100 protein-coding genes, 13 tRNA genes, 1 other RNA gene and 4 pseudogenes (2 of these 118 cut by a window edge) are annotated in these 113,174 nt (G+C 70.2%); 56 read left to right on the top strand and 62 right to left on the bottom strand.

The genetic code is table 11. The features are described 5' to 3' along the window. On the top strand, window positions 1–681 hold the 3' portion of the coding sequence (locus tag ACFY1L_RS35685) for a ribosome-inactivating family protein (RefSeq protein ID WP_388833541.1). The gene continues 315 nt to the left of window position 1, outside the view; the window shows 681 of its 996 coding nt (coding positions 316–996); its start codon lies beyond the left edge, outside the window; its stop codon occupies window positions 679–681. A 63-nt stretch (window positions 682–744) separates the two neighbouring features. On the opposite strand, the gene ACFY1L_RS35680 is transcribed toward ACFY1L_RS35685, so the two are convergent. Continuing rightward, on the bottom strand, window positions 745–3,603 hold the full coding sequence (locus ACFY1L_RS35680; RefSeq protein WP_388833531.1) for a response regulator: 2,859 nt from the start codon (window positions 3,601–3,603) through the stop codon (window positions 745–747). Window positions 3,604–4,318: 715 nt separating this feature from the next. Next, window positions 4,319–4,909, bottom strand: a complete 591-nt coding sequence (locus tag ACFY1L_RS35675; RefSeq protein WP_123971155.1) for a TetR/AcrR family transcriptional regulator — start codon at window positions 4,907–4,909, stop codon at window positions 4,319–4,321. Between the two features lie 85 nt (window positions 4,910–4,994). Between ACFY1L_RS35675 and ACFY1L_RS35670 the strand changes: the two genes are divergently transcribed. Further along, window positions 4,995–5,894 (top strand): alpha/beta fold hydrolase, encoded by a 900-nt coding sequence (locus ACFY1L_RS35670; protein WP_388833522.1) that lies wholly within the window; start codon window positions 4,995–4,997, stop codon window positions 5,892–5,894. Window positions 5,895–5,961: 67 nt separating this feature from the next. Here the strand turns inward: ACFY1L_RS35670 and ACFY1L_RS35665 are convergent, their stop codons facing one another. After that, window positions 5,962–6,129 carry a hypothetical protein gene (locus tag ACFY1L_RS35665; RefSeq protein ID WP_388833519.1) on the bottom strand — a complete coding sequence of 56 codons (168 nt, stop codon included), beginning with the start codon at window positions 6,127–6,129 and terminating at the stop codon, window positions 5,962–5,964. A gap of 8 nt (window positions 6,130–6,137) precedes the next feature. Here ACFY1L_RS35665 and ACFY1L_RS35660 point away from each other — a divergent pair. Then, a pseudogene (locus tag ACFY1L_RS35660) lies at window positions 6,138–7,000 on the top strand (site-specific integrase); the annotation flags it as partial. A 125-nt stretch (window positions 7,001–7,125) separates the two neighbouring features. Here the strand turns inward: ACFY1L_RS35660 and ACFY1L_RS35655 are convergent. From ACFY1L_RS35655 to ACFY1L_RS35630, 6 genes are all read right to left on the bottom strand, one after another. Then, a tRNA-Lys gene (locus ACFY1L_RS35655) sits at window positions 7,126–7,198 on the bottom strand. A 99-nt stretch (window positions 7,199–7,297) separates the two neighbouring features. Beyond that, window positions 7,298–8,863, bottom strand: a complete 1,566-nt coding sequence (locus ACFY1L_RS35650) for an amino acid permease (RefSeq protein WP_388833516.1) — start codon at window positions 8,861–8,863, stop codon at window positions 7,298–7,300. 63 nt (window positions 8,864–8,926) lie between these two features. After that, on the bottom strand, window positions 8,927–11,047 hold the full coding sequence (locus tag ACFY1L_RS35645) for an FG-GAP repeat domain-containing protein (RefSeq protein ID WP_388833513.1): 2,121 nt from the start codon (window positions 11,045–11,047) through the stop codon (window positions 8,927–8,929). Window positions 11,048–11,226: 179 nt separating this feature from the next. Next, window positions 11,227–13,347, bottom strand: coding sequence for a DEAD/DEAH box helicase (locus tag ACFY1L_RS35640; protein WP_388833510.1), 2,121 nt, complete (start codon window positions 13,345–13,347; stop codon window positions 11,227–11,229). 230 nt (window positions 13,348–13,577) lie between these two features. Next, a complete protein-coding gene (locus ACFY1L_RS35635; protein ID WP_388833507.1) occupies window positions 13,578–14,096 on the bottom strand; it encodes a hypothetical protein in 519 nt (172 codons plus the stop codon). 72 nt (window positions 14,097–14,168) lie between these two features. Then, window positions 14,169–14,519, bottom strand: coding sequence for a metallopeptidase family protein (locus ACFY1L_RS35630; RefSeq protein ID WP_361273861.1), 351 nt, complete (start codon window positions 14,517–14,519; stop codon window positions 14,169–14,171). Window positions 14,520–14,604: 85 nt separating this feature from the next. On the opposite strand from ACFY1L_RS35630, the gene ACFY1L_RS35625 reads away from it, so the two are divergent. From ACFY1L_RS35625 to ACFY1L_RS35590, 8 genes are all read left to right on the top strand, one after another. Further along, window positions 14,605–16,179: a metallophosphoesterase gene (locus ACFY1L_RS35625; RefSeq protein ID WP_388833504.1), complete on the top strand. Its 1,575-nt coding sequence runs from the start codon at window positions 14,605–14,607 to the stop codon at window positions 16,177–16,179. A gap of 80 nt (window positions 16,180–16,259) precedes the next feature. Then, a tRNA-Glu gene (locus tag ACFY1L_RS35620) sits at window positions 16,260–16,332 on the top strand. Between the two features lie 37 nt (window positions 16,333–16,369). After that, window positions 16,370–16,444, top strand: a tRNA-Asp gene (locus ACFY1L_RS35615). A 24-nt stretch (window positions 16,445–16,468) separates the two neighbouring features. Then, window positions 16,469–16,542 (top strand) — tRNA-Phe (locus ACFY1L_RS35610). A 115-nt stretch (window positions 16,543–16,657) separates the two neighbouring features. Next, on the top strand, window positions 16,658–16,975 hold the full coding sequence (locus tag ACFY1L_RS35605) for a hypothetical protein (RefSeq protein ID WP_388833501.1): 318 nt from the start codon (window positions 16,658–16,660) through the stop codon (window positions 16,973–16,975). A 47-nt stretch (window positions 16,976–17,022) separates the two neighbouring features. Further along, complete coding sequence (hrpA, locus tag ACFY1L_RS35600) at window positions 17,023–20,976, top strand: ATP-dependent RNA helicase HrpA (RefSeq protein ID WP_388833498.1); 3,954 nt, start codon at window positions 17,023–17,025, stop codon at window positions 20,974–20,976. A gap of 94 nt (window positions 20,977–21,070) precedes the next feature. Continuing rightward, window positions 21,071–21,145, top strand: a tRNA-Asp gene (locus ACFY1L_RS35595). A gap of 202 nt (window positions 21,146–21,347) precedes the next feature. Then, complete coding sequence (locus ACFY1L_RS35590) at window positions 21,348–21,542, top strand: DUF6274 family protein (protein WP_388833495.1); 195 nt, start codon at window positions 21,348–21,350, stop codon at window positions 21,540–21,542. A 462-nt stretch (window positions 21,543–22,004) separates the two neighbouring features. Here ACFY1L_RS35590 and bldC read toward each other — a convergent pair whose 3' ends face one another. Then, complete coding sequence (bldC, locus tag ACFY1L_RS35585) at window positions 22,005–22,211, bottom strand: developmental transcriptional regulator BldC (protein ID WP_003949541.1); 207 nt, start codon at window positions 22,209–22,211, stop codon at window positions 22,005–22,007. Window positions 22,212–22,947: 736 nt separating this feature from the next. Then, window positions 22,948–23,790, bottom strand: a complete 843-nt coding sequence (locus ACFY1L_RS35580) for a hypothetical protein (RefSeq protein ID WP_388833492.1) — start codon at window positions 23,788–23,790, stop codon at window positions 22,948–22,950. A gap of 223 nt (window positions 23,791–24,013) precedes the next feature. Between ACFY1L_RS35580 and ACFY1L_RS35575 the strand changes: the two genes are divergently transcribed. Further along, window positions 24,014–25,111, top strand: a complete 1,098-nt coding sequence (locus tag ACFY1L_RS35575; protein ID WP_388833489.1) for a Leu/Phe/Val dehydrogenase — start codon at window positions 24,014–24,016, stop codon at window positions 25,109–25,111. 296 nt (window positions 25,112–25,407) lie between these two features. Continuing rightward, entirely contained in the window at window positions 25,408–25,665 is a 258-nt protein-coding gene (locus tag ACFY1L_RS35570; RefSeq protein ID WP_361273844.1) for a DUF3073 domain-containing protein, read from the top strand. Window positions 25,666–25,730: 65 nt separating this feature from the next. On the opposite strand, the gene purM is transcribed toward ACFY1L_RS35570, so the two are convergent. The 6 genes from purM to ACFY1L_RS35540 all read right to left on the bottom strand — a co-directional run bounded on the left by purM (window position 25,731) and on the right by ACFY1L_RS35540 (window position 32,073). Further along, a complete protein-coding gene (gene purM, locus ACFY1L_RS35565; protein WP_388833481.1) occupies window positions 25,731–26,798 on the bottom strand; it encodes a phosphoribosylformylglycinamidine cyclo-ligase in 1,068 nt (355 codons plus the stop codon). A 45-nt stretch (window positions 26,799–26,843) separates the two neighbouring features. Next, complete coding sequence (gene purF / locus ACFY1L_RS35560; protein ID WP_388833478.1) at window positions 26,844–28,373, bottom strand: amidophosphoribosyltransferase; 1,530 nt, start codon at window positions 28,371–28,373, stop codon at window positions 26,844–26,846. 61 nt (window positions 28,374–28,434) lie between these two features. Then, a complete protein-coding gene (locus tag ACFY1L_RS35555) occupies window positions 28,435–29,238 on the bottom strand; it encodes an META domain-containing protein (RefSeq protein WP_388833475.1) in 804 nt (267 codons plus the stop codon). A 40-nt stretch (window positions 29,239–29,278) separates the two neighbouring features. After that, entirely contained in the window at window positions 29,279–30,076 is a 798-nt protein-coding gene (locus ACFY1L_RS35550; protein ID WP_388833468.1) for a sterol carrier family protein, read from the bottom strand. A 10-nt stretch (window positions 30,077–30,086) separates the two neighbouring features. Then, window positions 30,087–31,331, bottom strand: a complete 1,245-nt coding sequence (locus ACFY1L_RS35545) for a hypothetical protein (protein WP_388833465.1) — start codon at window positions 31,329–31,331, stop codon at window positions 30,087–30,089. A 100-nt stretch (window positions 31,332–31,431) separates the two neighbouring features. Next, window positions 31,432–32,073, bottom strand: coding sequence for a TetR/AcrR family transcriptional regulator (locus tag ACFY1L_RS35540; protein WP_388833462.1), 642 nt, complete (start codon window positions 32,071–32,073; stop codon window positions 31,432–31,434). Between the two features lie 96 nt (window positions 32,074–32,169). On the opposite strand from ACFY1L_RS35540, the gene ACFY1L_RS35535 reads away from it, so the two are divergent. After that, window positions 32,170–33,654 carry an MFS transporter gene (locus ACFY1L_RS35535; RefSeq protein ID WP_388833459.1) on the top strand — a complete coding sequence of 495 codons (1,485 nt, stop codon included), beginning with the start codon at window positions 32,170–32,172 and terminating at the stop codon, window positions 33,652–33,654. Between the two features lie 99 nt (window positions 33,655–33,753). Here ACFY1L_RS35535 and purL read toward each other — a convergent pair whose 3' ends face one another. The 3 genes from purL to purS are packed head-to-tail and all read right to left on the bottom strand — an operon-like array spanning window position 33,754 to window position 36,949. Continuing rightward, the gene (gene purL / locus ACFY1L_RS35530) at window positions 33,754–36,012 is read right to left on the bottom strand and encodes a phosphoribosylformylglycinamidine synthase subunit PurL (RefSeq protein ID WP_388833457.1); all 2,259 of its coding nucleotides are present in this window, start codon (window positions 36,010–36,012) and stop codon (window positions 33,754–33,756) included. Then, complete coding sequence (gene purQ / locus ACFY1L_RS35525; RefSeq protein ID WP_388833454.1) at window positions 36,009–36,689, bottom strand: phosphoribosylformylglycinamidine synthase subunit PurQ; 681 nt, start codon at window positions 36,687–36,689, stop codon at window positions 36,009–36,011. The genes purL and purQ overlap by 4 nt, the downstream gene beginning before the upstream one ends. Then, entirely contained in the window at window positions 36,686–36,949 is a 264-nt protein-coding gene (gene purS, locus ACFY1L_RS35520; RefSeq protein WP_097253685.1) for a phosphoribosylformylglycinamidine synthase subunit PurS, read from the bottom strand. The genes purQ and purS overlap by 4 nt, the downstream gene beginning before the upstream one ends. A 354-nt stretch (window positions 36,950–37,303) precedes the next feature. Here purS and ACFY1L_RS35515 point away from each other — a divergent pair, with 354 nt between their 5' ends. From ACFY1L_RS35515 to ACFY1L_RS35480, 8 genes are all read left to right on the top strand, one after another. Then, window positions 37,304–37,621, top strand: a complete 318-nt coding sequence (locus ACFY1L_RS35515; RefSeq protein ID WP_361273819.1) for an Lsr2 family protein — start codon at window positions 37,304–37,306, stop codon at window positions 37,619–37,621. Window positions 37,622–37,745: 124 nt separating this feature from the next. Further along, a tRNA-Gly gene (locus ACFY1L_RS35510) sits at window positions 37,746–37,817 on the top strand. Between the two features lie 81 nt (window positions 37,818–37,898). After that, window positions 37,899–37,971, top strand: a tRNA-Gly gene (locus ACFY1L_RS35505). Between the two features lie 141 nt (window positions 37,972–38,112). Further along, window positions 38,113–39,048 (top strand): ABC transporter ATP-binding protein, encoded by a 936-nt coding sequence (locus ACFY1L_RS35500; RefSeq protein WP_388833449.1) that lies wholly within the window; start codon window positions 38,113–38,115, stop codon window positions 39,046–39,048. Next, on the top strand, window positions 39,045–39,824 hold the full coding sequence (locus tag ACFY1L_RS35495) for an ABC transporter permease (protein WP_388833446.1): 780 nt from the start codon (window positions 39,045–39,047) through the stop codon (window positions 39,822–39,824). The genes ACFY1L_RS35500 and ACFY1L_RS35495 overlap by 4 nt, the downstream gene beginning before the upstream one ends. Window positions 39,825–39,843: 19 nt before the next feature. Continuing rightward, entirely contained in the window at window positions 39,844–41,058 is a 1,215-nt protein-coding gene (locus ACFY1L_RS35490; protein ID WP_388833443.1) for a sensor histidine kinase, read from the top strand. Further along, window positions 41,055–41,669: a response regulator gene (locus tag ACFY1L_RS35485; RefSeq protein WP_388833440.1), complete on the top strand. Its 615-nt coding sequence runs from the start codon at window positions 41,055–41,057 to the stop codon at window positions 41,667–41,669. The genes ACFY1L_RS35490 and ACFY1L_RS35485 overlap by 4 nt, the downstream gene beginning before the upstream one ends. A 23-nt stretch (window positions 41,670–41,692) precedes the next feature. Next, window positions 41,693–41,768: transfer RNA gene (locus ACFY1L_RS35480), tRNA-Gly, on the top strand. 41 nt (window positions 41,769–41,809) lie between these two features. On the opposite strand, the gene ACFY1L_RS35475 is transcribed toward ACFY1L_RS35480, so the two are convergent. From ACFY1L_RS35475 to ffs, 6 genes are all read right to left on the bottom strand, one after another. Continuing rightward, window positions 41,810–42,709, bottom strand: a complete 900-nt coding sequence (locus ACFY1L_RS35475) for a phosphoribosylaminoimidazolesuccinocarboxamide synthase (protein ID WP_388833438.1) — start codon at window positions 42,707–42,709, stop codon at window positions 41,810–41,812. Window positions 42,710–42,818: 109 nt separating this feature from the next. Continuing rightward, complete coding sequence (locus ACFY1L_RS35470; protein WP_388833435.1) at window positions 42,819–44,321, bottom strand: N,N-dimethylformamidase beta subunit family domain-containing protein; 1,503 nt, start codon at window positions 44,319–44,321, stop codon at window positions 42,819–42,821. Between the two features lie 215 nt (window positions 44,322–44,536). Then, window positions 44,537–46,324 (bottom strand): hypothetical protein, encoded by a 1,788-nt coding sequence (locus ACFY1L_RS35465; RefSeq protein WP_388833656.1) that lies wholly within the window; start codon window positions 46,322–46,324, stop codon window positions 44,537–44,539. Window positions 46,325–46,681: 357 nt separating this feature from the next. Then, window positions 46,682–47,932 (bottom strand): phosphoribosylamine--glycine ligase, encoded by a 1,251-nt coding sequence (purD, locus tag ACFY1L_RS35460; RefSeq protein ID WP_388833432.1) that lies wholly within the window; start codon window positions 47,930–47,932, stop codon window positions 46,682–46,684. A 219-nt stretch (window positions 47,933–48,151) separates the two neighbouring features. Next, window positions 48,152–50,488 (bottom strand): DNA polymerase III subunit gamma and tau, encoded by a 2,337-nt coding sequence (locus ACFY1L_RS35455; RefSeq protein ID WP_388833429.1) that lies wholly within the window; start codon window positions 50,486–50,488, stop codon window positions 48,152–48,154. 114 nt (window positions 50,489–50,602) lie between these two features. Then, window positions 50,603–50,699, bottom strand: an RNA gene (ffs, locus tag ACFY1L_RS35450) — signal recognition particle sRNA small type. Window positions 50,700–50,772: 73 nt separating this feature from the next. On the opposite strand from ffs, the gene ACFY1L_RS35445 reads away from it, so the two are divergent. Next, window positions 50,773–50,860 (top strand) — tRNA-Ser (locus ACFY1L_RS35445). Window positions 50,861–51,064: 204 nt separating this feature from the next. On the opposite strand, the gene ACFY1L_RS35440 is transcribed toward ACFY1L_RS35445, so the two are convergent. The 10 genes and pseudogenes from ACFY1L_RS35440 to ACFY1L_RS35395 all read right to left on the bottom strand — a co-directional run bounded on the left by ACFY1L_RS35440 (window position 51,065) and on the right by ACFY1L_RS35395 (window position 63,577). Next, the gene (locus ACFY1L_RS35440) at window positions 51,065–53,071 is read right to left on the bottom strand and encodes a beta-galactosidase (protein WP_388833426.1); all 2,007 of its coding nucleotides are present in this window, start codon (window positions 53,069–53,071) and stop codon (window positions 51,065–51,067) included. Continuing rightward, window positions 53,068–54,381, bottom strand: a complete 1,314-nt coding sequence (locus tag ACFY1L_RS35435; RefSeq protein ID WP_388833423.1) for a glycoside hydrolase family 36 protein — start codon at window positions 54,379–54,381, stop codon at window positions 53,068–53,070. Before ACFY1L_RS35435 ends, ACFY1L_RS35440 begins: the two co-directional genes overlap by 4 nt. A gap of 28 nt (window positions 54,382–54,409) precedes the next feature. Further along, window positions 54,410–55,300, bottom strand: a complete 891-nt coding sequence (locus tag ACFY1L_RS35430; protein ID WP_388833420.1) for a carbohydrate ABC transporter permease — start codon at window positions 55,298–55,300, stop codon at window positions 54,410–54,412. Continuing rightward, window positions 55,297–56,274 carry a carbohydrate ABC transporter permease gene (locus ACFY1L_RS35425; RefSeq protein WP_388833417.1) on the bottom strand — a complete coding sequence of 326 codons (978 nt, stop codon included), beginning with the start codon at window positions 56,272–56,274 and terminating at the stop codon, window positions 55,297–55,299. Before ACFY1L_RS35425 ends, ACFY1L_RS35430 begins: the two co-directional genes overlap by 4 nt. Beyond that, entirely contained in the window at window positions 56,274–57,584 is a 1,311-nt protein-coding gene (locus ACFY1L_RS35420; RefSeq protein ID WP_388833414.1) for an ABC transporter substrate-binding protein, read from the bottom strand. The genes ACFY1L_RS35425 and ACFY1L_RS35420 overlap by 1 nt, the downstream gene beginning before the upstream one ends. Window positions 57,585–57,823: 239 nt before the next feature. After that, entirely contained in the window at window positions 57,824–59,560 is a 1,737-nt protein-coding gene (locus tag ACFY1L_RS35415) for a copper resistance CopC/CopD family protein (protein WP_388833653.1), read from the bottom strand. Window positions 59,561–59,706: 146 nt separating this feature from the next. Next, window positions 59,707–60,462: an SDR family NAD(P)-dependent oxidoreductase gene (locus ACFY1L_RS35410; protein ID WP_388833411.1), complete on the bottom strand. Its 756-nt coding sequence runs from the start codon at window positions 60,460–60,462 to the stop codon at window positions 59,707–59,709. After that, window positions 60,459–60,926 (bottom strand): cupin domain-containing protein, encoded by a 468-nt coding sequence (locus tag ACFY1L_RS35405; RefSeq protein WP_388833408.1) that lies wholly within the window; start codon window positions 60,924–60,926, stop codon window positions 60,459–60,461. The genes ACFY1L_RS35410 and ACFY1L_RS35405 overlap by 4 nt, the downstream gene beginning before the upstream one ends. Further along, window positions 60,923–61,509, bottom strand: a pseudogene (locus tag ACFY1L_RS35400) (GNAT family N-acetyltransferase). Before ACFY1L_RS35400 ends, ACFY1L_RS35405 begins: the two are co-directional and overlap by 4 nt. After that, a complete protein-coding gene (locus ACFY1L_RS35395; protein WP_388833405.1) occupies window positions 61,502–63,577 on the bottom strand; it encodes a penicillin acylase family protein in 2,076 nt (691 codons plus the stop codon). Before ACFY1L_RS35395 ends, ACFY1L_RS35400 begins: the two are co-directional and overlap by 8 nt. 123 nt (window positions 63,578–63,700) lie before the next feature. Here ACFY1L_RS35395 and ACFY1L_RS35390 point away from each other — a divergent pair, with 123 nt between their 5' ends. The 6 genes from ACFY1L_RS35390 (at window position 63,701) to ACFY1L_RS35365 (ending at window position 66,833) form a co-directional block, all read left to right on the top strand. Next, on the top strand, window positions 63,701–64,294 hold the full coding sequence (locus ACFY1L_RS35390; protein ID WP_388833402.1) for an HhH-GPD-type base excision DNA repair protein: 594 nt from the start codon (window positions 63,701–63,703) through the stop codon (window positions 64,292–64,294). Window positions 64,295–64,365: 71 nt separating this feature from the next. Then, window positions 64,366–65,031, top strand: a complete 666-nt coding sequence (locus ACFY1L_RS35385; RefSeq protein ID WP_388833399.1) for an HdeD family acid-resistance protein — start codon at window positions 64,366–64,368, stop codon at window positions 65,029–65,031. A gap of 112 nt (window positions 65,032–65,143) precedes the next feature. Continuing rightward, entirely contained in the window at window positions 65,144–65,458 is a 315-nt protein-coding gene (locus ACFY1L_RS35380; RefSeq protein WP_388833396.1) for a hypothetical protein, read from the top strand. A 58-nt stretch (window positions 65,459–65,516) separates the two neighbouring features. Beyond that, window positions 65,517–65,639 (top strand): hypothetical protein, encoded by a 123-nt coding sequence (locus ACFY1L_RS35375; RefSeq protein ID WP_361273759.1) that lies wholly within the window; start codon window positions 65,517–65,519, stop codon window positions 65,637–65,639. 156 nt (window positions 65,640–65,795) lie between these two features. Further along, window positions 65,796–66,092 (top strand): type II toxin-antitoxin system VapB family antitoxin, encoded by a 297-nt coding sequence (locus ACFY1L_RS35370; protein ID WP_003999914.1) that lies wholly within the window; start codon window positions 65,796–65,798, stop codon window positions 66,090–66,092. Between the two features lie 99 nt (window positions 66,093–66,191). Continuing rightward, entirely contained in the window at window positions 66,192–66,833 is a 642-nt protein-coding gene (locus ACFY1L_RS35365; RefSeq protein WP_388833392.1) for a LytR C-terminal domain-containing protein, read from the top strand. A 36-nt stretch (window positions 66,834–66,869) separates the two neighbouring features. Here the strand turns inward: ACFY1L_RS35365 and upp are convergent, their stop codons facing one another. Beyond that, window positions 66,870–67,505 (bottom strand): uracil phosphoribosyltransferase, encoded by a 636-nt coding sequence (gene upp, locus ACFY1L_RS35360; RefSeq protein WP_388833385.1) that lies wholly within the window; start codon window positions 67,503–67,505, stop codon window positions 66,870–66,872. Between the two features lie 149 nt (window positions 67,506–67,654). Here upp and ACFY1L_RS35355 point away from each other — a divergent pair, with 149 nt between their 5' ends. From ACFY1L_RS35355 to ACFY1L_RS35315, 9 genes are all read left to right on the top strand, one after another. After that, window positions 67,655–67,840 carry a hypothetical protein gene (locus ACFY1L_RS35355; protein ID WP_388833382.1) on the top strand — a complete coding sequence of 62 codons (186 nt, stop codon included), beginning with the start codon at window positions 67,655–67,657 and terminating at the stop codon, window positions 67,838–67,840. A 239-nt stretch (window positions 67,841–68,079) separates the two neighbouring features. Beyond that, complete coding sequence (locus tag ACFY1L_RS35350; RefSeq protein WP_388833650.1) at window positions 68,080–68,613, top strand: hypothetical protein; 534 nt, start codon at window positions 68,080–68,082, stop codon at window positions 68,611–68,613. Window positions 68,614–68,660: 47 nt separating this feature from the next. Continuing rightward, complete coding sequence (tadA, locus tag ACFY1L_RS35345) at window positions 68,661–69,086, top strand: tRNA adenosine(34) deaminase TadA (RefSeq protein ID WP_388833379.1); 426 nt, start codon at window positions 68,661–68,663, stop codon at window positions 69,084–69,086. 58 nt (window positions 69,087–69,144) lie between these two features. Continuing rightward, a tRNA-Ser gene (locus ACFY1L_RS35340) sits at window positions 69,145–69,229 on the top strand. A gap of 83 nt (window positions 69,230–69,312) precedes the next feature. Beyond that, complete coding sequence (locus ACFY1L_RS35335) at window positions 69,313–69,489, top strand: hypothetical protein (protein WP_388833376.1); 177 nt, start codon at window positions 69,313–69,315, stop codon at window positions 69,487–69,489. A gap of 20 nt (window positions 69,490–69,509) precedes the next feature. Then, window positions 69,510–69,803 carry a Dabb family protein gene (locus ACFY1L_RS35330; RefSeq protein ID WP_361273742.1) on the top strand — a complete coding sequence of 98 codons (294 nt, stop codon included), beginning with the start codon at window positions 69,510–69,512 and terminating at the stop codon, window positions 69,801–69,803. Between the two features lie 169 nt (window positions 69,804–69,972). Beyond that, window positions 69,973–70,812 (top strand): RNA polymerase sigma factor SigF, encoded by an 840-nt coding sequence (locus tag ACFY1L_RS35325; protein ID WP_361273739.1) that lies wholly within the window; start codon window positions 69,973–69,975, stop codon window positions 70,810–70,812. 314 nt (window positions 70,813–71,126) lie between these two features. After that, window positions 71,127–72,017 (top strand): RNA polymerase sigma factor SigF, encoded by an 891-nt coding sequence (locus tag ACFY1L_RS35320; RefSeq protein WP_361273736.1) that lies wholly within the window; start codon window positions 71,127–71,129, stop codon window positions 72,015–72,017. A 105-nt stretch (window positions 72,018–72,122) separates the two neighbouring features. Beyond that, window positions 72,123–72,782, top strand: a complete 660-nt coding sequence (locus tag ACFY1L_RS35315; RefSeq protein ID WP_388833372.1) for a hypothetical protein — start codon at window positions 72,123–72,125, stop codon at window positions 72,780–72,782. Between the two features lie 13 nt (window positions 72,783–72,795). Here the strand turns inward: ACFY1L_RS35315 and ACFY1L_RS35310 are convergent, their stop codons facing one another. After that, on the bottom strand, window positions 72,796–72,993 hold the full coding sequence (locus tag ACFY1L_RS35310; RefSeq protein ID WP_361273731.1) for a hypothetical protein: 198 nt from the start codon (window positions 72,991–72,993) through the stop codon (window positions 72,796–72,798). 195 nt (window positions 72,994–73,188) lie between these two features. On the opposite strand from ACFY1L_RS35310, the gene ACFY1L_RS35305 reads away from it, so the two are divergent. The 4 genes from ACFY1L_RS35305 (at window position 73,189) to ACFY1L_RS35290 (ending at window position 77,712) form a co-directional block, all read left to right on the top strand. Then, window positions 73,189–73,692 (top strand): MarR family winged helix-turn-helix transcriptional regulator, encoded by a 504-nt coding sequence (locus ACFY1L_RS35305; RefSeq protein WP_388833368.1) that lies wholly within the window; start codon window positions 73,189–73,191, stop codon window positions 73,690–73,692. A 13-nt stretch (window positions 73,693–73,705) separates the two neighbouring features. Beyond that, complete coding sequence (locus tag ACFY1L_RS35300; RefSeq protein WP_388833365.1) at window positions 73,706–76,240, top strand: MFS transporter; 2,535 nt, start codon at window positions 73,706–73,708, stop codon at window positions 76,238–76,240. A 118-nt stretch (window positions 76,241–76,358) separates the two neighbouring features. Continuing rightward, window positions 76,359–77,180, top strand: a complete 822-nt coding sequence (locus ACFY1L_RS35295) for a YceI family protein (protein ID WP_388833362.1) — start codon at window positions 76,359–76,361, stop codon at window positions 77,178–77,180. A gap of 61 nt (window positions 77,181–77,241) precedes the next feature. Then, window positions 77,242–77,712, top strand: a complete 471-nt coding sequence (locus ACFY1L_RS35290) for a PPOX class F420-dependent oxidoreductase (protein WP_388833359.1) — start codon at window positions 77,242–77,244, stop codon at window positions 77,710–77,712. 9 nt (window positions 77,713–77,721) lie between these two features. On the opposite strand, the gene ACFY1L_RS35285 is transcribed toward ACFY1L_RS35290, so the two are convergent. The 10 genes from ACFY1L_RS35285 to ACFY1L_RS35240 all read right to left on the bottom strand — a co-directional run bounded on the left by ACFY1L_RS35285 (window position 77,722) and on the right by ACFY1L_RS35240 (window position 89,052). Continuing rightward, window positions 77,722–78,480 carry a TetR/AcrR family transcriptional regulator gene (locus tag ACFY1L_RS35285; protein WP_388833355.1) on the bottom strand — a complete coding sequence of 253 codons (759 nt, stop codon included), beginning with the start codon at window positions 78,478–78,480 and terminating at the stop codon, window positions 77,722–77,724. 65 nt (window positions 78,481–78,545) lie between these two features. Next, window positions 78,546–79,946, bottom strand: coding sequence for an MFS transporter (locus tag ACFY1L_RS35280; protein WP_388833352.1), 1,401 nt, complete (start codon window positions 79,944–79,946; stop codon window positions 78,546–78,548). Window positions 79,947–80,038: 92 nt separating this feature from the next. Then, window positions 80,039–82,282 (bottom strand): glycosyltransferase family 39 protein, encoded by a 2,244-nt coding sequence (locus ACFY1L_RS35275; RefSeq protein ID WP_388833349.1) that lies wholly within the window; start codon window positions 82,280–82,282, stop codon window positions 80,039–80,041. Continuing rightward, window positions 82,279–83,805, bottom strand: a complete 1,527-nt coding sequence (locus tag ACFY1L_RS35270; protein ID WP_388833346.1) for a glycosyltransferase — start codon at window positions 83,803–83,805, stop codon at window positions 82,279–82,281. The genes ACFY1L_RS35275 and ACFY1L_RS35270 overlap by 4 nt, the downstream gene beginning before the upstream one ends. A 14-nt stretch (window positions 83,806–83,819) precedes the next feature. Then, window positions 83,820–85,436, bottom strand: a complete 1,617-nt coding sequence (locus tag ACFY1L_RS35265) for an ATP-binding protein (protein WP_388833343.1) — start codon at window positions 85,434–85,436, stop codon at window positions 83,820–83,822. Further along, the gene (locus ACFY1L_RS35260; RefSeq protein ID WP_311736776.1) at window positions 85,433–86,173 is read right to left on the bottom strand and encodes a response regulator transcription factor; all 741 of its coding nucleotides are present in this window, start codon (window positions 86,171–86,173) and stop codon (window positions 85,433–85,435) included. Before ACFY1L_RS35260 ends, ACFY1L_RS35265 begins: the two co-directional genes overlap by 4 nt. A 199-nt stretch (window positions 86,174–86,372) precedes the next feature. Next, the gene (locus ACFY1L_RS35255) at window positions 86,373–87,266 is read right to left on the bottom strand and encodes an amidohydrolase family protein (RefSeq protein ID WP_388833340.1); all 894 of its coding nucleotides are present in this window, start codon (window positions 87,264–87,266) and stop codon (window positions 86,373–86,375) included. Further along, window positions 87,259–87,615: an antibiotic biosynthesis monooxygenase family protein gene (locus ACFY1L_RS35250; protein WP_388833337.1), complete on the bottom strand. Its 357-nt coding sequence runs from the start codon at window positions 87,613–87,615 to the stop codon at window positions 87,259–87,261. The genes ACFY1L_RS35255 and ACFY1L_RS35250 overlap by 8 nt, the downstream gene beginning before the upstream one ends. 102 nt (window positions 87,616–87,717) lie before the next feature. Continuing rightward, on the bottom strand, window positions 87,718–88,605 hold the full coding sequence (locus ACFY1L_RS35245) for a DUF2797 domain-containing protein (RefSeq protein ID WP_388833334.1): 888 nt from the start codon (window positions 88,603–88,605) through the stop codon (window positions 87,718–87,720). Between the two features lie 60 nt (window positions 88,606–88,665). Beyond that, window positions 88,666–89,052, bottom strand: coding sequence for an HGxxPAAW family protein (locus ACFY1L_RS35240; RefSeq protein ID WP_388833331.1), 387 nt, complete (start codon window positions 89,050–89,052; stop codon window positions 88,666–88,668). Between the two features lie 127 nt (window positions 89,053–89,179). Here ACFY1L_RS35240 and ACFY1L_RS35235 point away from each other — a divergent pair, with 127 nt between their 5' ends. Further along, window positions 89,180–89,656 (top strand): MarR family winged helix-turn-helix transcriptional regulator, encoded by a 477-nt coding sequence (locus ACFY1L_RS35235; protein ID WP_388833328.1) that lies wholly within the window; start codon window positions 89,180–89,182, stop codon window positions 89,654–89,656. 146 nt (window positions 89,657–89,802) lie between these two features. Further along, window positions 89,803–90,333: a GtrA family protein gene (locus ACFY1L_RS35230; protein WP_388833325.1), complete on the top strand. Its 531-nt coding sequence runs from the start codon at window positions 89,803–89,805 to the stop codon at window positions 90,331–90,333. Here ACFY1L_RS35230 and ACFY1L_RS35225 read toward each other — a convergent pair. Then, a complete protein-coding gene (locus ACFY1L_RS35225) occupies window positions 90,288–91,037 on the bottom strand; it encodes an aminoglycoside phosphotransferase family protein (RefSeq protein ID WP_388833322.1) in 750 nt (249 codons plus the stop codon). The two genes, ACFY1L_RS35230 and ACFY1L_RS35225, sit on opposite strands and share 46 nt — an antisense overlap. A 164-nt stretch (window positions 91,038–91,201) precedes the next feature. On the opposite strand from ACFY1L_RS35225, the gene ACFY1L_RS35220 reads away from it, so the two are divergent. The 3 genes from ACFY1L_RS35220 to ACFY1L_RS35210 all read left to right on the top strand — a co-directional run bounded on the left by ACFY1L_RS35220 (window position 91,202) and on the right by ACFY1L_RS35210 (window position 92,569). After that, window positions 91,202–91,414, top strand: coding sequence for a hypothetical protein (locus ACFY1L_RS35220; protein ID WP_388833319.1), 213 nt, complete (start codon window positions 91,202–91,204; stop codon window positions 91,412–91,414). A 245-nt stretch (window positions 91,415–91,659) separates the two neighbouring features. Further along, window positions 91,660–92,169, top strand: a complete 510-nt coding sequence (locus ACFY1L_RS35215) for a hypothetical protein (protein WP_388833317.1) — start codon at window positions 91,660–91,662, stop codon at window positions 92,167–92,169. Between the two features lie 130 nt (window positions 92,170–92,299). Then, window positions 92,300–92,569, top strand: coding sequence for a hypothetical protein (locus ACFY1L_RS35210; RefSeq protein ID WP_388833313.1), 270 nt, complete (start codon window positions 92,300–92,302; stop codon window positions 92,567–92,569). Between the two features lie 73 nt (window positions 92,570–92,642). Here ACFY1L_RS35210 and ACFY1L_RS35205 read toward each other — a convergent pair. From ACFY1L_RS35205 to ACFY1L_RS35195, 3 genes are all read right to left on the bottom strand, one after another. Further along, window positions 92,643–92,715, bottom strand: a tRNA-Arg gene (locus ACFY1L_RS35205). Between the two features lie 61 nt (window positions 92,716–92,776). Continuing rightward, complete coding sequence (locus ACFY1L_RS35200) at window positions 92,777–93,052, bottom strand: hypothetical protein (RefSeq protein WP_388833310.1); 276 nt, start codon at window positions 93,050–93,052, stop codon at window positions 92,777–92,779. Window positions 93,053–93,072: 20 nt separating this feature from the next. Beyond that, a tRNA-Ser gene (locus tag ACFY1L_RS35195) sits at window positions 93,073–93,163 on the bottom strand. Between the two features lie 169 nt (window positions 93,164–93,332). Between ACFY1L_RS35195 and ACFY1L_RS35190 the strand changes: the two genes are divergently transcribed. Beyond that, on the top strand, window positions 93,333–93,821 hold the full coding sequence (locus tag ACFY1L_RS35190) for an SSI family serine proteinase inhibitor (protein ID WP_388833307.1): 489 nt from the start codon (window positions 93,333–93,335) through the stop codon (window positions 93,819–93,821). A gap of 268 nt (window positions 93,822–94,089) precedes the next feature. Then, window positions 94,090–98,220 carry a PAS domain-containing protein gene (locus tag ACFY1L_RS35185; RefSeq protein WP_388833304.1) on the top strand — a complete coding sequence of 1,377 codons (4,131 nt, stop codon included), beginning with the start codon at window positions 94,090–94,092 and terminating at the stop codon, window positions 98,218–98,220. Between the two features lie 13 nt (window positions 98,221–98,233). Here the strand turns inward: ACFY1L_RS35185 and ACFY1L_RS35180 are convergent, their stop codons facing one another. Then, window positions 98,234–98,815 carry a TetR family transcriptional regulator gene (locus tag ACFY1L_RS35180; RefSeq protein WP_388833301.1) on the bottom strand — a complete coding sequence of 194 codons (582 nt, stop codon included), beginning with the start codon at window positions 98,813–98,815 and terminating at the stop codon, window positions 98,234–98,236. Between the two features lie 126 nt (window positions 98,816–98,941). On the opposite strand from ACFY1L_RS35180, the gene ACFY1L_RS35175 reads away from it, so the two are divergent. Continuing rightward, complete coding sequence (locus ACFY1L_RS35175) at window positions 98,942–100,141, top strand: MFS transporter (protein WP_388833299.1); 1,200 nt, start codon at window positions 98,942–98,944, stop codon at window positions 100,139–100,141. Between the two features lie 76 nt (window positions 100,142–100,217). Here ACFY1L_RS35175 and ACFY1L_RS35170 read toward each other — a convergent pair whose 3' ends face one another. The 6 genes from ACFY1L_RS35170 to ACFY1L_RS35145 form a co-directional block, all read right to left on the bottom strand. Beyond that, complete coding sequence (locus ACFY1L_RS35170) at window positions 100,218–101,894, bottom strand: long-chain fatty acid--CoA ligase (protein ID WP_388833296.1); 1,677 nt, start codon at window positions 101,892–101,894, stop codon at window positions 100,218–100,220. A gap of 124 nt (window positions 101,895–102,018) precedes the next feature. Next, window positions 102,019–102,579, bottom strand: coding sequence for a SigE family RNA polymerase sigma factor (locus ACFY1L_RS35165; RefSeq protein ID WP_388833293.1), 561 nt, complete (start codon window positions 102,577–102,579; stop codon window positions 102,019–102,021). Window positions 102,580–102,738: 159 nt separating this feature from the next. Further along, window positions 102,739–103,905, bottom strand: coding sequence for a lipid-transfer protein (locus ACFY1L_RS35160; protein WP_388833290.1), 1,167 nt, complete (start codon window positions 103,903–103,905; stop codon window positions 102,739–102,741). Beyond that, window positions 103,902–104,306, bottom strand: coding sequence for a MaoC family dehydratase (locus ACFY1L_RS35155; RefSeq protein ID WP_388833288.1), 405 nt, complete (start codon window positions 104,304–104,306; stop codon window positions 103,902–103,904). The genes ACFY1L_RS35160 and ACFY1L_RS35155 overlap by 4 nt, the downstream gene beginning before the upstream one ends. Then, on the bottom strand, window positions 104,303–105,250 hold the full coding sequence (locus ACFY1L_RS35150; protein WP_388833285.1) for a bifunctional MaoC family dehydratase N-terminal/OB-fold nucleic acid binding domain-containing protein: 948 nt from the start codon (window positions 105,248–105,250) through the stop codon (window positions 104,303–104,305). The genes ACFY1L_RS35155 and ACFY1L_RS35150 overlap by 4 nt, the downstream gene beginning before the upstream one ends. 288 nt (window positions 105,251–105,538) lie before the next feature. Continuing rightward, complete coding sequence (locus tag ACFY1L_RS35145; protein WP_388833282.1) at window positions 105,539–105,850, bottom strand: hypothetical protein; 312 nt, start codon at window positions 105,848–105,850, stop codon at window positions 105,539–105,541. A 379-nt stretch (window positions 105,851–106,229) separates the two neighbouring features. Here ACFY1L_RS35145 and ACFY1L_RS35140 point away from each other — a divergent pair, with 379 nt between their 5' ends. The 4 genes from ACFY1L_RS35140 (at window position 106,230) to ACFY1L_RS35125 (ending at window position 108,741) form a co-directional block, all read left to right on the top strand. Further along, complete coding sequence (locus ACFY1L_RS35140; protein ID WP_388833279.1) at window positions 106,230–107,096, top strand: bifunctional DNA primase/polymerase; 867 nt, start codon at window positions 106,230–106,232, stop codon at window positions 107,094–107,096. A gap of 36 nt (window positions 107,097–107,132) precedes the next feature. Then, window positions 107,133–107,591 carry a hypothetical protein gene (locus ACFY1L_RS35135; RefSeq protein ID WP_388833277.1) on the top strand — a complete coding sequence of 153 codons (459 nt, stop codon included), beginning with the start codon at window positions 107,133–107,135 and terminating at the stop codon, window positions 107,589–107,591. 215 nt (window positions 107,592–107,806) lie between these two features. Beyond that, window positions 107,807–108,373 (top strand): DUF6232 family protein, encoded by a 567-nt coding sequence (locus ACFY1L_RS35130; protein WP_388833274.1) that lies wholly within the window; start codon window positions 107,807–107,809, stop codon window positions 108,371–108,373. A gap of 23 nt (window positions 108,374–108,396) precedes the next feature. Beyond that, entirely contained in the window at window positions 108,397–108,741 is a 345-nt protein-coding gene (locus ACFY1L_RS35125; RefSeq protein WP_388833667.1) for a hypothetical protein, read from the top strand. Window positions 108,742–108,809: 68 nt separating this feature from the next. Here the strand turns inward: ACFY1L_RS35125 and ACFY1L_RS35120 are convergent. Continuing rightward, window positions 108,810–108,964: pseudogene (locus ACFY1L_RS35120) on the bottom strand (site-specific integrase); the annotation flags it as partial. Between the two features lie 327 nt (window positions 108,965–109,291). On the opposite strand from ACFY1L_RS35120, the gene ACFY1L_RS35115 reads away from it, so the two are divergent. Then, a complete protein-coding gene (locus tag ACFY1L_RS35115; RefSeq protein ID WP_388833271.1) occupies window positions 109,292–110,263 on the top strand; it encodes an alpha/beta hydrolase in 972 nt (323 codons plus the stop codon). Between the two features lie 139 nt (window positions 110,264–110,402). Here the strand turns inward: ACFY1L_RS35115 and ACFY1L_RS35110 are convergent. Then, a tRNA-Ser gene (locus tag ACFY1L_RS35110) sits at window positions 110,403–110,489 on the bottom strand. Window positions 110,490–110,683: 194 nt separating this feature from the next. Between ACFY1L_RS35110 and ACFY1L_RS35105 the strand changes: the two are divergent. Further along, window positions 110,684–111,715 (top strand): annotated as a pseudogene (locus ACFY1L_RS35105) (acyltransferase family protein); the annotation flags it as partial. 348 nt (window positions 111,716–112,063) lie between these two features. Here the strand turns inward: ACFY1L_RS35105 and ACFY1L_RS35100 are convergent. Next, a protein-coding gene (locus tag ACFY1L_RS35100) for a S1C family serine protease (RefSeq protein WP_388833268.1) crosses the window boundary here: on the bottom strand, window positions 112,064–113,174 show its 3' portion. Its footprint extends 365 nt past the window's final position; the window shows 1,111 of its 1,476 coding nt (coding positions 366–1,476); its start codon lies off the right edge, out of view — the gene reads right to left on this strand; it ends in the stop codon at window positions 112,064–112,066.

The raw sequence follows: 113,174 nt of genomic DNA, 5'->3' as shown, positions 1-113,174 counted from the left end.
GTCGACGTCACCTCTCCGGAAGCCAACCGCCAGTTCCTCGATCTCGACGTCCAGGGCGGCGGCCAGGCCATCCACCTGGTCATTCGGCTCAGCGACCTGTACGTCATCGGCTACTTCTACTACGCGCCCGATCAGGGCAACATCTACGTCCCCCTGGCAAACGACTTTCCGGACCTTCCGCAGGCGATTCTCCATCCCGGCGTCAATGGCTACTCGACGTACAGCTACATGCTGGGGCATGAGAACTACAACGATCTCGCGGGCATGGCCGGCACCAGCATGGCCGGCCTTCAGATAAGCCCGGCAGGCCTGCAGCAGTCGCTGTACGCCATGCGTGACTGGAACAATGTCCAGGGCCGAAACCAGGGCGTTCTCGCCCGCGGCCTGCTCCAGTTCATCGTCGCTGTCAGTGAGGGAATCCGCAGCAGGCAGCTCGCGGTGAGCATGACGGGCATGTTCCGGGACCACAGCACCATGACCCTTGGTGAGCCCAACCTGGAACTGATGCGCGACTGGTCCGACATCAGCAACGTCCTGACCGGCGCTTCGTCGTCTTCGTCGCCCCCCGTGGTGACCACCACGTACTGGGGCACGATCGACACCGCCGCCAAGGCCGCGGCGTTCCTGCTGGTGGCGCTCTTCAACAAGGCGAACGGCAGCCCGCCCAACGACGAGCTCTGACCGACGACACCGGTGCGTCCGGGGAGCCGTACGGGCACCCCGGACGCACCGGCCGTGCGGGGCTCAAGCGCGAAGCTTGTAGCCGAAACCGCGGACCGTTTCGATGTGGTCGCGGCCGATCTTGGTACGCAGCCGCATCACCTGGACGTCCACGACGTGCGTGTCTCCGGACCAGGCGCAGCCCCAGACCCGTTCCAGGAGGATGTCCCGGGTGAGGACCGTGCCGGGCGAAGCGGCGAATTCCCTGAGCAGCTTCAGCTCGGTCGTGGTCAGGTGGACGGGTTCCCCGCCCTTGTACACCTCCAGTGACACGGGGCAGTACACCAGGTCGCCGAACCGGACCGTGCGTGTGTCGGGCCGCTGGTCCGCGGGGGCGGAGCGGCGCAGCAGGGCACGGACGCGGGCGGCCAGGACCGATCCGTCGAAGGGCTTGGCCAGGCAGTCGTCTGCTCCTGCCTCCAGGCCGGTCACCACGTCCGCCGGGTCGTCGCGGTCCGACATGAGCAGAATGGGCATCTCGGACTCCTCGCGGATCCGCCCGGCCAGGCTCATCCCGTCCAGGCCGGGCAGCCGGGCCGCGAGTACGGCCGCGTCCGGGGTCTGCTGACGGAACAGACTGAGCCCGGTGACGCCGTCGGCGGCGGTGCGCACCCGGTAGCCGTGCCCCTCCAGGGTGAGCCGGGTGCTCTCCCTGGCCGTCGGGTTGTCTTCGACCAGCAGAACGTCGTATGCGCGGCGGCTTCGGTCGGGCGACGCCGGCTCGGTGTGTGCCGTGGCAGGCGCCTGCCGTCGGTGCTCTGGTCCTGGCACTGGCTCCCTGACATCGGTATCACCGTCACATGCGGTGTCCGCGTCGGTGATATCGATGTCGCCGTCGGCGTCGGAATCGGCGGCCAGGGCGAAGTCGACGGCCTGTGCGCGGGTGCGGTGTCTGCCGCCTTCGGCGAACGCCTTCCGGTACGACGCCTCGCCCAGCGCAGCGATCGCGGCCTGCTCACAGCGGGCGTGCCACTCGGCCATCTGCGGTCCGAACACGCAGATCGAGCTGCCGGCGTCGTGCCACAGGGCATCCGCCAGACCGAGCAGCCGGGCGGCCCGCCCGTGAGCGCCGCCGACGGCGGTGGCCCAGGCGAGCAGTTCCACCATCCTCGCGACCATCGCGTGGTCGTTGAAGCCGCGCATGCCTTCCAGCGCGGACCTGACCAGGGTCTCGGTGGTGTCACAGTCACCACGGGCCCAGGCATAGTGGCCCATGCCCATCAGCACTTGGGCGCGCCCCCACACGTCCCCGCTCGCCTCGGCGACGGCGGCGTACCGGCTGCCGGTGTGTGCCGCCCGGGGATCGCCGGCGTACGCCTGGACGCAGGCCAGCGACAGCCGCCAGCAGGCCGCCGAGCGCTCGTCGCCCAGCGCGGTCATGGCGGCCAGGGCCTCCTCGTAGCGGCGAATGGCCTCCTGCGGACGCCCCCGGTACTGCGCCGACACCCCGCGCAGGCCGTCCGCCTGGATCCGCACCCACGCATCGCCCAGCCGCTCGCCCAGCGCCTCGGCCTCGTCCAGCCAGCGGTCGGCCGTCACCAGGTCACCCTGGGTCTGCGCTACCCAGACGGCCGCCACCAGCGCGCGGGCGCGCTCCGCGCTGGGCTCGGGCGCGGCGGCCAGCGCCCGCTCGAACTGGCGGCGCCCCTCGCTGAGGAATCCGCCGACGCACCAGTGCCAGCACAAGGCCGCGGCCAGCGCGAGACGGGGCCGGGGCTCACCCTCGTGGTCGAGGGCGGCCAGCAGGTTGGCGTGCTCCGCGCGCAGCCGGGCCAGGTTCTCCTCCTGGCCGGGGCCGTACCAGTTCCGGTCGATGCGGTCAGCGAGGGCGAGGAAGAAGTCGCGGTGGCGTCGGCGCAGTGCGTCCTGCTCGCCGGAGGCCGCGAGCCGCTCCCGGCCGTACTCCCGGATGCTCGCCAGCAGCCGGTAACGCCGCTGACCACCCGCCTCGCAGGTCAGCACGACCGACTGGGCGACCAGCCGGTCCAGGAGGTCCAGCACCTCGGCCTCGGCGATCCCCTCCCCGGAGCAGACACCCTCGGCGGCCTCCAGGCTGAACCCCGCGGCGAAGACGGTCAGGCGGTTCCACAGCAGCCGCTCGGCCGGGGCGCACAGCTCGTAGCTCCAGTCGATCATCCCGCGCAGCGTGCGCTGATGGGCCGGTGCCGTCCGGCAGCCGCCGGTGAGCAGCGCGAAGCGGTTCTCCAGCCGGTCCGCCAGCTGTCCTACGGTCAGCGTGCGCAGGCGGGAGGCGGCCAGCTCGATCGCCAGCGGGAGCCCGTCCAGATCGGCGCACAGGCGCGCGATCTCGGCGTGGCCGGCCTCGTCTCCGTGGGACCGCTCCCGCACCGCAACGGCCCGGTCCCGCAGCAGTTCCACCGCATCGTCCTGCGCAAGCGGCGCGAGGGCGAAGACATGCTCGCCCGTGACACCCAGGGTGTGTCGGCTCGTGGCGAGGATGCGCAGCTCGGGAGCAGCTGACAGGAGGGCTCCGGCCAGTTCGGCGCACGCCTCGATCAGGTGCTCGCAGTTGTCCAGCACCAGCAGCGCGCGCCGCCCGGCCAGATAACCCGTGAGCTGGTCCAGGAAGGGCAGCGCCCCGAGGTCGGGCACCCGCAGCGCGCCCGCCGCCGTGGCCGCCACCGCCGACGGGTCCGACACCGGGGCCAGGTCCACCAGCCACACCCCGTCCGCGAACACCTCCCGGGCCGAGCCGGCCACCTCCAGCGCCAGCCGCGTCTTGCCCACACCGCCCATGCCCGTGAGCGTCACCAACCGCCGTATGCACAGAAGGCGGCGGATCTCAGCGGTCTCCTCCCGCCGACCCACAAAACTCGTGATGGCGGCGGGCAGATTCCCACACTCTGCGATCACCTTGGTCATGCTTTCCCCGTCTCCCCGTACCATGATCGAAAATTTCCTGGAATTCTTGCCAATCTCTTACGGTCGACCCATAGTCGGCTCGCGGTCGGCCGTATGAAGGACTTGGACGGCTCAGGATTTACGAGGCGGGTTTCTATTGCGTGAACAAGCATGGTCCCGCCACAAGCCGAATGTGGAGCCCACCCCCACCTTGACCTGCACCGACAAAGGCGGTGGCAGTCTTGCGTGGTATATCTCACAAACTCGACGCAAAGGACGTTGTCGCCTTGCAACCCGTCACGGAGCCATCGCGACCCGTCGGCCTTGGATCGAAGAACCGAGCCCTCCCTTGAAATCACTCGACACAATTACAAGGCAGCCGAGAATTGATTGGCGACATGAATCGTGCCAGTGATCAATCGCCTGGTCCTGTTCGGGCTGCGGGCAGGCGTGGCCCCGACGCGGACTTTTCTAGCCGGCTCACGGTTGTCCGGTATCGGCGCGTGGGCACCAGACGACAATCGCCGGACAACGGGCAACGCGGTGGCACGACGGAGCCGTGCACGTCGGCGCAGGTCACCGCCGTGCAGGGCTCCGTGATGCGTATTTCCGTCACTCCCAGAGGGACGACTCCTCCAACCCGCCAAGGTTGACGCCGGCTACATCAGCCATCTGTCTTGCCCCTCCGAACATTGAGAAGCGCCTATGACTCTCAGACAGAAATTTGTTATGCCAGCTATCCGACCGGTCTCAGCGCCCGCGCGAGCGCGTCGACGGTCACCCCGACGATCGCCCGGAGTTGCTCCGGGCTCGACCCGGCCCTACCCATCACCGCGAGAGACTGGTTCACGGCCGCTACGTGTACGGCGAAGTCCTCGGCGTTCTCGTCGGACATTCCGCCGGCCTTCAGCGCGGTGCGCAGGCGCGGGCGCTGGAGGCCGAACAACTCTTTGACATGCTCTGCGACGCTCGGGCTCAGCGCCGGACTCGCCATGACCGACTGGGCCATCAGGCATCCGTCGGGCACGGCGGGGTCGGCGATGCGCCCCAGGGTGACGTCGAAGAACGCACGGACGGCGGCGACGGGGTCCTCGGCCGCGCACGAGAGGGCCGCGTCGAACTTGTCGCCGTAGCGCGTGGCGTAGCGATCCAGGCAGCGAAGGAAGAGCGCGTCCTTGTCGCCGAGCGAGGAGTAGATCGAGCTGCGGTTCAGGCCGGTCGCCCGGGACAGGTCGTCGAGCGAGGTGTCGGCGTAGCCGGAGCGCCAGAACTGGATCATCGCGGCGTCGAGCACCGTGTCCATGTCGAACTGCTTCTTGCCTGCCATGCGGCCCATCCTCCCATCTTGGACTGATCAGTTCAAGACGTGCTAGCGTCGAATCACGGTCCACCCGCCTCGATGGAGGATTCCCATGACCAACCCCGTCCCCGCCCTGCCCCTGCATGACCTGGCCGGATTCACGCACCGCTGGGTCGACGCCGACGGCGTCCGCCTGCACGCCGTCGAAGGCGGTCGGCCGGACGGACCGGCCGTCGTCCTGCTCACCGGGTTCCCGCAGACGTGGTGGGCCTGGCGAAAGGTCATGCCTGCTCTCGCCGATCGGTTCCGGGTCATAGCGATCAACCGGCCGGGCCAAGGCAATTCCGAGCATCCGGAGCTCAGCTACGACACGCACACGGTCGCCGCGCACATCCAGGCCGCCGTGAACGCTCTCGGCGTGCGGGACTACTGGCTCGCCGGGCACGACATCGGCGCCTGGGTCGCCTTCTCCCTCGCCCTGAACTACGAGAGCCGACTGCACGGGGTCGCGCTGCTCGACGCCGGAATTCCCGGTATCACCATGCCGGAAGCGATCCCCCTCGACCCGACTCTGGCGTTCAAGACCTGGCACTTCGCGTTCCACGTGGTGCCCGATCTTCCCGAGACGCTGATAGCCGGCCGCGAGCGGGAGTACATCAGCTGGTTCCTGAAGACCAAGTCCCTCGCGCCCGACGCGTTCGAGGAAGCAGAACTCGACCACTACGGCGCGGCCCTCGCCGTCGATGGCGGCCTGCGCGCCGGCCTCGCCTACTACCGCGACGCCGCCGAGTCCGCGCGCAAGAACCGCGCGGCACTCGAGCAGCGGCGACTGACCGCGCCCGTCCTCGGAATCTCCAGCAGCCACGGCTCGATCCCGGATATGGCGGCCTCCATCAGCCCGTGGGCCGAGAACGTGACCGGCGTCATCGTGCCCGACGCCGGTCACTACATCCCCGAGGAGCAGCCCGAGGCCGTCGCCGCCGCCCTCACCGACTTCTTCAGCGGCCGTTAGTGCTCTAGCAGGAGGGCGATCCCCATTGCCGTCGGGGGCCCGTCAGTTACGGGCCCGCCCCGCGCGCCTATGGACGTGCCGTGAACCGCCCGTCGCCCCGCTTGTGCAGCCAGCCCCGGGCGGCGAGCTTGGTCATCTTCGCCCGCAAAGGTTCCAGCTTGCCGTGTACCGAGGCGTCCAGCCCCAGCCGCTCGCCGACCGCCCTGACCTGCACCGGGCCGTCCGCCTCCCGCACGATCGCCAGAGAACGAAGCCCGCCGCGAGCAGATCGCCCGCTGCAAGCCGAGCAAGCCCGGACGCCCCGTAGGAGCCGAGCGGAAGCTGATCGCGGCCGAACGGGCCAAGCTCGCCGAGATGCCGTTCCGCAAGATCACCGGCCCGGCCACCCGCCAGGCGATCCGCCGCACCCTTCGCGCGGCCCTGAACTCCGCCATCGCCCAGCAGCTGATCACCTTCAACCCGGCGTCCCACGTCGAGTTGGAGTCAGGCAGGCGCCCGAAGCCCCTCCTGTGGACGGATGAGCGAGTCCGGCGCTGGCGCGAGAGCGGCGAGATCCCCGGGCCTGTCATGGTGTGGACACCACAGCAGTTCGGCGCCTTCCTCGACGCAGCCGAGGGCGACCGCCTGTACGCGTCGTTCCATCTCACGGGTACCCGCGGCCTCCGTCGCGGCGAGGCGGTCGGCCAGGACTGGCACGAGATCGACCTCGGCGCCGGCCTCATCACCCCGGCCAAGGAGATCGTGGTCGACGGCTGGGACCCCTACGAGTCCGAGCCGAAGACGGACGGCAGCGCCAACACCATCGCGCTCAACGGCATGAACATCGCCGTCCTGCGCGACCACAAGGCGGCCGCATCCTCGCCACGACCGACCTGCCGCCCATCACCCTGCGGGACCTGCGCCACGTGGCCGCGACGCTCACGCACGGAGGCGGCGGCGACATCCGCGCGGTGAAGGAGACGCTGCGGCACTCCACCATCACGCTGACCTCGGACACGTACACGAGCCTGCTCCCTGAGCTGGACCGCGAAATCGCCGAGAAGGCAGCGAAGCTGATCCCCCGGTCCCGTCCGGCAGCCGCCGATTCGTCCGCCCAAGCGGCACCCGATCCGCAGGCCACAAGCACATCCGCTCACGCAGTGGCTCGAAAACGAAGCAGCGCCCGACCCGACCGAAGCCGAATCAGGCGCTGCGTAGCAGGTCAGAGGGCATATCCCCCGCCTACCGCCGGTAGGCCCTGTGGGACTCGAACCCACAACCAATGGATTAAAAGTCCACTGCTCTGCCAATTGAGCTAAGGGCCCCTGGCGATGTTGCCTCCCCGAGCATAGCCGGACACGGCCGCGTCTCCGATCGGGTATCGGGGACGCGGCCGTGTTGGAGGCGAAGATCGAGCCGGAGTGTTACGGATCGACCTTTTCGGGGGTGCCCCCGGAGGACGCCGTGCGCGCCGCCTCGCGGGCGATCGTGCGGGCGTGTTCGGGATTGAGGAACCAGTGCCGGGCCGAGGCCCCCCACCACACCGCCGCGAAGCCGAGGACCACCAGGACCGCGACCGGGGCGTAGTTGAAGCTCTCCCAGGTGACCGGCGAGACCTGGGGCAGCATGAAGAGGATCGTGATGACGCCGACCCAGACGACCGAGACGATGCCGATCAGACGCGACCAGCGGCCCAGATGCCACGGCCCCCGGTCGAAGGCGTCACCCTTGCGCAGCCGCAGCAGCGTCGGGATGACGTAGGCGATGTAGAGGCCGATCACGGCGATCGACGTCACCGCCGCGTACGCCGTCACATTGATCAGGTACGGCAGGCCCAGCACGAGCGCTCCGGCCGCCGCCAGCCACACCGCCGCCACCGGGGTCCGGGTGCGCGGGCTGACCGTGTGCCACACGTGCGAGAACGGCAGTGCGCCGTCGCGCGAAAAAGCGTAGATCATGCGGCTGTTGGCCGTCACCGACGCCATCCCGCAGAACAGCTGCGCCCCGATCACGACCAGGAGCAGGAGCTTGCCCGCCGTCGCTCCCAGCGCGTCGAGCAGGATCTGGGCCGGCGGCGCCCCCGTCGGCGACGCCAGCTCCTTGTCGTACGACTGGATCGCGAACGTGAAGCCGAGCAGGAGGACGAAGCCGGCGATCCACGACGTCCAGATGGACTGCACGATGCCCTTCGGGCCCGCGGTCGAGGCGTCGTGCGTCTCCTCGGTCATGTGCGCGGAGGCGTCGTAGCCGGTGAAGGTGTACTGGGCCATCAGCAGGCCGAGCAGGACCACGTAGACGCCGCTGCCCCAGCCCGTGTTGTTCACGAACTTCCCGAAGACGAAGGACGCCGACTGGTGGTGGTCCGGTACGAAGGCCAGCGCGCCGACGATCACCCCGACGCCCACCACGTGCCACCACACACTCACGTCGTTGAGGAAGGCGACGATTCGGACGCCGAAGGTGTTGAGCACTCCGTGCAGGATCAGGATGCCCGCGAAGAGCAGCACCGTCCGGCCCGGCGTCACCTCGAAGTCGAACTGCAGGTTCAGGTACGCGCCGAGGAAGGACGCGGCGCCGAAGTCGATGCCCGCCGTCACGGCCACCTGGCCCAGGACGTTGAACCAGCCCGTGAACCACGCCCAGGCCGCCGCCGAGCGAGGGGGCGCCAGTCGGTGGGCCCAGAAGTAGAGGCCCGCGGAGGTCGGGTAGGCCGAACAGATCTCGGCCATCGACAGGCCGACGAACAGCGTCATCAGGCCTACGGCCACCCAGCCCCAGGTGATCACGGCCGGGCCGCCCGTGTTCATGCCGAACAGATACAGCGTGAGGCAGCCCGACAGGACCGAGATAATCGTGAAGGAGACCGCGTAGTTGGAGAACGCCGACATGCGGCGGGCCAGGACCTGCGTGTAGCCGAGCTGGGCAAGCCGTTCTTCGTCCGAGAGTCCCGAAGACTCCGGGTGCCCGCTCGCTATGGCGTCATCTGTCATGCCCCCAGCGATTCCCTCACAGGGGGCGTGACATGCATCACAACTTGGCCAGAAAGTGCCGCTCTAGAAAAGGCCCTTGTAGCCCTGCCAGCCGGTCCCGATTTTCACCCGCGCGGCGAACGACCCCTTGCCGTTGCCGGTCTGGCGGTACAGGTTGCCCGCGGTGTCCCGCGCGACCAGGTCGTTCTTGCCGTCGCCGGTGATGTCCCCGACGCCGACGATCGCGTTGTACGAGGCCCCCCAGTTCGAGAAGACCTTCACCCGCTCCTTCACCTGCCCCGCCCCGGTGCCGTCGTAGCGCCACAGCGTTCCGGCCTTGTCCAGCGCGAGCACGTCCCCGAAGCCGTCGCCGGTCAGGTCGCCGGCGCCCACGATCTTCTTGTACGTCGACCATGTGCGGATCTTGACGCCCGCCTTCAACTTCCCGGCGCCGTCGTTGGCGAACAGGTAGACGTCCCCGGTCGAGGCCTTGCGGGCCAGCAGATCGGTACGGCCGTCGCCGGTCAGGTCACCGGGTGCGGTGAGGACGTTGTACGCGTTCCAGCCGGTGCCGAGGGAGGTGTGGCTGCTCGACGGTGTGTACGACGCCCCGCACTTGCCCGCGTAGCGGCGCAGCTCACCGCCCGGCATCCGCACCAGCATCTCGGCGCACCGGTCCTTGCCCATGTCGCCGAACGGCACGGCCACCGTCCCGGCGGGCCAGCCGGAGGCGGAGTACTTGAAGTCGTACGTGCCCTTGCCCTTGGTGTAGTGCAGGGTCAGCGCGCCCGAGGAGTTGAGGGTGGCCAGCTCGCCGTAGCTGTAGTAGCCCTGGTCGTGGAAACCCTGGAGGCCGCCGTTGTACCCCAGCGAGCCACCCGTGCCGTACGTGCCGCCGCCGTCCTCGGCGACGGCCTTCAGACTCCAGGTCTTGGGGCCGTTGGTGAGGTAGGCGCCCGAGTCCGACTTCAGGTCCCAGTCCACGTCGACCTGCGCGCCGCTGCCCGTGATGGTGCGCTCGGTGCGCCCCTGCTGGTCCTTGACGGTGAAGGTCCAGTTCGCCAGCTTGTTCAACTGCCAGTAACTGCCCCAGTATTCGACGCCGTTGTTGCCCTTCACGTCCACCGAGTCGCCGGCCACGTCCGACTCGATCTTCGCCAGTGACTGCGCAGGCACCCCGCTCTGCACGATCCGGATCGAGTTGTCCTGACCGACGTACGCGATGTCGCCGCCGAACTTGTCCACCGTCCAGGTCAGCCGCCGCTGATCGGCGGTGTTCCCGGCCGGGAGGTCGGCGATCTCGCGCGCGGCGGCCGCCGTACCGGAGTGGTAGTCCGTCAGCATCAGCTTCCCGGCCGTCCGGTCGTGCCGGACGAGGTAGCCGTCACCGACGAGCGCGGGGCCGGAGGGAACGGTGATGTTCTTCTTCGCCGTGCGGTCGTACACACCCGCCGCGCCGGTCGGCCCGCAGTTCCAGTAGAGCCAACGGCCGACGACCTGAAGCTCCTTGACCGTGCAGGGGGCGCCGGTGGAGATGGTCTGCACGGTCTTCTTCTGCTCCAGGTCGTACGCGGTGACGACCCCGTTGCCCGAACCCGGCGTCCACAGCGCCGAACCCCACACGGAGGCGGCCGTGACGGACCGGGTCAGCCGCACGTCGGCGGTGCGGTAGGCGGACACCGCGTCGACGTACTGCTTGCCGGTGGAGGACGCCTGGTAGACGTAGTAACGGCCGGTGGCGTCGACGAAGCGGCCGCCGGTGACCGTCGGCTCGTCCGTGCCGCTCAGCGAGTTCTCGGTCAGATGGATCTCCGCCACCTGCTTGCCCGACGCGGTCTCCATGAACGTGCTGAGGTAGGTGTTGCCGAAGGTGCGCATCGGAACGCAGCCCTCCGCACCGGCGTCGCACGACACCCGTTGCACATGGCTGCCGTCGGCGTACGTCGCCGCGTAACCACGGGACGTCTTGTCCAGCACCGTGGAGCCGTCGGCGGAGATCTGCCGTCCGACCACCCACTGATAACCACTCGGCGTGTTCTCCACGCTGGTCAGGAAGCCGCCCGCGTAGTCGATGCCCCAGACGCCGTCCGTCGTGATCGGCGTCGGGGTGGTGTCCGCGGCCGCCGTGCCCGCGGTGGTCAGTGAGCCGGCGCCCAGGGCGGCCAGGCTGACGAGCGTGAGTGCGATCCGGGCATGCCGGGTCAAGGGTCCCTCCCCAGGGAAGTCAGAAAAGGCGCGGCGACAGGCCTCGTCGAAATCCCCCTCGGCCACACTCCGCCACACAAGCGATGGGATGTTAACAACCGTCACACGGGTTGCGGTAGAACGCCGGAAGGGCCCGTACGACCGAAGTCGTACGGGCCCTTCTCTCAGCTCACTCGGCGTCAGCCGTTGCGCTTCCAGCGCGGCTTGTCGTCGCGGCGGCCGAAGGAGGAGCCTCCGGTGCCGGTGCCGTTGCCGCGGTGGTCGTCACGGCGGCCGTACGGGCGCTCGTGGCCGCCGGAGCGGAAGCCCGGGCGGTCGTCGCGACGGTCGCGGTTGAACGGACGGTCGCTGCCACGGTGCCCACCACGCTCGTCACGACGCTCGAAGGGACGGCCGGCCGGACGGTCGTCGCGACGGAAGCCACCGCGGTCGTTGTCCCGACGCTCGAAGGAACGGCCGCCACGGTCGTTGTCACGACGCTCGAAGGAACGGCCACCGCGGTCGTCACGACGGTCGTCACGGCGGAACCCACCGCGGTCGTTGTCCCGACGCTCGAAGCCACGCCCACCACGGTCGTCACGGCGCTCGAAGGAACGCCCACCGCGGTCGTCACGACGGTCGTCGCGACGGAAGCCGCCACGGTCGTTGTCACGGCGCTCGAAGCCACGGTCGCCACGGTCCCGGTTGAACCCGCCACGGTCGTCACGGCGCTCGAAGGAACGGCCACCGCGGTCGTCACGACGGTCGTCGCGGCGGAAGCCGCCACGGTCGTTGTCCCGACGCTCACGGCGCTCGTACGGCGCCGGAGCCTCGGCCCGGTCGACGTCCTGCGCCACCGGCTGCTCGGGCACGGACACCTCGACAGCGGCCTCGGCCACCGCCGCCTGTGCCTCGGCCACCGCGGCCTCCGGGTCCTCACCGCGCTCGCGGGCGACCCGGGCGACCAGCCGGTCGGCCTCCTCGCGCAGCTCGGTCGCGCGGCGCTGCGCCCGCTCCAGCTGCTTGGTGAGGTGCGCGACCTCGCGCTCGGCCTGCTGCGCCGCGTTGGCCGCGGACTCGGACTGCACCTCGGTCATCGAACGGGCGCCGGTGATCTCGGCGACCTCGGGCTCGAAGGCCGTACCGGAGTTGATGATGTGACGGCCGGCGTCGACGCCCGCGTCCTCCATCAGCCGGAAGATCTGGCGGCGCTGGTGCGGCAGGGACAGCGACACGACGGTGCCGGTGCGGCCCGCGCGGGCGGTACGGCCGGCGCGGTGCAGGTAGTCCTTGTGGTCGCCGGCCGGGTCCACGTTCAGGACCAGGTCGATGCCGTCGACGTGGATGCCTCGGGCGGCGACGTCGGTCGCGACGAGCGCGTTGACGTAACCGTCCTTGAAGTCGGCAAGCGTCCGCGTCCGCGCGCCCTGCGTCATACCGCCGTGCAGCGCGTCCGCCTTCACACCCGCTTCGCGCAGCTGCTCGGCGATACGGTCGGCGCCCAGCTGGGTGCGGACGAAGATGATGGTGCGGCCCTTGCGGGAGGCGATCGCGGCGGTGACCGGCGCCTTGTCCTTGGGCTTCACGATGAGGATGTGGTGGGACATCGTCGTGACGTTGCCCTGGGCGCTGTCGACCTCGTGCGTGACCGGGTTGCTCAGGTAGCGCTTGACCAGCGTGGAGATCTCGTTCTCCATCGTGGCGGAGAAGAGCATCCGCTGACCGCCGGCCGGGACCTGGTCGAGCAGCTCGGTGACCTCGGGCAGGAAGCCCAGGTCGGACATCTGGTCGGCCTCGTCGAGAACGGCGATCTGCACGTCCTCGAGCGAGCACGCACCGCGGTTGATGATGTCGCGCAGACGGCCGGGGGTGGCGACGAGGATGTCGACGCCGCGCTCGAGGGCGTAGATCTGGTTGCCCATGGACGTACCGCCGCAGACGACCTTCATCTTCAGGCCGAGGACGTCGCCGTACGGCTGGAGCGCGTCCGCCACCTGCATGGCGAGCTCGCGGGTCGGCGTGAGGATGACGGCGCGCGGCTTGTGCTTCTCGGTGCGGCCGCCGGCCAGCGTGGCCAGGGTCGGCAGGCCGAAGGAGAGGGTCTTGCCGGAGCCGGTGCGGCCACGGCCGAGGATGTCCTTGCCGGCCAGGGCGTCCGGGATGGTCGCGGCCTGGATCGGGAAGGGAGTGGTCACGCCGTTCTGGGCGAGCTTGCGCACCACGCCCTCGGGGAGACCGAGGTCCGCAAAGGTGACCTCGGGAGCGTCCTCGGTGCCCTCGTTCTCGGGCACGACGACGTGATCAGTACTGGAAATGGACATGCTTAAGCGAAACCTTCCGGAGTCTCGTCGGCACGCGCCCGTCAACTCCGTGATTTCGCAATACGACCGCCTCTATGCGGTCAGCCACGGCAAGGGAGAGAACGCGCCACACGGCGCGCTTCTGCGTTGGCGCCGGGCAAATGAATCAAACGATCTATAACCATACGCACCCACCACCCCCGAAGGCAAACCGAACCCCAGGGACGTACGTCACACCCCCTGCCCTTCGGTTACGCGGGCGACCCGGCGGCCGGCGCCGGCTCCCGCTCCGCCAGCTGCGGCGCCGTCTGCTCGTGCGCCGACGAGGACGGCTCGGCGGTCGGTGGCGGGGTCGGCGAGGAGGTCGGCGGCTGCTCGGTCGGCGTCGGCTGCGGCTCGACCGTCCGGGTCGGGGTCGGCGTCGCCCTGGTCGGAGTGGGAGCCCCCGGCTTCCCGCTCGACCCCGGCCCGCCCGCCGCGGGAGCGGACTTGCTCGCCCCCGCCGACGGCGATGCCGAGGCGGACGCCGACTCCTCCGACTCCGCCTCGCCCTTCTTCTTCCCGCGCTTGCCGTCGGCCGCGACCCCGCCCGCGCCGCTCCCGCCGGAGACCGCCGATCCTCCGTCGGGCGCCTCACCGCCGTGCTGCCCGGCCGAGTGCGACGGCTTCGCGCTCCCGCCCGAGTCGTCACCCACGCTCATGCAGCCGGCTGCAGCGGCGACGGCCATCACCGTGGCGGCCAGACGGACGGGTACGTAACTGGGGCGCACGGGAAGCCACCTCCGAGGCGGGGGGAGAAGTCAACGTGCCCAACTCCCGCCGCCCACAAGAGGACACGGCGCCTACCCGTACCCCAGGGCGTGCAGCCGCGCGTCGTCGATCCCGAAGTGGTGCGCGATCTCGTGGACCACGGTCACCTCGGTCTCCGCGACCACGTCCTCCCGCGTCTCGCACATCCGCAGCGTCGGCCACCGGTAGATCGTGATCCGGTCCGGCAGCACCCCCGCGTACCACTCCCCGCGATCGGTCAGCGGCGTGCCCTCGTACAGCCCGAGCAGCTCGGGATCGTCCGCCGGCGGCTCGTCCTCGACGAACACCGCGACGTTGTCCATCAGCCGCGTCAGCTCCGGCGGGATCCGGTCGAGCGCCTCGGCGACCAGTTCCTCGAACTCCTCGCGCGTCATCTCCAGCACAGGCCCATTGTCAGCCACCAGGCGTCCGTACGAGAGTCATGAACCCACCTGCATATCCACACCCGCACTTGGGCATACGGGACCAATGGCCCGCGTCCCCGCCATCGCCGCCACCGTCGTGAACCGCATACGCAAGTCCCCGCGCACCCTCAGCCGCCACTACCGCTCCCGCCGTCCCCTCCCGACGCTCGAGCTCGTCCGGCAGCCGCACCCCTGGCCGCGCGCCCTGGGTCTGGTCGCCGTGGTCCTGCTGGGCGCCTGGCTCGGCCTGCTGATCGTCGGCAACGTACGGGTCCCGGTCGGCCCGATGAACACGACCATGACCCTGCGCCCGTCCCTCACCGGCGGCACGAAGATCAACGTCTCCCCGCTGGGCGCCCTGCAACTGGACAGCCACCACGCGCCGGTCCGCCTCGACGTGAACGTCGACCAGCTCGACCCGGCCCGCGCCCAGGCCCTGGTCGACCACCCCGAGCGCATCTCCGGCCTCCAGGACGAGGTCGCCCACGACGTCGAACACGGCACCCTCGACCTGGCCCTGCGCTCCTGCGTCGCCGTCGTCTCGGGAGCCACCGCCCTCGGCCTCGCGGTCTACCGCCGCCCCCGCCGCGCCCTCGCCGCCGGCGGCACGGCCCTGGCCCTCCTGATGGCCTCCGGCGCCTCGGCGTACGCCACCTGGAACCCCGAGTCCGTCCTCGAACCCAAGTACTCGGGGCTGCTCTCCTCGGCCCCGTCCCTGGTCGGCAACGCGCGCAACATCGTCACCGAATTCGACGTCTACCAGAAGGAGTTGGCGCGCCTGGTGACCAACGTGACGAAGCTCTACGACGTCACGTCCACCCTGCCCGCCTACCAGCCGGACCCGACCACCGTCCGCGTCCTGCACGTCTCGGACATCCACCTCAACCCGGCGAGCTGGAAGATCATCGCGTCGCTGGTGAAGCAGTACAAGGTGAACGTGATCGTCGACACCGGCGACACCATGGACCACGGCACGGCGGCGGAGAACGGCTTCCTGGACCCGATCGCGGACCTGGGCGCGCCCTACGTCTGGGTCCGGGGAAACCACGACTCGCAGGAGGCCACCCAGCGGTACCTGGAGCGCATGAAGAACGTCCACGTCCTGGACGACGGCCGCGCGGAGACTGTCGCGGGCCTGCGCTTCGCCGGCATGGGCGACCCGCAGTTCACCCCCGACCGCTCGAACAAGCCGGGCGCCGACGCCTCCGAGGAACTGGCCGGCGACCGCCTGGCCTCGGCCCTGAGCGACCAGCGCACGGCGGGCACCCCGGTCGACGTGGCGATGGTCCACGAACCTTCCGCCGCCCGCCAGGTCGACGGCGAGGTACCCCTCGTCCTCTGCGGCCACCTGCACCACGAGGGCGACGAGATCCTCGAGTACGGCACCCGCCTGCGCATGGAGGGCTCGACGGGCGGCAGCGGCCTGCGCGCGCTGGAACACAAGTACCCCGCCCCGATCGAGGCCTCGATCCTCTACTTCGACCGCGACACCCGCCGCCTGCAGGCCTGGGACTCGATCAAGCTCGGCGGCCTGGGCGAGACGACGGCCGAGGTCACCCGCCACCTCCCGAAGGAGAACCAGCCGGGAGCCACCCCGTCCTCGCCGACCCCGTCCACCCCCTCGCACTCCAGCCCGTAAACCGTTTTGGCGATAGCTCCCCGCATCCCATATGCTTCTCACGTCCCCGACGCGCTGAGAAGCGCCCAGGCGGGCCGATAGCCCTCATCGTCTAGCGGCCTAGGACGCCGCCCTTTCAAGGCGGTAGCACGGGTTCGAATCCCGTTGGGGGCACGCAACATCGTGTGCGACACTGTCGTACGCATCGCTTGGTCCTGTGGAGCAGTTTGGAGTGCTCGCCACCCTGTCAAGGTGGAGGCCGCGGGTTCAAATCCCGTCAGGACCGCTGAGGCTTCCTCGGAAGCCTCGTGGCTGGGTAGCTCAGTTGGTACGAGCGATCGCCTGAAAAGCGATAGGTCGCCGGTTCGACCCCGGCCCCAGCCACAAGATACGAAAGCCCCGTCTTCGGACGGGGCTTTCGTCGTACCCGGCGCTTGGCAGCGTTCCCCCGTAGCGCTACGTTCTGCCTGGTCGGCGTAGGTCCAGGGGGCGGGGGACGATGAGCAGGGACGAAGCCAAGGCCATTCGGGATGTCGAGCTGGAGAAGGACCGCGCGCGGTACGGACTGCTTGCGGTCGTGCTCAGCAATCTCTCGATCTCCGGCGTCGCGATCTTCGGGGTGTGGCAGCTCGACGGCGACAGGGCGGTCATCGTCGGTGTGCTGACCGCCGCGTTCACCGCGGTCAGCAGCTTGACCACGGCCTACCTGGGGATCAAGGCCGTCTCCAACACCGCGAAGTCGATCGCGCTGGGCGAGGGCGGCATGCGACACCAGGCGCCGCCGCCCGCGACGCCTCCGGGGCAGCGGACCCCCTGACAAATCGTTCGCCACGGATTTCCCGGGGATGAGATCCTGGATCGCGTATGTCTACGCACCCTGCCCCCGCCACCCCGGCCTTCGGCACCCTCGCCCCCCGCCTGACCGAGCTGTCCCTGCGCGACGCGCACCGGCTCGGGCGCAGGCTCGAAGGCGCGCGCAAGATCCGTAAGCCGGAGGCCCAGGCCGCCGTTCTCGCCGAGATCGAGGCGGAGGTGGCCCGCGCCGAGGAGCGGATCGGCGAGCGGCTCAGCCGCGTGCCCGCCGTCACATACCCCGAGCAGCTGCCCGTCAGCCAGAAGAAGAGCGAGATCGCCGACGCCATCCGCGACCATCAGGTCGTGATCGTCGCCGGCGAGACCGGATCCGGGAAGACCACGCAGATCCCGAAGATCTGTGTGGAGCTGGGGCGCGGGGTCCGGGGAATGATCGGGCACACCCAGCCCCGCCGTATCGCCGCCCGTACCGTCGCCGAGCGCGTCGCGGAGGAGCTGGACACGCCCCTCGGCGAGACCGTCGGCTGGAAGGTCCGCTTCACCGACCAGGTGAACCAGGACTCGACCTTCATCAAGCTGATGACGGACGGCATCCTGCTCGCCGAGATCCAGACCGACCGCGAGCTGCGCGCCTACGACACGATCATCATCGACGAGGCCCACGAGCGCTCCCTCAACATCGACTTCCTGCTGGGCTACCTGGCCCAGCTGCTGCCGCGCCGGCCCGACCTCAAGGTCGTCATCACCTCCGCGACCATCGACCCCGAGCGGTTCTCCCGGCACTTCGGCGACGCCCCGATCGTCGAGGTCAGCGGCCGTACGTATCCGGTGGAGGTGCGGTATCGCCCGCTCCTCGAAGAGGACAGTGACGACTCCGACCGCGACCAGATCACCGCGATCTGCGACGCCGTCGAGGAGCTTCAGGGGGAGGGCAAGGGCGACATCCTCGTCTTCCTCTCCGGTGAGCGGGAGATCCGCGACACCGCGGACGCGCTGGTCAAGAAGAACTACCGGTTCACCGAGGTGCTGCCCCTCTACGCCCGCCTCTCGCACGCCGAGCAGCACCGCGTCTTCCAGCCGCACACCGGGCGCAGGATCGTTCTGGCCACGAACGTCGCCGAGACCTCGCTGACCGTCCCGGGCATCAAGTACGTCATCGACCCGGGCTTCGCCCGTATCTCCCGCTACAGCCACCGTACGAAGGTGCAGCGGCTGCCCATCGAGCCGATCTCCCAGGCCAGCGCCAACCAGCGCAAGGGCCGCTGCGGCCGTACGTCCGACGGCATCTGCATCCGCCTCTACTCCGAGGACGACTTCGTCGCCCGACCGGAGTTCACGGACGCGGAGATCCTCCGTACGAATCTCGCCTCCGTCATCCTGCAGATGACCGCGGCCGGCCTCGGCGACATCGAGAAGTTCCCGTTCATCGACCCGCCGGACCACCGCAACATCCGCGACGGTGTCCAACTGCTCCAGGAACTGGGCGCGTTGGACCCGGCGGAGAAGGACGTGCGCAAGCGGCTCACCCAGACCGGCCGCAAGCTCGCCCAGCTGCCCGTCGACCCCCGCCTGGCCCGCATGGTCCTGGAGGCCGACAAGAACGGCTGCGTGCGCGAGGTCATGGTCATAGCCGCCGCGCTCTCCATCCAGGACCCGCGCGAGCGCCCGGCCGACAAACAGGCGCAGGCCGACCAGCAGCACGCCCGCTTCAAGGACGAGACCAGCGACTTCCTCGCCTACCTGAGCCTCTGGCGCTACATCCGCGAGCAGCAGAAGGAGCGCGGCTCGTCGTCCTTCCGCCGGATGTGCAAGCAGGAGTACCTGAACTTCCTGCGCATCCGCGAATGGCAGGACATCTACAGCCAACTCCGCACGGTCGCCAAGCAGATGGGCATCCACCTCAACGAGGACGACGCCCCCGGCGACCGTATCCACGTCTCCCTCCTCGCCGGTCTGCTCTCGCACATCGGCATGAAGGACGTGAAGGACGGCGCGAAGAACGAGTATCTGGGCGCGCGGAACGCCAAGTTCGCGGTCTTCCCGGGCTCGGCCCTCTTCAAGAAGCCGCCGCGTTTCGTCATGTCCGCCGAGCTGGTGGAGACCTCCCGCCTCTGGGCCCGCGTCAACGCCAAGATCGAGCCCGAGTGGGTCGAGCCGCTCGCGGAACATCTGCTGAAGCGGACGTACAGCGAACCGCACTGGGAGAAGGACCAGGCGGCCGTGATGGCGTACGAGAAGGTCACGCTGTACGGCGTCCCGATCGTCGCCCAGCGGAAGGTGAACTACGGCCGCATCGACCCCGAGGTCAGCCGCGAGCTGTTCATCCGCAACGCGCTCGTCGAAGGCGACTGGCGCACGCACCACAAGTTCTTCGCCGACAACCGCAAACTCCTCAGCGAGGTCGAGGAGTTGGAGCACCGCGCCCGGCGTCGCGACATCGTCGTCGACGACGAGACGCTCTTCGACTTCTACGACGCCCGGGTGCCCGAACACGTCGTCTCCGGCGCCCACTTCGACTCCTGGTGGAAGCGGAAGCGGCACGAGCAGCCCGAGTTCCTCGACTTCGAGCGGGAGATGCTCATCCGGGAGTCGGCGGAGGCGGTCACCAAGGCCGACTATCCGGACTCCTGGCGGCAGGGCCCGCTGAAGTTCCGTGTCACCTACCAGTTCGAGCCGGGCGCGGACGCCGACGGTGTGACCGTCCACGTCCCGCTCCAGGTCCTCAACCAGGTCACGGACGAGGGCTTCGAATGGCAGATCCCGGGCCTGCGGGAAGAGGTCGTCACCGAGCTGATCCGCTCCCTCCCGAAGCCGATCCGCCGCAACTACGTGCCGGCACCGAACTTCGCGAAGCGGTTCCTCGATACGGCCGTACCGCTCCAGGAGCCGTTGACGACGACGATGGCGCGCGAGCTGAAGCGCATGGTCGGCGTCCCCTTCGAGGCCGACGACTTCGACTGGTCGAAGGTGCCGGACCACCTCCGCATCACCTTCCGGATCGTCGACGAACGGCGCCGCAAGCTGGCCGAGGACAAGGACCTGGAGGCGCTGAAGCTGCGCCTGAGGCCGAAGGCACGCCAGGCCCTGTCCCAGGCGGCCGCCGCGACGGCCGAGCGCCAGGGCGGCGAGTCCCTCGAGCGCAAGGGCCTGACGGACTGGACGATCGGCTCCCTCACCCGCGTCTTCGAGACCCGCCGGGCCGGTCAGCCGGTGAAGGCGTACCCGGCGCTGGTGGACGACGGCGACACGGTCTCCGTACGCCTCTTCGACACGGAGGTGGAGCAGGCGGAGGCGATGTGGAAGGGCACGCGGCGCCTGATCCTGCGCAACATCCCGGTGAACCCCGCCAAGTTCGCGTCCGAGGAGCTGACGAACCCCCAGAAGCTCGCCCTGTCCGCAAACCCGCACGGCTCGATCCAGGGCCTCTTCGACGACTGCGCGATGGCGGCGGCGGACAAGCTGATCGGCGACTTCGGGGGACCGGCGTGGGACGAGGAGTCGTACCGGAAGCTGTACGACAAGGTGCGCGCCGAGATCGTCGACACCACGGTCCGTACGGTGGGGCAGGTGCAGCAGGTGCTGGCCGCCTGGCAGGCCTGTGAGCGCCGTCTGAAGGCCGTACGGAGCCCTGCGCTGCTCTCGAACCTCCAGGACGTGCGGGGGCAGCTGGACGCCCTCGTGAAGCCGGGCTTCGTGACGGAGACGGGGCTTCGCCGCCTGCCCGACCTGATGCGGTACCTGGTGGCCGCGGACCGGCGCCTGCAGCAGATGCCGACCGGGGTCCAGCGGGACACGACCCGTATGGAGAAGGTCCACGAGATGCAGGACGAGTACGCGTGGCTCCTGGAACAGCTCCCCCAGGGCCGCCCGATCCCCACCTCCGTCCTGGACATCCGCTGGATGATCGAGGAGCTGCGGGTCAGCTACTTCGCCCACGCGCTCGGTACGGCGTATCCGGTCTCCGACAAGCGGATCGTGAAGGCGATCGACGCGGCCGTTCCGTAACCGCCCGTGCACCCAGGGTGAGTTCGACCAGCGGGCTCACCCTCCTGTACAGTCTCTTCTCGCAGCGCAACGCACAAATGGCGCCGCGAAACCTGGTCCTGTGGAGCAGTTTGGAGTGCTCGCCACCCTGTCAAGGTGGAGGCCGCGGGTTCAAATCCCGTCAGGACCGCAGTAAGAGAAGGGCCCGCACCCCGGCAAGGGGTGCGGGCCCTTTCTCATGCCTCCAGGCCACGGCAACGACGGCGCCGGGAAACAGCCGGCACGCCGGCCACGCCGCACCGACGGAGCCACAGGCCGTCTTGACGGCGTCACATTCGCTCGGTACCCAGAAGACAGGGCCCCGTTCCTCGTACGGCCCCTGGAGGTGGCGTATGGCGGCGTCGGTCAGGCACGAAACGCGGGCCCTGCTCCGCGCGCATCTGGCGGCCGCTTCGTCCTACCGCCATCTGACCCGCCACTGCCCGATCTGCCACCACCTGCTCCGGCTGGCGATGGACTCCTCGCCGAGAGCGGTGGCCGCGGCGCCGGACGACGCGGTCGAGGACGAAAGTCCCGCGGGCGCATGACCATCGACCGGCCTCAACACCCGTCCCGCCGTGGGACGCTGGAGCGCATACCTCCTCTAGCGCACGCGCACCGAACGCAACAAGGACCCAGGCATGTGACGGGTGTCACCGCATGAGTTTCTGAGACCGCGGTACTTACACCTCACCTACAACAGGTCAATTTAATATGTGCAATTGCACCCTCCCCGCCGAGGGCCCGCACAGGAGATCCGACACCCCTCCCCAGACTCCGTCCAGGCTGCTCACAGGGGCGCCGGCCAGACTTCCCGCGCGCACAAAAAGATCGCGCTGGACCCGGCGGAGTCCAGCGCGATCGACGACGCACCCTGTTTGTTGCTTGGGAAGCCCGGAGGGGCGTGGGCGTGGGCCCTGTTGGGGCAGAACCCGCGTCGCTTGTAGCTAGGGTTCGGGCGCTGCGGCAAGTCTGGGGGGACGTGCCGTTTTGCCCGGTTATGAAGTTGTTCAGGCCTCGCTGCGCTGCTGGGGGATGCCCGCGAGCAGTGCACGGACCTCCGCCTCGCGGTAGCGGCGGTGCCCGCCGAGCGTACGGATCGAAGTGAGCTTTCCGGCCTTCGCCCACCGCGTGACCGTCTTCGGGTCGACGCGGAACATGGTGGCGACCTCAGCCGGGGTCAGCAGCGGCTCGGCATCAGGGGTGCGAGCGGTCATGAGCGGCCTCCTCGGGAGAACCGAACCTTCTCGGTTCTTTCCTCTAAATTCTGCACCTTGACCCGCGTTGCCCGAAATGGCGGACGCGAGTCGAGTCGGTTATAGGACGAACGGCTTGTCCTCGGCACTACAACTACACCATCTGTCCAGCCGCGTCGGCCAAACCGATGGAATTGCCCCTCCAGGTGTTCATCAGCGACCTAAGCCGATGGACCATGCCATAGCGGACAGTCACGCCACTGTGACGATCAGTCACAGGGCGATCAGGAGTCACCAGACCCCCCAAAGCGTGCAATGCGGACGGAGTCCTCCCCGGACTCCTTGTCCTATTTTGGCATGAGGAGGGGCAAGCGACGCAAGAGCCGGGTACGTGCGTTCCGTCACGCTCGACACATAAGCCCGGATCGGGGCCTACGTCCGATGTTGACGGAACCTCAGGAACCTCGGTGCGAGGACGAAACCCCAAAACGGGCGATTCGTCAAACGCCAGTTCGTTACCTGGAGTCAGCCTTGGGCCAAGAGGCGGCCTAGAGTCTGCCCGGCGGATCAGCTCGGCGTCGCGGGCTCTGGCACGCCCATCTGCCGCGTAGCCGTCACTCGCCCACTCCCGCGTCGCCCGCCGCGGCAGCGGTTGATCGACACGGCTCCTCCGCCTTGCAGCTGCACGCACCAGACCCCGCTCGAGGCGGCTGCCAAGTGCTGTTACCTGCAGCCGACCTGATCCGCCGGACAGACCCTAGTTCGCCGAGCGCCGGTCCCTGACCGAGCGCCAGCGGTCCACCAGCCGGGCGTAGGCGGCGCCCGCGGCAGTACCGTCGCCGTGCCGCAGCGCCTCGACGCCCTCGGCCACGTCCGCCGCCGAGTGGTCGTCCTCGAGGTCGCCGGCCGGCAGGGTGTGCACCAGGCCGCCGTAGTCCAGCTCCACCAGTGAGCGCGGATGGAACTCCTCCAGCCAGCGCCCCACGTCCACCAGGCCGTCGATCAGCGGCCCGTCGTCGATGGCGTCCTTGAGGGCGCGCAGACCCCGCGCCACCCGCCGCCGGGCCTGCACCATCGGCGTCTGGTAGCGCAGCATCGGCGGGATCTCCCCGGAACCCTTGTCGAAGCGCCGCTCCTCGTCCGCCACCAGCACGAACCAGTGCAGCGGCACCTGCCAGGTCGCCGTACGGATCCAGGGGCGGGCGTCCGGGTTGCGGACCAGCCAGCGCTCGTAGTCCTGGGTCGCCTGGCGTCTTACGACCTCCGGCAGCACCGCGTCCAGGACCGGCTTCGGCAGCTCCTCGGGCAGCTCCTGCAGGGCCTGCCAGCCACGCAGCCGGGTCCGCCAGGGGCACACGCACAGCACCCCGTCGACCTCCAGCACGAACGCGTCGCTGCTCTCGTGCACCGGCACCGGGATCGGCGGGGTGGGCAGCAAGTCGGCCAGGGAGCGGCGCAGTTCGTCCTGGTACGAGGGACGGTCGGGGCGGCGGGCGTAGCGAGCCCAGTGGCTGCGCTCCGGCTCGGGGAAGGCGGCCAGTGGCTCGTACACGCGCAGATACGTCGCGTACGGGACGATCACCGAGGACACCTTGGGCACGCCTGCTCCCTCCCCCGCCCACCACCGGGAAAACCTGCGGAACCCGCTCACAAACGGGCGGGAAATCTATGCAAATCGTCGCACGGACGTACTCCGTCGGTAGGTGATCCTGAGCACTGCGCGGTGGCTGGGCGCCCCAAGGCTTAATCTCGTGCTCACAGCACCCGCCACCCGCACGGGAGCTGGTCTCCAACCGCCGCTACTTACTTCAGGAGTCACCACAGTGACCGACGTAACCGGCGCACCTGCTGATGTACTGCACACCCTGTTCCACTCGGATCAGGGAGGTCATGAGCAAGTCGTGCTCTGCCAGGACCGCGCCAGCGGCCTCAAGGCCGTCATCGCCATCCACTCCACCGCCCTGGGCCCCGCGCTCGGCGGTACGCGCTTCTACCCGTACGCGAACGAGGCCGAGGCCGTCGCCGACGCGCTCAACCTCGCGCGCGGGATGTCGTACAAGAACGCCATGGCCGGTCTCGACCACGGCGGCGGCAAGGCCGTGATCATCGGCGACCCGGAGCGGATCAAGAGCGAGGAGCTGCTGCTGGCCTACGGCCGGTTCGTCGCCTCCCTCGGCGGCCGCTACGTCACCGCCTGCGACGTCGGCACGTACGTCGCCGACATGGACGTCGTCGCCCGCGAGTGCCGCTGGACCACGGGCCGCTCGCCCGAGAACGGCGGCGCCGGCGACTCCTCCGTCCTCACCGCCTTCGGCGTCTACCAGGGCATGCGCGCCAGCGCCCAGCACCTGTGGGGCGACCCGTCGCTGCGCGGCCGCAGGGTCGGCATCGCGGGCGTCGGCAAGGTCGGCCACCACCTGGTCCGGCATCTGCGGGACGAGGGCGCCGAGGTCGTGATCACCGACGTGCGTGAGGAGGCCGTGGGAAGGATCCTCGCGGCGCACTCGACGGGCGTGACGGCCGTCGCCGACACCGCGACCCTGATCCGCGTCGACGGCCTCGACATCTACGCCCCCTGCGCGCTCGGCGGGGCCCTGAACGACGACACCGTGCCGGCGCTGACCGCGAAGATCGTCTGCGGGGCGGCCAACAACCAGCTCGCCCACCCGGGCGTCGAGAAGGACCTCGCCGACCGCGGGATCCTCTACGCGCCGGACTACGTGGTGAACGCCGGCGGTGTCATCCAGGTCGCCGACGAGCTCCACGGCTTCGACTTCGACCGGTGCAAGGCCAAGGCGGCGAAGATCTTCGACACCACGCTGGCCATATTCGCACGTGCGAAGGCGGACGGGATTCCGCCGGCCGCAGCGGCCGACCGGATCGCGGAGCAGCGGATGGCGGAGGGGCGCCCGGCGCACTGATTCGGGGCCTTCGAAGGTTTGGCCGGTACCCGTCGGCGCACACTTAGAGAGAACTCTCACGTTCGTCGGCGGGTCGCCCGCCAAGAAGTGGTTAAAATCGCGGTTGACCAGCGGGGACGGGGCGCCCCGCAGGTGCTGGACCCGTGACCGTCCTGCGGGCGACGTACCGTATGGGCGCGGGCTCAGGTACCGTGGAAGCCCTACGGACCGGTCTCTCTGCGGAGAGCCCGTTCCAGATCATGAACGCGTGTCAAGACTCTGGGGCCGTCGAGCCCCGTCACCGAGGGGGTCGAGCCATGGGGCGCGGCCGGGCCAAGGCCAAGCAGACGAAGGTCGCCCGCCAGCTGAAGTACAACAGCGGCGGGACTGACCTGTCGCGTCTGGCCAGCGAGCTGGGCGCTTCGACTTCGAGCCAGCCGCCGAACGGCGAGCCGTTCGAGGACGACGAGGACGAAGACGACCCGTACGCCCAGTACGCGGATCTCTATAACGACGACGATGAGGACGAGGACGACGAGTCCGGTCCTTCGTCCCAACATCGCCGCGGCGCTTGACGCACTAGCTGTGCTCGACCCGGTCCGGGGTGGTCCACACCACCGGACCGGGTTTTGCGCTGCTGTCAGCCGGAGTAGTCGCCCACCAGCTCCGCGCCCGTCGCGTGGTCGCCGCGGTCCGTGATCTCACCGGCGACCCAGGCCTCGACGCCGCGGTCCGCCAGTGTCGCGAGCGCCACGTCGGTCGACTCCTCCGGCACGATCGCGATCATGCCGACGCCCATGTTCAGGGTCTTCTCCAGCTCGAGGCGCTCGACCTGACCGGTCTTGCCGACGAGGTCGAAGATCGGGGCCGGGGTCCAGGTGGAGCGGTCGACGATCGCGTGCAGACCGTCGGGGATCACTCGGGCCAGGTTGGCGGCGAGTCCGCCGCCGGTGACATGGCTGAACGCGTGCACGTCCGTGGTGCGCGTGAGCGCCAGGCAGTCCAGCGAGTAGATCTTGGTCGGCTCCAGCAGCTCCTCGCCGAGCGTGCGGCCGAACTCCTCGATCCGGGCGTCGAGCGACAGGCCCGCCCGGTTCAGCAGGACGTGCCGGACGAGCGAGTACCCGTTCGAGTGAAGACCGGAGGCCGCCATGGCGATCACCGCGTCACCCGTACGGATACGATCCGCGCCCAGCAGCCGGTCGGCCTCCACGACGCCCGTACCGGCGCCGGCGACGTCGAAGTCGTCCTCGCCTAGCAGCCCGGGGTGCTCGGCCGTCTCGCCGCCGACCAGAGCGCAGCCGGCCAGGACGCAGCCCTCGGCGATGCCCTTGACGATCGCGGCCACGCGCTCGGGGTGGACCTTGCCGACGCAGATGTAGTCGGTCATGAACAGCGGCTCGGCGCCGCACACCACGATGTCGTCCATGACCATCGCGACCAGGTCGTGGCCGATGGTGTCGTACACGCCCAGCTGGCGCGCGATGTCGACCTTCGTGCCCACGCCGTCGGTCGCCGAGGCGAGCAGGGGGCGCTCGTAGTTCTTGAGGGCGGAGGCGTCGAAGAGGCCGGCGAAGCCGCCGAGGCCGCCGAGGACCTCGGGGCGCTGGGTCTTCTTCACCCACTCCTTCATCAGCTCGACGGCGCGGTCGCCCGCTTCGATGTCGACGCCCGCGGCTGCGTAGCTGGCACCAGTTGTCTCAGACATGGCCAATGAGAACTTTCGTGTCGTACTGCAGGTGTTACGGACCGTCTACGGGCGGCGGATCGCGTCGGCGGCGGCCGTGGCGGCCGGGCCGGCGGCCAGCTCCGTCTCCAGCAGCTGCTTGCCAAGCAGCTCGGGGTCGGGGAGCTCCATCGGGTACTCGCCGTCGAAGCAGGCGCGGCACAGGTTCGGCTTGGCGATGGTGGTCGCCTCGATCATGCCGTCGATGGAGATGTACGCCAGGGAGTCGGCGCCGAGCGAGGTACCGATCTCGTCGATCGTCATGCCGTTGGCGATGAGTTCGGCGCGGGTGGCGAAGTCGATGCCGAAGAAGCAGGGCCACTTCACGGGCGGCGAGGAGATCCGGATGTGGACCTCGGCGGCGCCCGCCTCGCGGAGCATGCGGACCAGGGCGCGCTGGGTGTTGCCGCGGACGATCGAGTCGTCCACGACCACCAGGCGCTTGCCCTTGATGACTTCCTTCAGCGGGTTCAGCTTCAGGCGGATGCCGAGCTGGCGGATGGTCTGCGAGGGCTGGATGAACGTACGGCCGACGTACGCGTTCTTCACGAGGCCCGCGCCGAACGGGATGCCGGACGCCTCCGCGTAGCCGATGGCGGCCGGGGTGCCGGACTCCGGAGTCGCTATGACCAGATCCGCCTCGACCGGGGCTTCCTTGGCGAGCTTGCGGCCCATCTCCACGCGGGAGAGGTACACGTTCCGGCCGGCGATGTCGGTGTCGGGGCGGGCCAGGTACACGTACTCGAAGACACAGCCCTTGGGCTTCGCATCCGCGAATCGGGAGGTACGCAGGCCGTTCTCGTCGATGGCCACGAACTCGCCCGGCTCGATCTCGCGGACGTAGCTCGCGCCGCAGATGTCGAGGGCGGCGGACTCGGAGGCGACGACCCAGCCACGCTCGAGGCGGCCGAGGACCAGCGGGCGGATGCCCTGCGGGTCGCGGGCGGCGTAGAGGGTGTGCTCGTCCATGAAGACGAGAGAGAAGGCGCCCTTGACCTGCGGAAGGACCGTGTGGGCGGCCTCCTCGATGGTCAGCGGCTTGCCGTCCTCGTCCTCCTGGGCGGCGAGCAGGGCCGTCAGGAGGTCGGTGTCGTTGGTGGCCGCCACACGAGGGGTGCGGCCGCCCTCCTTCTTCGGCAGATCGGCGACCATCTCGGCGAGCTGCGCCGTGTTGACCAGGTTGCCGTTGTGGCCGAGCGCGATGGAGCCGTGCGCGGTGGCGCGGAACGTCGGCTGGGCGTTCTCCCACACGGAGGCGCCGGTGGTCGAGTAGCGGGCGTGACCGACCGCGATGTGACCCTGCAGCGAACCGAGCGAGGTCTCGTCGAAGACCTGGGACACGAGGCCCATGTCCTTGAAGACGAGGATCTGGGAGCCGTTGCTGACCGCGATTCCCGCGGATTCCTGACCCCGATGCTGGAGGGCGTAGAGCCCGAAGTAAGTGAGCTTGGCGACCTCTTCGCCCGGAGCCCAGACTCCGAAGACGCCGCAAGCGTCCTGGGGGCCTTTCTCACCGGGGAGCAGATCATGATTGAGTCGACCGTCACCACGTGGCACGGCACCGAGTGTAGGCGAGATCGACCACTGGTCCGAATTGGGGATACGTGCCGGTAATGGATCACCGCTCGGCGACGGCTTTGGCGCTTTCTCCGTTTTCGCTGGTCAGCGTGAGAGTTCGGTGATCCAACTCATAGGTCGCCGTGCCGTCGAAGAGGCGCAGGAGGCGCTTCTCCGTATTCATGAGTGAGGTGTCGCACATCATTCGGGTGGTGGACGGGGCGCCGAGGGTGATATGTCCGTCGCGGACCGTGGCCGTCGCGGAGACGTGGTTGCAGCCGAGGCTGCCGGTGACCTTGCCGGACTTCTTGTCGAAGGTGAGGTGCGCGGAGGTCCCCTTCGGCAGGCTGCTCGTCGTGCCGTCGGCACCGAGTGACGTGATCGTCCACTTCGTTCCGTACAGGGGTGCGTCCTTGTCCTCGGTCGCCTTCTCCCTGGTCAGGTGGATGCGGTCGCCGTCGCCGGTGGTGAGCGTCAGGCCGTCGTCCGCCGTCCGGACCGTGAGGGAGTGGTCGGTGAGGGTGCGGGCGAGGGCGCGCTCGAAGGACATGCGCGGCTCGTCGCAGGCCATCAGGGTCTGGGTGGCGTTCGTCAGCTTGACGTGGTCGTCCGTGACGGCGGCCTTCGCGCTGAACTCGTTGCAGCCGTAGTTGCCCACGGCGGTTCCGTCCGGGTCGATCCGGACGTCGGCGGCCGCGGGAGCGCGCCGGGTGGTGCCGTCCACGGTGACGCTGTCGACCTTCCAGTGGACGCCCGACACTCCCGACGTCCCCGACGCGACGGAGGCGCTGCCCCCGCCGCTGCCGCACGCCATGACGAGCGGGAGGACGGTCAGGACGGCGAGGGTGAGTCGCTGTTTGTCCATGCCGATGGGACGGGAGGGACGGGAGTCCGGTTCCGCCGGCTCACGCCATCAGCGGCAGCAGGGCGCTCAGGTCCGCCCGTTCCCCACTGGCGCTGACCGCGGCCTCCTCCACGGCGTCCTTCCACGCCACCCTCCCGGTCGCGAGCCGGATCCAGGTCAGCGGGTCGGTCTCGACGACGTTCGGCGGGGTGCCGCGGGTGTGCCGGGGGCCCTCGATGCACTGCACGACGGCGTACGGCGGGATCCGCACCTCGGTGGAGCCGCCGGGCGCCCTGGCGGCCAGGGCGTCGGCGAGCAGCCGGGTGCAGGCGGCGAGGGCCTGGCGGTCGTACGGCACCTCGAGTCCCGGGACGGCGGCGTTCAGGTCGTCGGTGTGGACGACGAGTTCTACGGTGCGGGTGACCAGGTAGTCGGCGAGGGTCATGGCGCCGGTACGGGCGGCCAGGACGCGGGTGTCGGGGGCGGTGGCGAGGGCATCGGTGAAGCGCTCGGCGGTGCGGGAGTAGAGGGCGGCGAGGTCGGGGTTGGCCTCGGCGAGGCCGCGGGTGCCGTCGGCGATGTCGGCGGCGCGGGTGGCGGTGGCGAACGGCCACTCCAGGAGCGTCAGTTCCGGCTCCGCCGGCTCGTCACGCTCGAGGTTGCGGCTGACGGTCTCCACGGCCATGGTCACGTGCGCGGCCAGGTCCCGGACGGTCCACTCGCCGAGCCGCGTGGGGAGCGCCAACTGCTCCGGAGTCAAGGCGCGCACGGCCTCCTGTACGTTTCCGAACTGGGCCGACAGGGCCTTGCGGATCTTGGCGGAGTCGTACGTACGGGCGCGCTTCTTGACCGTGGGCATGGCGGTGAGCCTAATCCGCGTGGAAGGCCGAGGTGGCGGGGAATTTGACGTCCGTGCAGCCGCGGCGTGCGGTGACGTCGTCGACGTAGGCGCGGAAGACCTTCTCGTAGGCGGCCGTGGCCAGCTTCTCGTAGCCGTAGGACAGGGTCATGGTGTGGATCTGGGGCTTTCCGGAGCAGACCGAGGAGGCCCACCAGGCCGGTTCGTCGTCGCCGCGGCCGGCCCTGCCCGGCTCGGCGGCGACCGGGGTCTCGTGGGAGTCGACGTTCGGCAGGTGGATGTTCTTCGCGTTCTCCCCGGAGTAGGTGTGGAAGGCGGCGAAGTACCGGCCCGGGCGGTCCGGGCGGTAGACGCTGTCCAGTTCGTCCGCGTGGGCCGCGTAGAGGGTGTTGGCGCGGGTGTCGCCGAGCACGAGGGCGCAGCGCTCGTCCCACGCCTTGGGGTCCGTCCGGCTTTCGAGGACCTGGTCGGCGTAGAGCGTGCGGTCCGCGAGGCCCGTCCTGCGGTACCAGGCGCAGGTGCCCTCGGCCTCGGCTGCCGGGGTCGGGCCCTCGACGAGGGCGGGTATGTCGTCCGGCGGGTCGGGCAGGCGCTCGGTGCAGCCGAGGCGTCCGGCGAGGCGGTTGGCGGTGATCACGGCCGTCTCGGCGAGGATGCCGCGGTCATGGGCGGTGGGCTGGCCGTTGTCGCTGAAGGGTGTCTCCGACTCCAGGAACGAGGCCCGGGCCCACAGCGCCTTCACCCGCCGGCCGTCGGACACGCCCTTGGCGCAGGGGAGTTCGACCGTGACGCCGGTGTCCGTGACGATGCCCGCGATGCCGCCGCCGAGCGGTTGGTCGGGATAGGTGTGGTCGCTGTACGGGCCGCCCGGGTCGAGGAGGTCGTCCCACGAAGCCTCGGGGCTCAGCCCCTCGCCCTGCCCCACAGCGCCCACCGCACCTGTGAAGAACCAGCGCTCGCCGCTGCGCGAACCGCCCTTCTCGCCCGCTTCGGTGCTGAATATCTCGCAGTCCTGCGGCAGTCCGGCGTCCAGCTCGATGGTGCCCTCGTCGGCCACCCGGTGAGTGATGGTGCCGCCCGCCGGGGACAGCGCGAGCACGCGCCCGGCCGGGACGAGGCCCGCGCAGGCCTCGTCGATCTGCTGCCGCCCTCTCAGGACCTGCCAGATCTCCTTGCCGCTCCAGCCGATCCCGGCGACCGCGACCAGGCACAGCAGCACGTTCACGGACTTCCGCGCACGCTCCGGTACTCGCACCGCTCCCCCGTCCCCCGTAGAACTCGTCCCCCGTACAACTCCAAGCACTGCCGAAGCTACCAACCGCCACTGACAACACGGTCGTTCGGCCACAGGAACCTCACGACCTGCGCGCGTATCCCTCCAGTCCCTGCTCCACCAGCGCGAAGGCCCGCTCGGCCAGGGCGGGTGCGTCCGCGGCGACCGCCTCGGGGCTGTCGCCTGCGGCGATGCGGCCGACGTACTCCTCGATCAGGGCGTTGCGGGCGGCGCTGAGCGTGGCGGCGGCGATCAGGGCGAGGGTGCGGTCGCCCGTCTCCTCGGCCAGTAGATCGGCGAGTTCCCTGGTGCCCTTCTGGGCGCCGACGAAGGCGCGCTCCATCAACACCGGGGTGTCCCGGACGAGTTGGCGCACCTGGCGGGCGAAGGGTTCGGCGTGCAGCCCGAGCGCGGGGTCGCGGGCCTCGACCATCTCCAGGAACTGCCGGCGTACGGCGTCCACGGCCGTCTCGCCCGGCTTCCGCTCCCGCACCGCGCGGGCCGCGTCCCCGAAGTGGTCCTCGACGGGCATGAAGACCAGGTCTTCCTTCGTGCCGAAGTAGTTGAAGACGGTCATCTTCGAGACCTCGGCCGCGTCGGCGATCTCCTGCACCGAGACGTTGTCGAAGCCGCGCTCGACGAACAGCGTGACCGCGGCCCGATAGATCCGCTGCGCCGTCTGCAACTTCTTCCGCTCGCGCAGTCCCATCGCCTGATCAGCCATGTTGCCACCTTACCAAGGCGAAATTTAGCCCAGGCCGAACTTTCATCCCAGATAAAACATTGACTGGGTACACAAACTCACGGCATGGTGATGCCCATGACCGAGACCCAGCGCAAGATCGGCTTCCTCGTCTGCCTCGTCACGATCGTCCTGGCCGTCCTGGACATGCAGATCGTGTCCGCGGCCACCGTCCCGATCGTCCGGGACCTCGACCCCGACCACGGCATCGACAAGATCCCCTGGCTGATCAGCGCGTTCGCGCTGGCGTCGGCAGCACTGCTCCCGCTGTACGGCAAGCTGTGCGACGTCCTCGGCCCGAAGCGCGTCTTCACCGGCGCGATCGCCACCTTCCTGCTCGGCTCCGCGCTGTGCGGAGCCGCCCAGTCGATGGACCAGCTCATCGCGGCCCGCGCCGTGCAGGGCCTGGGCGGTGGCGGCCTGATGAGCGTGACGATGGTGGTCATCGCCCATCTCAAGGGCCCGGAGGACAAGGGCGCCGGCAAGGGCACCAACATGGGCGGACTCGTCGCCGGCGGCGCGATGGCGGTCGGCCCCTGGATCGGCGGCCTGCTGGCGGACCACGCGAGCTGGCGCTGGATCTTCTACATCAACCTGCCGGTCGGTCTCGCGGTCCTCGCCGCCTCCGCCTTCGCCCTCAAGCTGCCCGAACACCACGTCCGCCGGCCGCTCGACTACGCCGGTGCCCTGCTCGCGGCCGCCTTCTCCAGCGCGCTGCTCCTGGTCACCGACTGGGGCGGCAAGAAGTACGCCTGGTCCTCGCCGGTCGTGCTCGGCCTGTTCGCCGGGGCCGTCGTCGCCCTCGCCCTGTTCCTGTGGCGCCAGCTCCGCGCGCCCGAACCGGTCATGCCCCTCGGCCTGTTCCGCATCCGCGAACTGCGCCTCGGCTTCGCCATCCAGGCGATCACGGGCGCCGCCATGATGGGCGCGATCTACTACGTGCTCATCTACCTGCAGATCGTCCGCGGTCTCAGCAGCTCCTCCGCGGGCCTCTATCTGCTCCCGATGGCGGTCGGCATGTCGGCCACCGGACTGCTCGCCGGCCCCCTCAGCGCCCGCGGCTGGACCTCTCGCACCTTCACCATCAGCGGCACGGCCACCGCCGCCCTCGCCTTCGTGCTCCTTGCCACGACGATCGCCCCCGACACCTCGCTCTGGCTGATCCGAGCCGAACTCCTGCTGGTCGGGGCCGGGTTCGGGCAGCTGTTGGGTCAGCTGATCCTCCTGGTCCAGGAAGCGGCCCCGCGTCCACAACTCGGCGTCGCGACCACCTCCATCCGCTACTTCCAGAACATCGGCAGCGCCCTGGGCACCGCCCTCTTCGGCACCGTCCTGACCCGCCTGTACACGTCCGACGGCCCCGGCGGCGACGTCAGCGTCCTGGCCCGCCTCACGGGAACAGCCCACACCCAGGGCGTGCACGCCTTCATCGACGCGACCGGCGTGGTGTTCTGGTGCGGCGCCGGGATCATGGCGGTGGCGTCGCTGCTGGCGCTGCGGCTGCCCGAGTCCGGCCCCCGGACGGTCACTTCGGAGCCGGCGAAGGAGCCGGTGAACGCCTGAGGAAAGCCGCTTGACGAAGACCGAGGACTGCTGCAGGAAGCCCGAAGGCCCCGCCCGTTCGAAACGGGCGGGGCCTTCGTCGTCTACTCCCGAAAGGGATCAGGCGAGCAGCGCCGGGATCGTCGCCTCGTGGGCCTCGCGCAGCTCCGCCAGGGGCAGCTCGAACTCGCCCTGGAGCTCGACCGAGTCACCGTCCACGACACCGATGCGGGTGACGGGCAGCCCGCGCGCCCCGCACATGTCGTTGAAGCGGACCTCCTCCGAGCGCGGCACGGCGACGACCGCGCGTCCCGCCGACTCGGAGAAGAGGAGGGTGAAGGCGTCGAGCCCGTCCGGTACGACCAGACGCGCGCCCTTGCCGCCGAGCAGCGCCGACTCCACGACCGCCTGGATCAGACCGCCGTCGGACAGGTCGTGCGCGGAGTCGATCATGCCGTCGCGGCTGGCGGAGATCAGGATCTCGCCGAGCAGCCGCTCGCGCTCCAGGTCGACCTTGGGCGGCAGACCGCCGAGGTGGTTGTGCACGACCTGCGACCAGGCCGAACCGCCGAACTCCTCACGCGTGTCGCCGAGGAGGTAGAGCAGCTGCCCCTCCTCCTGGAAGGCGACCGGCGTACGGCGGGCGACGTCGTCGATGACGCCCAGGACCGCGACGACCGGGGTCGGGTGGATGGCCACCTCGCCGGTCTGGTTGTAGAGCGAGACGTTGCCGCCGGTCACCGGGGTGCCCAACTGCTGGCAGGCGTCGGCGAGCCCACGGATGGCCTCCGCGAACTGCCACATGACGGCCGGGTCCTCGGGCGAACCGAAGTTCAGGCAGTCGGAGACCGCGAGGGGCTTGGCACCGGTGGTGGCGACATTGCGGTACGCCTCCGCGAGCGCCAACTGCGCGCCCGCGTACGGGTCGAGCTTCGCGTACCGGCCGTTGCCGTCGGTCGCGATGGCGACACCGAGGCCGCTCTCCTCGTCGATGCGGATCATGCCGGAGTCCTCCGGCTGGGCCAGCACCGTGTTGCCCTGCACGAAGTGGTCGTACTGCGAAGTGATCCACTTCTTGGAGGCCTGGTTGGGAGAGGCGACCAGCTTCAGGACCTGGTCCTTCAGCTCCGCCGAGTTCGCGGGCCGCGCGAGCTTGCCCGCGTCGTCGGCCTGCAGCTCGTCCTGCCAGGACGGGCGGGCGTACGGCCGCTCGTAGACCGGACCGTCGTGCGCGACCGTCCGCGGGTCGACGTCGACGATCTTGCCGCCGTGCCAGTAGATCTCGAGGCGGTCGCCGTCGGTGACCTCACCGATCACCGTGGCGATGACATCCCACTTGTCGCAGATCTCCAGGAACCGGTCGACCTTCCCCGGCTCCACGACCGCGCACATGCGCTCCTGCGACTCGCTCATGAGGATTTCCTCGGGCGAGAGGGTGGAGTCACGCAGCGGTACGTCGTCCAGGGTGACGCGCATGCCGCCGGAGCCGTTCGAGGCCAGCTCGGACGTGGCACACGACAGACCGGCCGCACCCAGGTCCTGGATACCGACGACCAGCTTCTCCTTGAAGGCCTCCAGGGTGCACTCGATGAGGAGCTTCTCCTGGAAGGGGTCACCGACCTGCACGGCCGGACGCTTCGACGGCTTGGCGTCGTCGAAGGTCTCGGAGGCGAGGATCGACGCGCCGCCGATGCCGTCGCCGCCGGTCCGGGCCCCGTACAGGATGACCTTGTTGCCCGCGCCGGACGCCTTCGCGAGGTGGATGTCCTCGTGCCGCATCACGCCGATGGCACCGGCGTTGACCAGCGGGTTGCCCTGGTAGCAGGAGTCGAAGACGACCTCGCCGCCGATGTTCGGCAGGCCCAGACAGTTGCCGTAGCCGCCGATGCCGGCGACGACGCCCGGCAGCACCCGCTTGGTGTCGGGGTGATCAGCGGCACCGAACCGCAGCGGGTCGACGACCGCCACCGGCCGCGCACCCATCGCGATGATGTCGCGCACGATGCCGCCGACGCCGGTGGCCGCGCCCTGGTAGGGCTCGACGTACGACGGGTGGTTGTGCGACTCGACCTTGAAGGTCACGGCGTAGCCCTGGCCGACGTCGACGACACCGGCGTTCTCGCCGATGCCCACGAGCAGTGCATCGGACTGGGGGGCCTTCTCGCCGAACTGGCGCAGGTGCACCTTGCTGCTCTTGTAGCTGCAGTGCTCGGACCACATGACGGAGTACATGGCGAGCTCGGCACCGGTGGGCCGGCGGCCGAGGATCTCCACCACCCGCTCGTACTCGTCCTTCTTCAGGCCGAGTTCGGCCCAGGGCAGCTCGACGTCGGGGGTCGCGGCCGCGTGCTCGACCGTGTCCAGAGGCGTCCGGCTCATACGTTGACCAGCTTCTTGAGGATCGAGGTGAAGAAGGGGAGGCCGTCGGTGCGGCCCGACCCGATGAGGGGCTCGACGGCGTGCTCCGGGTGCGGCATGAGGCCTACGACGTTCCCGGCCTCGTTGGTGATGCCGGCGATGTCGTTGAGCGAGCCGTTGGGGTTGAAGTCGAGGTAGCGGAAGGCGACCCGCCCCTCGGCCTCCAGCTTGTCCAGCGTGTACTGGTCGGCGACGTAGCGGCCGTCCATGTTCTTCAGCGGGATGTGGATCTCCTGGCCGGACTCGTAGTCGACGGTCCAGGCGGTGTCCGCGTTCTCCACCCGCAGCTTCTGGTCACGGCAGATGAAGTGCAGGTGATCATTGCCGAGCATTCCGCCGGGCAGCAGGTGCGCCTCGGTGAGGATCTGGAAGCCGTTGCAGATACCGAGGACCGGGAGGCCGGCCTTCGCCTGCTCGATGACCGTCTCCATCACCGGCGAGAAGCGGGAGATGGCGCCGGCCCGCAGATAGTCGCCGTAGGAGAAACCACCGGGAAGGACGACCGCGTCGACCTGATGGAGGTCCTTGTCCTTGTGCCAGAGGGCGACCGGCTCGGCGCCCGCGAGGCGGATCGCGCGCTGTGTGTCCCGGTCGTCGAGGCTGCCGGGGAAAGTGACGACGCCAATACGAGCGGTCACTTCGCGGCCTCCGCGACTTCCTCCACCTTGACGGTGAAGTCCTCGATCACGGTGTTGGCGAGGAAGGATTCCGCAAGATCGTGGATGCGGGCGAGCGCGGCCTCGTCGACCGGGCCGTCAACTTCCAGTTCGAATCGCTTTCCCTGACGTACGTCGGCGATGCCTTCGAAACCCAGACGCGGCAGTGCGCGCTGCACCGCCTGGCCCTGGGGGTCGAGGATCTCCGGCTTGAGCATGACGTCGACTACGACGCGTGCCACGGGCACTCCCGGTGGTGTGGTGCTGAGCAGGTGGCTTCAGACTACCTGCACAAAATTTCTACGCGAGTAGAGTTGTAGGAAACTACGTGACCGCCATCACGATTCGGCATCGGACGGGGGCCTTCACGAAAAGTTCAGGGAAAGATCCCGGATCGATGCCCCAGACCTATTGCGCGAGGGACACGCGGGAAGATTTAGTCGGGCTTCACATTGCAATGCCGGGCACTGTACAAATGAATTGTCATTAGCCGATACTTTGCCCATTAACTGGCGGACAGTCGACATCTCCGCGACGTCGTGGCACGTCATCCACGTCTTCGCAGATTGCGGTGTCGCACGAAGGGACCGATATTCGTGGCGCAGAAGGTCGTGGTCACTCTCTTTGACGACATCGACGGCTCGGAAGCGGCGGAAACGATCGCCTTCGGACTCGACGGCAAGTCGTACGAGATCGACCTGAATCAAGCCAATGCCAAGAAACTGCGTAAGGCGCTCGAGCCCTACGTGGAGGCCGGCCGCAAGCGGTCCAAGTCGGGCAAGGCGTACCGCCAGACCGAGGTCGCCCCCGACCCGGCGGCCGTCCGGGCCTGGGCCCAGGCCAACAAGATGGACGTCCCGGCCCGCGGCCGGATCCCCAAGAAGGTCTACGAGGCGTTCAGCGCGGCGCAGTGAGCCGCTGCCGACGACCGGTCACCGGCCCCTCGGGAGAACCGACTTGCGCTGCACCCCTCCTGGTCAGCTAGAGTCTGGAGCACGCCGAGGGGCAAGGCCGAAAAGCCGGACCCACGGAGTACATGCGGGTGTAGTTCAGTAGCAGAACATCCCCCTTCCAGGGGGAAGGCGCAGTGTGCAATTCCTGTCACCCGCTCTGCACCGCCGGTCAGAACCACTCTTGTGGATCAGGTAGGCTGGTGCTCGCGCCGATCGGTGGGAGCCGGTCGGAGGCAATGCGGACGTAGCTCAGTTGGTAGAGCGCAACCTTGCCAAGGTTGAGGTCGCGAGTTCGAGCCTCGTCGTCCGCTCTTGATTCAAACCCCTCGGCTTCGGCCGGGGGGCTTTTTCATGTCCTGTCTCATGTCCGCCTGCGGCCTCCTGACATTTGTCATGCCGAGCGATGACAGCGCGCACTGCTCCCGGCCCGACTTCGCCGGGACGCTGAAGTCATGGACAACGAACGCGAACACGTGATTGAGGTCACTGACCTGCGGCGTGTGTACGGGGGCGGGTTCGAGGCGGTGCGCGGCATCACGTTCTCCGTGGGCCGCGGCGAGATCTTCGCGCTGCTCGGCACCAACGGCGCGGGCAAGACGTCGACCGTCGAACTGCTGGAGGGGCTCGCCCGGCCCGCCGGGGGTCGGGTGCGGGTGCTCGGCCACGATCCGTACGAGGACCGGACCGCCGTACGGCCGAGGACCGGGGTGATGCTGCAGGAGGGCGGCTTTCCGTCCGAGCTGACCGTGGCGGAGACCGCGCGGATGTGGGCGGGATGCGTCAGCGGGGCGCGGCCCGAGGCCGAGGCGCTCGCCCTCGTCGGGCTCGAGCGGCGGGCCGGCGTACGGGTCAAGCAGCTGTCCGGCGGCGAACGGCGGCGTCTGGACCTGGCCCTCGCGCTGCTCGGCGGGCCCGAGGTGCTGTTCCTGGACGAGCCGACGACCGGTCTCGACGCCGAAGGGCGCCGGGACACCTGGGAGTTGGTGCGGGCGCTGCGCGACACGGGCACGACGGTGCTGCTCACCACGCACTACCTGGAGGAGGCGGAGGGCCTCGCCGACCGGCTCGCGATCCTGCACGAGGGGCGCATCGCGGCGACCGGGACGCCGGCCGAGGTGACCGCCGAGCAGCCCTCACGGATCTCCTTCCGGCTGCCCGACGGCTACTTCCTCGGGGACCTGCCGCCGCTCGGTGAGCTGGGCGTGTGCGGGCACGAGGTGGACGGGCCCGTCGTACGGCTGCGGACGCGGGAGCTGCAGCGGGCGGCCACCGGACTGCTGGTGTGGGCCGAGCGGGCGCGGGTGGAGCTGCGGGGGCTCGATGTGCGGTCGGCCTCGCTGGAGGAGGCGTTCCTGGGGATCGCGCGGGAGCGGGAGGTGGCGGCATGAGCGGCGTGGTCCTCGCTCCCACCGGCCGGCGGCTGCGGGCGCTGGCGCGGGCGGAGCTGACCCTGCTCGGGCGCAACCGGAGTGCGGTGGTGACGGCGTTGCTGGTGCCGCTCTCGGTGCCGTTCAGTGTGCGGCCCGCGGTCGACCAGATGGACCTCAAGGGGGAGGGGCTGACCATCGGCGCGGTGATGCTGACGGCCGCGATCGGCTTCTCCTTGCTGTTCTCCGTGTACACGGCCCTGGTGAGCGCCTTCGTCGCCCGGCGCGAGGAGCTCGTCCTGAAACGGCTGCGCACCGGGGAACTCGGTGACGTGGAGATCCTCACGGGTACGGCGCTGGCCGCCGCGTGCGTCGGCCTCGCCCAGTCGCTCGTGCTCGCCGCAGGCTGCGTACTGATCCTCGATGCGGGGGCGCCCAAGGCGCCGTATCTGACCGTGCTGGGATTGCTGTCGGGCCTGGTGCTCTGTGCCGCGCTCGCCGCGCTCACCGCGTCTTTCACCCGGACCGTGGAGAGCGCGCAGGTCACCGCGCTGCCGCTGGTGCTCGTGTCGATGATGGGCTCGGGCATCGCGCTCCCGCCGGAGGTCCTGCCGGACCGGGTCGCCTCCGTCTGCGAGCTGCTGCCGCTGTCCCCCGCGATCCGGCTGGTCCGGGGTGGGTTCACCGGGCAGTTGAGCGGCTACGAGGCCCTGGGCGCGGTGGCGACCTCGCTGGCCTGGACCGTGTTGGCGGTGTTTGCTGTACGGCGTTGGTTCCGGTGGGAGCCGCGGCGCTGACGGACGGGGGAGCGCGAGGATGAGCCGGGCGGGCGGCTGGTGGCGGCGCAAGAGCACACCGGCGAAGGTCGAGACGTACACACGGTGGTCGTTCCACTTCTTCGGGGTGGCCGAGATTCTGGCGATCGGGCTGCCCGCCGTCGGCACGCTGGGGCCCGGGCTCGGCGGGGCGCTGCTGGGCCTGGTGGCGGTGCACGCCGTGGCGTGCATGGTGACGGTGTCGCGGGCGCTGGACTGGACGCGCGGGCGGCGCGAGCAGCCCGTACGGCTGCTGTGGACGCTCGCCGCCGTCACCGCCGTGGTCGCCGTCACGGCGCTGGGGATCGCGGAGCACGGACCGGACGGCGACGGCGTCGACACCACGGCGGGCGGGGTCTTCGGGGTCGTCCTGGTCGTCGCGGCCGGGGTCATCTCGCTCGGCGTGCGTGAGCGGCGGCGCGTGTACGCGATCGTGGGCGGCTTCGCTCTCGGCGCGGGGATCATCTCCTTCCCGCTGGGCACTCCCGGGCCCGCCACCCTGCTCACCATGCTGGGCGTGCTCCTCGGCGCCGGATTCCTCGCCTTCACCGCAGTCTTCTCCGTCTGGTTGCTCAACGCCGTCTACGAACTCGACGCGGCCCGCGAGACCCGCGCCCGGCTCGCCGTCGCCGAGGAGCGGCTGCGGTTCGGGCGGGATCTGCACGACGTGATGGGGCGCAATCTCGCCGTCGTCGCGCTGAAGAGCGAGCTCGCGGTGCAGTTGGCGCGACGCGGGCGGCCCGAGGCGGTGGACCAGATGATCGAGGTGCAGCGGATCGCGCAGGAGTCGCAGCGGGAGGTGCGGGATGTCGTGCGGGGATATCGGGAGGCCGATCTCAGGGTCGAACTCGCCGGTGCGCAGGGCGTGTTGACTGCGGCCGGGATCCGCTGCGAGGTGAGCGGGGAGGCCGGCGGGCTGGAGGTCGGGGTTCAGTCGGTGCTCGGGTGGGTCGTGCGGGAGGCTACGACGAACGTGCTGCGGCACGGGGACGCGGTGCGATGTGACATTGCACTGAAGGCCGGCGAGGGGTGTGTGGTGCTGACCGTGGAGAACGATGGCGCGTCCCCGCCCACGGATGACGGCGGGTCCGGGCTGGCCGGGCTGCGGGAGCGGCTCTCGGCGGTGGGCGGGACGCTGGAGGCCGGGCCGGTCGGCGGAAACGTGTTCCGGGTGGTGGCCGAAGTGCCTCTGGGCGTGAGTGAGATCACGGCATGACGGGTCCCGTGCGACTGCTGCTCGCCGACGACGAGCACCTCATCCGGGGTGCGCTCGCCGCGCTGCTCGCGCTGGAGGACGATCTCGTGGTCGTGGCCGAGGCGGCGTCCGGGCCCGAGGCGCTGGCGATGGCGCGGGCGCACGAGCCCGATGTCGCCGTCCTCGATCTGCAGATGCCCGGCGCGGACGGTGTGAAGGTCGCCACATCCCTGCGGGCCGAACTGCCCGGCTGCCAGGTGCTGATCGTCACCAGTCACGGACGGCCCGGCCATCTGAAGCGGGCGCTCGCGGCGGGGGTGCGCGGGTTCGTCCCGAAGACGGTGAGTGCCCAGCGGCTCGCGGAGATCATCCGGACCGTCCATGCCGGACAGCGGTATGTGGACCCGGAATTGGCCGCCGACGCCATCGCCTCCGGGGACTCGCCGCTGACCGCGCGGGAGGCCGAGGTGCTGGAACTCGCCGCCGACGGGGCGCCGGTCGCGGAGATCGCCGAGCGGGCCGCGCTCTCCCAGGGAACCGTGCGCAACTATCTGTCCTCGGCGGTCTCGAAGCTCGGGGCGGAGAACCGTCATGCGGCGGTGCGGCTCGCACGGGAGCGGGGTTGGGTATAGTTGCTCTCGCGCCACGGCGCAGTGCGGACGTAGCTCAGTTGGTAGAGCGCAACCTTGCCAAGGTTGAGGTCGCGAGTTCGAGCCTCGTCGTCCGCTCCAGATCAAGGCCCCGGTCGACGACCGGGGCCTTTGTCATGGGGTCAGCTCCAGCTCGTGCCCGTCAGGCGCTCGTACGCCTCGATGTACTTCGCCCGGGTCGCGTCCACGACCTCCTGCGGCAGCGGCGGCGGGGGCTGCTCGCTCTTCCGGTCCCAGCCGGAGGCCGGCGAGGTCAGCCAGTCGCGCACGAACTGCTTGTCGTACGACGGCTGCGCGCGCCCCGGCTGCCACTGGTCGGCGGGCCAGAAGCGGGAGGAGTCCGGGGTGAGGATCTCGTCCGCGAGGACCAGGGTCTCGCCGTCGAAGCCGAACTCGAACTTGGTGTCCGCGAGGATGATGCCCCGGTCCCGGGCGATGTCACGGCCCCGGGCATAGACGGCGAGGGTCGCCTGGCGCAGCTGGGCGGCGGTGTCGGCGCCGACCTGGCGGGCCACCTCCTCGTAGGAGACGTTCTCGTCGTGCTCGCCGACCTCGGCCTTGGTGGCCGGGGTGAAGATCGGGGCGGGCAGTTCGCTGCCGTCGACCAGGCCCTCGGGGAGGGCGAGGCCACAGACCGTACGGGACTCGTTGTACTCCAGCAGGCCGGAGCCGGTGAGGTAGCCGCGGGCCACCGCCTCCACCGGGACCATCTGCAGCGACTTGCAGACGAGAGTGCGGCCGGCCCAGTCGGCGGGGGCGCCGGCGGGCAGGTCGGTGCTCAGGACGTGGTTGGGGATCAGATCGGCGATCTGGTCGAACCACCACAGGGACAGCTGGGTGAGGACGCGGCCCTTGTCGGGGATCTCGGTCGGCAGCACCCAGTCGAAGGCGGAGATGCGGTCGCTGGCGACCATCACGAGGTCGCCGGCCTCGTTCTGGTACAGCTCGCGCACCTTGCCGGTGTGGAGATGAACCAGGCCCGGAACCTGGATCGGCTCGGGCTTTTCTACGAATCCGGACACGGTTCCTCCCCGTGGTTCTGTCCAAGTGTGTCGATTCTCCCGTATGGCTGGAATCGGTCTTGGTGGGGGGTGGGCTCGAGCTGCGTGGATCTTGCTTGGGTACGAGAACTCAGTCACGTTTGCAGATGCGGTCCAGCAGGTTTGCCGTGGCGCGCTGTACGCGCGTGTCGACGTGGCCCGGACGGTCCAGGGACGGGGACCAGGCGAACGTCCCGGACGCGAAGACCAGGGCGCCGGACGGGGCCCGGTAGAGGGACGTCTCCTGGTGGCGGAGGGCGCCCTCGGAGTCGGTGTACGGGGAGTGCGCGAGCAGGATGCGGTCCTCGTGCTCGGGCAGCGGGGTGCGCGGGAAGTAGCGGTCCGCCTCGCCCGCGACCAGGCCCTCGATCTCGTCGCCCTCGTGGGCGCCGGTCGCCTCCCACAGCCAGTGGTCGGCGTTGCGGACGATCAGGGGGTGGGGCTCGGGGACCCGGCCCGCGTACTGGATACCGACCAACTGCTGCTCGGGGCGGTCGACTTCGCGCCACAGGACGGGTTTGCCGGGGCCCTTGCGCTTGCGGCAGGTGAGCAGGCGGTCGGGGACGCCGGACGGGGACGGGCCCAACTCCACCTGCCAGTACATGGTGTTGGCGGAGAGGAAGACGAGGGACGTCCCGTGCTCGCGGGCGAGCTCGACGGTGCGGCGCATGTTGACCGACCAGTACTCGTCGTGTCCCGGGAAGACCAGGCCGCGGTAGCGGGTGGGGTCCACGTGCCCTGCGTGCAGGTCGCGGGCGTCGGCGTAGGCGAGGTCGTAGCCGTAGCGCTCGGCCCAGCGGATGAAGTCGTAGGCGTGGCCGACGTGGAGGGGGAGGCCTGCGCCGGCGTACGGGCGGTCGAAGGAGACCGTGGTCGCGGCGTCCGACTCGCCCAGCAGACGGCCCTGTTCGTCCCAGGCGTGGTAGAGGCTGGCGCCGATGCGGCCGTCCTCCGGGTAGAGGTTGTACGCCTGCCAGGTCACGTCGGGCAGAAGGAGGAGCAGGTCCGCGGGGTGGTTGTCGCGGACCGTGAAGGGGATGTGGGAGCGGTAACCGTCGGCCGTGGTGAGGACGGCGACATACGCCCCGATGCTCCAGTACGACGGGATCTGCAGCCGCCAGGACAGCCACCAGTGGTGGCAGGAGACCGTGCGGTCCGCGGTGAGCGGCGAGGGCTGGACGATGCCGGACAGACGCGGGCTGGTGGTGATCTTCGCGGCGCCGTCGCCACCGTAGTGGCCGATGCGGTAGACGTCGACGCTGAATTCCTGGGGCGGGTCGACCGTGATGTGGAAGTCGACGGCCTGGCCGGGGGCGACCGCGCCGGTGGAGATGAAGCCCTTGATCTGGCGGCGGACGTCGTCGGCCGAGCGGGGGCCTCCGGCGGCTCGCGGGGCCGGGATGCGTGGGGTGTTCGCGGTGTCGCCGTCGGGCGGCTGCTGGGTCGCGTCCACGTACCAGGGGACCACCTGGCCGGTGTCGTCGAAGTAGGTCTCGCTGCCGCGGAGCCAGGGGACGGGGCCCTGGCCGAAGGGGTCGGTCACGGCGTGCGCCAGCGCTCCGGATTCCCATCGGCGGATCTTCTCCGACCCCATGGTCGCCCCCCTCCCTCATGCCCTGTGGTCGCGTGTCGCGTGACTGCGGCGAGCCTGTCTGTGCCGCAAGCCCTTGCCATGTGCCCGATCGGTCCCAGCACATCACATAACGCACGCAGCCGGTCACTATTCGTTGCGAATTGGCCGAAAGTGGAATGAGGGACTCCGGAACGGTTCTCCGTACGGGGCTTTCGGTACCGCGGTCCGAGGCGCCGTCACACGAGGCGTACCGGCTTCTCCGGGCGTATGCCGGACTTGCGGAGCCAGGTGCGGAGCGGGGCCGGGTCTCCGTCCTCGACGAGGCTGAGGATCCGGGGGGTCAGGTCCGCCGCGCGTTCTCCGTTGACGAGGAGGGAGGGGCCGTCGAGCCAGTCGAGGCCGGGGGTTGCGCCTGCGGTGTCCATGGCGGCGCAGCAGACCATGGCGGTGACGTGATCGGTCAGCAACTCACGGGCAGTGCGGGGTGGTTGGAGCGGGAAGAGGGGGAGCGTGGTGTCGTCCCAGGGGGTGGGGTCGGGGGCGGCGGCGGTTCGCTCGGTGGGGGTTGCTGCGGCTTCTTCGCGTTCCTCGCGGGCGAGTTCGGTGGTGAGGGCTGCGGCGAGGGTGGCGGCTCGTTCGTTCTCGGCCTCGCCTTCGGCGTCGATCGTGTTCCCGTCCGCACCGCCGGTGCGGCTTTCGCTGTCGGGTGCGGGCTCGTTCTCCGGCGCGGCGGGGGCGAGCCCGGTCATGTCGGCGGCCGAGAGGTGGTCGAGGATTCTCGACAGGGTCGGGCCGTCGGGGGTCGGGGTCGTCCGGTCGGCGGGGCGGCTCACGCCCAGGGTGTCCAGGACCCGGTGGAGGCGGGCCGCGTCGGTGCGCCATTTGCGGTCGACGACCTCTTCCGGGTACTCGTCCCAGTCGACCGGGGACCAGTCGCGGCCCGGCTCGGCGGGGCCGCCGTGGAAGAGGCGGGCGGCGAGGAGCGAGGCCGCCTCGTCCACCGTGCCGGGCTCCTCGAGCAGGTCGCAGGCGGGGCGCTCGCCCAGGCGGGAGGCGAAGCCCTCGGCCAGGCGGTCGCGGCGGGACAGCTCGGTCAGGGCCGCCACCACTCCCGCGTCCAGGCGCGAGGGCCAGCGGCCCATCCGCCAGGCGGGGAGCGCGACGCGGGTCAGGAGGCGGTCCCAGCCGGCGTAGGCCAGGCCCACCTGCTCCTGGGCGACGATCCGCAGACCGTAGTCCACAGCCTGTGCACGCTCGGCGGCCGCGGCCGCGACCCCGCGCTCCATCAGGCCCGCGTGCTCCCGGCAGCTGCGCAGCAGCAGCCGGGCCACCCAGCCGACGCCCGCGCACACCGCGCGGGTCAGCGGGCAGCGGCCGGGCGTCGAGGCGACGGCCACCGCCGCGTCCAGGCCCCGTACGAAGCGGCGGGCCGCGGCTATGTCCGGGTGAGCCGAGGGGCCCGTACCGGCGACGACCGGGGCGAGGACCGCGCGCAGTTCGCCGACGCGCATCCACCACAGGAACGGGGAGCCGATGACCAGGACGGGTGCCGCGGTCGCTCGGCGGTGCCCGGCCCGTGCGCCCGCTATCTCGTCGCGGTGCTCGGGCGGGGGCGGGCCGTGGGCCGGGTGGGTGCGGTCCTCCAGCCAGCTGTCGCAGTCCGGGGTGAGGGCTATCGCGGACGGGGCGGGGACGTCGAGGCGGTCGGCGAGGTCGCGCACCATCCGGTACAGGTCCGGGGCCGCCTCCTCGGCGATCGGGACCGTCGGGCTCACCGCGGGGCGGGCGCGGGCGACGACCAGGGCGATGGCGCCGGCGGCGAGCAGCACGAGGACGGCGAGCGGGGTCAGGACCCAGCGGGCGGCGTGCCAGAACGGGCCCACCAGGTGGTCCGTGGAACCACCGGCCAGCAGGATCACGGCGACTGCCGCGGGCAGCAGAGCCACGGCCAGCGCCCGGCTGCGGATGCGCAGCACGGCGAGGGCCCTCGAGCGCGCTGCCTGCGCGCCTGCTTCCACACCCATACCGGTACCGGTCACGACCGGTCCTCACCCCCTCCCCAGCTGTACTGACTGCCCGGCTCTCCTGGCGTTGCTCACTCCCCCACTGTGGCACCCGCCACTGACATCGCAATGCCGGTGGGCCAAGTGCCGGACCGCTTGCGCCGCACCCTAGTTGGGGCCCTGAGCCCCGTCAGCCGTATGGGGCAGCGCTCACTCGATGGAATGGCTTTGGTCAGAGGTGCATGACGGAATGCGAGGATCAGGCCTCTGTTTTTGACGTGGGTTCTAATGCGGGTTCTCGGAGGTGGACGCAGCATTCAGGCCCCGAATCCGAAGACGGATCCGGGGCCTGTGCGGTTCATCCGAGCGGGCGGGCGGTCAGGCGCCCGCCGCCTTCGCCGCGATGTCCGTGCGGTGCTGGGAGCCGTCCAGGCGGATGCGGGCGACGGCCCGGTACGCGCGGTCTCGCGCCTTGGCGAGGTCCTTGCCGATGGCCGTGACGGACAGGACGCGGCCGCCGGCGCTGACGATCGCCTCGCCGTCGTGCTTGGTACCCGCGTGCAGGACGTAGGCGTGCGGGGCGTCCTCGGCGGCCACCTCGTCGAGGCCGGTGATCGGGTCGCCGGTGCGCGGGGTGCCGGGGTAGTTGTGCGAGGCGACGACCACGGTGACCGCGGCGTCGTCGCTCCAGCGCAGGGGTTCCAGGTCGGCGAGGGTGCCGTTCGCCGCGGCGAGCAGGACGCCGGCCAGCGGGGTCTTCAGGCGGGCGAGGACCACCTGGGTCTCGGGGTCCCCGAAGCGGGCGTTGAACTCGATGACCCGTACGCCGCGCGAGGTGATCGCGAGACCGGCGTAGAGCAGGCCGGAGAAGGGGGTGCCGCGGCGGCGCATCTCGTCGACGGTCGGCTGGAGGACGGTCTGCATGACCTCCTCGACCAGCTTCGGGTCGGCCCACGGGAGCGGCGAGTACGCGCCCATACCGCCGGTGTTCGGGCCCTCGTCGCCGTCCAGGGCGCGCTTGAAGTCCTGGGCCGGCTGGAGCGGGACGACCGTCTCGCCGTCGGTGATGGCGAAGAGGGAGACCTCGGGGCCGTCGAGGAACTCCTCGATGACGACACGCTCGCAGGAGTTGGCGTGTGCCTTGGCCGCCTCGAGGTCGGCGGTGACGACGACGCCCTTGCCGGCGGCGAGACCGTCGTCCTTGACGACGTAGGGGGCGCCGAAGGCGTCGAGGGCCTCTTCGACCTCGTCGGGGTTCGTGCAGACGTAGGAGCGCGCGGTGGGGACCCCGGCCCCGGCCATCACGTCCTTCGCGAAGGCCTTGGAGCCCTCGATCTGCGCGGCCTCCTGGGAGGGGCCGAAGACCGGGATGCCCGCCTCGCGCACGGCGTCGGCGACCCCGGCGACCAGGGGTGCCTCCGGGCCCACGACCACGAGGTCGGCGCCGAGTTCCGTGGCCAGCGCGGATACGGCTTTGCCGTCCAGGGCGTCGACCTGGTGCAGCTCGGCGACCTCGGCGATGCCGGCGTTGCCGGGGGCGCAGTGCAGCGCGGTGACGTCGGGGTCGAGGGACAAGGAGTGGCACAGGGCGTGTTCGCGGGCGCCGCTGCCGATGACGAGGACCTTCACGGGGGTCAGCCTAACGGGGTTTTTGTGTGGGCTGCCGAGCGGGCGGGGGATCGTGACCTGTGCGTTCCTCCAAGTCGGGACCGGCCTTGGGGTGGCCGCCACTGGGGGCTTGCAGCCCCGGACCCCCGCTTCGGCCCTCAAGGGGCCTCGTCCTCGGACGCCCGACGGACTGAAGTGCCGTGACCGGCGTCACGAAGGCCCCGTACCCGGAAGACCCGCCTACTCGTTCGTGAACTCCTCCATCACCGTCGCCCCCAGCTCCCGCACGATCAGTTCGTACCCGGAGAGGGCCGATTCGTTGAGGTCGGGGTCGTCGTCCTCGGGGATGTCGTCCTCGATGGAGACGTGGGCGGGGGGCTCGGGGGCCGTGGGCTGGGGTGCGGGGGCCGGGGTGGCCGGGGACGCCGAGGCTGATGCTGGCGGCGTGGGTGTCGTGGGGGTGGGCTGGGGGGACGCGGGGCGCTGGGCGGGAGCGGCCGATCCGTAGCCGCCGGGGGCGCCGCCGCCGTAGCCCGTCGTGCCGCCTCCGCCCTGGCCGCCGTTGAAGCCGGAGGGGCCGCCCGGGGGCGGAGGGGCGGAGCCGCCCGACGGGTCGACGATCGCCTCGATCTTCCACTGGACGCTGAACTGCTCGGCCAGCGCCTGCCTCAGTACGTCCTCGCTGCCGCTGCTCGCGAAGTTGTCGCGGGCGCCCGCGTTCACGAAGCCCAGCTGGAGGGTCGTGCCGTCGAAGCCGGCCACCTGGGCGTTCTGGCTGAGCAGGATCCAGGTGAAGCGGCGGCGGTTCTTGACCGCCTCCAGGATGTTCGGCCAGAGCATGCGGGGGTCGAGGCCGCCGCTCGGGGGCGCATACGTGGGAGCCGGGGACGCGGGCGCCTGTGGGGCGGGGGTGGGGGTAGGTGCGGGTCCCGCTGCGGGTGCCGGTGGGCCGGGCGCGGCCGGAGGCTGGCCGGCGCCCGCCGGAGTTGCCGTGGGCCAGCCGCCGGGGCGTCGGCCGCTGCCTGCGGAGGCCGCGGTGGGCCAGGCGCCGGGGGCGGCCGGGGGCGGAGTCGGGGTGGGAGCGGGGGATGCCGGGGCAGCGGGCGGTGGTGAGGCGACCGGTGCGGCAGGCTCTGCGGGGGTGGTCGGGGGTGCGGCGGCCGCCGGTGCTCCCGGGCCGACCGGCGCGGCTGCGCCGGCACCAGCACCAGCACCAGCACCAGCACCAGCACCAGCACCCGGCATACCTGCCGACGGCGCTCCCGAGCCCCGTACCGCAGCCCGCGCCGCGGCGGGGCCGCCGCCCGGTGGAACCTGCCCGCCGCCTGGGCCGCCGGCCGGACCGGGCATCGCTCCACCATGGGCCTCGGGCCCCGGCGCATACCCCGTGGCGGGCATACCGCCGCCCCCGGAGAAGTTCACGCCCCGCTCGATGCGGTCCAGGCGGGCCATCACCGAGCGCTCGTCCCCGTACGCGGCCGGCAGCAGCACGCGCGCGCAGATCAGCTCGAGCTGGAGTCGGGGCGAGTTGGCGCCGCGCATCTCGGTCAGGCCCTCGTTGACGAGGTCGGCGGCGCGGCTGAGCTCGGCGGCGCCGAAGGTGCCCGCCTGGGCCTGCATGCGCTCGACGACGTCGGCCGGGGCGTCGATGAGCCCCTTCTCCCCGGCGTCCGGCACCGCGGCGAGGATCACCAGGTCGCGCAGTCGCTCCAGAAGGTCGGCGACGAAGCGGCGCGGGTCGTTGCCCCCCTCGATGACGCGGTCGACGACCTCGAAGGCGGCGGCGCCGTCACCGGTCGCGAACGCCTCGACCACGGAGTCGAGCAGCGAACCCTCCGTGTAGCCGAGGAGGGAGGTCGCCATGGCATACGTCACACCCTCTTCCCGCGCCCCGGCGAGCAGCTGGTCCATGACGGACATGGAGTCACGCACGGAGCCCTGCCCGGCCCGCACGACCAGCGGCAGCACGCCCTCCTCGACGGGGATGTTCTCCCGCCCGCACACCTCGCCGAGGTAGTCGCGCAGCGTCCCCGGGGGCACGAGCCGGAAGGGGTAGTGGTGGGTCCGCGAGCGGATCGTCCCAATGACCTTCTCGGGCTCGGTGGTCGCGAAGATGAACTTGAGGTGCTCCGGGGGCTCCTCGACGACCTTCAGCAGGGCGTTGAAGCCGGCCGACGTGACCATGTGGGCCTCGTCGATGATGTAGATCTTGTACCGGCTGGCGGCGGGCCCGAAGAAGGCCTTCTCGCGCAGCTCACGTGCGTCGTCCACGCCACCGTGCGAAGCGGCGTCGATCTCGATGACGTCGATCGAACCCGGGCCGTTGCGCGCCAGGTCACGGCAGGACTGGCACTCGCCGCACGGCGTCGGCGTAGGGCCCTGCTCACAGTTCAGGCAGCGGGCCAGGATGCGCGCGCTCGTCGTCTTGCCGCATCCGCGCGGGCCGCTGAACAGGTACGCGTGATTGACCCGGTTGTTGCGCAGCGCCTGCTGCAGCGGGTCGGTTACATGCTCCTGCCCGATGACCTCGGCGAACGACTCCGGGCGATAGCGGCGGTACAGCGCGAGAGACGACACGCCTACGAGGTTATAGGCGCCCACTGACAACGCGGACCGTCCCGATACAGAGCACTCCTTACCCCTCCTGCACGCGCATCGGCGGGAGCTGTCCCCGGCGGCAGCATCCGGGCAAGAGAAGACCCCCCACGCACCCGCCAGAGCCGACCTACCCTTGCTGCCTTCCGGCCCTGGGGGAGTTCAGTCAGATAGCGCCGCGTGAGGGGCTGAGCCCCAGCCTACCTGATCGCCGGGCGCCCGAACGAGTTCGCTAGCACCCTCCAACGTCATGTAATGTTTCCGGCGGAGGATTCGCCTAGAGGCCTAGGGCGCACGCTTGGAAAGCGTGTTGGGGGCAACCCCTCACGAGTTCGAATCTCGTATCCTCCGCCAGTGCCTCACCGGGCACGATGTCGAAGGGCCCCACCGTTCGCGGTGGGGCCCTTCGACGTTGTCCGTCCCAGTTTCCGTCCCTCGGGGACCCTCGCAGTCAGCCGTGCGGCGTCCGTCCCGAGGACGCGGTCGTGGGGTTCGACCGCGTCCTCGGGACGGAGTCAGACCAGCAGGCCCGCAGGACGCCCGGGTCCGCCCGGCCGCTCAGTCCCGCCGCGGCTCCCGTACGACCGCCGCCTCGCCCGCCGCGACGGTCACCGAGCCGGCGGCCGGCTTCCCCGTGAGCAGTTCGACCGCCCCCGGAGCCACCGCGACCTCCGCGTCCCGCCCGGTGTGGTTGATGAGGAAGAGGTAGTCGGCCTCGGCTCCCCGCCGCAGCGCCACCTCGACGCCCTCGGGTGCCTTGCGCACCGGCTCGACGCCCGCGTCGCGGCGGATCAGGTCGAGCAGGCCGGCGAGGGTGGCGGGGTCCGGTTGGGTGGCCAGGTACCAACTGGAGCCTGATCCATGGGAGTTGCGCGTCACCGCGGGAACGCCGCTCAGCGGTCCGTCGGTGTACGAGGCCACCGCCTCGGCGCCCGCCAGCCGCACCCGCTCCGACCACAGGACGCCCGTGCCACCACCGGTCAGGCCCACCGACTCGCCCGGCAGCAGCGGGAAGAGCTCGTCCGTGCGCACGCCGAGTGCTTCCCGGAAGGCACCCGGGTAACCCCCCAGCCGCACATGGCAGTTCGCGTCGACCATGCCGCTGTGGAACCCGACGGCCAGCGTGCCGCCGCGCTCCGCGAAGGCCGTGAGGTTCGCCGCGCCCTCGTCGTCGACCAGATACAAGGAGGGAGCCAGGACCAGACGGTACGACGACAGGTCCGCGTCCGGGCGTACGAAGTCCACGGCGACGCCCGCGCGCCACAGGGGCTCGTACCAGGCCCTGACCAGGTCCTGGAAGTGCAGTTCGCCGCTCGGCTGGGACGGGAGTTCCACCGCCCAGCGGGCGTTCCAGTCCCAGACGATCGCCACCTCGGCGGCACCGACGCTGCCGCGCACCTCGTCCAACGCCCGCAGGTCCGCGCCCAGTTGCACGACGTCCCGCCAGATCTGGCTGTCGGTTCCGGCGTGCGGGAGCATCGCCGAGTGCCACTGCTCGGCGCCCGCCTTGGCCGCCCGCCACTGGAAGTAGGCGATGCCGTCGGCGCCGCGCGCCACATGGCCGAGGGCGTTGCGGCGCAACTCCCCCGCCGTCTTGGCCCGGTTGACCGGCTGCCAGTTGACCGCACCCGTGGAGTGCTCCATCAGCAGCCAGGGGCCGCCGGCGAGGGAGCGTACGAGATCGCCGCTGAGCGCGATGTCGATCTGCGACTCCGGGTCGGCGGACTGGAGGTAGTGGTCGTTGGAGACGATGTCCAGCTGCGGGGCCCAGCGCCAGTAGTCGAGGGCGTCGAAGTTGTACATCACCATGAAGTTGGTGGTGGCGGGGGTCGCCGGGGCCGCCTCCCGGAGCACGTCGCGCTCCGCCTCGTACAGGGACAGCAGTGCGTCGCTGCTGAAGCGGCGCCAGTCCAGCTGGTGGGTCGGGTTCGGGACCGCGCCGGTCGCGCGCGGGGGCAGGATCTGGTCCCAGTCGTAGTACCACTGGCTCCAGAAGGTGGTGCCCCAGGCGTGGTTGAGCGCGTCCAGGCTCGCGTACCGGTCCTGGAGCCAGGCGCGGAACGCCTCCGCGCTGACGTCGCAGTAGCACTCCGCGTTGTGGCAGCCGTACTCGTTGTGGACGTGCCACATCACGACCGCCGGGTGGTCGGCGTAGCGCCCGGCCAGTTCGCCGACCATCCGCAGGGCCGCCTCGCGGTAGGCGGGGCTGGACGGGCAGAACGTCTGACGGCTGCCGTACGACAGTCGCCGGCCGTCCTTGTCCACCGGCAGGGCGTCCGGGTGCTCGACGAAGAACCATGCGGGCGGCGCGGCCGTCGGGGTCGCCAGGTCGGCGGCGATCCCGTGGGCGTGGAGCATGTCGAGGATGCGGTCGAGGCGGGAGAAGTCGTACGCGCCCTCGGACGGCTCCAGCAGCGCCCAGGAGAAGATGTTGACGCTGACCATGGTGACCCCGGCCTCGGCCATCAGCCGCATGTCCTCGGCCCAGACCTCCTCGGGCCACTGCTCGGGGTTGTAGTCGCCGCCGTACGCGATGCCCGGAACCTTCAGGGCGCGGGCGGTCATCGGCCGACTCCCGAGAGAAGGCGGCGCGTTGTCTCCACGCCCCACTCGTCCAGCGACAGCAGGCGGTCGCTGGAGGCCATCAGACCGCTGGTCGCCTCCACGTGTGCCGCCCAGCGCTCCCGCGTCTCGACGGCCGGGCGGGCCATCAGGCAGTCGGGGTCGTTGACCCACAGGCGGCCGTGCTGCCACTGGCGTCCGACGCCGGTGAACTCGGCCGGGTCCTGGCCGGGCTGGCTGTAGTCGTCGGCCTCGGGACGGCGGTGCGGGGCCGTGTCGGGGCTGACGCGCATCGCGTCGAACAGGCCGATGGAGGGGAGGACGGGCGCACCGCAGCCCAGCAGGTAGGCGTCCGGGCCGATGGCGTTCCGGATCAGCCGAATGCCCTCGCGGTACGCGGTCAGTGCGTCCACCGACTCGTGCCGTACGCCGTCCAGCGCGCCCGCGTAGAGGAAGTCGACCTTGAAGTAGTCGTAGCCCTCGGCGCGCAGGGTGCGGAAGACGTCCGTCAGGTACGCCGCCGCCTCCGGGTGGGTGGTGTCCAGGACGCGCAGGTCGTGGCCCCAGTTGCGGCCGGCGTGCGTGAAGCCGCCGTCGGGGTCGCGGACCAGCCAGTCGGGGTGCTCGGTGGCCAGCTCGCTCGCCGGGTCGACGAGGAATGGGGCCGTCCAGATGCCGGCCCTTCTGCCCCGGGCCCGGATGGCGTCCGCGATGCCCTCGCGGGAGCGGAAGCGGCCGGAGAGGGTGAGCCAGTCGCCGAGGGCGGACTGGTAGCCGTCGTCGATCTGTACGACGTCGACGGGCAGGTCGAGGGTGTCCATCGCACGGAGGTTCTCGTGGATGTCGTCCTCGGTGACGTTCGTGAAGTACTCGTACCAGGAGCACCAGACGGTGGGCGCCGGGCGCGGGGCCGACAGCCCGAGCGCGGCGGCCCAGTCGGCCAGCGCCGACTGGATGTCGGCGCCGGTCCACTCCTTCACCGGCCCGTCGGCGGTGACCTCCGCCACGCCGTCCGTCACGACCAGGCGGATCGACGGCACCGCGCTGGTGGGCTCGGCTGCCGCCCACAGACGGACCGGTGACCCGTCGCCCGGGTCCAGGGCCAGCAGCCCCTCGCCCTGGAAGGCTCCCTCAGGGACGGTGACTTGGGGCCGGTAGCAGACCGTCGCCCAGTTGTCGTTGGTCGGGCGGTACGGCCTGTCGCCGAGGGCGTAGGCGCCGCTGGGGCTCCAGGACTGCCAGCCCTCCTCGTGGACACGGGCGTTGACCGGGTCCACGGGGACGGAGGCGACCGGCGTGAAGGGGTGGGGCACGGTGGTTCTCTTTCGAAAAGGCGGGAGCTCAGCCCTTGTTGGCGCCGAGGGTGAGTCCGCTGACGAACTGGCGCTGCAGCACGAAGTAGACGATCAGGGTGGGGATCGCGGTCAACAACGCACCCGCGGCGACCAGGTTGGGGTCGGTGAAGTACTGGCCGGAGAGGTTGTTCAGGGCGGAGGTGATCGGCATGTTCTCGCCGGTGGAGATCAGCACGATGGCCCAGAAAAAGTCGTTGTAGATCCAGATCGAGAGCAGGGTGGCCAGGGCCGCCATCGCCGGCTTGCACAGCGGCAGCACGATCTGCCAGTACATCCGCCACACGGAGGCGCCGTCGACGAGGGCGGCCTCGGTGAGCTCGTGCGGCAGCATCCGCATGTAGTTGCTGAGCACGAAGGCGCAGAACCCGGACTGGAAGGCCACATGGATGAGGACCAGGCCGAGGGCGGAGTCGTACAGCTTGCCGCTCATGGTGATGCCGGGCAGGTCGATCAGCAGGTACAGGCGGTACAGCGGGGTGATGATGACCTGCTGCGGCAGCAGGTTGCCGGCCGTGAAGACGAGCAGCAGGAAGATGTTGAGGCGGAAGTCGAAGCGGCTGACGTAGAACGCGACCATCGACGACAGCAGCAGCGTGATCAGCACGGCCGGGACCGCGATGATCAGCGTGTTGCCGAAGTAGTGCATCATGTCCGACTGCTCGAACGCGTTCTTGAAGTTGTCGAAGTTCAGCGTGTCCGGCCAGGACACGTAGCCCTTGTTGCTGGTCTCCGAGTACGGGCGCAGGGCCGCGAAGACGGCCCACAGCAGCGGGGCCAGCCAGGCCAGCGAGGTGACCACCAGGAAGGTGTGCAGCAGAACCCGGGCGGGCCGGACGGGGTTGCGCTGCTTGCCGAGCGCCGCGGCGTTGGTGCTCATGCGCGCCGCTCCTTCCGGAAGGTCGCGATCAGGTACGGGATGATGACCGCGAGGGAGATGACCAGCAGGACGACCGCGATCGCGGAGCCGTAACCGATCCGGCTGGACTCGCCGATGATGTTGTTGGTGATCAGGATCGACAGCAGCTCGGTGCCCTGGGCGCCCTTGTTGAAGACGAACACCAGGTCGAAGGCGCGCAGCGCCTCGATGATGGTGACCACCAGCACGACGGTGTTGGTCGGCCGCAGGGTGGGGAAGATGACGTTCTTGAACGTCTGCCACTCGTTCGCGCCGTCCAGCGAGGAGGCCTCGCGCAGGGACGGGTCGACGCCCTTGAGGCCGGCCAGGTACAGGATCATCATGTAGCCGGTGTGCCGCCAGGACGCGGCGATCAGCACCGCCCACAGGTTCAGGTGCGGGTTGCCGATCCAGTCGATGTAGTGGCCCGGCTTGTTGGCCCCGATCAGGCTGTTGATCAGGCCGGTGTCGGGGTTGTAGACCAGCTGCCAGACGAACCCGGTCACGGCCAGCGAGACCACGACCGGCAGGAAGAACGCGGTCTGGTAGACCCGGGAGAAGCGGATCTTCTTGTCCAGCTGGACGGCCAGGAACAGGCCCATCGGCGTCGGGATCAGGATGAGCACGACGAACCAGATGATGTTGTGCTCGACGGCCGGCCAGAACTGCGGGTTGTCGGTGAACAACTGCTTGAAGTTGTCCAGGCCGACCCACTTGATCGAGTCGAAGCCGATGCCGTCCCAGGAGGTGAAGGCCAGGGCGATGGAGGCGAGGGCGGTGACCCAGACGAGGGCCACGTGCAGGACCGTGGGCACGCCCGCCATGAAGGCGAGCGTGATGCGGTCACGGCGGGTCAGCAGGCGCTTGTGCCCCTGCGGGACCCGCTTGTCGACAGGCGCGGGCCCCGGAGGCGGCACGGCCGCCTCCGGGGTCTTCGTGGTCGTCTCGGAGGTCATCAGGACGCGAAGATCGTCTTCTTCTGGCGTTCGATCGAGGACAGCAGGCTGTCCACGCCCTTGGGGTTCTGCAGGAACTTCTGCAGGCCGGGCTGCATCACCGTGGAGGTGAAGTCCGGGCGGGAGTCGCGGTCCATGAACTGGGTCAGGGACTTGGCGCCGCCGATCATCTCGAACGCCTTCTTCTGCAGCGGCGAGTAGGCGGAGGTGGAGGCCTTGTTGGAGGCGGCCACCACGCTCGGGTCACCCTTGAGGTAGAGCTCCTCGGCGGCCGGGCTGCCCAGGTACTCCAGCAGCTTGACGACGCCGTCGTGGTTCTTCGGGGACTTGCTGACCATGAAGCCGTCGGTGGGGGCCTCGACGGTGTCCTGGCCGTACGCGGAGTTGATCTCCGGGAAGGCGAAGAAGTCGAGGTCGTCCAGGTCGGCCTTGTTGGTGAACTGCTGCGCCACGAAGGTGCCCAGGAGGTACATGCCGGCCTTCTTCGACACCAGGGTCTGCGCGGCGTCCTGCCAGGTGCGGCCCATGAAGCCGTCCTGGTGATACGGCAGCAGCTCGGCCCAGTGGTCGAAGACCGCCTTGACCTTGGCGTCCGTCCAGGCGGCCTTGCCCGCCATCAGCTCGACGTGGAAGTCGTAGCCGTTGAGGCGGAAGTTGATCTGGTCGAAGGTGCCCATCGCCGGCCAGGCGTCCTTGTCGCCGAACGCGATCGGCACCAGGCCGTCCTTCTTCATCTGCTTACACAGGGCGACCAGCTCGTCCCACGTGGCGGGGACCTTGTAGCCGTACTTGGCGAAGACGCTCTTGCGGTAGAAGACCGCCCACGGGTACGTCGTCATCGGCACGAAGTAGTACTTGCCGTCCGCGCCCTTGGACAGCTTCTTCATCGCGTCGGGGAAGTTGCCCCCGATCTTCTCCCACACGTCGTCGATCGGCGAGGCGAGGTTCTTGGCCGCGAAGAACTGCATCCGGTAGCCCGCGAACCACTTGAACGCGTCGTCCGGGGTGCCCTGCAGATACGAGTTGATCTGCTCCTGGAAGGTGTTGTGGTCCTTCGTGTTCACCTTCGCGGTGATGCCGGACTGCTTCTTGAAGTCCGCGTACACGGCCGCGTACGCCTTCTTCGGCACCGCGTCCGAGTCGTTGGAGCCGACGCTGACGGTCTTGGGGTCCGACGAGCTGCCGCTGCTGCCGCAGGCGGACAGCAGCGGTATGCCGGCCCCCGCAAGCAGGGCGGCGCCACCGACACCGCGCAGCACACTACGGCGGCTCGTCGCGGGAAGAGAGAGACCCGAGGGGGAGAGGTCCATGTACGGCTCCTGAGGGCAGGGGTTCGGCCACAACTACGAACGTCGAAAAAAGTCGAAACCGACCAGAAATCAACTCGACCGAACATCGTGGCGCTTATATCAGCCCTTTGTCCGGTCATGCGTCAAGAGCCGTCAGGGACCTTTGTGGAAACGTAACCGACACGTTCGTGATCGTTTTCGTCCGAGTGATCGAACGATGCTGGTCGGAGTTGAGAGTAAATGCCGTTTTCGCGTCGCCGCTAGCCGGAGATGCGGACCGACTTCGTCACACTGACCTGGTCGATCTCGGAGGTCCTGATCGTGGCCTTCATCGCCCAGGTCCCGGCAATGGGGAGCGTGACGGAACTCGTGCCCCAGTAGCCGCCCTGGTCAGTGAGTTTCGCGTCGAGCGGGCCGATCTTCTGGGCCGGCAGGGTGAAGGAGAGCCGCAGTTCGGGGACGGTGACGATGCCGCCGTCGGGCCCGAAGACCACCGCCTGCACGGTGTTGTCGCCGACGCGGCCCGGGTCGAGGGTGATCTGCACCTTGCCGCGCGCGCGGCCGACCTCGAACGGGATCGTGGTGACCGACGCGGCGGGCAGCCCGGCGGCCGTCGCGGGCTCCTGAGCCGCCTCGGCGGCCGCACGCCCCGGCAGCGTGCTGCTGAGCACGGTCGTGATGACCAGCACCACCACACCTACGGCGACTTCGGCGAGCACACTGCGGCGCAGACTGCGTCGGCTCGCACCCCCGGCGCCCGGGACGGCCGTCTCCTCCGGAGCACTCGCGGGCGGCCCGCCGACGGGCTCCGGCACCCGTTCCCGTACGACCGTCTGCGCGTCCGCCGTCACCAGCCGCGCCGTCCAGCGCCGCGAGAACCTCGCGGCCGCCAGCAGCAGCACCACAGCGGCCAGCTTGGCGACCAGCAGGCGCCCGTACGTCGTCCCGGTGAGCGCGTCCCAGGAGCCCAGGCCCCGCCAGGACTGGTAGACGCCGGTGACGACCAGGACGGTCACGGAGACGAAGGCGATCCGGGAGAAGCGGGCCACGGCGGCCGGGGCGACCTCGGTGCGGTAGAGCAGGATCAGCAGCGCCGTGAGACCACCGAGCCAGACCGCCATGGCCAGCAGGTGCAGCACCGAGGACACCATCGCCACGGGCACCTGGATGCCCGCGGAGGCGTGCTCGGAGGCGGCCCAGGTGAGCGCGAGAGCAACGGCGAGGGCGGTGCCGGCAGCGAGGAGCGGGCGCGGCCACTCGTCGCGTTTGCGGAGTCGTACGGCGAGAACGGCGGCGATCAGCAGCAGGGCGAGCCGGGCCAGCAGGGCGAGCCCCGGGCGGCCCGTGAGGGTGCGGGTGAAGGCGGCGGCGTCGAAGGCGGTCGCCGGGCCCGTGCCGGTCTCGTACGGGGCGCGCAGCACCAGCAGGGCCAGGGTCGAACCCAACAGGACCCACCAGCCCGCCACCAGGGGTTTCCGGAGCGGGCCGCGGTCGGTCGGGCGGCACAGGGCGACGAAGGCGGCGGCACCGACGACCAGAGCCACCGCAAGGTAGGCGAGATAGCGGGCGATGTTGTACAGGCTCGCGGTCGCCGGGTTCTCGACCGGGCCGGTGTCGACCGAGGCGACCGTCGCGGAGGCTTTGCCGACGGAGAAGGTGAACGCGCCGCCCACCGGGTGGCTGTCCGCCGAGACGACCCGCCAGGCCACCACGTACGTGCCCTTGGCGAGCTTCTTCGGCAGGGTCACGCTCGCCGTGTCGGAGCGGCCCTTCGCGTGCTCGGCCTCGCCGATGTGCACACGCCGGTTGTCGGGGTCCAGGACGCGGAAGGAGTCGTCGAGCAGGCCGACGGACTCGGTGAAGGTCAGGGTGATGGAGCGGGGGGCCGACTTGAGGACGGTTCCGTCCTCGGGGTCGGTGGACTTGAGGGCCGCGTGGGCCGACGCGGGTCCGGCGCCGCCGAGGACGAGCAGGACCAGCACGGCGCCCAGCAACACCAGCCCTTGAAGTCGCCGCCGTCCGCCGGGTCGGCGGAGTCCCTGGCGCCCTCGCCGTCCGCCGTCCGCACCGTCACACCCCACGTCGTCTCTCCGTCGTCGCCTTGCCACCTTCCGGATAGGTACGGACGCGAGGCCTCGTGTACTCACCACGTGGGCCGGGCGGACACCCCTCCGTCCACCACCAGATCGTGCCCGGTCACCCAGGACGCGAGCCGCGAGGCCAGGAACACACACGCGTCCCCCACGTCCTCGGGCCGCCCCAGCCGCCCGAGCGGTGCCGCCGCGTGCCATCGCCCGACCCCCTCCGGCCACGCGTCCGCCAGCCCCTCCCGGTCGATCAGCCCGGGCGAGACGCTGTTGACGCGGATGCCGTGCGCCCCGTACTCCAGCGCCGCCGACCGCGCGTGCATCACGACGGCGGCCTTGGAGGCGCTGTAGTGCGCGTGCGAGGGTGCGGGCTGCCGCCCCTCGATGGAGGCGATGTGCGTCACCGAGCCACCGCGCTCCCGCATGACCTCGGCGGCGGCCTGCGTACAGGCGAAGACGCTCGACAGATTGGCGTCCACGACGGCCCGCCACTCGGCGGCCGTCATCCCGGGCAGCTCCCGGACCGGCTGCACGCCGGCGTTGTTGACCAGCGCGTCCAGCCCGCCACCCCACTCGGCGGCCTCCCCGACCACCCGCGCACACGCGTCCTCGTCGGTGAGATCGCCCTGCACCACGACGGCCCGCCCGCCCGAGTCCCGCACCCGGTCCGCCACTTCATGCGCCGCCTCCACCGCCGTACGGCAGTGCACGGCCACCGCCGCGCCCTCCTCGGCGAACCTCAGCGCGATGCCCCGGCCGATGCCGCCGCTCGCCCCGGTGACCAGGGCGACCTGTCCTTCGAGCAACCTCATGGGCGGCACAGTTCCGCAATCCGGGCGGCCCGCGCGGGATACCGCGCCGTGAGCTCGGCCGCGTCCCCGTGCTCGTAGCCCTCGTAGGTGAACCCGGGCGCCATCGTGCACCCGAAGAACGACCACTCCCCGAGGGTCCGCCCGCCCATCCAGGTCCCGGCGGGGACGGTGAACTGCGGGTGCTGTCCGCCCAGGACGTCCGGTCCCAGGACGGCCGTGGAAGACGTGCCGTCGGGGGCGAGGAGCAGCAGTTCGAGCGGGTCGCCGAGGTAGAAGTGCCAGATCTCGTCGGTGGGCAGGCGGTGCAGAGCGGAGAAGTCGTCCGGGGTGAGGAGGGCGACGATCGCCGTGCCTTCCGGCCGCCCGTCGGCCCGCTCGGGCCCCGCCCACGTGGGGCGGAACAGACCACCCTCACGCGGGATGGGCTCAAGTCCGTAGTGCGCGATGAGGTCTTCGGGAGTCACCCGGGGAAGGCTACCTCCGCTCCAGGAAGGCCAATTGGGCCTTCTTCTCGGGCAGGTACACGTCCGGGAGATCGATCTCCGGCAGCACGACCACCGGACCGGCCGCGAACCCCTGCCGCAGAAAACGGGCGACGGCCTTCTCGTTCCGTACGTCGGGATCGACGACGACGCGGCGACGGCCCGGGCCCTTCAGCACATAGGAGGTGATGACGCCGAAGAGCGCCGCCGTCCAGCCGGGCCGCGCACCACCCGGACCGGCCGGCGCGAGAAGGACATGGATGCCGATGTCGCCGTCCTGCACCTCGTAGCACTCGCTCACGCGGTCGGCCTCCGGCTCGTAGGTCTGCAGCAGGGCGACCGGTTCGCCGTCCTTGGTGAGGAGGAAGGCGTGGTGGGTGTCGAGGGTGGCCATGTGGGCGTAGATCTCCGCCACTTGGTCCCGGGTGAGGCCGTTCATGCCCCAGAACAGGGCCCGTTCCTCGCTCACCCAGCGGTGGACGACCTCGGCGTCGGCGGACGGATCGAGAGGACGGATCCGGACGGTGCCGAACCCGCCGACGGCTTCCTCGTGGACGTCAGACATCGCTCTCCTTGACGAGCCGGTCGAAGTCGGTGCCGACCGGGACGAGATCTCCCTTGAGCCACAAGGGGAGTTGGTCACGGTGATGGGCCGACCCGGGGATGCCCGAGGCCCCGAACGGAACCACCCACAGGCTGTCCTCGCGCCGCGCCAGGTCCCACACATAGCGGGCGGCCGGCCCGCGCGCGGCCAGATCCGTCAGCCCCGGCACGGCGGAGGTGCACAGCACGCAGTCGTGGTCGCCGGACAGACCGGGTTCGTCGTACGAGGTGCTGGTCAGCGCCCGCCAGGGGGCCAGACGGTGGGTCTCGCCCCAGGTGCCGCCGGGCTGCTGTTCGGCCACTTCTTCCAGGGCCGCCCGGACGACCGCCGGACGGTCGACGCCGTACAACTCCTCGGCCCGCAGCAGGTGTTCGAGTGCGAAGCCGATGCGCGGGAGCAGGGCGAGCCAGGGGAGGAAGACCTCCGGGTAGGCGGGCGGTGCGGTCAGCGCCGCGAACGCCGGGTGTGCCGCGAGATGCCGTACGACCGCGCCGCGCACCGCCGCGTAGACCGCCGCGTCCTTGCTGGTCGCGTCCATACGGCGGTCCCAGCGCAGGAGGCGGTCGCGCAGCGCGGCGGCCTCGGGGGACAGGGCGTCCAGGGCCGCCAGGTGGTCCAGCAGGGGACCTGCCGAGGCGAGATGGGTGTCCATGTGGACGGCAGGCATGTCGCCGGGCGACCAGTGGTCCTTCTCCCGCAGCAGCGCGGCGATGCGCCCGGCGCGGTGGGGCGGGGCGAACTCGACGCCGAGCGGGGTGGCGAGACCGCGCTGGTTGGCCATCACGGCGATTCCGTCGGGCAGTTCGGCGGCGCGCGGCATCTCGTGCCAGCCCCGCCATTCGTGCCCCGGCTCCCAGGCGGGCACGAGCCGCGTGCGGTTGGCCTCCGCGCGCACCGGCACCCGGCCCGCGACCCGGTGCAGCAGGCCGCCGTCGGTGTCGGCGGCCTGGACGACGTTGACGGGCTCGGCCCACAGGTCGACGGCGCGGTCCACGTCACCGACACTGCGGGCGCGCAGGAGGGGGAGCAGGGCGCCGAAGCCGAGGTCGGCGGTGACGCGGGGCGGGTAGCGCAGGGCGAGCGCCAGCGGGGTGGGCGAGGTGCCGTCCAGGCCCTCCGGTCCCCCGGCGATCACCGGCCCCCGCTCCGTCTCGATCACCTCGACCTCGACCGGCTCCTCGCCGGCCACCTCGACGGTCTCCGTGTGCCGCGCGGCCCGGTGCCAGACGCCGTCCGGGCCGAGGGCCTGCACACCCGCGCCGGTGCGCCGCAGACGCTCGCGGTAAAGGTCCTGGTAGTCGGCCATGGCGTTGGTGATGGCCCAGGCGACGGTGCCGGTGTGGCCGAAGTGGGCGATGCCCGGGATACCCGGGACGGCGAGGCCGACCACGTCGAACTCGGGGCAGGCCAGGTGGATCTGCTGGTAGACGCCGGGGTCCTCGACGAAGCGGTGCGGGTCGCCCGCGATGACCGCGTGCCCGGTGGTGGTCCGCTCCCCGCTCACCAGCCAGCCGTTGCTGCCGGAGCTCCCCGGCCCGTCGACGGCGAACAGCCCGACGGCCTCCTCACCGAGGTGCCGCACGGCCTCCTCGCGCCACAGCTTGGCGGGGAAACCGGCGAAGAGGATGTGCGTGGCGAGCCAGACGCCGAGCGGGGTCCAGGGCTCCCAGCCGCCGGGGGCGAGACCGACGCGCGCGAACTCGGGGGCAGCCGGGCCCGCCAGCCCCTCGTTCACGCCGTCGACGTACACCCGCACCCACTCGGCCGTCTCGGGGTCCCGCGCCTCCAGCGCCGCCCAGCAGCGCCGGGCGGTGTCGTCGAGGCGGGCGCGGCGCGCGAAGACGTCCCAGTACAGGGCCTCGGCACCGAGGAAGGACGCCGAGGTGCCCTGCGCACGGTGCCGCTCGACCTCCAGCTGCCAGGCCCGGTCGCGGGCGGTCACCAGGCCCTGGGCGCGGGCGAGTTCGCGGGCGCTGCCGGCGCGCAGATGCGGGATGCCCCAAGCGTCCCGGTAGATCTCGGTCGTCACGCTGAGACCCCCCTACCCCTTAAGGTTAGCCTTGCCTTAGTAAATCGTGGTGGAATCGTACGCGAGGGGTGAAGGGCCGATGGCAGTGGGCGCCCCGCCCCCGTACGCGGCATGATCGGGGTCATGGACGTCACCCTTCACCTCGCCCAGGACCCCGAGGCAGACGAGCTCCTCGGGCGCTCCCCGCTCGCCGCGCTGGTCGGGATGCTGCTGGACCAGCAGGTCCCGATGGAGTGGGCGTTCAAGGGCCCCCGCACCATCGCCGACCGGCTCGGTGCCGACGACCTGGACGCGCACGAGATCGCCGCGCAGAACCCGGAGGCCTTCGTCGCACTCCTCTCGGACAAGCCGGCCGTGCACCGCTACCCCGGCTCCATGGCCAAGCGGATCCAGCAGCTGTGCCAGTACCTCGTCGAGCACTACGACGGCAACGCCGAGCTCGTCTGGAAGGGCGTCGCCGACGGCCGCGAACTGCTGCGCCGGCTGCAGGAGCTGCCCGGCTTCGGCAAGCAGAAGGCGCAGATCTTCCTGGCTCTGCTGGGCAAGCAGCTCGGCGTCGTCCCCGAGGGCTGGCGGGAGGCGGCCGGCGCCTACGGCGAGCCGAAGTCCTTCCGCTCCGTCGCCGACATCACCGGTCCCGAGTCGCTGGTCAAGGTACGGGCGCACAAGCAGGAGATGAAGGCGGCCGCGAAGGCGGCGAAGGCCGCCGGGAAGTAGCGGGGAAAGAACCGTCAGCCGAGTGGCTCCCAGGGGTGGCGCCGGGCTCTCGGCGGGTCCGAGCATGGAGCATGACCGAGCCACCGACCGGTTCCCCGCCCAGTTCGGCGTTCGACGACCGCAAGGTCCACTCCGCCGGACACGCGCCGGGCACGCACGAGCCCGAACCGCCCTTCGAGGGCCCCCTGCACGCCCTGTCCCGCGCCGCCTGGCAGGTCGTCCTGGTCACCGGCATCGCCTCGCTGATCCTGGGCGTCCTGGTCCTGATCTGGCCGGGCGCCTCCCTGCTCGCGGCCGGCGTCCTGTTCGGCGTCTACCTCCTCATCAGCGGCGTCTTCCAGCTGGTCGCCGCCTTCGGCACGCACCAGACGACCTCGCTGCGCGTCCTGGCCTTCATCAGCGGTGCCCTGTCCATCCTGCTCGGCCTGTTCTGCCTGCGCGGCCCGATGCGCTCGATCCTGCTGCTCGCCCTGTGGATCGGCATCGGCTGGCTCATCCGCGGGATCACCCAGACCCTGGCCGCCGCCTCCGACCGGAACATGCCGGCCCGCGGCTGGCAGATCTTCCTCGGGATCGTCACCTTCATCGGCGGCATCGTCCTGATCGACTCCCCGTTCGAGTCGGTCGCCGTCCTCACCCTGGTCGGCGGCATCTGGCTGGTCGCGGTGGGCGCCGTCGAGATCATCACCGCACTCGGCATCCGCGGCCGGACCCGACAACTGCCACGCGCCCTGTGAACCCGGGCCTGTCCGGCGGATCAGCCCAACAGGCCCAACCGGTTCCCCCGATCGGGCGGATCTCGCGGCCGAGATGATGAACACCGCGCATGTCGCGGGGAGATGACCTCCCGTGAGCACCGCGCGAACCCTCCCCCGCAGCCGCGTCTGGCTGCGGAGCCTCGTGCTGCTGCTAGCCCTGCTGGTGCCGGGCACCCACGCCGAGCTGCACGCGACGCCCGCCGCGGCCATGGAGTTCGTCGAGTACGACGCCCTGGACGCGGCCGTACGGCCACCGGCCGACGCCGTCTGCCGGACCGCCGTACCCCTGCGTCCCGCACCCCTGCCGGCCCCGGCGCCCGCCGCCCCGGCGGACCGTCTCCTCCCCGCCCCGCCGCAGCCGCCGTACGCACTGCTCACCGTGCGCTCCGTGGTCCTGCGCTGCTGACAGAGCCCGCTTCCGCGAAAGGCACGTCAGCACAACGCAAGACACGAGGAACACACCCATGCCCATCGACCCGTACGCGGTCCTGCGCGCCCTCCTGCGCGCGGAGGCCGCACGCAGCGCCCCCAAGCCGGACCCGAAGAAGACCGAGCCCAAGCAACCCCCCACCGAACGGGCCCGCTGACCCACGGCGGAGGCGGGCGTCCCCCGGACCCACCGCCTCCGCCGTGCCACATCCGCTCGACTTTGACCGATAACGACCAGGATCTGCACATATTTGTCCCGCCCGGCCCGAGCAGGGAGGCTGCGCCCGGAGAGGCTTGACCGGTAGGCTTTCCGTGTGATCTTCAAGCGCATCGGAAACGGCCGGCCGTACCCCGACCACGGCCGGGAAAGCACCCGGCAGTGGGCGGACGTCGCGCCGCGCCCGGTCCGCCTCGATCAGCTCGTCACCACCAAGGGGCAGCTCGACCTGGAAACCCTCCTGGCCGAGGACTCCACCTTCTACGGCGACCTGTTCGCGCACGTAGTGAAGTGGCAGGGCGACCTGTATCTCGAGGACGGCCTCCACCGCGCGGTGCGGGCGGCACTGCAGCAGCGCCAGGTGCTGCACGCGCGCGTGCTCGAGCTGGACTGACACGCCGTTCGGCAAAGGCTTGGCCCTTTCGGGTTCACCTGTGTGGCGTCCAATGATCATCTAGTAGGCATCGCCGCTCAGGCGCACTACGCTGCGCTCATGAGCATGCTGACTCCCCAGGGCATGGGCGGGAAATACCGGATCACGGGGAACAAATACCCGCGGATGCGACAGCGTCGGCGGCGCGGCAGGCTCGTGGCCGCCGTGGTCGCCTCCGCCACCGCGCTCGGTCTGGTCGGCTGGGGCACGCTGCAGCTCATCGACGTCTTCACCGGCGGCGGCAAGACAGCGGCGGCGGCCGGTCCCAAGGCGGACTGCTCGACCAAGGCGAGCCCGTCCGCCGGTCCCACGGGCCCGGTGCCGAAGCCCGCTCAGATCACGGTCAACGTCTTCAACGCCACGACCCGCAGCGGCCTGGCCAAGAACACGGCGGACGAGCTGAAGAAGCGCGGCTTCAAGATCGGCGACGTGGGCAACGCGGCGAAGGAATTCGACAAGAAGGTCAAGGGCACGGGGATACTGCTGGGCCCCGCATCCTCCCTGAACAGCTCGCTGCCCGTGCTGGCCACGCAGCTCACCACCGCCGAGCGGCGCACGGATGCGGGCCGCAAGGGTGGCGCCGTCGACCTGATCATCGGAAACGGCTTCAAGAGCCTCACCAGCAAGGCGGACGCCGACAAGGCACTGACCGCACTGGCCAGCCCCCGGCCGACGTCCACTTCTTCGAAGAAGAGCTGCTGAGAAGCGCCCCTCCCCTACGGCGTCAACGCGAAGCCTCTACTCGGCCGCACCGTAGAGGCGATCTCCCGCGTCCCCCAGCCCCGGCACGATGTACCCGTGCTCGTTCAGGCGCTCGTCGACGGCTGCCGTCACGACCGTCACCGGCGTACCGGCCAGCTCGCGCTCCATCACCTCGACGCCCTCGGGCGCGGCCAGCAGCACCACGGCCGTCACATCGTCCGCGCCGCGCTTGATCAGCTCCTGGATCGCGGCGACCAGGGTGCCGCCCGTGGCCAGCATCGGGTCCAGGACGTACACCTGGCGGCCGGAGAGGTCCTCGGGCATGCGCGAGGCGTACGTGGACGCCTTCAGCGTCTCCTCGTTGCGGATCATGCCCAGGAAGCCCACCTCGGCGGTCGGCAGCAGCCGGACCATGCCGTCCAGCATGCCGAGGCCGGCCCGCAGGATCGGCACGACCAGGGGGCGCGGGTGGGAGAGCTTGACGCCGGTGGTGGAGGTGACCGGGGTCGTGATGTCGACCGCTTCGGTGCGCACGTCGCGCGTGGCCTCGTAGGCGAGCAGGGTGACCAGCTCGTCGGCCAGACGGCGGAAGGTCGCGGAGTCGGTGCGCTGGTCGCGCAGCGTGGTGAGCTTGTGGGCGACCAGAGGGTGGTCGACGACGTGGAGACGCATGCCCTAACAGTAACCGCGCCCGACCGAGCCCTCCCGTCGCCCACCACCGCCCTGCTCGAGAGGACTTCGTCCTCGCCCCTTGAAACCGTGCTGGCATCAAACCGCCCATCAGAGGGAAAGTGGGAGGGACGTAGCGGGGTGGTGAGCCTATGTCCGAGCCCGAGTCCCGAGCGGACGCGTCACAGCAGGAGACCGACGCCGAGCGCAGGCGCCGCCGGGCCCAGTTCCTGCGTGACCTCGCCGAAGCCCGTGAGCTGCGGGACCGCGTCCAGCCCCGGCGCGCCAAGACCGCCCGCCTGCGCCACGCCATGCGCATGCGCACCTTCCGCTGGTGACCGGGCCGCCACGACTCACGCATAACGCCAACCCAGTGCGTGTGCACAAGGATCGCCGCGTACGATCCCGCTCGTGGCCGATCAAAAGGCGCGGACACAGGGAGCCGAAGACGTCCCCTGAACGCCTTGTTTCTGCCACGATTCCGAGTGGGTGGGGCTCGGAGCACAGCTCTCCCCGCCCAAGAACCCCGCCGGGGGGACCGCCAACCGGCACGCCTATGACCAGTGGGAGAGTCACGGTGTACTTCGCCGCACTGCTCGCGCGCACCGAAGACGGGTGGGAAGCGAGCGACACAGAGCTCGATGATGTGGAGACCCTGTCGGACCTGGCAGATCTCGCCCGGGAGGCCTCGGCCGAGGACGACACGGTGCTCGTACTGATCGAGCAGGAAGACGCTTGGTTCGGCGTCGTCCGGATCGACGGCGAGGACGACCCTCGTATCTACGTCTCGGACGCCGCCGCCGCTGCCCGCAGCAGTTACGGCGAGATCCTGCTCACCGACGAACTGCTCGGACGGGAGCCCGGTGACGACGACGTCGCCGACCTGGACTCCCTCGACCTCGACGGCACGGAGGACGGTGAGCCCGACGATGCCGACGACGATGACGACGGCACGTCCGCCGAGTCCGTGCCGCACAGCCCCGTGGGCGACCCCGAGGTCCTCGACGACCTCGGTGTCAGCGCCAAGGAGCTGCGCAACCTGGACGAGGACGCGCTGAGCGCGATCGCCGAGGCCCTGGGCGCCTCGGAGGTCCTGGAGACCGTCCGCTGACCGCTGCAGCCGCACCGGACCCGGTACGCGACCGCTGGCGGGCCGCGATGCGGCTCGCCCTGGACGAGGCCGGGCGGGCCGGCGCGGACGTCCCCGTCGGCGCCGTCGTACTGGCCCCGGACGGCACGACCGTGCTCGGGGCCGGGCACAACGAACGCGAGGCCACCGGCGATCCGACGGCGCACGCCGAGGTCCTCGCGATCCGCCGTGCCGCCGCAGCCCTCGGAGAGTGGCGGCTGTCCGGCTGCACCCTGGTCGTCACCCTCGAACCCTGCACGATGTGCGCGGGCGCGATCGTGCAGTCCCGGGTGGACCGCGTGGTCTACGGCGCCCGCGACGAGAAGGCCGGAGCGGCCGGCTCCCTCTGGGACGTCGTACGCGACCGGCGGCTCAACCACCGGCCCGAGGTGATCGAGGGCGTACTCGCCGACGAGTGCGCCCGACTCCTCACCGACTTCTTCCGCTCCCGCTGACCACAGCCCCCGAATACCGATTTCAGAGCACTGCCCGGCGTGCTGTAAGGTCTCCCTCGGTAGCGTGTCCGAGCGGCCGAAGGAGCTCGCCTCGAAAGCGAGTGTGGCGCAAGTCACCGAGGGTTCAAATCCCTCCGCTACCGCTTCACATGGGCCCCGTCGTCAGACGGGGCCCTTCGTGCGATCATGGGCGCTCGTTGGGGCAAATGTGACTCAGGAGGCCACGATGGCGGTGAACGCCAAGAAGATCGCCGTCTACGTGCTCGTGGTCTTCGTGCTGTACGTGATCGTCACGGACCCGGCCAAGGCGGCCGACTACGTCCAGATAGGGTTCGAGGGCATATCGGACGCCGCCAAGGCCATCGGCGACTTCTTCACCTGGCTCATGAACGGGGCCAAGTAGCAGGGCTAGGAGCAGCGCACATGATTCGGCATCTCGTCCTCTTCAAGCTCGAGGAGGGCGTCGAACGCGACGACCCGCGCGTCCTGGAGGGGGTCGACGCCTTCCGGTCGCTCGAGGGCAAGATCCCCGAGATCCGCTTCTGGGAGCTGGGCTGGAACATCAGCGACCGCCCCATCGCGTACGACTTCGCCATCAACTCGGGCTTCGACGACGTGACCGCACTGCGCGCCTACGTCGAGCACCCCGAGCACCAGGCGGGCGTAACGCTGTGGAAGGAGTTCGCCACCTGGGTGATCGCCGACTACGAGTACTGAGCCCGACTCGAAGGGCCCTCCGCCGGAACGGTGGAGGGCCCTTCTGCGTCTTACGCCCCAACTCGCGTTCAACACGGCGTTATGCGGTGCTTGCACACAGTGCACATGTCTTGTGATGCTATGACCGCTTTTGACCGATGACTTGATCGATTGCGAGGTGGAGTTGACCGTGCCGGCCAGTACTGCGCCTCAAGCACCGCCCCTGGAAGCCGCCCCGGCACCGTCCGAGACCGCACCACCGCGCAGTCGCGGCGCCGACACCCGGGCCCTGACCCAGGTGCTCTTCGGCGAGCTCAAGGAGCTCAGGCCCGGCACCCCGGAACACACCCGGGTGCGTGGGGCGCTCATCGAGGCCAACCTCCCGCTCGTGCGCTACGCGGCCGCCCGCTTCCGCTCCCGCAACGAGCCGATGGAGGACGTGGTCCAGGTCGGCACCATCGGGCTCATCAACGCGATCGACCGCTTCGACCCGGACCGGGGCGTGCAGTTCCCCACCTTCGCGATGCCGACCGTCGTCGGCGAGATCAAGCGCTACTTCCGCGACAACGTCCGCACGGTCCACGTCCCGCGCCGGCTGCACGAGCTGTGGGTCCAGGTCAACAGCGCGACCGAGGACCTGACCACCTCCTTCGGGCGCACCCCGACCACCGCCGAGGTCGCCGAACGGCTGCGCATCACCGAGGACGAGGTGCTGTCCTGCATCGAGGCCGGACGCTCGTACCACGCGACCTCCCTGGAGGCCGCCCAGGAGGGCGACGGGCTGCCCGGTCTGCTCGACCGGCTCGGTTACGAGGACCCGGCCCTGGACGGCGTGGAGCACCGGGACCTCGTACGGCACCTGCTCGTCCAACTCCCGGAACGGGAACAGAGAATCCTTCTCCTGCGCTACTACAGCAACCTCACCCAGTCGCAAATCAGCGCGGAACTCGGCGTCTCCCAGATGCATGTCTCGCGGCTACTCGCGCGTAGCTTCCAGCGGCTGCGATCCGCGAATCGCATCGAGGCATAAGAGGCGCACAGGAGCACGCGCCGGAACACCCCGGAACACCCCAGATCGCAAGCACTATCGAGCGGTAACCGGTGCGAGCGAATCGCTCACCAGGGCTCTTCCCGACAGTTCTGTGCTGAAAAAGCCTCAGACCCCCTCTTTCCTGGGCCTATTCACGTCTCGCATGTCGACATGTCACTACAGCGTGTTGCCGACATGTGACATTCTTCCCCAAGCGCGTTTGCCGTGGCTTCGGCTCCGGTATTCAGGTGAAGGCTGAACTCCTCGACCGAGAAGCTTCAGCCACGACCGTCCCGCGACCCAGAGGGGGTGGCATGTCCGCAGAACAGGGCAGCTCGAAGGTGCTCACGCTCACGAAGAGCGAGTCCGCGCCCACCGACGCCGCACTCGCCGACGTTGTGACCGTCGAGGTCCCCGAGGCCCCGGCTCTTCCGTCCTCGGAGGCCATCGACACCCGCACCCTGTCCCGCTCCCTTTTCCTGCGGCTCGCCGCACTGGACGAGAACAGCCCCGAGCGCGTCTACGTCCGGGACACCCTCATCGAGCTCAACCTCCCGCTCGTGCGCTACGCGGCGGCCCGCTTCCGCTCGCGCAACGAACCGATGGAGGACATCGTCCAGGTCGGCACCATCGGCCTGATCAAGGCGATCGACCGCTTCGACTGCGAACGGGGCGTGGAGTTCCCGACGTTCGCGATGCCGACGGTCGTCGGTGAGATCAAGCGGTTCTTCCGCGACACCTCGTGGTCGGTGCGCGTCCCGCGCCGGCTGCAGGAGCTGCGCCTGGCTCTCACCAAGGCCAGCGACGAGCTCTCCCAGAAGCTGGACCGCTCCCCGACCGTCCCCGAACTCGCCGCCGTACTGGGCGTGTCCGAGGAGGACGTGGTCGACGGCCTCGCGGTCGGCAACGCGTACACGGCCTCCTCGCTCGACTCCCCGGCCCCCGAGGACGACGGCGGCGAGGGCTCCCTCGCGGACCGCCTCGGCTACGAGGACACGGCCCTGGAGGGCGTCGAGTACCGCGAGTCCCTCAAGCCGCTGCTGGCCAAACTCCCGCCCCGCGAGCGGCAGATCATCATGCTCCGCTTCTTCGCCAACATGACGCAGTCGCAGATCGGCGAGGAGGTCGGCATCTCCCAGATGCACGTCTCCCGGCTGCTGACCCGCACGCTGGCGCAGCTGCGGGAAGGCCTCATCTCGGACTGAGCGAAACACCGCCCGAGGGTTCCTATTTGACGGAGTGTCAGCCACCATGGCGCGATGCTTCGTGGAACTCCTGGGACGACATGGACACATGGCCGTCGAGGCGCCGTGATCGGTGCGTCGGCGGCCGTCGTCTGCCTGGGCGCGGCACTGGCCGCGTGCGGGGGCGGTGGACGTGAGGGGTACGTCGCCACCGGCTCGGTGGGGGGTGCGCCTCAGGCGTCCGGTACGGCCGTGCGGCCGACCGGGAGCGTGACGCTGGTGCCGCTCGACGGGGACCGGGAGGAGAGCGGGCGCGCGGGGGCCGACTCCCGTGCGGGGAGCGGCGATACGGTGAGCGTCCCGGAGGCGACGGCGAGCGCCGACCCGGCTGCGCCTTCGGCCGACGGTGCCAAGTCCCGTCGTACGACCTCGGATTCACCGTCGCCGACGGCAACTCCCAGTTCCGCGGCGCCCACCGGACCTGCCGCCCTGTCCTGGAGCGACCCCGCACGCAAGGCCACGGACAAGCGGTGGTGCGAGGACGTGACCCTCGTCTTCACCAACTCCGGCGGGTCCGCGGTGCGTTCGGGCACGGTGACCTTCGGGACGCACATCATCGGGGCGCTCGGCATCGACTGGGGGACGGTCGAGTCGACCGCCGGGCTTCCGGTGCCGATCGGGGCCGGCGCAAGGAAGGAGAAGACCTGGACGGTGTGCGTCGACGCGTGGCGCGTGCCGCTCGGCATGCACATCGAGACGCGGGACGTGTCCGTCCAGTGGAAGTAGTGCGGGCCCTGTCCTACTTCAGGGCGAGCCACGCGACGGCCGCCACGACCGCCACGGCCACGACGATGCCGACGATCAGGCCGATGCGGGGGCCGGACGACGCGGGCGCCTGCTGCTGACGGCCCTGCGGGCCCTCGTCGACGAACGCGCGGAACATCTGGGTGCTGCCGGCGGGGTCGTAGTTGCCCTGGGGGTTCTGGGGGTTAGCCATAGCCCGAGACCCTAGCGAATCAGTGGTTGTGGCCCAAGTGGGGGTCGGTCGGTGCGGGGAACCGCGCCCACCTGCATGTTTACGTTCGCAATACTTGTCTTTGCCAAGTTTTTGAGCCACACGCGCCCCATTTTGTTTGCCTGCAGCAACCAACAACTCTTATGGTTGCCCTAAGCAACGAATGCGGGAGGTGTGATGGCCGAGCGGGCGCAGTACGAGGAGCTGATCCGTCAGTTCAGCGCCTTCGGTGCCGTGAAGCGGGAGCTCGGGCGGATTCTGCCGTCGGACTGCCCGGCGGGCAGCGCCGCGGTGCTGACCCTTCTCGGACGCCACGGCGACATGCGCATGAGCAGGCTCGCGGAGCTGCTGGCCGTGGACATGTCGGTCACCAGCCGCCATGTCGCGCACCTCGCCGAGCGCGGCTGGATCGACCGGTCCCCCGACCCGGCGGACAAGCGGTCCAGGATCGTGCACCTCACGCCCGCGGGCCTGGCCTGCCTGGACACGCTCTCCGAGCGGACCGCGCAGCTGCTGGCCGACCGGCTGAGCGACTGGAGCGACGAGGAGGTCGCGCAGCTCACGCGGCTCATGACGCGGCTGCGCGCCAGTTTCGACGACAGCCGTGTCGGCGTACCGCCCCGGCTCCCGCCGCCCGCACTCGAACTCGAACCGACCACCCGTACACCCGCAAGCACTTAAGAGAAGGAAGCCCATGGCAACGACCACACCAGCCGGTGTGCGGGCTCATGCCAAGCACGGGGGAGGCTCCGCCGAGTACGCCCCGATGACGCACCGGCAGATCATGGAGGCGATCTCCGGTCTGCTGCTCGGCATGTTCGTGGCGATCCTGTCGTCCACGATCGTCACCAACGCCCTGCCGCACATCATCAGCGACCTCGGCGGCGGCCAGTCCGCCTACACCTGGGTCGTCACCGCCTCACTGCTGGCGATGACCGCGACCACCCCCCTGTGGGGCAAGCTCGCCGACCTGTACAGCAAGAAGGCGCTCGTCCAGATAGCCCTGGTCATCTATGTGCTGGGGTCCGCGGCAGCGGGTCTGTCGCAGAACTCCGGCATGCTGATCGCCTGCCGTGTCGTCCAGGGCATCGGTGTCGGCGGTCTGTCGGCCCTCGCCCAGATCGTCATGGCCGCGATGATCTCCCCGCGTGAGCGCGGGCGTTACTCCGGTTACCTCGGCGCGACCTTCGCCGTCGCCACCGTCGGCGGACCGCTGCTCGGCGGTGTCATCACCGACACCAGCTGGCTCGGCTGGCGCTGGTGCTTCTACGTCGGTGTCCCCTTCGCCGTCCTCGCGCTCATCGTGCTGCAGAAGACCCTGCACCTGCCGGTCGTGAAGCGGGACGTGAAGGTCGACTGGGCCGGCGCGTTCTTCGTCGCCGCCGCCGTCTCGCTGCTGCTGGTCTGGGTCACCTTCGCCGGTGACAAGTACGACTGGGTGTCCTGGCAGACGTACGCGATGGTCGGTGGTTCGATCGTCCTCGGGCTGATCTTCGTGCTCGTGGAGTCGAAGGCGAGTGAGCCGATCATCCCGCTGCGGCTGTTCCGCAACCGCACCATCACCCTCGCCTCGCTCGCGTCGCTGTTCGTCGGTGTCGCGATGTTCACCGGCACGGTCTTCTTCAGCCAGTACTTCCAGCTGGCCCGCGACAAGTCGCCGACGATGTCCGGCGTCATGACGATCCCGATGATCGGCGGTCTGTTCGTATCCTCCACCGTCTCGGGGCAGTTCATCACCCGCACCGGGCGCTGGAAGGCGTGGCTGGTCAGCGGTGGTGTGCTGGTGACGGCCGGGCTCGGGCTGCTGGGCACCATCCGGTACGACACGGACTACTGGAAGATGTCGATCTTCATGGCCCTGCTGGGTCTCGGCATCGGCATGATGATGCAGAACCTGGTGCTGTGCACGCAGAACCAGGTCGACCCGAGCGACCTCGGTTCCGCCAGCTCCACGGTCACCTTCTTCCGCTCGCTCGGCGGTGCGGTCGGTGTCTCCGCGCTGGGCGCGGTGATGTCCCACCGGATCACGCACTACGTCAAGGACGGCATCGCCGCCCTCGACCCCAAGTACCGTGCGGCGCTGGCCGGTTCCGGCTCCTCCACCGACAGCATCCCGGACCTGAGCAAGCTGCCGGCCCCGGTGCGCACGCTGATGGAGAGTGCCTACGGCCACGGCATCGCCGACGTCTTCCTCATCGCCGGCGCTCTGGCGGCCGTCGCGTTCCTGATCACCCTGTTCATCAAGGAGGTCCCGCTGAAGACCAAGGGCGCGCTGGCGCAGGCGGCGGCCGCCGACGAGACGCCCACCGCGGAGGCCGCTCCGGCCGCCGCCGAGGCTCCCGCCGCTCCGGCTGCCGAGAAGGTGCCGAGCTGGGCCGTGTCCTCCGGCACCGAGACCGCTGCCGACGGCGCGCAGAAGCTCGCCGCCGTGGCGACCATCGCCCGGCCCGAGGAGTCGGCCGGCTCCGGTGGCATCCCGGTGCGCGGCTTCGTCCGCGGCAACGAGAGCGCGCCGGTGCCGCAGGCCGCCGTCACCCTGATCTCGCTGGCGGGACGGCAGCTGGGCCGGTCGGTCGCGCAGGCCGACGGCTCCTACGCCGTCGAGGCGCCGAGCGTGGGCAGTTACGTCCTGATCGCCGCCGCCGACGGGTTCCAGCCGCAGGCGTCCACGGTCGTGGTGAACGGTGAGGCGGTCTCGTACGACATCCTGCTCAGCGGCACCAGCGGGCTGAACGGGCTGGTGCGGGCCGCGGAGACGGGGCTGCCCGTCAAGGACGCGATGGTCATCGTGACCGATGTGCGCGGGGACCTGCTGGCCACCGGGAGCACCGGTGAGCAGGGCGACTTCTCCTTCGCCGAGCTGGTGCCGGGTGCAGTGACCGTCGCGGTGAACGCCGCCGGGTACCGGCCGCGCGCCCTGCCCGTCGAGGTGGGCGGCGCCGGGGTCACCCGGATCGAGGTCGACCTCGACTCGGGCGCGCAGCTCCAGGGTGTCGTACGGGCGCCGTACGGTCCGCTGGCCGACGCGCGGGTCACGCTGGTCGACGCGGCGGGCAACGTCGTGGGGACCGCGACCACCGGGGCGGACGGGGCGTACGCCTTCACCGACTTGAACGGCGGCGAGTACACGGTCATCGCGACCGGTTACCCGCCGGTGGCGACCGCGCTGACCATGAACGGCCGCGGGGTCGACGACCACGACATCGAACTGGCCCATCCGGGCGAGTAGTTCGAACTCCGGCCCGTGGCGGACGGCGTGCGCGCTCTGAGTGGAGGTGCGCGCCCGGCGCCACGGGCCGGTTCTTTCGAGACCAGTTACGACCAGTTGTTCTGCAGGGAGAAACGGGATGGGACTGACCGCGAAGATCCGTACGCGGGACGGATGGGCCGTGTCGCACGCGGTCGTCACGGTGACCGACATGACCGGCACGCAGGTGCTGCGCGCGGAGGCGGACACCGAGGGAGCCGTACGGGACGCCACCGAGCTGGCCCCGGGGGCGTACACGGTCATCGTCACGGCCGTCGGGTACGCGCCCGTCGCCTCCAGCGCGCTCGTCACGGCGAGCGGACGGGCCGAGCTCGGGAACGTGACGCTGGCCCGGCAGGGCGGCACCGAGCTGCCGCCGCCCGGGCCGTGGACCGTCGACCCGGCGCACTCGTCGGTGGGCGCGGTCGCCCAGCACCTGGGCATCTCGAGCGTGCACGGGCGGTTCACCGACTTCGCGGCGCGGATCGAGATCGCCCCGGACGAGGTGGAGAAGTCGCGGGTGGAGGCGGTCATCCGGGCCGCGTCGATCGACACGGGCAACGGCATGCGCGACGACCACCTGCGCTCGCCGGACTTCCTGGACGTCGAGAAGTACCCGGAGATCACCTACCGGTCGACGGGTCTCACCGCGGCGGGCAACGACCGCTGGACGGTGCACGGGGAGCTGACGCTGCACGGGGTCGTACGGCCGGTGGACCTGGACCTGGCGTATCTGGGGACGGGGGCGGACCCGTGGGGCGGCACGCGCGCCGCGTTCCGGGCGACGACGGAACTGCGGCGCGAGGACTTCGCCATGAACTACAACCAGGTGCTCCAGGCGGGCATCGCCGCCATCGGTACGACGCTCAGGGTGGAGCTGGACATCCAGGCGGTGCAGGGGGACTCGCTGCCGCAGGCATGACCGTGGGCGTAGGCACGGCAGGGTCAGGCTCGGCGGGGCTTCGTAGCCCTAGGCTGACGCCATGGCACCGAACATCGCGAGCAACACCCGCGTCTCCCTGGACGAGCTGCTGGACTTCGTACGACCCCGCCATCGCGCGATCCTGCTCACGCGCAGGGCCGACGGCGGACCGCAGGCCTCGCCGCTGACCTGCGGTGTCGACGACTCGGGGCGGATCGTCGTCTCCACCTACCCCGAGCGGGCCAAGACCCGCAACGCCAAGCGGGACGAGCGGGTCACCCTCGTCGTCCTGAGCGACGACTGGGACGGGCCGTGGGTCCAGATCGACGGCACCGCCGAGGTCATCGACTCGCCGGAGTCCGTGGAGCCGCTGGTGGAGTACTACCGGAACATCGCGGGTGAGCACCCGGACTGGGACGAGTACCGGGAGGCGATGGTGAAGCAGGGGAAGTCGATCATCCGGGTGACGCCGGAGAAGTGGGGGCCGGTGGCGACCGGCGGCTTCCCGGCACGCCTGGTCTCCGAGGAGTAGGGCCCCGTATCAACCCCGGTCGACCATCGCCTCGATTCCCGCGACCAACAGGTCCAGGGCGAAGTCGAAGTCCCGTTCCCACATCTCGTGCACGGTGTCGCCGCCGCGGGCAGCCATGATGTCCTCGGACTCCTTGACGACCTCGGCGGCCTCCGGGTCCTGTGTCACCGCGGTCATGGCGTGCTGGAAGTACTCGTCCGGGGTCATGCCGAAGTCGGCGCTGCGGGCGTTGAAGTGGCCCTCGATCGTGCCGAAGCCGTACACGAACTGGAAGACCGAGGAGATGGCGGCCGCCAGGCCGTGCGTGGGCAGACCGGTGCGGCGGATGACGCGCTGTACGACACGCGCGAAGGCCAGGTTGTTCGGGCCGATGTTGAGGAAGGTGCCGGCCACCTGGGACAGCCAGGGGTGGCGGACGAGGAGGGACCGGTACTCCCTTGCCAGTGTGCGCAGTTGGTCCCGCCAGTCCTCGTCCGCGTCCGGGTCGGGCAGGGTCAGCTCGCCGAAGGCCGCGTCCAGGGCGAGTTCGAGGAGGTCGTCCTTGGTGTCGACGTACCAGTAGACGGACATCGCGGTGACGTTCAGCTCGGCGGCCAGCCGGCGCATCGAGAACTTGGCCAGCCCCTCGGCGTCCAGGAGACGGACGGTCACCTCGGTGATGCGGTCGCGGTCAAGGCCGGACGGCTGCCCGCCACCGCGCCCGCCCCGGCGTGTCTTGCCCCCCAGCCACACACTGGTCCGCGCCGCCCGCTCGGCTGCCCTCACCATTGGCGCACCTTCCTCGACTTGCATTCACTGATCACGATGCTAGGCGGCAACTTCCCTGCCGCCGGCTACCGGGCGACCGCCAACTCCGAGTCTGCCCGCTCCGCCCTGCGCAACAACGCCGCCGCCAACAACCCACCCAGCAGCACAGCCACGGCCCCCACCAACTGCCCCGCCTCCAACCCCGCGGCCAATCCGGCAGAGGGCAGCCGAGAGCTCAGCACCGCCCCCAACACGGCAACCCCGAGCCCGTTCCCGAACTCCGCCAGCGTCCCGTTGATCCCTGCCCCCACCCCCGCCTTCTCCGGAGGAATCGCGCTCATGATGGCGTGCGCCATCGCCGGGTTGGCGACCGCACAGCCGCCGCCGATCAGCAACAGCCCCAGCAGCGTCCCGGCGTAACCGCCGGAGTCCAGCAGCGCGATGGAGACGAGACCGGCCGACATCAGGACCATCCCCAGCGCGATGGACACCGGCGTACCGAGCCTGCCCGCCCACTTCGCAGACAGTCCCGAGAAGTTGAGCACGACGACCGTCAGAGCGAGCGGCGCCGTCCGCAGGCCTGCCTCCAAGGGGCCGTAACCAAGCACGAATTGAAGATGTTGGGTGAGCAGGAAGAGCGCGCCGCCCATGCCGAAGGTGATGAGTACGGCTCCCGCGACCGCGCCCGTGAACCGCCGGTCCCTGAAGAAGTGCAGGTCGAGCATGGGATACGGGATACGGCTCTCCCAGAACGCGAAGCCACCGAGGACCACGACCGCGATGGCAGCCGTCCCCAGCACCCGCGTCGACGCCCAGCCGTGCTCGGGCCCGGAGATGATCGCGAACACCAGCGAGGCCATGCCGATCGTGGAGAGCAGGGCGCCGAGGAGGTCGGGGCGGTCACCGCGCGGGTTCTTCGACTCGGGGACCAGGGCTACGACCGCCACCAACCCCAGCGCCACCACCGGCAGGTTGATCAGGAAGATCGCACCCCACCAGAAGTGGTTGAGCATGAAGCCGCCGAGCAGCGGGCCGATCGCGAAGCCGAGCGCGTTCACCGCGGCCCAGATGCCGATCGCCTTCGGCTGCTCCTCGGGCGTGAAGATCTGCATCGCGACGGCGAGAGTGGTGGTCAGGAGCAGTGCGCCGCCGACGCCCATGCCCGCCCGCGCCGCGATCAACTGGCCGGTCGTGTCCGCCAGTCCGGCTACCAGCGAGCCGACGCCGAACAGTGCCAGGCCCGCTATCAGCATCTTCTTGCGGCCGTAGCGGTCCGCCGCGCTGCCCGCCGTGAGCAGCAGCCCGGACTGGACGAGTGAGTAGGCGTTGATCATCCACTGGATGTCGGAGGTCTCCGCGCCCAACTCCTTGGTGAGGGAGGGGATCGCCACGTTCAGGACGGTGTTGTCGAGCAGCACGGTGAGCTGGGCGAGACAGATGACGCCGAGGATCAGCCAGCGTTGGGGGTGGCCTTGGGAAGACAGCATGTTCTACACCGTAGAACAGCTCCCATACACCGTACAACAGAGATACGAAGAGGGGCGGTGACCGTGGTCACCGCCCCTCTTTCCGGCCTAGGTCAGCTGCTCGCCTTCTGCGTCAGGTCGTAGAAGGTGGACGAACCCACGGTCACCTTCTTGAAGTTCTTCTCGACCCACGAGGTGATCTGCGAGGACGTGCCGCTGCTGCTGCCGCCCATGCCGCCACCGGTGCCGCTGCTGATGAAGTAGTGGATCTTTCCGTCCTCCACGTACTTCTTGAACTGCGCCAGCGTCGGGGACGGGTCGGTGCCGTTGAAGCCGCCGATCGCCATCACCGGGTCGCCGGTGGAGAGCTGGTAGCTCGCCGCGTTCTGGGCGCCGATGGCCGCCGCGACCCAGGTGTACTTGGCGGAGTTGGCCTCCAGCAGCTTCTTGGCCTCGGAGGAGACGGACGCGCCGTTCAGCAGGCCGCCGGCGCCACCGCCGCCGCCCATGCCGCCGCCGTCGCCGGTCTGACCGCCGGGGCCGCCCTGCTGGTTCTGGCCCTGGGTGTTGCCGTTGCCGTTCTGCTGGTTCTGACCCGGCATACCGCCGCCGAAGCCGCCGTTGCCGTTGCCGGTGGTGCCGCCGCCCGGGAAGCCGTTGCCGTTCTGGGTGTTGCCGTTGCCGTTCTGCTGGCCCGGCATGCCACCGCCGCCGAAGCCGCCTCGGCCGCCGCCACCGCCGCCGGGACCGCCGCCCATCATGCTCGCGCCGGCCGGGCCGGCCGTGACGATGGAGCCGGTGTGGCCCGTCTGCAGGGTGCTGATGGTGTACGCGGTCGGGCCGGCCAGCGAGGCCACGATGCCCACGGAGGCTGCCGCGAGGGCGAGTTGGCGGTTGATCCGTCCGGCGAAGATGAGGCCGAGCGCGGCGACCAGGCCGCCGACGAGGACCAGGTACTTCAGCCAGGGCAGGTAGTCCGAGGTGCGGTTGAGCAGGACGTAGCTCCAGGAGGCGCTCGCCACGACCGCGGCCGCCAGGGCGAGGGACGCCCAGATCTCCCTGCGCTTCTCCCACAGGATGCCGGCGCCCATGCCGATCACGGCCGCCATGTAGGGGGCGAGGGCCACCGTGTAGTACTGGTGGAAGATGCCCGCCATGTAGCTGAAGACCACCATGGTGATCAGCAGCGAGCCGCCCCAGACCAGGAACGAGGCGCGGGTCACGGACGTCCGCTTGTACTTGCGGGTGGCCACCAGGCCCGCGACGAGGAGGATCAGCGCGGCGGGGAGCAGCCAGGAGATCTGGCCGCCGACCTCGGAGTTGAACATCCGGTTCCAGCCGGTCTCGCCCCACATGCTGGTGCCGCCGTTGCCGCCGCCACCGCCGCCGACGCTGCCGGTCTCGTCGCCGTTGAGGCGGCCGAGGCCGTTGTAGCCGAAGGTCAGCTCCAGGAAGCTGTTGTTCTGCGAACCGCCGATGTAGGGGCGGGAGGACGCGGGCCACAGCTCGACGATCGCGACCCACCAGCCGCCGGAGACGACCAACGCGGCCGTGGCGGCGGCCAGTTGACCGAACCGCTTCTTCAGCGAGACCGGCGCGCAGATCGCGTACACGAAGGCGAGGGCCGGAAGGATCAGGAAGGCCTGCAGGGTCTTGGCGAGGAACGCGAAGCCGATGGCGACACCGGCCCACATCAGCCACTTCGTCCTGCCGTCCTCGATGCCGCGGACCGTGAAGTAGCAGGCGAGCGCCATCAGCAGCGCCAGCATGGCGTCCGGGTTGTTGAACCGGAACATCAGCGCCGCGACGGGAGTGAGCGCGAGCGCCGCGCCCGCGATCAGACCGGCCCCGGGGCTGAACCGGCGCCGTACACCGGCGTATACGACGGCGACCGCGCCGACGCCCATGAGGACCTCGGGGACCAGGATCGACCAGGAGTTGAGGCCGAAGATCCGCACCGCCAGCTCCATCGGCCACAGGGAGGCCGGGGGCTTGTCGACGGTGATCGCGTTGCCCGCGTCGAGCGAGCCGAAGAAGAAGGCCTTCCAGGACTTGCTGCCGGCCTGGACGGCCGCCGAGTAGAAGGAGTTGGCGTAGCCGGAGGCGCTCAGGTTGTAGAGGTAGAGCAGGCCGGTCGCCAGGAGCAGGCCCCAGAAGGCCGGGCGCACCCAGCGGGGGTCCTCGGGGCGGCCCCTCCACAGTCTGTGGACGAAGGGCTGCTTGGGCTCACCGGCCTCGGGGGCCGGGGCGGCCGGCGGAGCCACCGGCTCCTGTACGGCCGTGGTCGGTTCCGGCCCCCAGGAGGAGGGACCGTAGGCCCCCTCCTGGTGGGTCGGACGGTCGTAGTGGGTGGTCATCGGGAGTCCCTCGGATCGTTGTCGGTCGGACGCACCGGCTGCAGGTGCATGGTGGCGTCCTCCCAGCTGCGGTCCGCGACTTCACCGGCGCGGAACTGGGTGGTCTGGTGGCTGGGGTACTGCACGTTCGGATGCGCGGCCGGGCGCTGCGGCAGCGGGGGCTGCGGCGCGTACGCCTGGTACTGCTGCGGGGCGCCGACCGGCTGGTACTGCGGTTGCCGGTCCGTCGAGTAGGTCGGCGAGGACGGGTTGTGCGAGGCGACCACGGTGGACGCCGGGGTGTCGCGCCGGTCGGGGAAGACCCAGGCGCGGAAGAGCAGGAAGCGCAGCACGGTCGCCGCGAGGTTGGCGGCGATGAGGACCGCCAGCTCCGTGGAGTGCGCGGGGTCGGACGTCGCCGCGTTCAGGGCGGCGAGCGATCCGCTGGTCAGCGCGAGGCCGATGCCGAAGACGACCAGGCCCTGCGCCTGGTGCCGGACGGCGCCGCCGCTGCCGCGCACTCCGAAGGTGAGGCGCCGGTTGGCCGCCGTATTGGCGACGGCGGAGACCAGCAGGGCGAGCGCATTGGCGACCTGCGAGCCGCCGAACTGGCGGAAGACGCTGTAGAGGACCAGGTAGAAGAGGGTCGACAGACCGCCGACGACGCAGAACCCGACGAGCTGGCGGGCCAGCCCCTTCGGCACGTCCTGGATCTCGCGGTCGCGCGGGTCGTCACCGAACGGCCGGGTGATCCGGTCCAGCGGCAGCGACCCGGTGGCCAGGGCCTTGCCCACGCGCCACACCCCCTTGAGGTCCTCGGTCGCCGTCTTCACGATGTGGACGGTCGAGTCGGGGTCGTCGACCCAGTCGACGGGCACCTCGTGGATACGGAGGCCCGCGCGCTCGGCGATGACGAGCATCTCGGTGTCGAAGAACCAGCCGGTGTCCTCGACCAGCGGCAGCAGCACCTGCGCGACATCACGCCGGATCGCCTTGAAGCCGCACTGCGCGTCGGAGAAGCGGGCCTGCAGCGAGCCCCGCAGGATCAGGTTGTACGCCCTGCTGATGAACTCCCGCTTGGGACCGCGTACGACGCGGGAGGAGCGGGCCAGCCGGGAGCCGATCGCCAGGTCCGAGTGACCCGAGATCAGCGGCGCCACCAGGGGCAGCAGCGCGTTGAGGTCGGTGGAGAGGTCCACGTCCATGTAGGCGAGGATCGGCGCCTCCGACGCGGACCACACCGTCCGCAGGGCGCGACCCCGGCCCTTCTGCTCCAGTCGGAAGTTGGAGACCTCGGGGATCTCCTGCTCCAGCCGCGTGGCCACCAGCGGGGTGGTGTCCGTCGACGCGTTGTCCGCGATGGTGATGCGGAAGGCGTACGGGAACGTGCGCTTGAGATGGTCGTGCAGTCTCAGCACACACGGCTGGAGGTCCTTCTCCTCGTTGTAGACGGGGATCACTACGTCCAGGACAGGCGTACCGGCGTCGCCGGCCGGGAGGTGCTCCCGCGCCGGCAGGGTGCCGGGAGAAGAGTCGGTTCGCATGACAACGACTCTGGTCAAGCGCCCTGTTGCACCCATGTGGTGGCACTGTGGTCTGCCTGTGAGTGCGATTGCCAATTCGTTTCGGGAGCCGGGCGGGGCATCGCCGGGGCAAGCGCTGGCAAATGCACCGTAAACACGGTGCGTCCGGGAACGCTGTCCACGGTCACTGCACCGCCGTGCGCGGTCGCGACGGCCTGCACGATGGCAAGCCCGAGGCCCGTCGAGCCGGAGGCACGGGAGCGCGAGGAGTCGCCGCGCGCGAACCGCTCGAAGACGTGCGGCAGCAACTCCGCCGGAATCCCCTGCCCGTTGTCCTCGACGTCCACGCACATCCAGGGTCCGCGCCGCTGTATGCGTGCGGTGATGGTCGTACCGGGCGGGGTGTGCTTGCGGGCGTTGCCCAGCAGGTTGACCAGTACCTGTTGGATCCGGGCCGCGTCCGCGGACACGAGGGCCGGTTCGTCGGGCAGGTCGAGCCGCCAGTTGTGGTCCATGCCGGCCGCCCGGGAGTCGCTGACGGTGTCCACGACCAGCGGGATGAGGTCGGTCTGCTCGAACTGCAGCGGCCGTCCGGCATCCAGCCGGGCAAGCAGGAGGAGATCTTCGACGAGCAGCGTCATACGGCCCGCCTCGGACTCGATACGGCCGAGGGCGTGCCGCGTGTCGGGGCCGACCTGCTCTCTACCGCGTCTGGTCAGCTCGGCGTACCCCCGGATGGAGGCCAGGGGTGTCCGCAGCTCATGACTGGCGTCGGCCACGAACTGCCGTACCCGCATCTCGCTCTGCTGCCGCGAGTGCAGCGCGCCGTGGACGTGGTCCAGCATCCGGTTGAGCGCGGCCCCGACCTGCCCGACCTCGGTGTGCGGGTCGGTCTCGGACTCGGGGACGCGCTCGCTGAGGTTGACCTCGCCGGTGTGGAGGGGGAGTTCGGAGACACGGGTCGCTGTCACGGCGACGCGGCGGAGGGGGCGGGTGGCCAGGCCGACGAGGACGTAACCGGCGATGACGGCGGCACCGAGACCGGCGGCGGTGACGCTGATCTCGACGATGATCAGGGTGTTGATGGTGCCGTCGGTGTCAGCGGTGGGGATGGCCACGTAGTAGTTGCCGTTGGGGCTGGTGACGTACCTGACCTGGTACGTGCCCAGCCCGCTGACCTCCACCGTGTGGATCTTGCCGTCCTGGGAGGCGGTGTTGAGAGAGGTGCGTGCCGCCTCGCTGAGGTCGTTGGCGTTCATCCCGCTGATGTCGGTGCTGTCGTCCGACTTCTCGCCGATCTTGGCGTCGGTGATCTGGCTGTTCTGGACCTTGGCGATGATCGTGCGCTCCGGCTGCGGGCCGTGCTTCACGAATTCGCTGAGGTTGAGCGTCTGCGACTTCTGACCCGTGTTCTTCTTGTCGGGGTCACCGCCGAGCGGCCCGCCGAATCCGGCCGCCCGCCCGGAGACCTCGACCAGCCGGTCATTCAGCTGGCCGTACAGATGAGACCGCAGCGCCAGCGTCGTCACCGTGCCGATCACCGCGCACACGGTGGCGATCAGTACCACGGAAGCGACGACGAGCCGCGCACGCAGGGTGCGCGGCTTACCCGCTCGTCTCTTCTGCGCCCGCGGTCGTCGTCGTCCGCTCATGACGCGGCAGGCTTGATCAGGTAACCGGCCCCACGCCGGGTGTGGATCATCGGCTCGCGACCGGCGTCTATCTTCCGTCGCAGATACGAGATGTAGAGCTCGACCACATTGGCCTGTCCACCGAAGTCGTACGACCACACACGGTCGAGGATCTGCGCCTTGCTGAGCACCCGCCGCGGGTTGCGCATCAGGAAGCGCAGCAGCTCGAACTCGGTGGCGGTGAGGTGGATGCCCTCGCCGGCGCGGCTGACCTCGTGGCTGTCCTCGTCCAGCGTCAGGTCGCCGACGACGAGCACGGAGTCGGAGCGGCGGTCGGCCGCACCGGACCGGCGGATGAGCCCGCGCAGCCGGGCGACGACCTCCTCGAGGGAGAACGGCTTGGTGACGTAGTCGTCGCCGCCGGCGGTCAGGCCCGCGATCCGGTCCTCGACCGCGTCCTTCGCGGTCAGGAACAGAACCGGCACGTCGGGCAGCTCGCGCCGCAGGCGCCCCAGGACGGTCAGGCCGTCCATGTCCGGCAGCATCATGTCGAGGACGACGGCGTCGGGCCGGAACTCCCGTGCGGTCTGGATGGCACCCGTGCCATCCCCCGCACTCCGGATCTGCCAGCCCTCATAGCGAAGGGCCATGGACAGCAGCTCGGTGATCGACATCTCGTCGTCCACCACAAGCACTCGGACGGGGCTCCCGTCCGGCCTCAGCAGTTCGGTGCGCCCCTGGGGCGAGGTCGTGGTCATGGTGGACACACTGTCTGGATCCTCTGAGAGCACGCTTTCGAGAACCTGTGATTTCCCTGAGAAACGCACAGGCGCCTCTCAGGGAACGCCTGGGAACCTCTTGACCAGCGGTGTCCGTGCGAGTGTCGGACCCATCATCCGCCGGCCGCTGGTGATCAGAGCGTAAGGATTCCCTGTGGGGATCTTGAGTGAGGTCGCCTCACAGCCGGAACAGCCGCGCCCCGTTGTCATGGCAGACGGCCCGCAGCCACTCCTCCCCGAGCCCCAGCCGCTCCAGGGCGTGCAGTTGATGGACGTACGGATAAGGGATGTTGGGGAAGTCGCTGCCCAGCAGAATCCGGTCGCCGAGGCCAGCCAGCCGGGGCAGCGCCCGCTGCGGGAACGGCGCGAAGCGCTCGCTGAAGTCCGTGAACGCCATCGTCGTGTCCAGCCGCACCTCCCCGTACCGCTCGGCGAGGTCGAGGAAGTCCTCGTACTCCGGCATCCCCATGTGCGCGACGACCAGCCGCAGCCGCGGATGCCGGGCGAGGACGCGCGCGATGGGCTCGGGTCCGGTGTGCTTGCCGGGCGCCGGCCCGGAACCGCAGTGGATGACGACCGGCGTCCCGGCCTCGGCGAGCAACCCCCAGGCGGCGTCGAGGAGTTCGCTCGCCGGATCGTAGGCCCCCACCTGCACATGCGCCTTGAACACCCGCGCACCGTCGTCGAGGGCCTCACGGACGTAGATCTCGACACCCTCCTCCGGAAAGAGGGTCGAGGTGTGCAGACAGTCGGGGTGGCGGGCGGCGAAGTCTACGGCCCAGGTGTTGAGCCAGCGCGCCATTCCGGGCTTGTGCGGATAGAGCATGGCGGTGAAGCCCCGCACGCCGAACTCCCGTATCAGCGCGACCCGTTCCTCTTCCTCCTTCCGGTAGGTGATCGGCCATTCGACGCCGCCGGTCAGCGGCCCGAGCGCGTCGAAGTACTCCCAGACCTTGCGCAGCACCCGCTCGGGCATGAAGTGCGTGTGCACGTCGACCAGCCCGGGGACCCCGAGCCGCCCCCAGAACCGCCGGACCTGGCCCGCCTCGCCCGCACCGCCCTCTTCAGTCATGCACCGGCGTCCTCTCGAACCCGTGGCTGTACTCCACCTTGGCTATGTGCAGCGAGTATCGCTCGTACCAGTGCTCACGCCCGTACGCCTTGGCAGCCCGGTGCTCGGCGTGGTTGCGCCACTCCTCGATCCCGGCCAGATCCCGGAAGTACGCGACGGTGACGGAGAGCCCGCCGGGCGTACGGGCGGAGTCCTCGCCGAGGAAGCCCGGTATCTCCTTCACCAGCTCGCCCATGCGCCGGGCGGTCTCGCCGTATCCGCCGTCCCCCTCGGTGCGCAGCGAGGTGAAGACGACGGCGTAGTAGGGAGGTTCATGGGCGGCGACAGGTGCAACACGATGATCGCTCATGTCATCCACGATCGGCCCGATCCCGACCCACCGTCCACCTCCTTGCCGAAAGGGATCCACAAGGGATCCAACTCTTGACCGAGCTTCCCCGGACCCGGCGGTTCAGAACAGCCCGTCCTGCACCCCCGCAGCCTCTTCCTTCAGGTCCCTGAACTCCCGTACCGGAACCGTGAATCCGCGCTCCTCCCCGGCAGGCACGATCTCCCACCCGGTCATCAGGCGTGTGTCGAGCACGACGACCCCGCGCTCGGTCGCGAGGTGCAGATCGGGCCCGGCTGCGGCGACCAGCTCCCCGCTCACCCGGCCGCCGGCGACCAGCTCGCCCACCTGGCCGACGGCTGACGCCGACCCGTCGAGCCCGAACACCCCGACGTGGTCGACGACTTGGCAGGGCTCGCGCGCCAGAGACTCCGGCCAGTCGGCCAGCCCCACGGCCCGTCCGTGCAGCGCCTCGACCTCGGTCGCCCGCTCCGCCGCCGACCCCGGCAGCCCGGACCGCACGGCCCGCTTCTCGGCGTACGGAATCCGGTCCGGCACCTGGAGCGCTGCGCGCAGCAACTCCTCGGTGCGCCGCGCCGCCATCAGTGGCCCGACGCCCAGCCAGCTGAAGCAGACGGCGCCCTGCTCAAGCAGCCGCGTGGACCCCCGCTCCTCGGCCGTGATCCCGACCTTGAGCATGCCGGACCCGAACCAGGCCAGATATACGTGGTACGGCCGCGGGTCGTCCGCGATGGTGTCGGCGGCCACGGAGTGCGCCCGGTCCAGCCGCGCACACTCCTCGCACCGCGCCCCCGTACTCCGCCCCGGCACGACCGCCCGCACCGGACACGCATGCCCCCGCGCTCCCACACACGTCCGCACACCCCCGTCCGCGACCCCGAAGGCCACCCGTTTCCCCCAGGTCAGCGCGCTGCGCCGCCCACCGTCCCACGCCAGCTCGGGACCACTCGCCGCCCACCGCAGCCCCGAGCACCTCCATGCCTGTGCCATTGCTCCCTAGCGTAGAGGGCGCCACTGACAACGAGGTCCGGCGATCGCGATCCGCCCAGGTCAGCGACCGGACTCCGCGGCGCCGGCCGGCTCCGGCTGCGCACCGCCGGCCACGACCACGGAGCCGTACGACTCCGCCGTACGCCCCACTCCCCGCCCCGCCAGCCGGCACCCGACGCACCCGGGATGCCCCTGCCGCGCCGCAGGATCCCGCACCCGCCACCCCCACTGCTCCCGCGGCCGCCGCCCAGGCGGCTTGCCCCACCCGGCGAGATGCAGCGCCCAGGTGACGAGGACGCTCACGGCCACGATCCCGAGCCCTCCGCCCAGGACCAGGGCCGACGCCGTACACACGCCGAACCCCAGCACCACCGCCCCCGCAGTCGCGATCGCGAAACCGGTCCACCCCGCGACCGTGTGCCCCTCGTCATACTGATGTGCGCTCACGTGCCCGCCTCCCTCTCGCCCGAAAGACCTCGCCCCGAAAGGCTCGCCTCGAACGGCAGAACCTCTCACCACGTAAGAAATTTAGCTCATAAACCTCTCACGATCTAAGGGAATCAGGGAATCCGGAATGCAAGCCAAGCCGCGCCCGACCGCCACCCCGGCCCAGGCGCTGTCGGCGATGGACCACCTCATCGCGACCAGCCTGATCGGCCAGCAGGAGATGGCCCAGCAGATCGGACTGAACGTCACCGACCTGACCTGCTTCGCCTACGTCATCGAGGCCGGCGAGAACCTGCTCACAGCCGGCGACCTGGCAGCCCGCGCCCATGTCACGACGGGCGCGGTGACCGGAATCCTCAACCGCCTGGAACGCGCGGGCTACGTCACCCGCCGCCCCGACCCGACCGACCGCCGCCGCGTCCGCGTGGCCGCCCGGCCGGACGCGGAGGCCCGGGTCCGCGAGGTCTACGAGCCGTACTACGCCCGCCTGGACGAGCTCTTCGCCGATTACTCCCCCGACGAAATCGCCGTGCTGACCGACTGGTTCACCCGCGCGAGCGCGCTGGCGGCGGGGTACCTGGAGGAGCACTGCCGAACGGACTGAGACCCCGTTGATCGGGTGCGCACGAGCCTCATGGTGGAGCCAGCCCTACCCCTACTTCGGGAGCGTGCCCCCTCGTTCCGCGGGGCGGCTGACGGGATCGTTGGAGACAGCTGATCAAGTCCCGTTGCCCGGAAGGAAATTCCGCCATGCAGCCGCTGCTCCCGGCGAACGACGTACGCCACACGCCGGCGGCTCCCGGCGCCTTCGCCTCCTTCATACGGTTCGTGGTGTGCGGCGGCGGTGTCGGACTCCTCTCCAGTGCCGCCGTACCGCTGCTGGCCCTGCTGGTGCCGTGGGCCCTGTCGAACGCGGTGATCACCATCGCGTCCACGGTCCTCTGCACCGAACTGCACGCCCTGTTCACCTTCGGCACCGGCCGCCGTCCCGGCTGGCGCAGGCACTGGCAGTCGGCGGGCTCGGCGGTGGCCGCGTACGTCGTGACCTGCGCGGCGATGTTCGCCCTGCACTCGGTGCAGTCGTCGCCGTCGATGCCGACCGAGCAGATCGTCTACCTCGGCGCGGCCGGGATCGCGGGCGTGGGCCGCTTCCTGGTCCTGCGCCTGTTCGTCTTCGCCACCGGCAGCCGGGCCGCCGTGACCTCGGAGACCGTCTACGAGCCCAGCAGTGTCCGTCAGCGCAAGGCTGCAGCGAAGACCTTGTGGTTGGTCGCCGTATAGGCGTGTTCGCGCTCGGACCACCGAATGCGCTCGGCGATCCGGTCGGGTCCGACGATCTGCTGGGATGGAGTGCCGTCGGATCCGGTGAGGCGACCGCGCCACCAACTGGCGTTGCGGGCCTGCCTGTCGAGTATCGCGTCGACGAGCCCGGCACGGCCGACGGCATCAAGTCCGTACGCATCGGCGAGGATTCGTACCTGCGCCGCCTGCACATCGACGGGCGGAGCCTCGGCCTTGGAGGCGACGCACCAGGTCCACGCCATGTAGCCGAGATCCTCGAGCGGTTCGCCCGGCGCGGCGGTGTCGAAGTCGATGAAGGCGACGGGTACGGCATCGTCCGAGAAGACGGCGTTGTTCGGCCCCGGGTCGTTGTGGCAGACCACGGAGTGCCGGCCGGCGAGCCGGCAACCGCGCGTGGCGTCGTGCAGGGCACGCAGCAGCGCACCGGCGGCGGCCACTTGGCGGTCGCTCCAGTACTGGAAGCGGGCGGGCACCCGGCCGGGAAGGTAGCTGAGGACATCGCGGCCGTGCGCGTCGAGGCCGAGGTGGCGCGGCGCCCCGGCAAAACCCTGCCGCTGGAGATGCCCGAGCAGTTCCGCGACGAACACGGACGACGCGGTGACCGGCCGCCGCACGGTGTCACCGACCCTGACGACGCCGGCGGTGATGCGTCCACCCACCAACGGCACCTCGCGTCCCTCCATACGACCCCTGATACCCCGAGGGGGGAGTGCAGCCCCCTCCGGGGTACAGCCACCTACACCTTCGATACGGCAGGACGCTTCATGGTGGCGGCGACCGGACCGCGGCATCGTAGAACCCAGCAGAACACGACGGATCCCATGGACAGCCCCCGAAGGGAACTCCCATGAACATGCAGCCGCTGCCCTCCCCCAAGCCGAACGCCGCTCTCGACGCCACTGGCAAGGCCCCCGGCGAGACCGAGCTCGCCCCGCTCCTCACCGCCTGGGACCAGGCGCACCCGGACCTGGCCGACCCGGAGTGGCGGCACCTCCTGGACGAGATCGCCCACCCCCGCACCACGCAGGCGTTCTACCGGCTGGCCGAGGCGGCGGCTTGAGCCCGCGCATCCGACCGGGCCCCGCCCGGCCCACCACCGACAACTGCACCGACCCCGCCGCAAGAGGCCCCGGGAATCGACCGATTCTCCCGGGGCCTTTCACGTGTCCGCGCACAGAAGCGCTCTCGCACCCCCAGCCCCCCATCCCGCCAAAGTCACAGGACGATCACCTATTTCACACACCATCCACACAACATCCGCCCGGGCACTACGGTCATTCCACCTGAAACACCCAGGGGGACGAGATGGCCAACCCGTACAACGCGCCCGCACCGATACCGCCGGCGCCCCGCCCGCCCGACACCCGTCCGCTCCGTAGACGCCCTCGCGTGTGGATCGGCGGAGTGGTCCTCTTCGTCGCAGGCACGCTCGTCGGCACCGCCGGGAACGGCGGTCAGCAGCCCGTCGAGACCAAGGTCAAGCCCGCGACGACCATCACCGCGACCTCGACCGTGACGGCCACGCCCGAGCCCGGCCCGACCGTCACCGAGACCGTCAAGGCCGCCGCGAAGCCCCGGCCCACGGTCACCGTCACCAAGACCGCCGTCGCCCGGGCCGCCGGCACCAACAGCGGTGGCGGGAGCGGGAGTCAGGACACCACCGGCACCTGCTCGATCGTCTCCAGCTCGGGGAACTGTTACTCCGCGGGCCAGTTCTGCCGCAACAGCGACCACGGGGCCACGACGACCACCGCGAGCGGCGCGGCCATCAAGTGCACGTACAGCTCGAACGCGTGGCGCTGGAGCTACGTCTGACGAGACGACGGGACCCCCATGCCCCCGTATGGCAGCCCCGATGAGCGGTTCGGGACATATCGCATTAGCCTCCGAATTGAGCGCCAAGTGATCTTTTAATGGTGCGCTCTACTCAGCCCAAGGAGGAGTAATGCGCAAGCTTCACAAGGCCGCTGCTGCGGCCGCCATCCTCGTTAGCTTCTGCTCCATAGCCACCGGCACGGCCAACGCCCAGAGCGCGCACGTCATGCATGGCGGCGGCGGGTGCAAGTCCCACGACCTGGACCTCGACATCCTCGGCCAGGTCGGGGTGCTCCCCGGCCTGCTGGGCAATGCGGTCAATGGCGAGGGCAACCCGGGCGCCATGTACAACCACAACGGTTCCGAAATGGGCTGCGACCACGGCGGTCACGGTTACTGAGTGACAAGATTCGTGTCACGTAGCTCATAGAAACACTGGAGGCCCCGGATCACTCCGGGGCCTCCAACCTGTGTGCACTCGGCAGGATTCGAACCTGCAACCTTCTGATCCGTAGTCAGATGCTCTATCCGTTAAGCTACGAGTGCTTGTTTTGTTTTCCCGCCGGTCCTGGTCCTTTCGGGCCCGCTCGCGGCGACAGGAAGAACATTACATGACTGCCGCCGCCATGTGAAATCCGTTTGCCATATCCCTTGTGACCTGCGGAAACGCCATCTGAGGGGCTGCGGCGTCACCACCCGCTCGAAGCCGTACCGGCCCTCTGGCCGCAGCCGCACGAGCTGGATCCTGCGGCCGGGCCGTCGTCGCCGGCGGCTTGCCGTCCTGCAGCTCGCCGTCACCCGTCCCGCCGAACCCCTGGCGGTAGAGGATGATGAAGCCGATCATGAGGTGAACACGACTCAGGGAGCCCGTGCCGTTCGGCATGGACTCCCTGAGTCGAGGTGCGGAGGCGGAGGGATTTGAACCCTCGATGGGCTTTAAGGCCCAAACCGCATTAGCAGTGCGGCGCCATAGACCGGACTAGGCGACGCCTCCAACATCAGCCGCCCGCGCGAGCGCGAGTGGTGCGTGCAGATGATGACACAGTCGAGCGGGGTGTCACCAATCGGCTCCCACGGTACTAGGCAGGCAGGCCGCAGGGCAAAGCGCTTGTGCCGCGCGCCGGGCGCGCAACGTCCCGGGGGGCCTTCGCGTTAGTCGGTTCATGTTGCAGGTCACCCGCAGTCCTCGCCGGCTCGCACGGCTTCTCGTCGTCGCCGCCACCGCCGTCTCTTCCGTCGTGCCCACCGCCGCGTACGCCGCCGCCGGGCCCCTCGTGCTCGCGCCCCCTCCCGTCCAGGACGAGGACCTGGCCGGCGATCACCTCACCGTCACCGTCCGCCACACGGGCAACGGCATGGACGGGACGTACGAGCTCCACTGCCATCCCGGTTCCGGCGACCACCCCGATGTCGCCGGTGCGTGCGACGCCCTCGATCGCGGCACGCGGTGGGGGAAGGACACCTTCGCCCCGGTGCCCGAGGGCAGCATCTGCACCATGCAGTACGGCGGGCCCGCCACCGCGCATGTCACCGGGACCTGGGCCGGGCGGCCCGTCGACGCGTCGTACGACCGCAGTGACGGGTGCGAGATCGCCCGCTGGGGGCGGCTCGTGCCGTTGCTGCCGGATCTGCGGCCGCAAGGGCAGATGTGAACCGCCGCACGAGAAACAACCGGAAGGGCACGTACGGGGGCGTATCGCGAGCACAGGCTTTCCACGGCGAAAACACGGCCCACGCAAACTCCCGCAGGCCACGCCATACGGTCACACGTTCTACGTCACTTCGTCGTGCGACCTCCCTCTCATCCGGCGTCGCGAGCGCAACCGGTGCCCGTAGACTCCCTCGCGTGACACGTCGCGGGCAGATTGGCAAGATGGCCCGAGCGGTCGGCAAGGTGCGGTAACAGGGAGGAAGCGTCTCGTGAGCAGCAGGCCATCCCGAGGCGCTGCTCGCCTCGCAGCCATACTCGACGCGCTTCCCGATGCGTTGGTGCTGGTCAACGCCAATGGGACCGTCGTCAACGCGAACACGATCGCGCTCGAGGCCTTTGAAGCGCCCGGGACCGCTCTCGTCGGGCGGGGACTCCTCGACCTGCTGCCGCAGTTCGACTCCAAGCTCATCCCGGGGTCCATGCGGCGGCCCGACCACATGGACCCCGCCGGGCGGACCAAGCCGACGCGGATGATCGCCCGCCGCACCGACGGCGCCGAGTTCCCCGTCGAGGTCACCAGCGCCAACCTCGAGAACGGCCAGCAGGCCTACGACGGTTACGGCTACAGCGGCGACGAGCTGCTGATGCTCGTCGTGCGCGACCTGACCGGGACCGTGGACACCGAGGCCGAACTGGCGCGCTCGCAGCGGCAGACCGAGATGATCCTGCGGGCCGCGTCCGAGGGCGTGGTCGGGACCGACACCGACGGGCGGATCGTGCTCGTCAATCCGGCCGCCGCCCAGATCCTGGGCTACCGGGCCAGTGACCTCGGTGGCAAGGAGCTGCACACCCTCATCCTGCACTCGCGGGCCGACGGGTCCCCGTTCCCGTACGCGGAGTCGCCGCTCGCCGACACCCTGCGCTCCGGGCGCAAGCACCGGGTGCGCGGACAGGTCGTCTTCGCCAAGAACGGCGACAAGGTCTCCGTCGACCTGACCACCGCACCGGTGCGCGACGGCGACCAGCTCGTCGGCGCCGTGATGACCTTCGCCGACCGGCGGCCGTATGACGCGCTCGCCGAGGAGAAGGCCGCGCAGGAGAAGCGGCACGCCGAGGAACTGGAGCGGATCGACGAGGACCACTCCTCCGAGCTGACCGCCCTGCGCCAGAAGCACGTCACCGAGATCGAGACGCTGCAAGAGCAGCACGCGGAGGAACTCGGCGCCGGTGAGGAGCGGTACGCCGCGCTCGGCGAGCGCGAGAAGGACCGCTACGAGGCGCTCGCCGCGCGGCACGACCAGCTGCTGACGCTGCTGGGACGGTCCTTGCGCGGACCCCTCGACGAGCTGCGGCGCGAGCTGGCCGCGCTCGCCGCCGACGACGCCGGGCAGTTGTGGCCCGAGGCCAACCAGGTGCTGCACCACCTGTCGGCCGGCTACTCCCGGATCACCACCCTGATCGACAACGTCCTCGGCTATCAGCTGCTCGACGCCGGGTCCGAGCAGATCCACCGTACGAAGGTCATGCTCGACGCGGTCGTCGCCGCCGGTGTCGACGGGGCCGTAGAGCTGATCGGGCCCGGGCGGGTGCAGTTCGCCGTGCACGCGCCGCCCATCGAGGCCGAGGTCGACCCGCAGCGCCTCGCGAGCGCGCTCGCCCACCTGGTCGCGGACGTCGCCGGCGTCGACGCGACCGGCAACGCGCCCGTGTCGGCGGGCGGTTACATGGACAACACGGTCGTGGTCGCGGCTGCGCAGCGCGGCGAGGTCGTACGGATCGAGGTGCGCGGGCCGTACGCCGGGGGAGACCCGGTGCACGAACCGATCGTGCGCGGGATCGTGCGCGCCCACGGCGGCGTGCTGCAGACGCACGAAGTGCCGGGGATGAGCGGCAGCGCGTATGTGCTGGAGGTGCCCATCGGGGGCGGGGCCGGGGCTGTTCCGGTCGAGGCCCCGGTTGCCGAGGAAGTCGGCTCCTCCGAGACGACCTCGGGGGGCGGGCGGCGGCGCGGCCGGCGGTCGTCCGTCGACGCGTTCCTGGAGAGCGAGAACCCGGGGGAGCCCGGCGAGGCGGCCGAGGCCGGTGACGCGGAGGGCGGTGCGCCCACCGGGCGGCGCAGGAGGCGTGCGGTCGAGGAGTCGGCGGCCGCTGCGGCCGCGGGGGCCCTGGAGGTCTCCGGCGGTACCGGGCGGCGGCGCGGGCGGTCGGCCGAGGGCGCCGGTGACGGGGTCGCCGAGGGCGCCGTCGTCATGGCCGGCGAGCATGCGGCGGGGACCGCGGCCGTCGGTACGGGACTGGGCGGGACGGTGCCCCCGCAGGGCGTGCCCGCGCCCGGCGGACGGCGTGCCCGGCACGGCGGCGAACAGCACGCGCTGCCGGCGGCGCTGCCCGCGGGTTCCGCTGCCGCCGAGCAGCCGGTACCGGCGAATCAGCCCGTCCCGGTCAACCAGCCCGTTCCCGCCGACAACTCCGAGCCCACCGGGCGACGGCGCCGTGCCCTGGCCGCCGCGAACGACCGCGCGGCGGCGCAGGAGGCGGCGCCCCGCTCGGTGTTCGCGCTGCCCCCGGCGGAGGCGGACCGGGTACCCGACGGGGCGCAGCAGCAGGTTCCCGTGCCTGCGCAGGGGCAGGCGCCGGTGCCGGTGCAGCCCCAGATTCCGGGGCAGTCGCCGGTCCCCGCTCTGCCACAGGTTCCGGGTCAGCCTCAGGTCGCCGGACAGCCGCAGGTCCCCGGTCAGCCGCAGGTCCCCGGACAGACCGGCCAGGACTCCTCCGGTGACGCCCTGATCGACGACGGTCGGCACGATGCCGTTCCGCTCGACCAGTCCGGCGACCACACCCCGCCCCAGCCGCACCCCACGAGCGCGCCGACGGGCCGCCGTCGCCGTGCCGTGGCACAGCCTGCGGTGCAGGAGGGCGCCGGGCAGACCGCCGAACAGGGGGTGCAGGTCCAGCAGGCGGTGTCCGTTCCCGCGCAGGCCGCCCCGGGCCAGGCGGCCAACGGCCAGGTCGCGGTGCCCGCGCAGGCCGGCGCCGCTCAGCCGCTTCCGGCGCCGGGTGTTCCCGCGCAGGACACCGCCGCCGACCAGCCGCTTCCGGCGGAGGCTGCTTCCGGTCAGCCCGCTCCCGCCCCGGCGCAGCCCGCCGCGGCGCCCGGCGCTCCGCTCCCGCCGGAGACCCCGGCCGCCCCCGCGGCACAGGTTCCGGCGCAGGCACGCCCCGCCGCCCAGCCGCTGCCCGCCGAAGCCGCCGCCGCACCGGCCGCCCCCGTCGACCCGAACTCCACCCAGGGCCGGGCGATCAGCGTGCGGACGCTGGGCCAGGGCGTGCCGTTCACGCGTCAGGCCGCGCAGGTGCAGCAGCCGACGGCGACGCCCGCGCCGCACAACCCGAGCGCTTCCGGCCGACGCCGCAAGCTGGGTACGCGGACCGACGCCACCGGCCCGGCTCCGGCCGCGGAGCAGGCGGCCCGTCCGCACCCGCAGGCCGAGCAGGCCCAGCCGCAGCCGTCGCTGGCCGGTCAGTCCCGGCTCGCGCCGATGACCGAGGGCAGCGGACGGTCGTACGCCATAGGCGCCCCGGACGAGAACGCCGCCGAGGGACCCGAGCCGCTGGACGGTCCCGGTGGTGCCGTGGAGATCGCGGACACCCCGCGCCCGGTGCCGATGGACGACGAGCTGCCGCCGGAGCCGCTGGACAACCCGCGGCGGCTGCTGGTGTGGCCCGCGCCGGACGTGACGACCCAGCAGGCGCTGAGCGACCGCGGCTACCGGCCCGTCATCGTGCACTCGCGCGAGGAGGTCGACGCGCAGATCGCCGCCTTCCCGGCCGCGCTGTTCGTGGACCCGCTGACCGGGCCCATCACCCGCACCGCGCTGCAGTCGCTCAGGCAGGCCGCGGTGGCCGCCGAGGTGCCGGTCATGGTCACGGCCGGTCTCGGACAGGCGACGCGCGAGGCCGCCTACGGCGCCGACCCCGCCGTACTCCTGAAGGCGCTGGCGCCACGTGACAGCGAGCAGCACCCGCCGCGTGTCCTGCTGATCGAGGAGCACGCGGAGATCGCGCTGGCGCTGACCGCGACGCTGGAGCGGCGCGGGATGCAGGTGGCGCGGGCCGCGAGCGACGCCGACGCGGTGATGCTGGCCGGGCAACTGCGGCCCAACCTGGTGGTGATGGACCTGATGCAGGTGCACCGCCGCCAGGCCGGGATCATCGACTGGCTGCGCGCGAACGGCCAGCTCAACCGCACCCCGCTCGTCGTCTACACCGCCGCCGTCGACCAGGCCGACCTGCCGCGGCTGGCCTCCGGCGAGACCGTGCTGTTCCTGGCCGAACGGTCCACGAGCGGCGAGGTGCAGAGCCGGATCGTGGACCTGCTGTCGCGGATCGGGACCAACTAGCCCTTCCTGCGTCTCACTTGGCGACGAGCCTGCGCGCAGCCTCCTTGATGGAGTCGCGCAGGCGGTCCGTGTCGGTGTCGTCGGCGCCCACCAGGACCCGGCGCATCTGCGGAACGACGGTTGACCAGTTGGCGAGGGCGACCAGCAGGAAGAGCAGATCGCGGGCGGGGAACGCGTCGGTGATGACGCCCCGGTCCTGGCCGTCCTGGACGGCTGCGACCTTGCGGCGGTAGTGCTCCTGGCGCTCTTCCTCGTCCGGCAGTTCGGTGAAGCCGTACTCCATGCCCTCCCAGAAGAGGAGGCGCAGCAGTTCGGGGTGGGCCGCGTGGTAGTCCATCAGGCGGTCGATCCAGCCCTCGATGTCGTCCGGGTCGACGGGGACGGCGACGGCGAGGTCGACCATGGACTTGCCGAGGACCTGGGTGAACAGCTCCGCCTTGTTGCCGAAGTAGGCGTAGATCAGCTGCTTGTTGGCCTTGGCCGCGGCCGCGATGCGGTCGATGCGGGCCCCGGCGATGCCATGACGGGCGAACTCGGCGACCGCCGCCTCGAAGATCCGGGCCCTGGTGGCCTCGGGGTCCCTCACTGCTGCCATGAGGGCAGGGTACCGCGCTTGTAACCAACCGTTTGGTTGACAGGGAATCGACGGGCGGCGCAGACTGTTCAACCTTCCAACCAACCAGTTAGTTGCTAGAGCCGGCTCGAAGGAGTCCTGCTGCTCATGTCCTCGACAACCGCCACCCGAGAGGCCACCACCTCGGTCCGCGGGACGGGAGGCGCGGCCCACCGTCTCCTCCTCCCCCTGATCGCCCTGTGCACGGCCGTCACGGCCGCCAACATCTACCTCGCGGCCCCGCTGCTCCCCCTGATCGCCCGCGACTTCGGCTCCACCCCGTCGGCGGTGGCCTGGATCGCCTCGGTCGCGCAGTTCGGCTACGCGGCCGGTCTGCTCTTCTTCGCCCCGCTCGGCGACAGCGTCAGCCGGCGCCGCCTGGTCGCCGTGCTGTCGGTCGTCACGACCGTGGCCCTGATCGCGGGTGCCGCGGCCGCCGGGACCACGGCTCTCGCGGCCGCCGTCCTGATCGCCTCCGCGGCCACCGTCGTCCCCCAGCTGCTCGTCCCGCTGGTCGCCGAACGCGCCCCCGCCGACCGCCGCGCCCGCCATGTCGCCGCCGTCATCGCGGGCCTGTTCACCGGCATCGTGGCGGCCCGGGTGCTCGGCGGCCTGGTCGGCCAGGCCTTCGGCTGGCGGGTGGTCTTCGTGGGCGCGGCCGCGTTGACGGCCGTGCTGGGCCTGGCGACCGCGTCCGTGCTGCCGGCGGAGACCCGCCGCCGGCAGGGGTCGCTGTTCGCCGGCCTCGCGGCCATGCCGTCGGTGGTCCGCCGGTCGCCCGACCTGTGGCGGGCGTGTGTGCGCCAGGCGGGAATGTACGGCGCCTGGAGCGCGCTGTGGACCTCGCTCGCCCTGCTGCTGACGGCCGGGGGCTACGGCTTCTCCACCGCCACGGCCGGTCTGTTCGGCCTCTTCGGCCTCGCGGCGAGCGTGGTGGCACCGCTGGCCGGCGGCCTGGTCGACCGCTTCGGCGCCGCCAAGGTCGTACGGTCCGCGTATCTGCTCGCCGCCGTGTCCGTCCCGCTGTTCTGGCTGGGCGGCCGGGTGCTGGTGGCCCTGTTCGTGGCGGCGATCGCCGTCCACGCGGCCCTCGTCGCCTCCCACGTCGCCAACCAGACCCTCGCCCTGACCACCACCTCGACCCCGGCCACCGCCAACAGCGCCTACGTCGTCGCGGGCTTCGCCGGCGGCGCCTCCGCCTCGGCCCTCGCGGGCCTCGCGTTCAGCCACTGGGGCTGGGGCGGGGTGTGCGCGGTGGCGGGGGTGTGGCTGGTACTGGGATGGACCACGACGTCCGTACGGCGGTGAGAGGTCGGTCGTACGGCGGTGGGGGATTCGGTCGTACGGCGGTGAGGCCGCCGTACGACCATGCCGTGGGCGTTCCTCAGAGCTTGGTGACGTCCAGCTCGCCCTCCGCGTACTGCCTGCGCAGCACCTTCTTGTCGAACTTGCCGACGCTCGTCTTCGGCACCGCCTCGATGATCGTCCAGCGCTCCGGGAGCTGCCACCTGGCAATGTGGCCCTCGTCGGCGAGGAAGGCGCGCAGGCTCTCGAAGTCGGCGGTGGAGCCCTCCTTCAACACGACCGTGGCCAGCGGGCGTTCGCCCCACTTCTCGTCGGGGACGGCGACCACGGCCGCTTCGGCGACGTCGGGGTGCGACATCAGCGCGTTCTCCAGGTCCACCGACGAGATCCATTCGCCGCCGGACTTGATGACGTCCTTGGCGCGGTCGGTGAGGGTGAGGAAGCCCTCGGGGGAGATGGTCCCGACGTCGCCCGTCTTCAGCCAGCCGTCCTCGCTGAACTTGTCGGCCGGGCGCAGGGGTTCGGCTTCGGGGCCGTTGTAGTACGCGCCCGCGATCCAGTTGCCCCGCACCTCCAGCTCACCGGCCGACGCGCCGTCCCAGGGGAGGCGCTCGCCGCCGGGGCCGCTGAGGCGGGCCTCGACGCCGGCCGGGAAACGGCCCTGGGTCAACCGGTACGCGAACTCCTGCTCCGTGCCGACCGCATGGGCCGGCGGGCGGGCGATCGTGCCCAGCGGGGAGGTCTCCGTCATGCCCCAGGCGTGGCAGACCCGCATGCCGAGCTTGTCGAAGGCCTCCATGAGCGAGGGCGGGCAGGCCGAGCCGCCGATGGTGACCTGGGTGAGGGCGGAGACGTCACGGGGCTTGACGTTGAGCTCGGCGAGCAGGCCCTGCCAGATGGTCGGGACGGCCGCCGCGTGGGTGGGCCGCTCGCTCTCGATCATCTCGGCGAGCGGGGCCGGCTGCAGGAAGCGGTCCGGCATCAGCAGATTGACGCCGGTCATGAACGTGGCGTGCGGCAGGCCCCAGGCGTTGACGTGGAACTGCGGGACCACGACCAGCGAGGTGTCCTGGTCGGTCAGGCCCATCGACTGGGCCATGTTGACCTGCATGGAGTGCAGATAGATCGAACGGTGGCTGTACACCACGCCCTTGGGGTCGCCGGTGGTGCCGGAGGTGTAACACATGGCGGCGGCCTGGCGTTCGTCCAGCTCGGGCCAGTCGTACGTGGTCGGCCTGCCGGCGATCAGCTCCTCGTACTCGTGCACCTGCGGCGAGGCGTCCGCGAGCAGGGTGCGGTCGCCCGGTCCGAACACCACCACGTGCTCCACCGGCTTCAGGTGCGGCAGCAGTGGGGCCAGCAACGGCAGCAGCGAACCGTTGACGATCACGACCTTGTCGGCCGCGTGGTTGACGATCCAGGCCAGCTGCTCGGCCGGGAGCCGGAGGTTCAGGGTGTGCAGCACCGCGCCCATGGAGGGGATCGCGAAGTACGCCTCGACATGCTCGGCGTTGTTCCAGGCGAGAGTTGCCACACGGTCGCCGTCCGCAACACCGAGTTCCTCGCGCAGGGCGTGCGCCAGCTGGGCCGCGCGGGCGCCGATCTCGGCGAAGGAGCGGCGGTGCGGCTCGCCCTCGCCGGTCCAGGTGGTGATCTGCGATGTTCCGTGGACCGTCGACCCGTGGGCCAGGATCCTCGAGATCAGCAGCGGTACGTCCTGCATCGTGCTCAGCACGGCGTCCTCCCGGGGCGACATTGCCTACGCGGTAGTAAGGGCTGCGCCGATTCTGCGCACATACCGCGCGGTATGTCACTAGGTGCCGTTGATCGATCAGGTCACGTTGGCCCACATGGACGCCCGACGGACCGCCCACTACGGCTCACTGTCGAACAAGCCCCAGCTCAGGGTCCTCCCGCAGCTTGCCCAGCGCTCGCGACACCGCCGACTTCACCGTCCCGACCGACACTCCCAGCACCTCGGCCGTCTGGACCTCGCTGAGGTCCTCGTAGTACCTGAGGACGACCATGGCCCGCTGCCGGGCGGGCAGCTTCTGGATCGCCCGCCACATCGCGTCGTGCAGCGCCTGCTGCTCGGCCGGGTCGTCCCTGCCCGGCACGGGCTCCGGCTCGGGCAGCTCCTCGCACACGAACTCGTCGACCTTGCGCTTGCGCCACTGCGACGTGCGCGTGTTCAGCAGCGCCCGGCGCACATAGCCGTCGAGTGCACGGTGGTCCTCGATGCGCTCCCAGGCGACATAGGTCTTGGTCAGCGCGGTCTGCAGCAGGTCCTCCGCGTCGCTCGGGTTCGCGGTCAGCGACCGGGCGGTACGGAGCAGCACCGGCTGGCGGGCCCTCACGTACGACGCGAACGACGGGTAGGCAAGGGTCTGCGTCGCCGGGTCGGCGGCGGTCGAAGCGCTGGTGCAGACGGTCGTGGTCATGGCTCCACGCTATGAGCGGACCCACCTCCGGCGGATCGGCCGCAGGTCCCGAAGCAGACTCCGCCTCAGGTTGTAGGGGTGGAGCCAGCTGCACCTCCTGAAGGTGGACGAGCGGGTCGGGGGTACTGCGGGATGACCCCTGGGGGCCGCCCGGGAAGCTCAGCCGTCCGCGGCCAGGACCAGGCCCGATGTGGGGACACCGGTGCCCGCGGTGACCAGGACCCTGCCCGCTTCCGGTATCTGGTTCACGGCCGTCCCGCGCAGCTGACGCACTCCCTCCGCTATCCCGTTCATCCCGTGGAGGTACGCCTCCCCGAGCTGCCCTCCGTGCGTGTTGATCGGCAGCGTCTCCCCGGCCACGAACTCCGCAGCCTCCCCCTTCCCGCAGAACCCGAACTCCTCCAGCTGCATCAGCACGAACGGCGTGAAGTGGTCGTACAGGATCGCCACGTCCACATCGGCCGGCGTCAGCCCCGAGGTGCGCCACAGTTGGCGTGCCACCACCCCCATCTCCGGCAGGCCGGTCAGGTCGTCGCGGTAGAAGCTCGTCATCTGCTCCTGTCCGCGGCCCGCTCCCTGGGCGGCGGCCGCTATGACGGCGGGCGGACGTGGCAGGTCACGGGCCCGCTCCACCGAGGTGACGACGATCGCCTGGCCGCCGTCCGTCTCCTGGCAGCAGTCCAGGAGTCTGAGCGGCTCCACTATCCAGCGCGAGGCCGCGTGGTCGGCGAGGGTGATCGGTCTCCCGTGGAAATACGCCGCGGGGTTCGTCGCCGCGTACTTCCGGTCGACCACGGCGACATGCCCGAACGCCTCCGGGGTCAGCCCGTACGTGTGCAGATATCGCTGGGCCGCCATCGCCACCCATGAGGCCGGGGTGAGCAGCCCGAACGGCAGGGACCAGCCGAGCGCCGCGCCCTCCGCGGACGGCTCCCGGTGCTGCACCCCGGAGCCGAATCTCCGCCCCGACCGCTCGTTGAAGGCCCGGTAGCAGACGACGACCTCCGCGATGCCCGTCGCCACCGCGAGCGCCGCCTGCTGGACCGTCGCACAGGCCGCCCCGCCGCCGTAGTGGATCCGGGAGAAGAAGGACAGCTCGCCGATCCCGCAGGCCTGGGCCACGGTGATCTCCGGGCTGGTGTCCATCGTGAACGTGACCAGCCCGTCCACGTCGCCGGGTGTCAGTCCCGCGTCCTCCAGCGCGGCCCGCACCGCCTCCACGGCCAGCCGCAGCTCGCTGCGCCCCGAGTCCTTGGAGAACTCCGTGGCCCCGATACCGACGACCGCCGCCCGGCCGCCGAGGGTGTCCCGGGTGCGGACGCTCATGACGCGCCCCCCGGTCCTTCGGCCGGGACAGTCACCGTCACCGTGCCCGTGACGTGGTTGCCGATCCCGTTCGCCCCGACCACGCGCACCGTCGCCGTACCGCCGTCGACCTCCTCGATCCGTCCCGTCAACACCATCGTGTCCCCGGGGTAGTTGGGCGCCCCCAGCCGTATGGCCACCTTGCGGAGCACGGCCGTCGGGCCGAAGTGGTCGGTGATGTAGCGGCCGATCAGGCCGTTCGTCGTGAGGATGTTCATGAAGATGTCCGGGGAACCCTTCTGCCGAGCCAGCTCGGCGTCGTGGTGCACGTCCTGGTAGTCGCGGGAGGCGATGGCCCCGGCGACGATCAGGGTGCGGGTGATCGGGATCTCCAGAGGCGGGAGGGCATCACCGGGCTTCATGCCGCGTCCTCCAGGGTGCGGAAGACGGGGAGCACCAACTCCTCGTCGTACGACTGGAATTCGAGCCGGACCGGCATGCCGATGCGCACCTTGTCGTACGGCGTCCCCACCACATTGCTGATCATCCGCACCCCTTCCGCCAGTTCGATCAGCGCGACCGCGTAGGGAGCCGCCGCGTCGGCGGCATGATCGGATGCTGTGAAGGCCGGGAAGGGCGGGTGGTGCATGACGACGTACGAATAAACCGTGCCCTCGCCGCTCGCCTCCACCGTGTCCCAGTCCGGGCAGCCGCAGGTGTTGCAGCCCGGGAGCCAGGGGAAGCGGAGTGTTCCGCAGTCGGTGCAGCGCTGGATGAGCAGGCGGTGCCGCTCGACGCCCTGCCAGAAGCCGGCGTTGTCGCGGTTGACGACGGGGCGGGGGCGGCGGGCCGTCGGCTTCGGTGCGCGGCGTGCAGGGGCGTACTTGAGGATGCGGAAGCGGTGTGTGCCCGCGAGGTCCGGGCCCACTCGGATGTCCGTCCGCGTCGTGACGAAGTAGCCCGTGCCCAGCTTCGTCGTCTTTCGCTCCGACACCGACTCGATCACCGTGTCGAACGTGACCTCGTCCCCGGGGCGCAGTGGCCGTACGTACTCCTGCTCGCAGTCGGTGGCGACGACGGATGTGCAGCCCGCCTCGTCGAGCAGGGCGAGCAGTTCGTCGTACGCGTCCGTGCGTCCCTCGTGGCCGGAGAGGCCGCCCATGATCCATGCCTGGAGCATGGCGGGGGGCGCTGTGGCGTCGGGCCCTGTATAGGCCGGACTGGTGTCTCCCATGACCTCGCACCAGTGCCGGATCATCGGCAGGTTGACGGGGTCCTTGCCCGTGCCGGCGACGGCGGCCGCCCGTCCCTCGTAGGCCTTCAGCCGCGTCCCCAACTCCTCGCTCGCCCCCGGCTCTTCGCTCACCGCCGCCCCCTCGCCATCTCCTGCCGCATCGCACTGACACTTCTGGTACACCGCTGCCGCCGAGCGGGTTCCCACGATCTCGGCGGGAGTTTCTGACTGTCCGTCAGATACGGTTCAGTGTCAAGGTCGTTGCCGTACGCCAACGCCAAGGTCGCCGCCATAGAAGGAACCTCGAGCCCGCGGCCGTACACGAAAACGCCTGCGCGGCGGTACCGAAGTACCGCCGCGCAGACGCCTTGCACCCCACGGAGCACGCCCCGGAACTCCCGGAGAGTCAGGGCCGTCGGCTCACCACAGCTCGGTGAAGTTGACGGCGACGTTCTTGTTCCCCTGGTTGATGGAGGTGAACGCGGAGCCGTTGACCTGGGCGGTGTTGCTCTGGTTCGAGGCGCCGGAGCCGACCGCGCTCTGCTGCGTGGTGGACGAGTTGCCGTTGTTGTCGTGCCCGACACCGCTGCCGACGATGCTCGCGACACCCGCGTTCGATCCGTCGCCGGCGAAGGCGCCGTTGTCCGCCGTCGCGACGCCGGTGAACAGGGCGGCTGCCAGCGGGAGGGCGGAGACGGCGGCGATGACGCGGGCGGTACGGATGCTTGCCATGTTGTTCCTCCAGAACACCAAGTACGCACCGGCTGCTGGCCGGAAGCGCTTGCAGTACATGAACTACGGCTGTTTCCAAGGCAGTTGGCCGACCACCTCGGTGCTGTGCACGACGTCGCGAGATCAGAGTTGCCCACCGAATCCCCGGCGAACCACCCCGGACGAGGCGATTCGCCCTCAAGTGCTACGACAAGTCGATAAACCCCTATCTCCACTTCTAACTCCCAGACAGCAACAGATCAGGCCAGTACGGACGTCTCCCTCGCAAGCGCCACAAGAGCCGAAGCGTTCCGGCACGTTTCCGGCCAATCCCCCGCGGCCCGGCGCGTCGCCGCCGATTCCCCTTCCCTTTTTCGAACATGCGTACGAACATGGAGTCATGGCCACCACAGACCGGCAGGCCACGACGCTGGCCCTCGCACACGCCCTGTCAGCCGCCGAGCGCGGACTGGCCGTCATCCCCCTGTCCCGGACGAAGCTGCCGGCCTTGCGCTCCCCGCATCGCGACGACCCCGACCCCAAGCCCTGCCACGGCGAGTGCGGCCGCCTCGGCCACGGGGTGTACGACGCCTCGACCGACCCGGCGCGCATCCGCGAACTGTTCACGGCGGCCCCCTGGGCGACCGGCTACGGCATCGCGTGCGGCCTTCCGCCCCACCATCTGATCGGCATCGACCTCGACACGAAGTCGGGCACGGACTCCTCCGCCGCCCTGCGCGAACTGGCCCTGCGCCATCTGTTCACGATCCCCGACACGGTGGTCGTCCTCACCCCCAGCGGCGGCCGCCACCTCTGGCTGAGCGGCCCGCCCGACGTCGTCGTCCCCAACTCGGCCGGCCGCCTCGCCCCCGGCATCGACATCCGCGGCGCCGGCGGCTACCTCGTCGGCCCCGGCTCGCGCACCGACCACGGCGTCTACGGCACGGCGCCGGGCACGGCCCACCTCGCCCCCGCGGCCTGCCCGCCCGCCCTGCTGCGTCTGCTGCTGCCGCCGCCCCGCGCCCAGCAGCCCACACCGCAGGCGAGCGGCGATCACGGCCAGGGCCTGGTCCAGTTCGTCCTCGCCGCGCACGAGGGGCAGCGCAACACCCGCCTGTTCTGGGCGGCCTGCCGGGCCTACGAGGACGGCATCGGCCCGGCCCTGGTCGATCCCCTGGTCGAGGCGGCTCTCAACACGGGCCTGACCGAACGCGAGGCGCGGGCGACGATCGCGTCGGCGGCACGGATGACGGGGCACCGGCCGTGAGACCGGGGCACCCGCAGCACTGAACAGAGGAACTGCATGCACCACCGCTCCAGAGCGCGGACCATGTCGCTGTCCCGCGTGGTCCTCGCCTCCGGCCGCTGCGTCGACCTCGCCGACCTGCGCCTCGCGTCGACGTACGGGGGAATGCCGGAGGGCTACCCCTGCAAGCCGGTCAACGACATGGTGATCAAGGGCCTGATCCGGGCCGCCGAACGCACCTGCCCCGCCACCCCGGTCCACCTCGTCCCGCCCCCGCGCGAGTACCCGCACCAGTACGCCGGCGCCCTCGGCCCGGTCGAGGTCCTGCCGTCCGTCGCGTGCGTCGGCACGTTCCGCTCCACGGCACTGGATCCGGCCCACGACCCGCTGCTGTACCGCTCGGCCCTCACAGTGATCTGGTTCCAGCCGACGACCCGGATCCCGTCCGAGTGCGATGCGGAGGCTTCGTTGCGGGAACTGGACTGGGACGGTCTGGCGCGGGATTGCGAACTCTAGTCTGTATTTCGCGTCGGTGCGCCACCCCTTCCGACTCTGCTGACTCTCCCTCACCGACCTTCCGGAAAAGGCTTGTTGGGCCAATATCAACGGAGGACACTGCTCGGCATCGAATTCCGGAGCCGAGTGCGCTCCGCGCGACGGGGGATCTCATGTCGAACAGTTCATCCAGATCAGCCCTGCCCTGCGCCGCTCCCGCCCGAGGGTGAAGTCGTATGGCGAAGAGGCGCGTCGGCGAAATCGTCATCAGTCGAAGAGTTGTTCAAATCGGGCACGAGGTGTACCCGCTGGCGAATATCTCCCGGGTCCAGTTGCTGGAGGTCCGCTGGGGCGGCAGGCTCGCCACCTTCCACCCCCTGCGTCGGATGCTCTCCGTGGCCGTCGTGGCAGGTGTGGTCGTCGCGGCGGCCGTACTGGTGCCGCCCGAGCTCCCGGCGGGCACCGATCCCGACATCGAGCAGTTGGCACACCAGTTCGCCGTCATTGTCACCGGGCTGGCCGGAGCGGCAATGGCCTTCCATCTGGCGGTCTTCCTTTACCGGCTCCTGTTCAGAAAGCGCCGCTATGCCCTCGTCATCGAGACGGCGGGAACCCAGTACACCGCTCTCACAGGCACCGATTTCGCCGAGATCCAGCGCATCAAGAGCATCATCGTCGACGCCATCGAGAATCCGCCCTTCCAGGCAATGCACGTACAGGTGCGGGGCGATGTCGTGATGGGCGACAAGGTGGGCCGGGATCAGTACAAGCAGAGCGGATCCGGAAATCGCATGTTCACCTGACGAGCCTCGAAAGGCCTTGGAAAATGTCTGACTTCGTGTACGGAGACAAAGTCGGCCGGGATCAGTACAAGCAGGTCGGCGATCGCAACGTCCAGTCGGTCAGGCACTCGGAAGGTGTCTCCCGGGCCGAGCTGGACGCCGCCGTAGCCGAACTGCGCTCCTTCGTGGCCGAGTTGACCCGGGCCGGTCTGGTCGCCCCGGACGGCAGCGTCACCGATCCCGGTGCGGTGGTCGCCGCGGTGAACTCGCATCCGGGCCGCTTCCAGGCGCTCGGCAGCGCCATCGCCGGCGGCGCCAAGGACGCGGTCCTGTCGATCGTGCAGGGCGGGGTGGCCGCGCTGGTCACGGCCCTCGTGGGGAATGTCTGAGACGGCGCGCGGCTCGGGCCTTCCCGATACAGGACAGCTGGGGTGCCGGAAGCGTTCCGGCACCCCAAGGCAAGGAGCGCAATCAACAGGTCATGTGGCTTTGCCGCGTTCTTCACGATGCGGGAGGCTTCGAGCGGCGTGAGAATGTTCGGCTGTCGACCGCCGCCCGCATGATCTGTGAGAGAACCCGGTACGCCTGCCTGATACGTGAAGCGCTCAGTCCCCAAAGCAGCTCCAGCCCAAAGTCGCTCCGTAATTTGGTTGGCAGTTCGGAAGAGTGGGGTGTGACTCTCGATCGTCGTACTCCGTGGCACCGCGCCGTCCGATCGACCGGCCGTTCTCGCAGCATTCGCCAACGTAGTGGCAGCGTTCAGGGGGCACCGGGTCGGTGGCGACTCCTATCCCGCGCAAGCTGCGAGTTTGCATGAGCCGGTCGCCAATGACGCACGCTCCCGCACCTTGCCAGAGTTGCACCGCTGCGCTGCTGAGAGACGATGGGAGACGGTTGGGCCTGGCCGTCACGACCGAATTCTGAGGCAGGAGGCGCACCATGGCTACTTCTTCGTTGCTCCCGACGCCAGTCCTGGAGCCTGAGGCCCAGGAACTGGCGGATTCCACGAAGCCGCACCCGCGCCTCTACGAAGTCCCGCCGGAGAACGGCCGAGAGATCCTTGATGATCTGCAGGCGGGCCAGGGGGTGGTCAAGCCCGCGGTGGACGAGGAGTGGGCGAGCGTCGACGCAGGCCAATACGGCCAGGTCCGAGCCCGAATCATCCGTCCCCAGGGGGTGACGAAAACCCTCCCGGTGGTTTTGTACATTCATGGTGCCGGATGGGTGTTCGGCGATGAGAATACCCACGACCGACTGGTCCGGGAACTGGCGACCGGAACGGATGCCGCGGTGGTCTTCCCGGTCTACGACCTGGCCCCTGAGGCGAAGTATCCCACTCAGATCGAGCAGAACTACGCGGTCGGTAAGTGGATCATCCAGAACGCCGAGGAGCGGAACCTTGATGCCTCCCGGATGGCGGTCTGCGGCGATTCGGTCGGCGGCAACATGTCCGCCGTCTTCGCGCTGATGGCCAAGGAACGCGGCGATGTTCGCCTGGCGGCCCAGGTGCTGCTGTACCCGGTCACCGATGCCGACTTCGACACCCCTTCGTACCAGCAGTTCGCCGACGGCTACTACCTCACTCGCGACGGGATGAAGTGGTTCTGGGACGCCTACACCACCGACCCCGAGCAGCGCGCCGAAATCTATGCTTCACCACTGCGCGCCGACATCGAGCAACTCCGCGGTCTTCCCCCCACCTTGGTCATCACCGATGAGGCCGATGTGCTGCGTGACGAAGGCGAGGCGTACGCATCCAAGCTGCGCGAGGCGGGAGTGGACGTCACGGCGGTACGAGTGCTGGGGATGGTCCATGATTTCCTCATGCTCGACAGCCTCCGCGACTCCAAAGCGACCGTTGTCGCACGCACGATGGCCATCGAAGCGCTGCGCCGAGCACTCCACCAGTAGCCCGCGCTAGGGCTTGGGCACTGGTGCCTTCTTCGTCTGCCCGATCGAGCGGGGAATCACGGGGGACACCGGGCGGTCACGGTGGCCGGACATGCCGACGACCCCTGACCGAGTTGGCTGGTCAGGGGCCGTTCACATGCGGTGGGTGTGGGATTTGAACCCACGGTGACATCGCTGCCACGACGGTTTTCAAGACCGTTCCCTTAGGCCGCTCGGGCAACCCACCTCCGCTGCCGCCCACCTGGGACGGAGCGGGTACAGCGTACCGGGATCACGGCGGGCCGTGGGGGGCGTGGTCCAGATGGGGTCCGACCGGCACGGACTTGCGCCCGATTTGGTACAGGGTCCGTAATTGGTCATACGGGTGCAACCTTCTCGCCAGAGTTGAACCTCCTCGCTCCGTGCGACGTACGAGTCACGATGGGTGGCGCAGCGGCCGCCCCGGAGGGTCACCTTGGTGCCGAGAGGAAGGGCCGAACGATTTCCCTGGAAATGAACGGCACCAGCCAGGTGCGGGGTCTGGACGGACTCCGCGGTCTGGCCGCGCTGTACGTGGTCCTTTTCCACTGCTGGCTGCTGAGCTTCTCGGGCTTTCCCGAGAACTCGGGCCCGTCCTGGCTGGGCTGGCTGATGTACGGCCGTCTCGCCGTCGTCTTCTTTCTCGTGCTGTCCGGTTTCTCGCTGGCCATCTCTCCGGCACGCCACGGCTGGCATCAGGGCAGCATTTCCCGGTTCCTACGACGACGGGCCTGGCGAATCCTTCCGCCGTACTGGGCGGCACTCGCACTGAGCCTGATCATCGCCGTCTTCGTGGTACCCGCCTCGCATCACGGTCCGCCGACCGACAGAACAGTTGTCGTGTACGGCTTCCTGCTCCAGGACCTGTTCCCGGCGCACACGCCTAACGGTGCGTTCTGGTCGATCGCCGTGGAGGCGGAGCTCTATCTCCTCTTCCCGCTCCTGCTCTACGTCCGGCGACGCCTGGGCGCGGTGTTCCTGGTCACCGGTGTGACCCTGTTCGCGGTCGTACGCGGCCTGTCGGCGGAGGACGGCACCCCGGTCGAGGGCGACTACTGGCTGACCCCGAATCTCGCCCCCGTATTCGTCGCCGGCCTGGTCGGTGCTGGAGTCCTTGTCGCGCGGGAGAGGATCCGGCGCCTGCCCTGGCACTGGCTCGCCGCCCTGGCAGTCGTTCCGGTGCTGTCACTCATTGCCGTCAAGGGATCGGCGTGGACGGTGCATCACTACTTCTGGGTGGACCTCTTCATCGCGCCCGCCATGACGATGTTCATCGCGGCGGTCGCCACCGGGCGCCCCGCCATCCTGATGCGGTTCCTGGCCACCCGGCCCATGCGCAGCCTCGGCAACTTCTCCTACAGCCTCTACCTCATTCACCTGCCGATCGTCATGATCGTCGTACGGAAAATCGCCCCGGACCACGTATCGGCCGGACTGCCCACATTCTGTTTCACGTTGCTCCTGGGGCTGCCCGTATCGCTCCTGGCGGCATGGCTGTTCGCCGAAATCTTCGAGATGCCGTTCAAGCGAAACAGGTCCTGGAAGTCGATGCTCTCGGCGGGACGTACGGGCGCGCGTGCCGAGTGGGCGACGCACCCCGGCGTGATCCGCTCCCCGCAAACGCCGATGCCGGACTCGGCTGCGGCAAGCGAGCACTACTTGCGCGCGGGGGCAGGGGCAGGAAGGTGCAAGGCCCGGCCTCGGGGGGCTCGGGCAACGCACCCGCGCCGCCGACTGATCGGCGGCGCGGGGACGGAAGTGACGGACGGATCCGTGGGCGGGTCAGCTGTCGCCCGTGCGCGAGCCCAGGGTGAGCTCGACCGTGTGGGTCTTGCCGTCGCGCTCGTAGGTGATCGTGACCTTGTCGCCGGGCTGGTGGGTCCAGATCTCGCCTATGAGGGTCGGGCCGGAGTCGATCACGTGGTCGTCGAGCTTGGTGATCACGTCGCCGGGCTTGAGGCCGGCCTTGGCGGCGGGGCCGCCGGACTCGACCGCGGAGGCGCCGCCGGCGCCCTGGTCGGTGATCTTCGCGCCGCCCGAGGATTCCTCCAGGGAGACGGAGGCGCCGATCTTCGCGTAGACCGGCTTGCCGGTCTTGATCAGCTGCTGGGCCACGTACTTGGCCTGGTTTATCGGGATGGCGAAGCCCAGGCCGATCGAGCCGGACTGGCTGGTGCCGCCGAGGCCGCCGCCGCTGGTCGACTGTATGGCGGAGTTGATGCCGATGACGTTGCCCGAGGCGTCGAGCAGCGGGCCGCCGGAGTTGCCCGGGTTGATCGAGGCGTCCGTCTGCAGGGCGCTCATGTACGACGCGTTGCTGCCGGTGCCGTCGCTCGAGGCCACGGGGCGGTTCTTGGCGCTGATGATGCCCGTCGTCACCGTGTTGGACAGGCCGAAGGGGGCTCCGATGGCGATCGTCGAGTCGCCCACCGCCACCTTGTCGGAGTCGCCGAGGGTCAGGGGCTTGAGGTCCGACGGCGGGTTCTTGAGCTTGATGACCGCGACGTCGTAGCCCTGGGCATGGCCGACCACCTCGGCGTCGTACTTCTTGCCGTTCGGGAAGGTCGCCGTCAGCTTGCCGCCGTCGAGCGCGTCCGCGACGACGTGGTTGTTGGTGACGATGTGGCCCTGGGTGTCGAAGACGAAGCCCGTGCCGGTGCCGCCCTCGCCGCTGTTGGACTCGGCCTCGATGGTGACCGTGCTGGGCAGCGCCTTGGCGGCCACGCCCGCGACCGTGCCCGGGTCGCGCTTGACGGAGCCGCCGCTGTCGGAGGCGGAGACCGTCGTCGAGCCGGTGTTGTTGTCGTTGTTCTTGGCCAGCGTGTAGCCGAGACCGCCGCCCAGGCCGCCGGCGACCAGCGCGGCCACCAGGATCGCTGCGACGAGACCGCCG

This window comes from Streptomyces sp. NPDC001663 (assembly GCF_042893105.1).
In the GTDB taxonomy this organism is placed as follows: Bacteria; Actinomycetota; Actinomycetes; order Streptomycetales; family Streptomycetaceae; genus Streptomyces.
The sequence above is the reverse complement of the archived record's forward strand: the minus strand, read 5'-3'. Positions and strand labels throughout refer to the sequence as shown.

Coding starts and splice junctions, on each gene's coding strand:
- ACFY1L_RS35680 (WP_388833531.1), bottom strand. CDS start 3,603: ATGACCAAGGTGATCGCAGAGTGTGGGAATCTGCCCGCCGCCATCACG.
- ACFY1L_RS35675 (WP_123971155.1), bottom strand. CDS start 4,909: ATGGCAGGCAAGAAGCAGTTCGACATGGACACGGTGCTCGACGCCGCG.
- ACFY1L_RS35670 (WP_388833522.1), top strand. CDS start 4,995: ATGACCAACCCCGTCCCCGCCCTGCCCCTGCATGACCTGGCCGGATTC.
- ACFY1L_RS35650 (WP_388833516.1), bottom strand. CDS start 8,863: ATGACAGATGACGCCATAGCGAGCGGGCACCCGGAGTCTTCGGGACTC.
- ACFY1L_RS35640 (WP_388833510.1), bottom strand. CDS start 13,347: ATGTCCATTTCCAGTACTGATCACGTCGTCGTGCCCGAGAACGAGGGC.
- ACFY1L_RS35625 (WP_388833504.1), top strand. CDS start 14,605: ATGGCCCGCGTCCCCGCCATCGCCGCCACCGTCGTGAACCGCATACGC.
- ACFY1L_RS35605 (WP_388833501.1), top strand. CDS start 16,658: ATGAGCAGGGACGAAGCCAAGGCCATTCGGGATGTCGAGCTGGAGAAG.
- hrpA (WP_388833498.1), top strand. CDS start 17,023: ATGTCTACGCACCCTGCCCCCGCCACCCCGGCCTTCGGCACCCTCGCC.
- ACFY1L_RS35590 (WP_388833495.1), top strand. CDS start 21,348: ATGGCGGCGTCGGTCAGGCACGAAACGCGGGCCCTGCTCCGCGCGCAT.
- bldC (WP_003949541.1), bottom strand. CDS start 22,211: ATGACCGCTCGCACCCCTGATGCCGAGCCGCTGCTGACCCCGGCTGAG.
- ACFY1L_RS35570 (WP_361273844.1), top strand. CDS start 25,408: ATGGGGCGCGGCCGGGCCAAGGCCAAGCAGACGAAGGTCGCCCGCCAG.
- purM (WP_388833481.1), bottom strand. CDS start 26,798: ATGTCTGAGACAACTGGTGCCAGCTACGCAGCCGCGGGCGTCGACATC.
- ACFY1L_RS35555 (WP_388833475.1), bottom strand. CDS start 29,238: ATGGACAAACAGCGACTCACCCTCGCCGTCCTGACCGTCCTCCCGCTC.
- ACFY1L_RS35550 (WP_388833468.1), bottom strand. CDS start 30,076: ATGCCCACGGTCAAGAAGCGCGCCCGTACGTACGACTCCGCCAAGATC.
- ACFY1L_RS35540 (WP_388833462.1), bottom strand. CDS start 32,073: ATGGCTGATCAGGCGATGGGACTGCGCGAGCGGAAGAAGTTGCAGACG.
- ACFY1L_RS35535 (WP_388833459.1), top strand. CDS start 32,170: ATGACCGAGACCCAGCGCAAGATCGGCTTCCTCGTCTGCCTCGTCACG.
- purL (WP_388833457.1), bottom strand. CDS start 36,012: ATGAGCCGGACGCCTCTGGACACGGTCGAGCACGCGGCCGCGACCCCC.
- ACFY1L_RS35500 (WP_388833449.1), top strand. CDS start 38,113: ATGGACAACGAACGCGAACACGTGATTGAGGTCACTGACCTGCGGCGT.
- ACFY1L_RS35495 (WP_388833446.1), top strand. CDS start 39,045: ATGAGCGGCGTGGTCCTCGCTCCCACCGGCCGGCGGCTGCGGGCGCTG.
- ACFY1L_RS35490 (WP_388833443.1), top strand. CDS start 39,844: ATGAGCCGGGCGGGCGGCTGGTGGCGGCGCAAGAGCACACCGGCGAAG.
- ACFY1L_RS35485 (WP_388833440.1), top strand. CDS start 41,055: ATGACGGGTCCCGTGCGACTGCTGCTCGCCGACGACGAGCACCTCATC.
- ACFY1L_RS35470 (WP_388833435.1), bottom strand. CDS start 44,321: ATGGGGTCGGAGAAGATCCGCCGATGGGAATCCGGAGCGCTGGCGCAC.
- ACFY1L_RS35465 (WP_388833656.1), bottom strand. CDS start 46,324: ATGGGTGTGGAAGCAGGCGCGCAGGCAGCGCGCTCGAGGGCCCTCGCC.
- ACFY1L_RS35440 (WP_388833426.1), bottom strand. CDS start 53,071: ATGACCGCCCGCGCCCTGAAGGTTCCGGGCATCGCGTACGGCGGCGAC.
- ACFY1L_RS35430 (WP_388833420.1), bottom strand. CDS start 55,300: ATGAGCACCAACGCCGCGGCGCTCGGCAAGCAGCGCAACCCCGTCCGG.
- ACFY1L_RS35425 (WP_388833417.1), bottom strand. CDS start 56,274: ATGACCTCCGAGACGACCACGAAGACCCCGGAGGCGGCCGTGCCGCCT.
- ACFY1L_RS35420 (WP_388833414.1), bottom strand. CDS start 57,584: ATGGACCTCTCCCCCTCGGGTCTCTCTCTTCCCGCGACGAGCCGCCGT.
- ACFY1L_RS35410 (WP_388833411.1), bottom strand. CDS start 60,462: ATGAGGTTGCTCGAAGGACAGGTCGCCCTGGTCACCGGGGCGAGCGGC.
- ACFY1L_RS35390 (WP_388833402.1), top strand. CDS start 63,701: ATGGACGTCACCCTTCACCTCGCCCAGGACCCCGAGGCAGACGAGCTC.
- ACFY1L_RS35385 (WP_388833399.1), top strand. CDS start 64,366: ATGACCGAGCCACCGACCGGTTCCCCGCCCAGTTCGGCGTTCGACGAC.
- ACFY1L_RS35375 (WP_361273759.1), top strand. CDS start 65,517: ATGCCCATCGACCCGTACGCGGTCCTGCGCGCCCTCCTGCGCGCGGAG.
- ACFY1L_RS35365 (WP_388833392.1), top strand. CDS start 66,192: ATGAGCATGCTGACTCCCCAGGGCATGGGCGGGAAATACCGGATCACG.
- upp (WP_388833385.1), bottom strand. CDS start 67,505: ATGCGTCTCCACGTCGTCGACCACCCTCTGGTCGCCCACAAGCTCACC.
- ACFY1L_RS35355 (WP_388833382.1), top strand. CDS start 67,655: ATGTCCGAGCCCGAGTCCCGAGCGGACGCGTCACAGCAGGAGACCGAC.
- tadA (WP_388833379.1), top strand. CDS start 68,661: ATGCGGCTCGCCCTGGACGAGGCCGGGCGGGCCGGCGCGGACGTCCCC.
- ACFY1L_RS35335 (WP_388833376.1), top strand. CDS start 69,313: ATGGCGGTGAACGCCAAGAAGATCGCCGTCTACGTGCTCGTGGTCTTC.
- ACFY1L_RS35330 (WP_361273742.1), top strand. CDS start 69,510: ATGATTCGGCATCTCGTCCTCTTCAAGCTCGAGGAGGGCGTCGAACGC.
- ACFY1L_RS35320 (WP_361273736.1), top strand. CDS start 71,127: ATGTCCGCAGAACAGGGCAGCTCGAAGGTGCTCACGCTCACGAAGAGC.
- ACFY1L_RS35310 (WP_361273731.1), bottom strand. CDS start 72,993: ATGGCTAACCCCCAGAACCCCCAGGGCAACTACGACCCCGCCGGCAGC.
- ACFY1L_RS35305 (WP_388833368.1), top strand. CDS start 73,189: ATGGCCGAGCGGGCGCAGTACGAGGAGCTGATCCGTCAGTTCAGCGCC.
- ACFY1L_RS35300 (WP_388833365.1), top strand. CDS start 73,706: ATGGCAACGACCACACCAGCCGGTGTGCGGGCTCATGCCAAGCACGGG.
- ACFY1L_RS35295 (WP_388833362.1), top strand. CDS start 76,359: ATGGGACTGACCGCGAAGATCCGTACGCGGGACGGATGGGCCGTGTCG.
- ACFY1L_RS35290 (WP_388833359.1), top strand. CDS start 77,242: ATGGCACCGAACATCGCGAGCAACACCCGCGTCTCCCTGGACGAGCTG.
- ACFY1L_RS35285 (WP_388833355.1), bottom strand. CDS start 78,480: ATGGTGAGGGCAGCCGAGCGGGCGGCGCGGACCAGTGTGTGGCTGGGG.
- ACFY1L_RS35280 (WP_388833352.1), bottom strand. CDS start 79,946: ATGCTGTCTTCCCAAGGCCACCCCCAACGCTGGCTGATCCTCGGCGTC.
- ACFY1L_RS35275 (WP_388833349.1), bottom strand. CDS start 82,282: ATGACCACCCACTACGACCGTCCGACCCACCAGGAGGGGGCCTACGGT.
- ACFY1L_RS35270 (WP_388833346.1), bottom strand. CDS start 83,805: ATGCGAACCGACTCTTCTCCCGGCACCCTGCCGGCGCGGGAGCACCTC.
- ACFY1L_RS35265 (WP_388833343.1), bottom strand. CDS start 85,436: ATGAGCGGACGACGACGACCGCGGGCGCAGAAGAGACGAGCGGGTAAG.
- ACFY1L_RS35260 (WP_311736776.1), bottom strand. CDS start 86,173: ATGACCACGACCTCGCCCCAGGGGCGCACCGAACTGCTGAGGCCGGAC.
- ACFY1L_RS35255 (WP_388833340.1), bottom strand. CDS start 87,266: ATGACTGAAGAGGGCGGTGCGGGCGAGGCGGGCCAGGTCCGGCGGTTC.
- ACFY1L_RS35250 (WP_388833337.1), bottom strand. CDS start 87,615: ATGAGCGATCATCGTGTTGCACCTGTCGCCGCCCATGAACCTCCCTAC.
- ACFY1L_RS35245 (WP_388833334.1), bottom strand. CDS start 88,605: ATGGCACAGGCATGGAGGTGCTCGGGGCTGCGGTGGGCGGCGAGTGGT.
- ACFY1L_RS35235 (WP_388833328.1), top strand. CDS start 89,180: ATGCAAGCCAAGCCGCGCCCGACCGCCACCCCGGCCCAGGCGCTGTCG.
- ACFY1L_RS35230 (WP_388833325.1), top strand. CDS start 89,803: ATGCAGCCGCTGCTCCCGGCGAACGACGTACGCCACACGCCGGCGGCT.
- ACFY1L_RS35225 (WP_388833322.1), bottom strand. CDS start 91,037: ATGGAGGGACGCGAGGTGCCGTTGGTGGGTGGACGCATCACCGCCGGC.
- ACFY1L_RS35220 (WP_388833319.1), top strand. CDS start 91,202: ATGAACATGCAGCCGCTGCCCTCCCCCAAGCCGAACGCCGCTCTCGAC.
- ACFY1L_RS35215 (WP_388833317.1), top strand. CDS start 91,660: ATGGCCAACCCGTACAACGCGCCCGCACCGATACCGCCGGCGCCCCGC.
- ACFY1L_RS35210 (WP_388833313.1), top strand. CDS start 92,300: ATGCGCAAGCTTCACAAGGCCGCTGCTGCGGCCGCCATCCTCGTTAGC.
- ACFY1L_RS35200 (WP_388833310.1), bottom strand. CDS start 93,052: ATGCCGAACGGCACGGGCTCCCTGAGTCGTGTTCACCTCATGATCGGC.
- ACFY1L_RS35190 (WP_388833307.1), top strand. CDS start 93,333: ATGTTGCAGGTCACCCGCAGTCCTCGCCGGCTCGCACGGCTTCTCGTC.
- ACFY1L_RS35180 (WP_388833301.1), bottom strand. CDS start 98,815: ATGGCAGCAGTGAGGGACCCCGAGGCCACCAGGGCCCGGATCTTCGAG.
- ACFY1L_RS35175 (WP_388833299.1), top strand. CDS start 98,942: ATGTCCTCGACAACCGCCACCCGAGAGGCCACCACCTCGGTCCGCGGG.
- ACFY1L_RS35170 (WP_388833296.1), bottom strand. CDS start 101,894: ATGTCGCCCCGGGAGGACGCCGTGCTGAGCACGATGCAGGACGTACCG.
- ACFY1L_RS35165 (WP_388833293.1), bottom strand. CDS start 102,579: ATGACCACGACCGTCTGCACCAGCGCTTCGACCGCCGCCGACCCGGCG.
- ACFY1L_RS35160 (WP_388833290.1), bottom strand. CDS start 103,905: ATGAGCGTCCGCACCCGGGACACCCTCGGCGGCCGGGCGGCGGTCGTC.
- ACFY1L_RS35155 (WP_388833288.1), bottom strand. CDS start 104,306: ATGAAGCCCGGTGATGCCCTCCCGCCTCTGGAGATCCCGATCACCCGC.
- ACFY1L_RS35145 (WP_388833282.1), bottom strand. CDS start 105,850: ATGGCAAGCATCCGTACCGCCCGCGTCATCGCCGCCGTCTCCGCCCTC.
- ACFY1L_RS35140 (WP_388833279.1), top strand. CDS start 106,230: ATGGCCACCACAGACCGGCAGGCCACGACGCTGGCCCTCGCACACGCC.
- ACFY1L_RS35135 (WP_388833277.1), top strand. CDS start 107,133: ATGCACCACCGCTCCAGAGCGCGGACCATGTCGCTGTCCCGCGTGGTC.
- ACFY1L_RS35130 (WP_388833274.1), top strand. CDS start 107,807: ATGGCGAAGAGGCGCGTCGGCGAAATCGTCATCAGTCGAAGAGTTGTT.
- ACFY1L_RS35125 (WP_388833667.1), top strand. CDS start 108,397: ATGTCTGACTTCGTGTACGGAGACAAAGTCGGCCGGGATCAGTACAAG.
- ACFY1L_RS35115 (WP_388833271.1), top strand. CDS start 109,292: ATGGCTACTTCTTCGTTGCTCCCGACGCCAGTCCTGGAGCCTGAGGCC.